This is a genomic window from Terrimonas ginsenosidimutans, assembly GCF_022012415.1.
GTDB lineage: Bacteria > Bacteroidota > Bacteroidia > Chitinophagales > Chitinophagaceae > Terrimonas_A > Terrimonas_A ginsenosidimutans.
This window is the reverse complement of the sequence record NZ_JAKLTR010000004.1, coordinates 1-115,343: the sequence shown is the minus strand read 5'-3', so window position 1 is coordinate 115,343 and position 115,343 is coordinate 1. Positions and strand designations below refer to the sequence as shown.

Annotated in this window: 82 protein-coding genes (1 of these 82 running past the window's edge); 39 read left to right on the top strand and 43 right to left on the bottom strand. The window is 45.9% G+C overall.

Features of this window, described 5'->3' with window-relative positions; translation table 11 throughout:
• From LZZ85_RS08100 to LZZ85_RS08070, 7 genes are all read left to right on the top strand, one after another.
• On the top strand, positions 1-1,525 hold the 3' end of the coding sequence (locus LZZ85_RS08100; protein ID WP_237870475.1) for a SusC/RagA family TonB-linked outer membrane protein. Its footprint begins 1,655 nt before the window's first position; only the last 1,525 of its 3,180 coding nucleotides appear in the window; its start codon lies beyond the left edge, outside the window; the stop codon is at positions 1,523-1,525.
• A gap of 26 nt (positions 1,526-1,551) precedes the next feature.
• Complete coding sequence (locus LZZ85_RS08095; protein ID WP_237870473.1) at positions 1,552-3,609, top strand: RagB/SusD family nutrient uptake outer membrane protein; 2,058 nt, start codon at positions 1,552-1,554, stop codon at positions 3,607-3,609.
• A gap of 150 nt (positions 3,610-3,759) precedes the next feature.
• Positions 3,760-6,603 carry a glycosyl hydrolase gene (locus LZZ85_RS08090; RefSeq protein WP_237870471.1) on the top strand — a complete coding sequence of 948 codons (2,844 nt, stop codon included), beginning with the start codon at positions 3,760-3,762 and terminating at the stop codon, positions 6,601-6,603.
• Positions 6,604-6,608: 5 nt separating this feature from the next.
• Positions 6,609-9,446: a glycoside hydrolase family 2 protein gene (locus tag LZZ85_RS08085; RefSeq protein WP_237870469.1), complete on the top strand. Its 2,838-nt coding sequence runs from the start codon at positions 6,609-6,611 to the stop codon at positions 9,444-9,446.
• Between the two features lie 25 nt (positions 9,447-9,471).
• The gene (locus tag LZZ85_RS08080; RefSeq protein WP_237870467.1) at positions 9,472-11,598 is read left to right on the top strand and encodes a hypothetical protein; all 2,127 of its coding nucleotides are present in this window, start codon (positions 9,472-9,474) and stop codon (positions 11,596-11,598) included.
• A 77-nt stretch (positions 11,599-11,675) separates the two neighbouring features.
• On the top strand, positions 11,676-12,806 hold the full coding sequence (locus LZZ85_RS08075) for a glycoside hydrolase family 88/105 protein (RefSeq protein ID WP_237870465.1): 1,131 nt from the start codon (positions 11,676-11,678) through the stop codon (positions 12,804-12,806).
• Positions 12,807-12,837: 31 nt separating this feature from the next.
• Positions 12,838-15,234: a glycoside hydrolase family 31 protein gene (locus LZZ85_RS08070; protein WP_237870463.1), complete on the top strand. Its 2,397-nt coding sequence runs from the start codon at positions 12,838-12,840 to the stop codon at positions 15,232-15,234.
• Positions 15,235-15,390: 156 nt separating this feature from the next.
• On the opposite strand, the gene LZZ85_RS08065 is transcribed toward LZZ85_RS08070, so the two are convergent.
• The 3 genes from LZZ85_RS08065 to LZZ85_RS08055 all read right to left on the bottom strand — a co-directional run bounded on the left by LZZ85_RS08065 (position 15,391) and on the right by LZZ85_RS08055 (position 18,095).
• Positions 15,391-16,542, bottom strand: a complete 1,152-nt coding sequence (locus LZZ85_RS08065) for an aldose epimerase family protein (RefSeq protein ID WP_237870461.1) — start codon at positions 16,540-16,542, stop codon at positions 15,391-15,393.
• 185 nt (positions 16,543-16,727) lie between these two features.
• A complete protein-coding gene (locus LZZ85_RS08060) occupies positions 16,728-17,429 on the bottom strand; it encodes an NUDIX hydrolase (RefSeq protein ID WP_237870459.1) in 702 nt (233 codons plus the stop codon).
• 54 nt (positions 17,430-17,483) lie between these two features.
• Entirely contained in the window at positions 17,484-18,095 is a 612-nt protein-coding gene (locus LZZ85_RS08055) for an HAD family hydrolase (RefSeq protein WP_432422758.1), read from the bottom strand.
• Between the two features lie 347 nt (positions 18,096-18,442).
• On the opposite strand from LZZ85_RS08055, the gene LZZ85_RS08050 reads away from it, so the two are divergent.
• The 3 genes from LZZ85_RS08050 (at position 18,443) to LZZ85_RS08040 (ending at position 21,239) form a co-directional block, all read left to right on the top strand.
• Entirely contained in the window at positions 18,443-19,795 is a 1,353-nt protein-coding gene (locus LZZ85_RS08050) for a Gfo/Idh/MocA family protein (RefSeq protein ID WP_237870455.1), read from the top strand.
• A gap of 74 nt (positions 19,796-19,869) precedes the next feature.
• Entirely contained in the window at positions 19,870-20,907 is a 1,038-nt protein-coding gene (locus tag LZZ85_RS08045; RefSeq protein ID WP_237870453.1) for a phosphotransferase enzyme family protein, read from the top strand.
• 167 nt (positions 20,908-21,074) lie between these two features.
• Positions 21,075-21,239: a DUF6728 family protein gene (locus LZZ85_RS08040; RefSeq protein WP_237870451.1), complete on the top strand. Its 165-nt coding sequence runs from the start codon at positions 21,075-21,077 to the stop codon at positions 21,237-21,239.
• A gap of 3 nt (positions 21,240-21,242) precedes the next feature.
• Here the strand turns inward: LZZ85_RS08040 and lpxB are convergent, their stop codons facing one another.
• The 3 genes from lpxB to surE all read right to left on the bottom strand — a co-directional run bounded on the left by lpxB (position 21,243) and on the right by surE (position 23,630).
• Complete coding sequence (lpxB, locus tag LZZ85_RS08035; RefSeq protein WP_237870449.1) at positions 21,243-22,358, bottom strand: lipid-A-disaccharide synthase; 1,116 nt, start codon at positions 22,356-22,358, stop codon at positions 21,243-21,245.
• 154 nt (positions 22,359-22,512) lie between these two features.
• Positions 22,513-22,809, bottom strand: a complete 297-nt coding sequence (locus tag LZZ85_RS08030) for a hypothetical protein (RefSeq protein ID WP_237870447.1) — start codon at positions 22,807-22,809, stop codon at positions 22,513-22,515.
• Entirely contained in the window at positions 22,806-23,630 is an 825-nt protein-coding gene (gene surE / locus LZZ85_RS08025; RefSeq protein WP_237870445.1) for a 5'/3'-nucleotidase SurE, read from the bottom strand. The genes LZZ85_RS08030 and surE overlap by 4 nt, the downstream gene beginning before the upstream one ends.
• Positions 23,631-23,865: 235 nt before the next feature.
• On the opposite strand from surE, the gene LZZ85_RS08020 reads away from it, so the two are divergent.
• Together LZZ85_RS08020 and LZZ85_RS08015 are read left to right on the top strand one after the other, a co-directional pair.
• Positions 23,866-24,615: an XRE family transcriptional regulator gene (locus LZZ85_RS08020; protein WP_237870443.1), complete on the top strand. Its 750-nt coding sequence runs from the start codon at positions 23,866-23,868 to the stop codon at positions 24,613-24,615.
• A gap of 174 nt (positions 24,616-24,789) precedes the next feature.
• Positions 24,790-27,159 (top strand): DUF5916 domain-containing protein, encoded by a 2,370-nt coding sequence (locus LZZ85_RS08015; protein ID WP_237870442.1) that lies wholly within the window; start codon positions 24,790-24,792, stop codon positions 27,157-27,159.
• A 3-nt stretch (positions 27,160-27,162) separates the two neighbouring features.
• Here the strand turns inward: LZZ85_RS08015 and pdeM are convergent, their stop codons facing one another.
• The 7 genes from pdeM to guaA all read right to left on the bottom strand — a co-directional run bounded on the left by pdeM (position 27,163) and on the right by guaA (position 37,905).
• The gene (gene pdeM / locus LZZ85_RS08010) at positions 27,163-27,840 is read right to left on the bottom strand and encodes a ligase-associated DNA damage response endonuclease PdeM (RefSeq protein ID WP_237870440.1); all 678 of its coding nucleotides are present in this window, start codon (positions 27,838-27,840) and stop codon (positions 27,163-27,165) included.
• 334 nt (positions 27,841-28,174) lie between these two features.
• Positions 28,175-29,446 carry a GNAT family N-acetyltransferase gene (locus LZZ85_RS08005; RefSeq protein WP_237870438.1) on the bottom strand — a complete coding sequence of 424 codons (1,272 nt, stop codon included), beginning with the start codon at positions 29,444-29,446 and terminating at the stop codon, positions 28,175-28,177.
• Between the two features lie 79 nt (positions 29,447-29,525).
• Positions 29,526-32,003 carry a ligase-associated DNA damage response DEXH box helicase gene (locus LZZ85_RS08000; RefSeq protein ID WP_237870436.1) on the bottom strand — a complete coding sequence of 826 codons (2,478 nt, stop codon included), beginning with the start codon at positions 32,001-32,003 and terminating at the stop codon, positions 29,526-29,528.
• A gap of 123 nt (positions 32,004-32,126) precedes the next feature.
• Positions 32,127-33,731, bottom strand: a complete 1,605-nt coding sequence (locus LZZ85_RS07995) for an ATP-dependent DNA ligase (protein ID WP_237870434.1) — start codon at positions 33,729-33,731, stop codon at positions 32,127-32,129.
• Positions 33,732-33,900: 169 nt separating this feature from the next.
• Positions 33,901-34,926, bottom strand: a complete 1,026-nt coding sequence (locus tag LZZ85_RS07990) for a ligase-associated DNA damage response exonuclease (RefSeq protein WP_237870432.1) — start codon at positions 34,924-34,926, stop codon at positions 33,901-33,903.
• Between the two features lie 205 nt (positions 34,927-35,131).
• Positions 35,132-36,310 carry an ABC transporter substrate-binding protein gene (locus LZZ85_RS07985; protein WP_237870430.1) on the bottom strand — a complete coding sequence of 393 codons (1,179 nt, stop codon included), beginning with the start codon at positions 36,308-36,310 and terminating at the stop codon, positions 35,132-35,134.
• Between the two features lie 56 nt (positions 36,311-36,366).
• Positions 36,367-37,905: a glutamine-hydrolyzing GMP synthase gene (gene guaA / locus LZZ85_RS07980; RefSeq protein WP_237870428.1), complete on the bottom strand. Its 1,539-nt coding sequence runs from the start codon at positions 37,903-37,905 to the stop codon at positions 36,367-36,369.
• A gap of 240 nt (positions 37,906-38,145) precedes the next feature.
• On the opposite strand from guaA, the gene LZZ85_RS07975 reads away from it, so the two are divergent.
• Positions 38,146-38,868 (top strand): head GIN domain-containing protein, encoded by a 723-nt coding sequence (locus tag LZZ85_RS07975; RefSeq protein ID WP_237870426.1) that lies wholly within the window; start codon positions 38,146-38,148, stop codon positions 38,866-38,868.
• A 305-nt stretch (positions 38,869-39,173) separates the two neighbouring features.
• Positions 39,174-40,541 (top strand): flavin monoamine oxidase family protein, encoded by a 1,368-nt coding sequence (locus LZZ85_RS07970; RefSeq protein ID WP_237870424.1) that lies wholly within the window; start codon positions 39,174-39,176, stop codon positions 40,539-40,541.
• Between the two features lie 149 nt (positions 40,542-40,690).
• Here the strand turns inward: LZZ85_RS07970 and LZZ85_RS07965 are convergent, their stop codons facing one another.
• The 3 genes from LZZ85_RS07965 to pbpC are packed head-to-tail and all read right to left on the bottom strand — an operon-like array spanning position 40,691 to position 45,794.
• Positions 40,691-43,201, bottom strand: a complete 2,511-nt coding sequence (locus tag LZZ85_RS07965) for a T9SS type A sorting domain-containing protein (protein ID WP_237870422.1) — start codon at positions 43,199-43,201, stop codon at positions 40,691-40,693.
• On the bottom strand, positions 43,143-43,421 hold the full coding sequence (locus LZZ85_RS07960; RefSeq protein WP_237870420.1) for a hypothetical protein: 279 nt from the start codon (positions 43,419-43,421) through the stop codon (positions 43,143-43,145). The genes LZZ85_RS07965 and LZZ85_RS07960 overlap by 59 nt, the downstream gene beginning before the upstream one ends.
• Positions 43,422-43,472: 51 nt before the next feature.
• Positions 43,473-45,794: a penicillin-binding protein 1C gene (gene pbpC, locus LZZ85_RS07955; RefSeq protein WP_237870418.1), complete on the bottom strand. Its 2,322-nt coding sequence runs from the start codon at positions 45,792-45,794 to the stop codon at positions 43,473-43,475.
• 451 nt (positions 45,795-46,245) lie between these two features.
• Here pbpC and LZZ85_RS07950 point away from each other — a divergent pair, with 451 nt between their 5' ends.
• Positions 46,246-51,642, top strand: a complete 5,397-nt coding sequence (locus LZZ85_RS07950) for an alpha-2-macroglobulin family protein (protein WP_237870416.1) — start codon at positions 46,246-46,248, stop codon at positions 51,640-51,642.
• 120 nt (positions 51,643-51,762) lie between these two features.
• Here LZZ85_RS07950 and LZZ85_RS07945 read toward each other — a convergent pair whose 3' ends face one another.
• From LZZ85_RS07945 to LZZ85_RS07905, 9 genes are all read right to left on the bottom strand, one after another.
• Positions 51,763-52,596: a universal stress protein gene (locus tag LZZ85_RS07945; RefSeq protein WP_237870414.1), complete on the bottom strand. Its 834-nt coding sequence runs from the start codon at positions 52,594-52,596 to the stop codon at positions 51,763-51,765.
• A 48-nt stretch (positions 52,597-52,644) separates the two neighbouring features.
• Positions 52,645-54,021 (bottom strand): glycosyltransferase, encoded by a 1,377-nt coding sequence (locus LZZ85_RS07940; protein WP_237870412.1) that lies wholly within the window; start codon positions 54,019-54,021, stop codon positions 52,645-52,647.
• A 998-nt stretch (positions 54,022-55,019) separates the two neighbouring features.
• The gene (rbp, locus tag LZZ85_RS07935; protein ID WP_237870410.1) at positions 55,020-55,427 is read right to left on the bottom strand and encodes an RNA-binding regulator; all 408 of its coding nucleotides are present in this window, start codon (positions 55,425-55,427) and stop codon (positions 55,020-55,022) included.
• 268 nt (positions 55,428-55,695) lie between these two features.
• The gene (gene rplI, locus LZZ85_RS07930; RefSeq protein WP_237870408.1) at positions 55,696-56,142 is read right to left on the bottom strand and encodes a 50S ribosomal protein L9; all 447 of its coding nucleotides are present in this window, start codon (positions 56,140-56,142) and stop codon (positions 55,696-55,698) included.
• 107 nt (positions 56,143-56,249) lie between these two features.
• Positions 56,250-56,513 (bottom strand): 30S ribosomal protein S18, encoded by a 264-nt coding sequence (rpsR, locus tag LZZ85_RS07925; protein ID WP_237870406.1) that lies wholly within the window; start codon positions 56,511-56,513, stop codon positions 56,250-56,252.
• A 5-nt stretch (positions 56,514-56,518) separates the two neighbouring features.
• A complete protein-coding gene (gene rpsF / locus LZZ85_RS07920; protein WP_237870404.1) occupies positions 56,519-56,875 on the bottom strand; it encodes a 30S ribosomal protein S6 in 357 nt (118 codons plus the stop codon).
• Between the two features lie 278 nt (positions 56,876-57,153).
• Positions 57,154-62,061: an Ig-like domain-containing protein gene (locus LZZ85_RS07915; protein ID WP_237870402.1), complete on the bottom strand. Its 4,908-nt coding sequence runs from the start codon at positions 62,059-62,061 to the stop codon at positions 57,154-57,156.
• 624 nt (positions 62,062-62,685) lie between these two features.
• On the bottom strand, positions 62,686-64,389 hold the full coding sequence (recJ, locus tag LZZ85_RS07910; RefSeq protein WP_237870400.1) for a single-stranded-DNA-specific exonuclease RecJ: 1,704 nt from the start codon (positions 64,387-64,389) through the stop codon (positions 62,686-62,688).
• 154 nt (positions 64,390-64,543) lie between these two features.
• Positions 64,544-65,506 (bottom strand): polyprenyl synthetase family protein, encoded by a 963-nt coding sequence (locus LZZ85_RS07905; protein ID WP_237870398.1) that lies wholly within the window; start codon positions 65,504-65,506, stop codon positions 64,544-64,546.
• A 198-nt stretch (positions 65,507-65,704) separates the two neighbouring features.
• Between LZZ85_RS07905 and LZZ85_RS07900 the strand changes: the two genes are divergently transcribed.
• The 8 genes from LZZ85_RS07900 (at position 65,705) to LZZ85_RS07865 (ending at position 73,466) form a co-directional block, all read left to right on the top strand.
• Complete coding sequence (locus LZZ85_RS07900) at positions 65,705-67,336, top strand: OmpA family protein (RefSeq protein WP_237870396.1); 1,632 nt, start codon at positions 65,705-65,707, stop codon at positions 67,334-67,336.
• Between the two features lie 898 nt (positions 67,337-68,234).
• Positions 68,235-69,035, top strand: a complete 801-nt coding sequence (locus tag LZZ85_RS07895; RefSeq protein WP_237870394.1) for an outer membrane protein assembly factor BamD — start codon at positions 68,235-68,237, stop codon at positions 69,033-69,035.
• On the top strand, positions 69,032-69,373 hold the full coding sequence (locus LZZ85_RS07890; protein ID WP_237870392.1) for a DNA-directed RNA polymerase subunit omega: 342 nt from the start codon (positions 69,032-69,034) through the stop codon (positions 69,371-69,373). The genes LZZ85_RS07895 and LZZ85_RS07890 overlap by 4 nt, the downstream gene beginning before the upstream one ends.
• Before the next feature lie 83 nt (positions 69,374-69,456).
• Positions 69,457-70,653, top strand: a complete 1,197-nt coding sequence (gene coaBC, locus LZZ85_RS07885) for a bifunctional phosphopantothenoylcysteine decarboxylase/phosphopantothenate--cysteine ligase CoaBC (RefSeq protein ID WP_237870390.1) — start codon at positions 69,457-69,459, stop codon at positions 70,651-70,653.
• The gene (gene porD, locus LZZ85_RS07880) at positions 70,646-71,563 is read left to right on the top strand and encodes a type IX secretion system protein PorD (RefSeq protein WP_237870388.1); all 918 of its coding nucleotides are present in this window, start codon (positions 70,646-70,648) and stop codon (positions 71,561-71,563) included. Before coaBC ends, porD begins: the two co-directional genes overlap by 8 nt.
• On the top strand, positions 71,560-72,048 hold the full coding sequence (locus LZZ85_RS07875; RefSeq protein ID WP_237870386.1) for a DUF4296 domain-containing protein: 489 nt from the start codon (positions 71,560-71,562) through the stop codon (positions 72,046-72,048). The genes porD and LZZ85_RS07875 overlap by 4 nt, the downstream gene beginning before the upstream one ends.
• Before the next feature lie 29 nt (positions 72,049-72,077).
• Positions 72,078-72,782 (top strand): CoA transferase subunit A, encoded by a 705-nt coding sequence (locus tag LZZ85_RS07870; protein WP_237870384.1) that lies wholly within the window; start codon positions 72,078-72,080, stop codon positions 72,780-72,782.
• A 27-nt stretch (positions 72,783-72,809) separates the two neighbouring features.
• Positions 72,810-73,466, top strand: a complete 657-nt coding sequence (locus LZZ85_RS07865) for a CoA transferase subunit B (protein ID WP_237870382.1) — start codon at positions 72,810-72,812, stop codon at positions 73,464-73,466.
• Positions 73,467-73,470: 4 nt separating this feature from the next.
• Here LZZ85_RS07865 and LZZ85_RS07860 read toward each other — a convergent pair whose 3' ends face one another.
• Genes LZZ85_RS07860 through LZZ85_RS07850 form a run of 3 tightly spaced genes read right to left on the bottom strand, consistent with a single transcriptional unit; the run spans position 73,471 to position 75,729 of the window.
• A complete protein-coding gene (locus tag LZZ85_RS07860) occupies positions 73,471-74,121 on the bottom strand; it encodes a response regulator transcription factor (RefSeq protein WP_237870380.1) in 651 nt (216 codons plus the stop codon).
• A gap of 39 nt (positions 74,122-74,160) precedes the next feature.
• Positions 74,161-74,991: a sensor histidine kinase gene (locus LZZ85_RS07855; protein ID WP_038096308.1), complete on the bottom strand. Its 831-nt coding sequence runs from the start codon at positions 74,989-74,991 to the stop codon at positions 74,161-74,163.
• Between the two features lie 18 nt (positions 74,992-75,009).
• Positions 75,010-75,729 carry a hypothetical protein gene (locus LZZ85_RS07850; protein ID WP_237870378.1) on the bottom strand — a complete coding sequence of 240 codons (720 nt, stop codon included), beginning with the start codon at positions 75,727-75,729 and terminating at the stop codon, positions 75,010-75,012.
• Between the two features lie 893 nt (positions 75,730-76,622).
• On the opposite strand from LZZ85_RS07850, the gene LZZ85_RS07845 reads away from it, so the two are divergent.
• Both LZZ85_RS07845 and LZZ85_RS07840 read left to right on the top strand, forming a co-directional pair.
• Positions 76,623-77,279, top strand: coding sequence for a response regulator transcription factor (locus LZZ85_RS07845; protein ID WP_237870376.1), 657 nt, complete (start codon positions 76,623-76,625; stop codon positions 77,277-77,279).
• A 23-nt stretch (positions 77,280-77,302) separates the two neighbouring features.
• Positions 77,303-78,052, top strand: coding sequence for an SAM-dependent methyltransferase (locus tag LZZ85_RS07840; protein ID WP_237870374.1), 750 nt, complete (start codon positions 77,303-77,305; stop codon positions 78,050-78,052).
• Position 78,053: 1 nt separating this feature from the next.
• On the opposite strand, the gene LZZ85_RS07835 is transcribed toward LZZ85_RS07840, so the two are convergent.
• Entirely contained in the window at positions 78,054-78,719 is a 666-nt protein-coding gene (locus tag LZZ85_RS07835; protein ID WP_237870372.1) for a response regulator transcription factor, read from the bottom strand.
• A gap of 1 nt (position 78,720) precedes the next feature.
• Positions 78,721-79,512, bottom strand: coding sequence for a sensor histidine kinase (locus LZZ85_RS07830; RefSeq protein WP_237870370.1), 792 nt, complete (start codon positions 79,510-79,512; stop codon positions 78,721-78,723).
• 982 nt (positions 79,513-80,494) lie between these two features.
• On the opposite strand from LZZ85_RS07830, the gene LZZ85_RS07825 reads away from it, so the two are divergent.
• From LZZ85_RS07825 to LZZ85_RS07805, 5 genes are all read left to right on the top strand, one after another.
• Positions 80,495-80,680, top strand: coding sequence for a hypothetical protein (locus tag LZZ85_RS07825; RefSeq protein WP_237870368.1), 186 nt, complete (start codon positions 80,495-80,497; stop codon positions 80,678-80,680).
• Positions 80,681-80,847: 167 nt separating this feature from the next.
• Entirely contained in the window at positions 80,848-83,265 is a 2,418-nt protein-coding gene (locus LZZ85_RS07820) for a hypothetical protein (RefSeq protein WP_237870366.1), read from the top strand.
• Between the two features lie 610 nt (positions 83,266-83,875).
• Positions 83,876-84,550: a response regulator transcription factor gene (locus LZZ85_RS07815; protein WP_237870364.1), complete on the top strand. Its 675-nt coding sequence runs from the start codon at positions 83,876-83,878 to the stop codon at positions 84,548-84,550.
• Between the two features lie 204 nt (positions 84,551-84,754).
• The gene (locus LZZ85_RS07810) at positions 84,755-85,594 is read left to right on the top strand and encodes an aminotransferase class IV (protein ID WP_237870362.1); all 840 of its coding nucleotides are present in this window, start codon (positions 84,755-84,757) and stop codon (positions 85,592-85,594) included.
• Between the two features lie 15 nt (positions 85,595-85,609).
• Positions 85,610-86,917: a cryptochrome/photolyase family protein gene (locus tag LZZ85_RS07805; protein WP_237870360.1), complete on the top strand. Its 1,308-nt coding sequence runs from the start codon at positions 85,610-85,612 to the stop codon at positions 86,915-86,917.
• 80 nt (positions 86,918-86,997) lie between these two features.
• Here the strand turns inward: LZZ85_RS07805 and LZZ85_RS07800 are convergent, their stop codons facing one another.
• Complete coding sequence (locus LZZ85_RS07800) at positions 86,998-87,834, bottom strand: 1,4-dihydroxy-6-naphtoate synthase (protein ID WP_237870358.1); 837 nt, start codon at positions 87,832-87,834, stop codon at positions 86,998-87,000.
• 104 nt (positions 87,835-87,938) lie between these two features.
• Entirely contained in the window at positions 87,939-88,595 is a 657-nt protein-coding gene (mqnB, locus tag LZZ85_RS07795) for a futalosine hydrolase (RefSeq protein ID WP_237870356.1), read from the bottom strand.
• Between the two features lie 426 nt (positions 88,596-89,021).
• Here mqnB and LZZ85_RS07790 point away from each other — a divergent pair, with 426 nt between their 5' ends.
• From LZZ85_RS07790 to fabD, 4 genes are all read left to right on the top strand, one after another.
• Positions 89,022-89,432 (top strand): 6-pyruvoyl trahydropterin synthase family protein, encoded by a 411-nt coding sequence (locus LZZ85_RS07790; protein WP_237870354.1) that lies wholly within the window; start codon positions 89,022-89,024, stop codon positions 89,430-89,432.
• A 54-nt stretch (positions 89,433-89,486) separates the two neighbouring features.
• Positions 89,487-89,900, top strand: coding sequence for a 6-pyruvoyl trahydropterin synthase family protein (locus LZZ85_RS07785; RefSeq protein WP_237870352.1), 414 nt, complete (start codon positions 89,487-89,489; stop codon positions 89,898-89,900).
• Between the two features lie 28 nt (positions 89,901-89,928).
• Positions 89,929-90,531, top strand: a complete 603-nt coding sequence (gene folE / locus LZZ85_RS07780) for a GTP cyclohydrolase I FolE (protein WP_237870350.1) — start codon at positions 89,929-89,931, stop codon at positions 90,529-90,531.
• 79 nt (positions 90,532-90,610) lie between these two features.
• Complete coding sequence (fabD, locus tag LZZ85_RS07775) at positions 90,611-91,501, top strand: ACP S-malonyltransferase (RefSeq protein ID WP_237870348.1); 891 nt, start codon at positions 90,611-90,613, stop codon at positions 91,499-91,501.
• 116 nt (positions 91,502-91,617) lie between these two features.
• Here fabD and LZZ85_RS07770 read toward each other — a convergent pair whose 3' ends face one another.
• From LZZ85_RS07770 to LZZ85_RS07755, 4 genes are all read right to left on the bottom strand, one after another.
• Positions 91,618-92,064 (bottom strand): GNAT family N-acetyltransferase, encoded by a 447-nt coding sequence (locus LZZ85_RS07770; protein WP_237870346.1) that lies wholly within the window; start codon positions 92,062-92,064, stop codon positions 91,618-91,620.
• Positions 92,065-92,070: 6 nt separating this feature from the next.
• A complete protein-coding gene (locus LZZ85_RS07765) occupies positions 92,071-93,279 on the bottom strand; it encodes a trans-sulfuration enzyme family protein (RefSeq protein WP_237870344.1) in 1,209 nt (402 codons plus the stop codon).
• Between the two features lie 151 nt (positions 93,280-93,430).
• Complete coding sequence (locus tag LZZ85_RS07760; RefSeq protein WP_237870342.1) at positions 93,431-94,909, bottom strand: hypothetical protein; 1,479 nt, start codon at positions 94,907-94,909, stop codon at positions 93,431-93,433.
• A 555-nt stretch (positions 94,910-95,464) separates the two neighbouring features.
• The gene (locus LZZ85_RS07755; protein WP_237870340.1) at positions 95,465-96,457 is read right to left on the bottom strand and encodes a beta-ketoacyl-ACP synthase III; all 993 of its coding nucleotides are present in this window, start codon (positions 96,455-96,457) and stop codon (positions 95,465-95,467) included.
• 204 nt (positions 96,458-96,661) lie between these two features.
• Between LZZ85_RS07755 and ruvA the strand changes: the two genes are divergently transcribed.
• The 5 genes from ruvA to LZZ85_RS07730 all read left to right on the top strand — a co-directional run bounded on the left by ruvA (position 96,662) and on the right by LZZ85_RS07730 (position 107,478).
• Positions 96,662-97,243, top strand: coding sequence for a Holliday junction branch migration protein RuvA (ruvA, locus tag LZZ85_RS07750; RefSeq protein WP_237870338.1), 582 nt, complete (start codon positions 96,662-96,664; stop codon positions 97,241-97,243).
• Positions 97,244-97,280: 37 nt separating this feature from the next.
• On the top strand, positions 97,281-104,507 hold the full coding sequence (gene sov, locus LZZ85_RS07745) for a T9SS outer membrane translocon Sov/SprA (RefSeq protein WP_237870336.1): 7,227 nt from the start codon (positions 97,281-97,283) through the stop codon (positions 104,505-104,507).
• Between the two features lie 155 nt (positions 104,508-104,662).
• A complete protein-coding gene (locus LZZ85_RS07740) occupies positions 104,663-105,682 on the top strand; it encodes a Gfo/Idh/MocA family protein (RefSeq protein WP_237870335.1) in 1,020 nt (339 codons plus the stop codon).
• A gap of 2 nt (positions 105,683-105,684) precedes the next feature.
• Complete coding sequence (locus LZZ85_RS28580) at positions 105,685-106,185, top strand: acyltransferase (protein ID WP_284698421.1); 501 nt, start codon at positions 105,685-105,687, stop codon at positions 106,183-106,185.
• Positions 106,186-106,209: 24 nt separating this feature from the next.
• The gene (locus LZZ85_RS07730) at positions 106,210-107,478 is read left to right on the top strand and encodes a nucleotide sugar dehydrogenase (protein ID WP_237870333.1); all 1,269 of its coding nucleotides are present in this window, start codon (positions 106,210-106,212) and stop codon (positions 107,476-107,478) included.
• Positions 107,479-107,569: 91 nt separating this feature from the next.
• Here the strand turns inward: LZZ85_RS07730 and LZZ85_RS07725 are convergent, their stop codons facing one another.
• The 7 genes from LZZ85_RS07725 to LZZ85_RS07695 form a co-directional block, all read right to left on the bottom strand.
• Positions 107,570-108,067, bottom strand: coding sequence for a hypothetical protein (locus LZZ85_RS07725; RefSeq protein WP_237870331.1), 498 nt, complete (start codon positions 108,065-108,067; stop codon positions 107,570-107,572).
• A 10-nt stretch (positions 108,068-108,077) separates the two neighbouring features.
• Positions 108,078-108,566 carry a hypothetical protein gene (locus LZZ85_RS07720; protein WP_237870329.1) on the bottom strand — a complete coding sequence of 163 codons (489 nt, stop codon included), beginning with the start codon at positions 108,564-108,566 and terminating at the stop codon, positions 108,078-108,080.
• A gap of 179 nt (positions 108,567-108,745) precedes the next feature.
• On the bottom strand, positions 108,746-109,504 hold the full coding sequence (locus LZZ85_RS07715; RefSeq protein ID WP_237870327.1) for an SDR family NAD(P)-dependent oxidoreductase: 759 nt from the start codon (positions 109,502-109,504) through the stop codon (positions 108,746-108,748).
• A gap of 213 nt (positions 109,505-109,717) precedes the next feature.
• Positions 109,718-112,348: a PKD domain-containing protein gene (locus tag LZZ85_RS07710; protein WP_237870325.1), complete on the bottom strand. Its 2,631-nt coding sequence runs from the start codon at positions 112,346-112,348 to the stop codon at positions 109,718-109,720.
• 283 nt (positions 112,349-112,631) lie between these two features.
• Positions 112,632-113,435, bottom strand: a complete 804-nt coding sequence (locus LZZ85_RS07705) for an alpha/beta fold hydrolase (RefSeq protein WP_237870323.1) — start codon at positions 113,433-113,435, stop codon at positions 112,632-112,634.
• A 100-nt stretch (positions 113,436-113,535) separates the two neighbouring features.
• Positions 113,536-115,161 (bottom strand): apolipoprotein N-acyltransferase, encoded by a 1,626-nt coding sequence (gene lnt / locus LZZ85_RS07700; RefSeq protein WP_237870321.1) that lies wholly within the window; start codon positions 115,159-115,161, stop codon positions 113,536-113,538.
• Positions 115,158-115,343: hypothetical protein (locus LZZ85_RS07695; protein WP_237870319.1), on the bottom strand; the 186-nt coding region annotated here is incomplete at its 5' end. The genes LZZ85_RS07695 and lnt, both read right to left, overlap by 4 nt.

The window sequence follows — 115,343 nt, the reverse complement described above, 5'->3', positions numbered from 1 at the left end:
GATCGGGGACGATCATAATATCGGAATAACATTGTTGCAAAGTTTGCAGAAAGAGAGAACAGAAGGTTCTTCCATGAGTGCGCGAAACCTGATCAATGAAGCCTCTTTATGGTATAGTCTGCAGACAAATACAGAAGCAACTGTAACCGGCTTCAGCAGCAGCTTTGCCCAAACGCAGTTGCAGTCGTATATGACACGTGTGAACTATGGCTTTAAGAACCGCTACCTGCTTACACTAACGGGGCGTTGGGACGGTGCCTCCCAGCTCGCTCCCGGCAATAAATGGACATTCTTCCCGTCAGCAGCAATTGCCTGGAAGATCGACCAGGAAGATTTTATGAAGAATGTCACGGCGGTTGATCAATTGAAGTTAAGGATCGGTTATGGTTCTGTTGGACAGCCCGGCATCGGCGCCTACTCTGTAGCGGGCCCGCTTGCAACAAGGCCTTATTCATGGGATGAAGCGGTCGTTTATGGGTTCAGTCCGGGTCTCTCGGCGCCACAGGCAACCTGGCCTGTTACCACAACCGCAAACATTGGAGTTGATTTCGGTTTCCTGAAAGGGCGGATCTCTGGTAGTATCGAAGTTTATCGCCAGGATACGAAGAACCAGGTTCAGACACGTGCGATTCCCGGAACATCGGGTTTCACATCGATCCTTTATAATGTAGGGCATGTAAGGAACAGCGGCGTGGAAGTTTCGTTGTCCACTGTAAACATACAATCGAGAAGTTTCAAGTGGACTACAGATATCACTTTCTCACGTAATAAAGAACAGGTGCTGGATATCGATGGAACGAAGACCGATAACCTTGGCAACCGCTGGTTTATTGGTAAACCGATCGCTGTCTGGTATGACTACCAGTTTGACGGTATTTATCAGGATACGAAAGAAGATCTTGATAAGATAAAAGGACTGATCACAAAAACCCCTTCACTTGGGACAGGGTTCAATGCCTTGAGTCCCGGCATTATTAAGGTTCGGGATATTAATGGCGATTCGCTGATCAACCAGAATGATCTTACTGTGTTGGGATCTCCCATGCCATCATGGACGAGCGGATTCAATAACACCTTTACGTATCGCAACTTCGACCTTTCTGTTTATGCCTATATCAGCTGGGGAGGAATGCTGAACAGTATCCGTTCGAGGATCAGTATGGGTGGACGTTATCAGCAACTGGATGTTCCTTACTGGACAGCAGAGAACAAAAGCAATGAATATCCAAAACCGATTCTGAATAATGATATCCCTTTGTTCGGCGCAGCATTGCAATACCAGGACGCCTCCTTTGTGAGGATCCGCAGTATTTCCCTGCAATATAATTTTCCGAAAAGCTTTATCTCGAAGTATCTCCGGGCAAATAACCTGAGTGTGTATGTGAATGCGGTAAATCCGTTCCTCTTCAGCAAGTTCAAGATCCTTGATCCTGAAGTGGTGAATGCAGGGACGACATCTACAGTCGGTACATCGGTATTCTTCAGTACCAAGAGCTTTGTTTTTGGGTTAAAACTCGGGTTGTAATTCAGTAAAACTTTAAATCAAAGGAAATGAAAAATTATACAGGAATATATATCACGATACTGGCGCTTATCTTAACCACATCGTGTAAGAAATTTATCGAGGAGAAACAGGTATCGATCCTGACAAATGATTATTACAATACAGAACAGGGCGTTGAAGACCTGGTGAAGTCTGCATATGAAAGAACCCGTTTTAAGTTTGAATATGAACAGGCGTATGCACTCTGGAATTTTGGTGTAGATGAATTTACAGTAGGTGATCAGTTCAACTTTGAATGGTTTAACAAGTACGACAGCCGCCTGAATCCTGCGGGTGGAACAGGGGAAACCTATCTTTCTGATCTGTGGAGCTCTAACTATGATGGCATCAACCGTTGCAATCTTGCGCTCGAAAGAATACCAATTGTGCCTGGCGTTCGTTTGCTTGCCACATCTGATCAGCGTAAGCAACGCATGGCGGAGCTTCGGTTTTTAAGAGGATATTACTACTTCCAGCTGGTGCAGCAATTCGGCGGACTTCCTGTTACAACGGTCTCCAGCGAAGGCATACGCACAGAATTCCCGAGGTCTACAGTAGCTGAAACCTATCTCCAGATCATCGGTGATCTGAAGATGGCGGCGGATAGTTTGAGTCCGACAACTACTGAGTTTGGACGCGCTACAAAAGCCGCCGCGATGCACTTCCTTGCGAAAGCTTACCTAACGCGTGGCAGTGCCACGACGGAACAGAGAGGGCAGAAAACGACTGATATGGATTCAGCAGCGTATTATGCGGAGCAGGTGATCACCGGTGTAGCCGGCGGCGGATATACGCTGGCCGCAGACTATAAAGATCTTTGGAAAGGTGTTTATGCGGAAGATAATCCGACCTGGATCCTTCCGACATTGGGTAATTCGGGTGTTGCACCTGTAGCACCTAATACTTCTGCGTATACTACAAGCATCAATGCTCAAAAAAACAAAGAGATCCTGTTCTCCGCGCAATGGAATAACAAACCCGCACTAACCGGTCGTTTCGGAAATCAAACACATATGTATTTTGGATGTGCCTACGAGAACAGTCCGTCAGAGGTTGGTGTTACGCGTGATGTACATGGCGGTCGTCCATTCAGGCGCCTTCAGCCTACTGATTATGCGATGGATATTTACGACAGGAAGAATGATTCCCGTTTTTATAAGGAATTCCGTGTTGTACATTATTCAAATGTGAACCAGACCTCGGCAAGATTTACTGCAGCTAATGCTCCTGATCCGTCACTGGTAGGAAAAACGAGGTTTGGAATTGGCGATACGGCAATCCTTTTCATAATGAACAAGCCAGAGAATCCTTTAAGTATTGCTGATCTTGATTTTGCCGCCGGTAGCCGCTACCGGTACAAGGTTTACGCACGTTACTGGAGAGACGCTGGCGGAAATCTCAAAAAGGGATTTGGCTTTGGAGGAGTTGTTCCATCCGGTGCAAATTCGACAACCAGCTCTCAGGGGAAATACCTTACACTCGTAAAATACCAGGACCCTTTCCGGGCAGCATTTAATGATCAGGCCGGCTTTAAAGACGGCATTCTTGCCAGACTGGGAGAGACCTACCTGATCGCAGCGGAAGCAAATGGAAGAAAGACGACTCCTGATTTTGTAAAAGCGCTTACTTACATCAATGCGCTTCGTACCAGGGCTGCCTATAAGGCAAATGAAAGAAGACCTGAGGCCGTTATGTTCGAGGGCGTGTTACCGACAGAGGTTGGTAGTACAACAACACTGATGCAGGCAACAGATGCCTTGTGGACAACCAATGCCGCCAGTGAAATGTATCCGGCGACGGCAACAACCAGTCAGCAGCGTTTCATTCATTTTATTTTGAATGAAAGAGCCCGTGAGCTTTGTGGAGAATTGTACCGGTGGGAAGACCTTGCACGAACTGAAACACTTATTTCGAGGACACGGCAATTTAATACTGATGCCGCATTAGGTATCCAGGATTATCATAAGCTGCGGCCTGTACCGCAGCGGGAAATAGATCTTACCACCATTAACGGGGCAACGTTGACGCCTGATCAGAAAAAGGCGTATCAGAACCCGGGTTATTAAAGTTTCGCTAAGCAATCGTTGAGTTAAGGGCGGGGATATTTATCTCTGCCCTTCTATACAAAAAGGAGAAGGAGATGAAGGAGGAAAAAGAGGATTAAATGTCAGGGAGACGCTTTTTAAACGTAGTTTGCGCGGAGCAATAAAATACTTATGAAAAAAGGATTGCTGGGGTTTTGTTTTGGAATGATTGCGCTTGCGGGAAATGCGCAGATGCAATGGCCTGCTGTTACGAATACAAATAAGCCGTGGACGCGTTGGTGGTGGGAAGGGAGTGCGGTGAACAAGCCGGATATTACCTGGAATCTGGAACAGTACCAGAAGGCGGGTATCGGAGGCGTGGAGTTGACGCCGATTTACGGCGTTTATGGTCATGAAAAGGAGTTTATTGATTTTCTTTCGCCAAAATGGATGGAGCATTTTGTGTATACACTGAGAGGGGCCAGGAAGCTTGGAATGGGGGTTGATCTGGCTAACGGAACAGGCTGGCCATTCGGTGGTCCCTGGGTGAAAGACCAGGACGCCAGTAAAAGTATCTATTACAAGATGTATCCATTAAGCGAAGGACAATCGCTGCCTGAAAAAATTATTTATACCAGAGAAGTACTTGTAAGGACAGCCAATAACAAAACTGTCAGCGCGGATACGTTATTACAGCCGGTCACGCGTAACAAAGATCTTCAGTCGCTTGCCTTGGATCAATTGCAGTACGCAGGAAATCTTCCACTGCAATTGTTAATGGCCTACAGTGAAAATGGTCAGGCTATCGATATCACAAAATATGTTGCTGCAGATGGCCAATTGGACTGGAAAGCACCTTCAGGGAAATGGACGCTTTATGCGTTGTTTGAAGGCCTGCATGGAAAGATGGTGGAGCGCGCGGCGCCCGGAGGTGAAGGATATGCGATCGATCACTTCTCACTGGCTGCAGCAAACAATTACTTTAAGAGATTTGACCAGGCATTTAAAGGATACGATCTTAGTTATCTCCGCTCATTCTTCAATGATTCTTATGAAGTGGATGATGCAAAAGGGCAGGCGAACTGGACACCATTGTTATTAGATGAATTCAAAAAAAGAAAAGGCTACGATCTGCGCCATCATCTTCCAGCGTTATTTGGAAAAGGAACTTCGGCAGGCAATGCCAGAGTGATCTATGATTATCGTTCTGTGATCGATGATCTGTTGCTGGAGCATTTTACTAAAACATGGAAAACCTGGGCTGCGGGTAAAAATAAAATGGTCCGTAATCAATCCCACGGATCGCCAGCCAATACACTGGACCTCTACAGTGTTGTAGATATTCCGGAAACGGAAGGGAATGATATCCTTCGGTTCAAATTTGCCACTTCGGCTGCGAATGTTACCGGTAAAAAGCTGGTATCATCAGAATCGGCAACATGGCTGAATGAGCATTTTCTTTCTTCATGGGCCGATGTGAAGAAGATCGTCGATCTGTTTTTCCTCGGAGGAGTGAACCATATTTTTTATCATGGCACAGCCTATTCTCCAAAAGAGGCGCCATGGCCAGGTTGGTTGTTTTATGCCGCGGTTCACTTTCAGCCCACAAATCCCCAGTGGAAGGATTTTCATGCATTGAACACCTATATCACACGGGTCCAATCCTTTCTTCAAGGCGGCAAGCCGGACAATGACGTGTTGTTGTATTACCCGATCATTGACCGGTATTCTCAACCGGGCAATGCTTTGCTGCAGCATTTTGATGGGATGGAAAAAAACTTCGAGCACACTGCTTTTGAGGAATTATCAAAGACTATGCTGGAGAAAGGGTATGGGTTTGACTTCTTTTCCGACCGTCAATTGAAGCAATTCACAATGGCGGGGAAAAAAATACAAACAGGTGGAAATGCCTATCAGACAATTCTTCTCCCGGCAAATAAGCTCATTGACGAAAAGACTTTTGAAAAATTGATGGACCTCGCTAAACGCGGAGCAACCATTCTTGCATACAAACATCTTCCTGATTCTGTTCCGGGTTTATTTAACCTGGAAGAACGTCAGAATAAGTATCAGCAACTCGTAGATAGATTGAAGTTTGAAAAGAAAGATGGTCTTAGCACAGCACAAATAGGAGCCGGAGTCGTGATGCTTGGAGATGATGTTGATCAGCTTTTACAGGCTGCGCGAGTACGTAAAGAAAGCCTTGCGGATAAAAAACTGTCAATGGTCAGAAGACGAAATGCAAACGGCACCTTTTACTTCATCTCGAACAGAAATGAAAAGTCATTCGCGGATTGGATCACTTTGCAAACACCTGCTGCATCCGTTGCTGTGTTTAATCCGATGACAGGGGAGACAGGCCTTGCCAAAACCCGGCGCCTGAAAGACGGACAAACAGAAGCATGGATCGAATTGAAAATATACGAAAGCCTGATCATCCAAACTTATACGACAGCAAAGAATGGAGGTCTCTATCCTTTCATGGATCTGACAGGTGAGCCTGTTGCATTGCAGAACCAATGGCGACTTCGTTTTCTGGATGGAGGCCCGGTACTGCCCGATCCTGTGAAACCCGAAAAACTTCAATCATGGACAGCGCTCACCGGCGAGCACGGAAAACATTTTTCCGGGACAGCGAGTTACACTACAACGTTTGATCGTCCTAATGTCAACGCCAGTCATTTTGTACTGGATCTTGGAAAAGTACACGAAACTGCAGAAGTCAAACTAAATGGTAAAGCCGTTGCAACATTGATAGGCCCGGATTATAAAGTTACTATTCCCGTTTCGTTGCTAAATCCATCCAATCATCTTGAAATAATTGTCGCCAACCTGATGGCGAACCGGATCATTCATATGGATCAGACAAATCAACCCTGGAAAATATTTTATAATACCAACATGCCCGCCCGTAAAAAGGAGAATGCAAAGGATGGGATTTTTACAGCAGCCGAATGGAAACCATTGCCGTCGGGACTGCTTGGACCCGTGACTCTTACACCTGCGGAGCCATTAACTGTCACAACTACTAAATAATTTGAATGAGATATTTTTTCCTGTTATTAATACTGGTTCCTGTTTTAAGCGAAGCGCAAATAAAGGAAGTGAAGTATCTGTCTGGCATTGATAACGAAAATACAGTTGGATGGGATTTCTTTTGCACCGGTGGCCGCAATAGTGGCGTCTGGACTAAAATTCAGGTTCCTTCTCATTGGGAACAGCAGGGTTTTGGTTCTTATAACTATGGGCGAGATTATAAGACCTATGGAAAGAATTTTCGTTTTGCAGATGAACAGGGATTTTACAAGCATTCTTTTACTGTTCCAATTTCATGGAAAGGAAAAAGAATTTTCATTGTATTTGAGGGATCGATGACGGACACGGAAGTAAAGATCAACGGCAAGTCCGCTGGCGCGAAACACCAGGGGGCTTTTTACCGGTTCAAATACGACATTACAGATAAGCTGATTGCGAGTAAGCAGAATCTGCTGGAAGTTACTGTAAGCAAGATGTCTTCCGATGAATCTGTGAACAATGCGGAACGTCTTGCGGATTACTGGGTGTTGGGAGGAATATTCAGACCGGTTCTTCTTGAAGCAGTTCCGGTTGACTTTATCGATCATATTGCTATAGATGCAAAAGCGGACGGAAGTTTTGCGATGAATGCTTTTTTGAATGCGGCAAAGCCAGGGCAGATCGTTACAGCGGAGGTCCGGGATGCACAGGATCGGGTCGTTGCTTCTGCCAGTGCCGTAGTGAAAGACACGATCGTGAAACTGAATACGATGTTAAAGAATCCACTTTTGTGGACGGCTGAAACTCCTAATCTTTATAAAGTCATTGTTTCGTTAAGGCAGGGGAGTAAGCAGGTTTATAAGACATCAGAGAAATTTGGATTTCGTACCATTGAGATCCGCAAACAGGATGGGATCTATCTGAATGGCGTTAAGATAAAAATGAAGGGAGTGAACCGGCATGTTTGGTGGCCGGAAACAGGAAGATCGGTGAATGCAAAGATCGACCTGATGGACGTGAAGCTGATCAGGGAAATGAACATGAATGCCGTTCGATGTTCGCATTACCCTCCCGATAAAAGCTTTCTCAATATTTGTGATTCACTCGGTTTATACGTGTTGGACGAGCTTGCCGGATGGCAGAAGGCCTACAGTACAAAGGCAGGTGCGCCTCTGGTTAAAGAAATGGTGATCAGGGATGCTAACCATCCTTCCATCATTTTCTGGAGTAATGGTAATGAGGGTGGTCATAACAAAGAGCTCGATGATGACTACGGGATATATGATCTCAGTAATAGACCTGTGATCCATGCGCATCACAGACCGGGAAACGTCTTCAACGGGATCGATTGTAATCACTATGAAGACTATTATAGCACAAAGAAAATTTTGGCAGACTCCAGTATTTATATGCCCACCGAGTTTCTTCATGCGCAGGACGATGGCGGGGCCGCCGCTGCACTTAATGAGTTTTGGGAACTGCACTGGAATGAAAAGCTTGGAGCCGGTGGTTTTATCTGGGACCTGGCAGACGAAGGACTTGTCAGAACAGATCTGAACAACATCATCGATGTGAATGGTGTGAATGCGCCTGATGGAATTGTTGGCCCTCATCGCGAAAAAGAGGGAAGTTTTAATGCGATCAGAGAGATATATTCACCTGTAAAAATACAACTGAGGTCACTTCCTCCCTCTTTTAATGGAACGATACCCGTAGAGAATCGCTATCATTTTACCAATATTAACCAGTGTAAATTTTACTGGGCCCTGGTGAACTACAGGAAACCCGGAGACGTGTTTGCAGGATACGATGTGTTGAAGAAAGGTGAAGCGGTTAGCCCGGACATTTTGCCGGGTGGAAAGCAGGGAGAGCTGAAACTTTCACTTCCAGATGACTGGCGGAATTATGATGCCTTGGTTCTTTCAGTAACAGATCCGTTCAGTAGCCTTCTCTATAAATGGACATGGAATGTCAAAACAAATGGCCAGCTGCTTAGCGGGATCGTTGTCAAAGAGGATACTGCTGCCGTATCATACCAGGAAACAGATTCGACGGTTGTATTAAAGGGCGGACAGGTTTCCATCACGTTGAGTAAACTCAATGGACAACTTACCGGAGTTCGTAATATGGCGAGTGATCCGATATCGTTTGCAAAGGGGCCGGTCATGGTGAGCGGAAATGCTGTAAGTACCAGCGTGAAATTATCAAAAGAAGAAAATGCGGTGGTCGCGGAAGTTAGTTATTCCGGCGATCTGAAATATGCAAAATGGAAGATCTTTCCGACTGGTTGGGTAAGCCTCGAATATTCCTATGAGTTGAATGGTTCCTATCCATTTGCGGGGATCAGTTTTTCCTATCCTGAAAACTTTGTTTTAGGAGCGAAGTGGTTAGGGAAAGGGCCGTATCGGGTTTGGAAGAACAGATTGCAGGGTGTGACGAATAATGTATGGAATAACGCTTATAATAACACGCAGGCAGGTTCTTCTCCCTGGATCTTTCCGGAGTTCAAAGGATATTTTGCCGATATCACCTGGATGGAGTTTAATACGGTCGAAGGAAAGTTTACTGTAGCGACACCGGATAACGGTCTGTATGTTCGCCTGTTTGATTTCTATGCCTTGTCAGGGAAACAACCGCATCCGGAGTTGCCTGTTGGAAACCTTTCTTTCCTTGATGCGATTCCGCCAATAGGAACAAAGCTGGCCCTGAACATCAGCGCAAATACGTCTCAGCTAGGCCCGCAAAGCGAACCAAATAAGATCAGTGGGATCACAAAACGCACATTGTACTTTTATTTCGGATTGCCAAAACCTGGCGATATGAAAAAGCAGTTTACCATGCCTGCCGTAAATGAATTGTTCTGATAATAAAACCGATGAAACGTTAATAATGAGCATACGTTTAACTATATCACTTCTGCTGTTGAGTTCATCTTTGTATTCGCAACCGATCGACCGGGAGAAGCTTGTCCGGCGGCATAATCCGGTCGTGAGATCGGCAGATACGCTCGCCTCCCTCACCGTTGGTAATGGCTCCTTTGCTTATACCGTGGATGTAACCGGGCTTCAGACATTCCCAAAAGAATATGAACGGGGGATCTCTCTTGGAACGCAAAGCGAATGGGGCTGGCATAATTTTATTGATACTGCTGGGTACAAACGTGAAGAAGCGATCAGGAATTATACACTGAACGGCAGACAGATCGGTTACACAGTCCAGATCAATTCTCCCGCACGTAATAAGGCCGTTTCTGAATGGTTCCGGCAGAATCCGCACAGATTGCAACTTGGCAATCTCGGGTTTGTTTTACTAAAAAAAGATGGCAGTGAAGCTCAGCTTGCCGATCTGAAAAATATCAGGCAGGAACTTAACTTATGGACAGGCGAAATTAAAAGTCATTTTACACTGGAAGGAATGGCTGTTGACGTATCAACAGTCTGTCATGGTACCGAAGATGTCGTTGCATCAGGAATTCGATCAGCATTGATCCGTGAGGGCAGGTTGAAAGTGCAGATCCTGTTTCCTTTTCCTACCGGCCAGTGGACGGATGCAGGGACAAAATGGACTGATGAAAACAAGCATCATTCTGCCGTATTGCTTTCTCACTCCAACGGAGCTGTTTTGTTGCATAAGCTAGATACTACAAAATATTATGTGGGGTTCGGATGGAGTGGTGAAGCAGGAGTAAGAGAGCGCAAGCCGCATCAGTTTGAGATCATACCAGCAGCTACCAGCGATAGTTTCTCGTTCAGTGCAAAGTTTAACAGCGAGCGGGATTTCAATTCTCTTCCGTCTTACGCAGAAGCAAAGCTTAGCAGCGAGGGGGAATGGAAGTCGTTCTGGAAGTCGGGAGGAGCAATCGATTTTTCCGGAAGCAAGGATAAGCGGGCAAATGAACTGGAGCGAAGGATCATCTTATCGCAATATCAACTGCGTGTGCAGGAGGCGGGTGCATTCCCTCCACAGGAGACGGGACTTACCTATAATAGCTGGTTTGGCAAGCCGCATCTTGAAATGCATTGGTGGCATTCCGCGCAATATGCGTTATGGGGAAGGCCACAGTTACTGGAGAGAAGCATGGGCTGGTATGCGCAGGTGGCAGATAAAGCAAAGGCGATCGCTAAACGTCAGGGTTTCGATGGCATCCGCTGGCAGAAGATGACGGATCATAGCGGAGAGGAGACGCCCTCTTCCGTTGGGGCCTTTCTGATCTGGCAACAGCCACATTTTATCTACTTCGCCGAATTGATCTATCGGAATGGAAAGGATAAAACGGTTCTCGAAAAATATAAAGACCTTGTTTTTGGTACAGCCGATTTTATGGCTTCTTTTCCTTTTTATGATTCGGCGAGTAAACGATACATACTTGGGAAAGGCTTGATCCCTGCACAGGAGAGGTTCAAAGCAGAGGATACTTACAATCCTGCATTTGAATTAGTGTATTGGCACTGGGGATTATCAATGGCACAACAATGGCGTGAACGGCTGGGTCTGCCCCGCGATGAGAAATGGGATAAAGTGTTGGGTCAACTGTCACCATTGCCCGTGCAGGAGGGCAAATATCTGTTCGCTGAAAATGCTGTTGATTCCTATACCAATCCTGTTTATCGTACAGATCATCCGGCGGTTCTTGGCTCGCTTGGAGTACTGCCGTATACCGGCCAGGTGAAAGAATCCGTCATGCAAAATACGTTCAACTGGATCTGGAAGAACTGGGCATGGCATGATACGTGGGGCTGGGATTTTCCCCTGACGGCTATGACGGCAACAAGACTGAATCTTCCGTCAAAAAATATTGATGCGTTGCTGATGAATATTCAAACCAACCGCTACCTGCCTAACGGGCATAATTACCAGGATGATCGTTTGCGAATGTATCTTCCCGGCAATGGCGGCCTGCTGGCCGCAGCTGCACTGATGTGCGCAGGCTTTGATGGTTCCAGGATCAAAGATCCGGGCATCCCGAAGGACGGAAAATGGAACGTGAAATGGGAAGGATTACAACCTATGCCGTGATCAGGAAACCACAGGATACATGCTGGTATTTATTGAATTATCATTGACACATATTTGCTCATCTTTCATTTAGCTATATGAACAGGAAAATATTTTTACTCGCTTCACTTATTATTTCAGTTTCCGCCCTTTCTCAGAAACTGCCTGATAAAAAAAAGACGCTTGCGGTAATGCGGCTCACCAATCAGTACTTTATGGATAAATGGCCCGATGCCGGAAAATCCATTATTACAAACCGTGAACGCCCAAGTAATATCTGGACCCGTGCGGTATATTATGAAGGCCTGATGGCCTTGTATGCTGTTGATAAAAAGAAAGCATACTATGACTATGCTTTGCAATGGGGTGAAAAGCACAAATGGGGGTTGCGTGAAGGTGTGAAGACGCGTAACGCAGACAATCAATGCTGCGGGCAGACTTATATTGATATGTACCTGATCGATAAAAAGAGAAATCCTGAACGTATCAAAGAGATCAAGGGGGCGATAGATCTGATGATGACAACGCCTAAAGTGGACGACTGGAACTGGATCGACGCATTACAAATGGCAATGCCTGTATTTGTAAAGCTTGGGAATCTTACCGGCGATACGGCTTATTCAAATCGCATGTACGAGATGTATGCCTTTACAAAATACAAGCATGGAGGAAATGGATTATACAATGCTGCGGAAAAATTATGGTGGCGTGACAAGGACTTCGTTCCCCCTTATAAAGAACCGAATGGAGAAGATTGCTACTGGAGCAGGGGAAATGGTTGGGTGGTTGCCGCGCTGGCGAAAACACTGGAAGGACTTCCAAAGACTGATCAGCACTATGCCGAGTACCTGAAGGATTATAAAGACATGCTGACCGCGCTGTTGCAGATCCAGCGGGCTGACGGTTACTGGAATGTAAGCCTGCATGATTCGACTCATTTTGGCGGCAAAGAGCTTTCCGGAACGGCACTATTCGTTTATGGAATGGCCTGGGGGATCAATAATAAAGTGATCGACAGGCAAACATATCTCCCGGTCTTGTTAAAAGCCTGGAATGCGATGGTTGATGAATGCGTTCACCCGACAGGAAAGCTTGGATTCGTTCAGGGTACCGGTAAAGAACCAAAAGATGGCCAGCCTGTTGGGTATGATAGTACGCCCGATTTTGAAGACTATGGCCTGGGATGTTTTCTGCTCGCAGGCACGGAAGTGCTGAAATTGAAAAAATGATCATTATCACTTACTGAAGAAACAGATACTAATGCGCAGGTTACTTTTAATACTGATCAGCTGCAGTTTTGCTTTCGCTGGTTTTGCTCAACCTGAATTAAAAAGCAGGAGAGGAAACGAGTATGTTTTGGCAGACAAGACCAGTGAACTTAGAATAGATTGGTGCACCCCCGGCATGTTCCGCGTAAGATCTGCATGGAATGAACCTGATGAGACCTGGATGGTGATAAAATATGATTGGGCACCGGTTACGGTTAATGTGACCAGGCAGAAGGATCATCTGCAGTTACAAACCTCTTCATTATCGGTAAAAATATACTCATCGCCCTTAAGGATCGATGTGGTCTCTAAAGACGGAAAGATCATCTCTTCTGAAAAGATCACGAATGGCGGTAATTTCAAGAAACAGGATACAGTCGGTTGTGTAAAGCAATTATTTCCCGGCGAGCATTTTTTTGGTTTTGGTGAACGAATGGATTTTTTAGATCGCCGTCGTAAGAAGGTCAACCTCGATGTTGGCCGGGGTAAAGGCCGCCCGCACATTATCGGTGCATACAATATTCTTGAAGCGAATTATTCTCCCATTCCATTCTTCATGAGTACACGCGGATATGGGATATTCTTTCATAATGCTTTTCCCACAGAATGGGATATGGGCAGTTCGTCAGATCAAACCTATCGCTTTGCGGCGGCTGGTGGCGGGCTGGATTACTACTTCATTTACGGGCCAAAGTTTCAATCGATCATACAACAGTATACAAGCATTACAGGTAAATCGCCGATGTTACCATTGTATGGTTATGGGTTGCACGTGGGAACTTATTCCGGCGGCACCTGGGGCTATGAGCAATTTACCTCCGATAAATATGTAATTGAGCTGGCGAAAAAGCTTCGGGCAATGGGGATCCCGGTGGATATTTTATGGCTGGATTCTACCTGGCGGATCTTTGGAAAAGTTGGAGGCAAGGGTGCTACTTCCTTCGAGTGGAGAGATACCTTCAAAGATCCTAAAGGAATGTTTGATAGCTTGTATGCGATGAACTATAAAATGGTCGGGCTTCATCTTCGTCCAAGATTTGATAACGGGAATTCGATCAAACTGCTTGATACTGCTCAAAAGCTGAAACACACCTATCCGGAAGGAAATTACGCGGGAGAGTTTGTTAACTATTTTGATACGGCATCAGCCAGCTGGTGGTGGGATCATGGTGTGATGCGCGTTGCATCCATCGGTGCAAAATTTCTTAAAACGGATGAAGGAAGTGCTTTCGGCGCATTAGCCAACGAAAGCGATAAGAAAGGTCCTCAGGGGAAAGATATCGCGAAGCTGCATAACCTTTTCCCTTTGGCATACGCGAAAGCGCCTTATGAAAAATTTCAGCAGCTTAATGGTGTAAGAGGCTTGAATCAGACCCGGGAAGGTTATGCGGGTATTCAACGATATCCATTCATCTTTGCAGGCGACTGGCCAAGCGAATGGCAGTACTTTGAACCGGTGATCAAAGCCGGTTTGAATATCGGCCTCTCTGGTGTTGGTCACTGGACCCATTGCATGGGAGGTTTTGAACACGTGGCTGATCCGGAATTATATATTCGTTGGGTCCAGTTTGGCATGTTCAGCCCACTGGCAATGGTATTTGGTATGGATCATCCCGGCTACAAAGAGCCCTGGAATTATGGAGAAGAGGGCTTGCGCAATTTCAGAAAGTATGACTCACTCCGGTATCGCCTGTTGCCATACATCTACAGTCATGCATATAAACTGTATAAAGAAGGAACGCCACTTATGCGGGCGCTTGTATTCGATTACCAGGATGATGAAAATGTTTATCAGATCGGTGATCAGTACCTGTTCGGAGATAATTTGATGATCTGTCCTGTTACTGCCAAAGGAGCGCAAACAAGAACGGTTTATCTGCCCGAAGGGGAGTGGTTTGATTTCTGGACAGGCAAGCAATATTCAGGGAAGAAATATTTCAATATCGTTTGTCCATTGGATACGCTGCCCATATTTGTGAAAGCGGGAGGAGTCATTCCCATGCAGCCTGCAATGAGTTACACAGGAGAGAAGAAGGTGGATACAGTTACGGTGAACGTTTACCCGGGCGGCTCATCAACCTTTAACTTATACGAAGACGATGGAACCAGTCTGAAGTATCAGCAGAATGAATTCGCGATCACTAAGATCACCAGTTCATTTTCTGCTACCGGGGGAGAGATAGCGATTGCAAAACCTGCCGGTTCTTTTAAACCGGAGAAGCATATTTATCTCGTGCGTGTGAATGCAGTTGCAAAGCCGCAATCTGTTAGGGAGAATGGCCAGTTGCTGAACAAAGATCAGTGGCGGTATGATGAGGCGGCGAGGCTCGTTACAATCGAATCTGCAACAGGTAATTTAAATAACATCACACTCACCATTAAATTTTGAATCAATGTTTCCCTATTCATCAGAGGAGGATTGTTGCAAGATAACGCCGCGTTCCTTTTTTACCGCCGTTATCCGATACTGACCTCTGCCTAAAAAAAATCCCGTCTTTCCGGATTGACTGTGCCGGGAAGACGGGATTTTCAATTCGATGTGTTCTTACTTCACTACATCAAATTTGTATACCGTTGATTGCTTGTATGTCTCTCCTGGTTTCAGGATCGTATTAGGGAATGACGGTTGGTTTGGCGAGTCAGGAAAATGCTGCGTCTCCAGGCAAAGCCCGGCATGTTTCACATATTTCTGTCCGTCGCGTGTATTGGTCAATGTTCCATCGAGGAAATTTCCGGAATAGAATTGTACGCCGGGTTCATCTGTCCATACTTCCATCTGACGGCCACTTGTATTGTCTTTGAGTACGGCGATCTTCTCAAAGCTGCCTTCTTTCTTGTTCAGCACCCAGTTGTGATCATAGCCACCTTTTACGTTGGCAATTTCTTTGCCGACTGCTTTGAAGGAGGTGAAGTCCATCGGCCCTCCTTTAACATCCGGCAATTTCCCGGTAGGGATCAGGTTGTCGTTTACTTCAGTGAAGCGGTCTGCAAGGATCTGCAGTTCGTGTCCAAGTATGGTTGAATCTTTTCCGCCGGAAAGATTAAAGTAGCAATGATTGGTGAGGTTTACTGGTGTAGGTTTATCGGTAGTGGCAGTATAATCGATCTTTAATTCATTTGCCGCCGTAAGTGTATAGGTTACTTTTACAGTCAGTGTGCCTGGATATCCTTCTTCGCCATCTTTGCTGATATAAGTCAGTTCAATGCTGCTGTCACCAGCAGGTTTGCTTGCCTGCCAAAGCACTTTATCATAGCCTTTGTTTCCACCGTGAAGAGAGTTGCCATTGTTATTGCCGGCAAGCGTATATTCTTTTCCGTCCAGTTTGAATTTCCCGTTTGCGATCCTGTTGCCATAACGGCCGATCAATGCATTGAAATAAGGATTGCCTTTTTGGATATATCCTTCGAGCGAGCTGTATCCAAGAATTACATTTCCTTTATTGCCATCTTTATCAGGGGTTATAATGTCTGTGACAGTTCCTCCATAATTGATGATGCTGACCTGCATTCCTGAAGGATTGGTAAGGGTGTATTGTGTAACTGGTTCGTTATTGAACTGGCCATAAGGCTTTTCTGAAATGGAGAACTGCATGGTGTCTTTTTTTGATACTGTACTGTTGTCAGTATTGGATTCGTTATTGCAGGCGGCCATTGTCATAGCGGCTCCTGCAAGGAAAAGGCCTAATTGTTTTTTCATATAACTGTTTTGCAATGTTTGCAGTGATTAATCTGTTGCAGCCGCAATATGAAGGACGATAAGGCCTGGTTTACGCAAAGATATAACCGGGAAGGTTATGAAGACGCTGAGCTCAGACCGGAGATAATTCATACAGCGACAATTCGTGTCAAAGTAACACTTATAGTCCGGATAAAAAAATAATACTAACCGATCGGTGGGTTAGGAATAATGTTTAGGAACGCGTGCAGGTTCGCTTTGTATTGTTTGTTATCCAGTTTATAAAAGAATGCCCCTTTTTTAGAATTCCCCTTGTCTTTATCCTTCTGTTTTACCAGCAGTTTAGTGGATAACACTTTCCTGGTGAAATTACGTTTATCAAAGGGCATGTCATAAACGCATTCGTACAGGCTTTGAAGTTGGGGAAGTGTGAATTTCTTTGGCAAAAGTTCAAAGAGCAAAGGGTGCAGGGCTGCTTTGTACCGCAATTTTTCCTGGGCCATATACATCATTTCCGGGTGGTCGAAAATAAGTTGTGGTATTTCGGTGAGTGTAAACCATTCAGCGTGGTATTCATCACTTAATTGTTGTTCATACCGGTGAATATCGATCAGTGCGAAGTATGTCACAGATAAGGTCCGTTCGATCGGATCACGTTTGGGGTCGGAGAAAGTATGAAGCTGCTCCAGGTATACGCCTTCGAGACCTGTCAGTTTTTTTAGTACGCGTACTGCTGCAATATCTGCGCTTTCATCTGGCTGAATGAAACCGCCCATAAGGCTCCAGCGCCCTTTTTCCGGTTGAATGGCCCGCTGTACAAGTAATAGTTTTAGTGTGGTGCCATCAAACCCGAAGATGATACAGTCGATAGCAGCAAGTAATCTTGTTTGGTGTTGGTATTTTGTCATATGCAGGCTGCGGGTGAAAGCCCCCGCTGTGATTGCGTTTTGATGAATATTTGGCTACCAGCTGAACGCGGTATAGTCTTTCATAAACCTAACGATATTGCTGATGCCGTCAAAATCTTCCTTCTCATGTAAACTGGTGATCACAGCGCAGTCCATCCCGGCTCGGGCTGCAGCTTCCACTCCTTTCGGGGAATCTTCAAAAACCAGGCAATTTTCCGGTGCTACCCCGAGTTTTTCTGCGCAAACAAGAAATGTTTCAGGATCGGGTTTGCTGATGCGCACTTCGTCAGCGCTGATCAATGCGTCGAAGTATTTGCGGATCTGTAATTCATCTACCACGAAATCTATATTGAACATGATCGCGGCAGAGCCGATGGCCATTTTTATGCCGTCCTTTTTTGCTTTTGCCAGCACTTCTGCCAGGCCATCCAGAAGCCTCAGGTGAGGACGGAAGGAGTCCTGGTATTGCTTCTCCTTTTCCCAGCTCATCTTTTTCTTTTCTTCCGGTGAGAACCGTCCCGGGAAGATCCTTTCCAGCAGTTCGTCGTTTTTGCCATAACATTCTTCTTTCATTCTCTCAATCGATATCCCGGCCCCAAGCTCGTTCAGTATCCGGTGCCAGGCCTGAATATGATAGGGCATGTCATCGATCATCGTACCATTCATGTCAAACAGGAAAGCCTTGTATTTCACAGGTGAATTTTTATAGGTTCGAATATAAGATTTATTAAGGTGGTAGGTGATTATTCGATTAAAGGGGAAGGTAGATCCTGTTTTTAAACGGGCGGGAATATCGCGAAGGACGCAAAGAAGCCGCAAGGTACGCTAAGTATTTTTTGGCGTACTTCGCGCAGCCTCTGCGTCCTTGCGATACTCTGCCTGCTATATCTCCCGGTCCTTTAACCTGAAAGTATGTCCCTAGAACAAACGTTTGCCCCTTTTCGCTCAAACGTTTGCGCGGTTTTCCTATCTATTTATCTGTTATTTTCACTGTGAAGGACAAAAATCAACTAATGAATCGTAAAGAATTTGTCAAAAACGGGGGCCTCGCGGCCGCATCCATTGCTGTGCTGCCATCCATCTGGAACGAAGAACAGCCTGATGCCAAAGTAAAGATCGGAATCATCGGCGTCGGTCTTCGTGGTCAAAATCATCTTGATCTCGTGCTTCGCCGCGCAGATACAGAACTGGTGGCTATTTGTGACGTGGATGACAGAATGCTGAAAACCGCCAAAGAAATGATCACCAAAAGCGGAAAGAAAATGCCGCAGGTTTATACAGGCAGTACAGAAGCCTGGAAAAAGATGCTGTCGGCGAAAGGTCTTGATGCAGTGATCATCGCTACTCCATGGGAATGGCATAAGCCGATGATCATTGGTGCGCTGGAATCAGGCATCCGTTATGTGGGTACTGAAGTGGTATTAGGGATCACTTTGCAGGATCACTGGGATGTGGTAAAAGCCGCTGAGCGTTACCAGGGCCACGTGATGATGATGGAGAATGTTTGTTATCGCCGTGATGTAATGGCTGTGTTGAATATGGTGCGTCAGGGATTATTTGGTGAAATACTGCATCTGCAGGGAGGTTATCAGCATGATCTCCGTGAAGTAAAGTTCAATGATGGTGTTCATCCTTACGGATATGGAGTAGAATTTGGGGAGAAAGGTTTTTCTGAAGCGCATTGGAGAACGGAGCATTCTGTTCATCGTAATGGTGATCTTTATCCAACACATGGTATTGGGCCGATCGCACATTATATAAATATCAATAGAGGCAATCGTTTTGTAAGTCTCAATTCATTTGCCACAAAAGGACGAGGCCTGCATCAATACATCGTCAGGAAAGGTGGTGTGGACCATCCGAACGCAAAGGTTGAGTTCAAGCTCGGTGATATCGTAACCACACAGCTTGCCTGTGCAAATGGCGAAACGATCCTGTTGCAGCATGATACAAACTTACCCAGGCCATATTCGCTTGGCTTCCGTGTACAGGGGACGGAAGGTTTATGGATGGATCTGAATAAAAGTGTTTACATACAGGATAAATCAGCCAAAGCTCACCAATGGGATCCGGCGGCTGACTGGCTCACGAAGTATGACCATCCGCTCTGGCAACGCTGGAGTAAGGAAACAGCTGGCGCAGCGCATGGCGGAATGGATTTTTTTGTAGTGCATTCCTTTATTGAATCGATCAAACGAAACGTGGCTACACCCATGGATGTATATGATGCTGCTGCCTGGAGTGCGATCACACCGCTGAGTGAACAATCAATTTCCCTGGGGAATCAAACCGTAGAGTTTCCTGATTTTACAGGTGGACAATGGATGTATCGCAAACCGGTTTTTGCTTTGAACGACGAGTATTAGGGTCAACTGAAGTATTGGCAAAAGGGATAATGGTTCCCTGTGCTACCACACATACATACAAACGCTGAAATGTGATGAATGAGTCCGTTCTGTCTGCTTATGGTTTTCAACCAAAGCAGGTAAGCCTGGAAAGGATAGGTACAGGTCTGATCAACCATACCTGGAAAGTCTTTTTGGAAGACCAGGTGTTTATCCTGCAAAAGATCAATGAGGAAGTATTTTCTTCCCCTGACGATATTGCTTATAACCTTAGTCTTGTTGCGGATTATCTGAAACGATCTCATCCCGCTTATAATTTTGTTGCGCCTGTGGCATCTCAGCAGGGGAATTCAATTGTACATAAAGAAGGGGAGGGCTATTACAGACTGTTCCCGTTTGTCAGCGGATCGCATTCGAAGAATACGGTTGAAACAACGTGTCAGGCTTACGAAGCAGCACGGCAATTCGGAAAGTTTACCAGGTTGCTTTCTGGTTTTGATGCAAAGCAGCTACGGATCACGATCCCTTCATTTCATGATCTGGAATTTCGTTACCGTGATTTTACCGCTGCATTAAACAGGGGATCCTCCACCAGGATCCGGGAATCAAGAGAGCTTGCGCATCTTCTTTTGAGTAAAAGCAGTATTGTGGAACGATTCAAGGAGATCAAAAATGATCCCGCCTTCCGCATTCGTGTCACGCATCATGATACAAAGATCAGCAACGTACTTTTTGATGCAACAGGCAAGGGGATTTGCGTGATCGATCTGGATACATTAATGCCCGGTTATTTTATAAGCGATCTGGGCGATATGATGCGTACTTATCTCTCTCCTGTCAGTGAAGAAGAAAAGGATACGGACAATATTGTGGTCCGGGATGATTTTTACCAGGCGATCGTGGAAGGATATTTAGAAGAGATGAAAGACGAACTGACCGATGCGGAAAAAGGTGCTTTCTTTTATTCTGGGATCTTTATGACGTATATGCAGGCACTTCGTTTTCTGACGGACTACCTGCAGAATGACCTGTATTATCAGCCATCGTATCCGGGACATAACCTGGTGCGTGCGAGAAATCAATGCGTATTACTACAGCGAATGATCGAAAAGGAAAAGGTATTCAGTATTTAAGGTTTTCGTATAACTGACTGGCGTATAAGTATCGCAGAGAGCGCAAAGAAGACGCAGAGAACGCAAAAGATGATCTTCGCGCTCTTTGCGTCTTCTTTGTATTCTCCGCGATACTCTTACGCCGTTCAAATTATTCCCTGTTCCCGTCAAAATCCTACCTTTGCCTCATGGGCGTATTCAAACAATTGGGCGAATATTTTTATCTCCGCAAAAAAGATCCTGACCAGCCGAGCAACCGGGAGATCAGATTCATGCACTGGACAAACAAGATCAGCCTGCTGGTCTTTATCATCTGCATGATCATTCTTGCCGTCAAACTTCTTCGCAGATAAGGGTCACTTTTTTTCTCTAAGCCAGTTTACGATGGAAACGGCCGCTTTATGCGAAGCATTTCCGCCTTCGCTGAGCAATTGACGAAGATCTTCATAATCTTTTTTGAGTTGCGCTTTGCGCTTTTCATCATTCAGCAGTTCATTCAGCTCCTTATGGAGATTTTCCACTGTCAGATCATGCTGGATCAGTTCATTCACCACCAGCTTATCCATGATCAGGTTCACCAGTGAAATATACTTCACTTTGATCACCCGCTTTGCGATCTCATAAGAGATGGGAGAGCCTTTGTAGCACACCACTTCAGGCACCGCGAATAAAGCAGTTTCCAGAGTGGCAGTGCCGGATGTTACCAACGCGGCTTTCGACTGGCGGAGCAGATCATAGGTTCTGTTGGATACATAGGAAACGTTGTCATAGCCTCTCATAAGCTCATCATAAAAGCTTTCCTCCAGCCCCGGGGCTTTGGCCACAACAAACTGGTAATCCGGGAAACGCGGACTTACCGACAGCATGATCGGCAATTTCTTTAATATTTCCTGTTTGCGGCTTCCGGGAAGCAGGGCGATCACCGGTTTTTCGGCAAACGAGGGGGGCGGTGGTTCAGCCTGTTTGGCATCTACCACTTCCACAAGCGGGTGTCCTACGTACTCTACATCCCAGTTCCATTTTGTTTTGAAGTAGTCTTTTTCAAAAGGAAGTATTACCAGCATTTTATCAATGCATTCTTTCATCATTTTTACACGGCCTTCTTTCCACGCCCATACCTGCGGGCTGATATAATAGATCACTTTCAGGCCTTGTGCACGCGCCCATTTCGCAATACGGAGATTAAACCCGGGATAGTCGATCAGGATCAGCGTATCCGGTTTATTTGCGAGGATATCTTCTTTGCAGAATTTCAGGTTCCGGAAAATGGTGCGGAGATTCATCAGCACTTCTGTAAAACCCATAAAGGCCAGCTCGCGGTAATGTTTCACTAATTCACCGCCTGCTGCCTGCATTTTATCGCCGCCCCAACAGCGGATACTGGCAGCTTCATCCAGTTGTTTGATTTCACGGATCAGGTTGCTGCCATGCAGATCGCCAGAGGCCTCGCCTGCGATGATGTAGTAGTTCATGAGGGAAATTAAAAAGTCAAAAGTAAAAATTAAAAACCAGCCTCAATTGATTAGTTTGATCTTTCAACCGCCGTAGAGAAAACCTCGCCGGGTATTGGGAAAAACAATCTAAAGACGCTATTTTTTACTTTTTAATTTTGACTTTTTATTTCACTTAATTCGTGACTTTCAGGATCAGAATCGCGATTCCAAAGATCACCGTCATAACGAAGATGCCCTTAGCGGTCTTATCCCGGCGGGTATTGACAAATATGGTGAATAATGCGACGTTTGCCAGTAGGGAAAGCGAGCCGATCGGCGTCAGCAGGCGCTTATCGCTAAAAAAGCTTTCCAGGAAAATACCGAGGGAAACGGATGAATAGCTGGCAAGATAAATGACCATCAGGCCAAGAACCGGCCCAAGAAGGCCAAGAATCAATCCGAGTTGAAGGTTGTCCCGTTTAAATATCATTTCCAAAGTTTTTCCAGTTTGGACTTTAGAACGTAATTGGTGAGATCAAATTGTACAGGCACCAAACTAACATATCCATTCGCTAAAGCCCAGACATCTGTATCACGTCCTTTGTCAAAATTTACGAATTCGCCGGTCAGCCAGTAGTAAACACGGCCGTGCGGATCCTGGCGCGTGATAAAGTCTTCCTCATACTTTGCATAAGCCTGTTTGCAGATCTTCAATCCTTTGATATGATCGGCAGGCAAAGCAGGGATATTCACGTTAAATACGGTATGCTTGTCGAGCTTTGTTGTCAGCATTTTTTCGACAACCATTCTCGCATATTTACGGGCGCCGGAGAAATCGGCATCGATGCTGTAGTCAAGCAGGGAAAATCCTGCAGAGGGAATGCTTTCTATAGCAGCTTCGACCGCGGCAGACATTGTGCCGGAGTAGATCACATTGATACTGTGGTTTGCTCCATGGTTAACGCCGCTGAGGCATAGATCGGGTTTACGGTGCAACACTTTATCAACAGCAAGCTTCACACAGTCAACCGGCGTACCGGTGCAGGCATAAGCTTCGATATCTCCAAACGTATTTACTTTCTGTAAACGGAGCGGATGACCAATGGTGATAGCGTGTCCCATTCCTGACTGAGGCTTATCCGGGGCGACCACTACGATCTTTCCCATGTCTTTTACTGCTTCCACAAGATTCATGATCCCCGGTGCTGTAACACCATCATCATTGGTGATCAGGATGACGGGTTTGCCCTTACCGGTTACCTTCGGAGCTGCAGATTTTTTCTTAGCTGGTGTTTTTTTCTTTGTTGCCATAGAAGTTACAAATTTGACAATATTTTCCGAGCTGTCAAGGGCTTAGGAGAAAAAAGACGGCAGATGGTCCACGGACCGAAGGCTGCAGTATTAGCAACCATATGGGTTGTTCACCCTATTTAAGTAAAGGGCTACAATGAATCGTGCTAATCCTGCGGCCTGCGGTCTCTCCTCCCTGTCTTTTTTTGTTCGTGTTAAAAAAGTTAGTATTTTGCACTAAATAAGTTAGTTTAATATGGCTATATCCAACCAAAATCTCAAATACCTGCGCAAGCTGCGTGGATGGACGCAGGAGGAATTTGCGAATAAGCTCCGTATCAAACGTTCATTGCTTGGTGCCTATGAAGAGGAGAGGGCAGAGCCGCGTATTGATGTGCTGGAAGTGGTATGCGATATTTTTAAATTAACGCTGGATGATCTGCTGAGAAAAGATCTGAGCGACAATAAGAGCAATTATCTGGCGAAACGCAGGGCATTAAAGCTTGCGTCCGGCCGTACCGATATTCCATTCGTACCCATGAAGGCTGCTGCGGGATATCTGGCCGGCTATGCGGATCCCGAATTCGTGGATGAACTGAACACGTTTACCCTCCCGATGCTCGCCGGCGGAAATTACCGGGCATTTGAGATCATCGGAGATTCAATGCTGCCCACTCCCAGCGGATCGGTGATCGTCGGGGAGAAAGTAGATAGTTTGGACGATATCAAGAATGATGTGCCCTGCATCGTTGTTTCCCGTAATGAAGGGATCGTTTATAAACGCGTTCAGAAAGCAACACGCGCTAAAAACAAGCTGACCCTGGTCAGCGATAACCCGATCTATCACCCTTATACCGTCAATACAGACGATGTTCTTGAAATGTGGCAGGCCCAAATGATCATTTCCAAAGCAACCAATCAGCAGCGTTGGGATATGGGGCAACTGGCAAATATCGTCAGCGACCTGCAGGAACAAGTAGTTTCCCTTAAGAAAAAGATGAATTAAGCCTTAGAATCCAGAAAAAATCCAGTAATCCTGCGTTTTTTTGCAAGCCGTTTTTCCCGTTCAGAACAGACATGATATATTTGTCCGGGAACTGACTGTATGTTAAGAAGTAGAATTCTTTGTTTGAGTCTGCTGCTGTTGGGCCATGTGACTATATTTTCCCAGGGAAAAACATTGCAAGCAACCAAAATCAACCAGGGGCCTGTCATCGACGGGCTGCTCAATGATGCTGCCTGGCAGGGCGTAATACCTGCGACAGGCTTCATACAGAATTTTCCCAATGTCGGTAAGCCCGCCTCCCAGCATACTGAAGTCAGGATCGTTTATGACGACGAAGCGATCTATGTTGGCGCATATTTGTACGACGACTCCGCTATGATCCGCCGCCAGATCACCGCCCGTGACGAAGAGCAGCAAAAAGATCTCGACTATTTCTCCGTTTTCTTTGACACGTATAAAGACCAGCAGAATGGTTTTCAATTTCTCGTTACCTCATCCAATGTGCAAACAGATGCGCGGCTGGCTCCTAATATTACCACCGGTTTTGGAGAATATGGCGATAAGACCTGGGATGCAGTTTGGGAAAGCAAAGTCACTATCAGATCGGATGGCTGGGTAGTGGAAATGAAGATCCCTTACCTTTCACTCCGGTTCAGTAAAAGCGAGGTGCAGAGTTGGGGACTGCAATTTCTGCGTTCCGTCAGGCGAAACAACGAAACAACTTTCTGGAATTTTGTAGATCCGCAGGTAAATGGATTCGTGAACCAGTTTGGCGTGTTACATGATCTGCGTGAGATCAAACCGCCATTGCGCCTGAGCTTTTCGCCATACCTGTCTACAGGCATAAGGAATACACCTGAGCGCGATGGCTATCGATCCGAATGGCTGAAAAGCGGGGGTATGGATGTGAAATACGGGATCAACGAAAGCTTTACGCTGGACGCAACGCTCATACCGGATTTCGGACAGGTGATCTCTGATAATGTGATCAATAACCTGACGCCTTATGAAGTGAGGTTTGATGACTACCGCCCCTTCTTTACCGAAGGCACAGAGATCTTCAATAAATCAGGGCTGTTTTATTCCCGCAGGATCGGTGCCGCGCCTACCGGCTACCATGATGTGAACGATCTTGTTGCAGGTAACCAGGACCTGGAAGTGGTGAAAAACCCGGGTAGGACACAGCTTTATAATGCGATCAAAGTATCCGGCCGCACGAAGAACAAACTCGGTATCGGAATGCTGAATGCAATCGGTGCGCCGATGTATGCCGTTGTGAGACATAAAACATCGGGAAGTGAAACGGAGATCAAAACGGAATCGCTTACCAACTATAATATCCTCGTGTTGGATCAGGCGCTTCAAGGCCGTTCCTATGTAACATTCACCAATACAAATGTGCTTCGGGATGGACATGGACGGGACGCAAACGTAAGCGGACTCGATCTGAGCCTCTATGACAAGAACAACAACTACAATTTCCGGGGATATGCGCATTACAGCAAGATCTTCGGACCTGGCTCTTATGATGGATTTAATACAATGCTCCGCGCGGGAAAAGTAAGCGGACATATCCGTTATTTTGCCCAGAACATCATCCGGTCTGTAAATTATGATCCTACAGATCTTGGTTACCTGCAAACGCCGAACCAGGTGATCAATACAGGATCCGTCAGCTATAATCAGTTCAATCCCACAAAGCATTTTCTGAACCAGACATATTCCCTTTCTGTAACGCAAAGCAGCCTTTTCAAGCCCGGCAACTTTACGGATCTTACCATTGAAGCCAGTGCCTTCTGGTATTTCAAGAACTTCTGGGATGTGACGTTGAGAGCTTCTTATCTGCCGGATCAGCACGATTACTTTATCCTTGGCAGGGAAGTGGATCAGTATGCCCGCCGCCCACAATACGGGGCACTGGGACTGGGCGGAAGCACAGATAGCCGGAAGCGTTTGTTCTTTAGTTACGATGTGCTGGTTGCCGATTTTTTTAAAAATCCCGAAAAGAAATATTATGTAATAGAAGGCGGCTTGCGTTATCGCTTCAGTAATAAGCTGACGATGGAACTTTCACATCGATACGAAACAGAAACCGATTATATCATTTCTGCCGGTCGTGATGGAATGAACAGGCCAAGGATCGCTTTTGTGGATCTTAAAGATGTGTCGTCCGTACTTTCCGGTATTTATAATTTTACACCCCGTATCAACCTTACATTACGTATGCGCCATTACTGGAGTAATGTCGATATCAAACGAGTTGCATATGTAGACGGGGCAGGGCTCCCTGTTAACCAGGTTGCCTATACAGGAATCGATAATGTCAACTATTTTAATGCGGACGCGTTCCTTACATGGGATTTTCAATATGGCAGCCGGTTGATACTTGGTTATAAGAACTGGCTTGGTACCGATGAGATCGTTGATGGGATGCGCTATAAAAGATATATTCCAAATCTTGGACAAGCCCTGTCGCTCAGGCATGGCAACGAACTGACCGTCCGGTTTATCTATTTCCTCGATTATAATAAACTGCGGAAGTGAGGCTTAAGAACTGATCGTTTTTTTTTGCAGCTGAACCACTTCGTTTCCTACGATCCCAAATACCTCGTCATCTGTGGTTGGTCGTACCTGGTAGGAACCGGTGAACTTACTGAATGCAGGCAGGATACAGTGCGTTTTGGAAAAATAAAAACAGGGCATGCTGAGCGCCTGTTTTCCGCGGCCCCTGATCGTTACGCTTGGGTGAACATGCCCGGAGAATAGAAAATGATCAACTGGGATTTCATCTATCTGATCCGTGTCATGTGCAAATAGAAATGGGAATAGTGGTAATGGTTCATTATGAACCATAATATCGGCTTCTTCATACCACCTGTTGTCGAGGATATCGTGATTACCTTTAGCAAGATGAACCTCAAGGGAAGAGAAGTCTTTTCGCCATTTGCGGAACAGGTCCAATTCCCTGTTAGCAATACTGTGACTAAGATCGCCGACAATGATCAGCCGTTCCGCCTTGAAGAAAAGTATTTGGGAAAGTAAGCGGTGAAGATCATCTTTATAGATTGCCGCAGGTACGCCAATCCCTTCTTTCCGGAAATGGCCTGTTTTACCAACATGCAGATCCGCAATGATCAGGGTTTGCTGGCCTTCCCAGAACAGCGCCCGCTCCCCACTCATTACAAGGTGTTCTCCGGCGATAATATGTGATAAATATCGGGTCATATCCAAAAACTAAAAGCTATAAACGTGATTTTGTCCGGAAGGGATTTTACCTAATAGTAAAATACATCAATAAATTGATGTTCTCAATAGTAACGCCGGGAAAATTCAACTTTGTTATTTCGAAACCAGTTATGAACAATCTTGAGGTTTTATTTTGTTTAGGGAATGCGGCAGTCACAGCGAAATGCAATATTCTTCATGGCTGTTTTCGCTGCGTCTGCCGCGTTCCTCTACGCTGGCTAAGATCAAGACGGTCAGAAATTTTCTTAACCTAACAATTATTGGACTTGCTCCGGGGGGATCACAGATTGGCAATTGACTTTAATGACATTAGTTACTCAGCTTGTTCCAGTAATCTGACCATCTCGTCTCTTTTGAAGAATACAGCCCAATCGAGAGGAGTGCCGTTATGATGATGATCTTTAATAGTAAGATCGGGATTGTATTGCAATGCAAACTGCAGCAGCGCCAGATCATTCTTCTCCGCAGCAACATGCAAAAGAGTGCCACGCCAGTCAAAGTAGCGTCGGTTGATCTCTTCCGGATCGTTACGAAGTAATGTAGTGGCTTTTTCTTTCCATCCCAGCACCCATGCATCAAGAGCGGTGAGCGCAGCGCCATTGTTCATCAGCCAGGTTACAGAGGCCTCCTGTCCCTGATAAATGGCGAATTCGATCCAGCGCATGTCATTGCACATGGACTGCGCAAGGATCTCTTTAGGCACAGACGGTATAAGCTGATCCAATGCATTTATATTTCCCAGGCCGATGGCTTCCGCCAATTGTATTTCAACGGGCAACTGACGGAGGTAGTTTTTATTCATCAACCACCAGGTAGTTCCGTAGCCGATCAATTTGAAACCTACTTTTTGATATAATGGCCGGCCGATATGATTAGCGTTAAGCGTTACATAAGGTATTCCCTTTTTTTGAGCAACCAATGCTGCGGTATGTAATAATGCTTTCCCGATTCCTTTTTTTCTTTGCTGTGGAATTACGCCCATATTATACAAGCCAACGACGTTTGCCGGAGCTTCGGAGAAAAACAGGCAGCATTGCCCGATGATCGTTTCATTATGCCAGGCGACGATCCGCCGGGCTTTTCCGGGATATTGCTTGATCAGTGTAGATGAAAAGTAGGCGTTGTCTTCGGCGTAGGGCAGGTCTTTTACCATGCTGGCATCAACATCATTTTCTTCAGTGATCCGGTAACCTTCAGGAAGTGTATTGTCAAATTGATCTGTCAGGGTGTCCAATGCCATCCAGCAGGGCTGCCAGCCAGTTTGCCATCCACGGGCAAGAAGATAAAGCCCGATATTTGCTGGCTTTTTGGGCAGGAGCGACCAATACCCGGCACTTGCGGGTGTGTATTGCCGGTAACTTTCCATCAGGAAGTTCAACTCCTGGCGAACATTCTCTTCCGTCAGGGAGGGAAACATCACTGCACTGGCTTCTTTATCGTTTATATAAGTCCATTCAATGTCGTTTCCTCTTACTGCTCTTCCTCCAAGACTAATCGCATTAAGGGAAAAGAGCTGGCGATGATTTTCTGCAATAGCCTGCTCCAGTTCATTTGCTGTTAGGGTGTCATGACGTGCATTACTCATAAATATTGTTTAGAGATGTGGGATTTGTAAATACTCTCTGCCAAACAAATGCATTTGTACTGTAGATGCCTCCTTCCCTTTATTTCTCCAGCAGCAATTGCATTTTCTTCACCCTGTCTTCCAGTTTTTCAGAAGAAAGGTCTTCCCGCATGCTATCTACTTTTATCGGGAAACAGAACGGTGTTAATTTTTCAGGCCAGGTGATGACGATCTCTGACGCCTGTATCCGTTGCAACATATCCCGCAATCTTGCTTCTTCCATTTGTTGTGCGAAAACTTCCGAATACGCTTGTCGCATCAAGAGGTTATCGGGTTCATATTCGGCAAATACTTTGAATAGCAATGAGGCGGACGACTGAAGATGTCTTGCTTTTTTATATTCGCCAGGGTAGCCCTGGAAGATCAGTCCGCCGATCACCGCAATATCCCGGAATTTCCGTTTCGCCATTTCAGTGGAATTCACACTTCGCTGGATGTCTTCAAAAAGATTATCGGGAGAAAATAATTCGTACACATTGGTATCATCGACGGGAATCGGCTGATCACTCAGTAGTTCGAATCCATAGTCGTTCATAGCGAAGGAAAAGGTGATAGGCCGGATACGGCTGATACGGTACGCAAGGATGGCTGCCATTGCTTCATGGACCAACCGGCCCTCGAATGGATAGACAAATAAATGATAACCGTCTTTTGTTTCGATCTGTTCTATGAGCAATTCATTTGCTTTGGGAACGTGCGAATGTTTTTCCTGCCGGTCGAACAATGGTTTCAATGCCTGCAGTTCAACTGCCTTGAGCTGTTTCTTTTCAAAAGCAAGATTGAATGTTTCGCGGAGTTTTTTTCCAAGATTGGCAGACAGGGGCATGCGGCCGCCATTCCAGCTTGGGACTGCCGATTTTTTTGCGTTTGATTTTCTGACGAGTACGGTCATGTCTTTGATCATGACCAGTTCGAGGTTTCGCCCCGCCAGCGTAAATGTATCGCCTGGTTCAAGCCGGGAGATAAAGTATTCTTCTATTACACCAATAAAACCACCGCTAAGGAATTTTACTTTCAGCATTGCATCGCTTACGATGGTGCCGATATGCAGCCTGTGGCGCATAGCCACTCTTCGCCCGGTGATCCGGAATATGCCATCAATGATCTCCACTTTTTTGTACTCGTCATATTGCTGAAGCGCCGTGCCGCCTTCTGTGATATAGTGCAGTAATTGTCGCCATTCATCTTGTGTGATCTCCCGGAAGCAATAGGTTCGCTTGATCTCCTCCCATACTTCATCAGGCGTGAATCCTTCAGAGATCGCTAGTGTGCAGAGGTACTGTACCAGCACATCGAAGCAGAGCAGCATGGGATCGCGGCTTTCGATCAGCTGCTCGCTGATAGCTTGCTTTAAGGCAGCCGCTTCTACCAGTTCCAGGGAATGTGTTGGAAGGAAATAGATCTTGCTGACCGCATCTGGCTGGTGGCCGCTTCTTCCCGCACGCTGCAAGAAACGTGCAACACCTTTGGGAGAGCCGACCTGAATAACGGTTTCAACGGGCCGGAAGTCGACACCGAGGTCAAGGGAAGCTGTACATACAACGGCTTTCAATCTTCCTGTATGGAGATTCTCTTCCACCCATTGGCGCAGCTCCTGATCGATACTTCCATGATGCAAGGCGATCGCGCCTGCTAATTCAGGCGCTGCATTGAGCAATGATTGATACCACATCTCACTCATGCCTCTTGTATTGATAAAGATGAGGGTGGTCCTGTTCTCCAGTATGATCGGAATGACTTTGTCGACGAGTTTTATCCCAAGATGCCCTGCCCACGGGTATTTTTCAATTTCATCGGGGATCACTGATTCTACTTCGATCTTTTTGTGCATGTTCGCGCGAACGATCACGCCTTCCCGTTGAATGTTGGAGAGCAATACTTCTTTTGCCTGCTCAAGATTTCCGATGGTTGCAGAGATGCCCCATAAACGAAGGGGATCTCCGGCATTCTTTTGCGATCGTTTTTTTACACCAACGATCCGGCTGATCGCCAGTTCTACCTGTACGCCCCGCTTGCTTCCCAGCAATTCATGCCATTCATCAATGGCCAGTATCCTTAAGGAGTCAAGTGTTTCAGGATAACCTTTCTGAGCAAGCAGCAGGTGCAAACTTTCAGGAGTGATGATCAGCACTTCAGGCATCTGCCTTTTCTGACGTGCTCGTTCGTTGATGTCTGTATCACCATTGCGGATCCCTACTTTCCAGCTCATACCCAGTTCGACAATTACTTCTTCCATCGCGCGGCCAATATCTTTTGCCAGCGCCCGCAAGGGCGTGATCCACAGCAGTTGTAATCCGTTCTTTGATTTTGTTTGATAGTTATCCGGATGCCTGTTGATAAAATCTATCAATGCACCAAGGAACACAGAGTAAGTTTTACCAAAACCAGTTGGCGCATTCACCAACCCGCTTTCTCCCGCAAGGATACTTTTCCAGGCTTCCTCCTGGAAGCTGAAAGGGTGCATTCCGCGTCCTGCGAGCCAGTTCATGATCACGTTATACCCGGGACTGTTCTTCATTTCTCCTGAGGACGTTTGGTTTGAAAGTTTAATAGTTTAAGAGCTTGAAAGTTTAATGGTTCAATGGTTCTATGGAGCAAACTATCAAACTTGAAAACTATTAAACTATTAAACTTCGGTCCCTCACTTCCCATACACTTCCAACATTTTTTTCAATTCCTCTAAGGTATTGATCTCTTCTGGTTTCTTGTCTTTTCTCCAGCGGCTGATGCGCGGAAATCTTAGGGCGACGCCGGATTTGTGACGGTTGCTCGCAGCAATGCCCTCAAAAGCGATCTCAAAAACGAGTTCGGGTTTGACTGTTCTGACAGGGCCGAATTTTTCCAGGGAGTTACGTTTTACAAAAGAATCAACTTCGTTAAATTCTTTATCTGTCAGGCCTGAGTAGGCTTTGGTAAAAGAGACCAGTTTGTCGCCATCCTTAACGGCAAATGTATAGTCTGTGTACAGGTTACTTCTTCGCCCGCTTCCTTTTTGTGCATAGATCATGACGGCATCGATCGTTAACGGATCGATCTTCCATTTCCACCAGTCGCCGCGCTTGCGGCCAACCTGGTATACGGAAGATCTTCTTTTCAGCATCAATCCTTCTGATCCCATATCGCGGGACTGATCGCGTAAGGCAGCAAGCTCCTGCCAGCTTGCATATTCTATTACGGGAGATAAGAGCAACTCAGGCCGGCTGACCTGATTGGCTACTTCTTCCAGTTTTTCTCTTCGTTTGCTCAGTGCTACGCCGCGCCAGTCTTCATAGTCGTATTCCAGCAGATCATAACAAAAGAAGCTCATTGGTGCTTCCTGCAGTTGTTTCTTCGTCACGTTCTTGCGTCCGATCCTCGTTTGGAGAATGGCGAAGGGTAGCGGTTTGCCGTCTACGGCGGGTATGATCTCACCATCCAATACAATTCCATCAGGTAAGATGTCTTTGAAGATGGCGTATTCAGGAAATTTATCAGTGAGCAATTCTTCACCGCGGCTCCAGACAAACAGTTCGTTATTGCGTTTGATGAGTTGCCCGCGGATCCCGTCCCATTTCCATTCAGCCTGCCATTCATCCGGCTCCCCTAATTCCTCCGGAGAAGTTTCCAGTGCATAAGCAAGATAGAACGGGTAAGGCTTGGATGAATCTGCTTTGATATTTGTTTCGCTCAATAGTTCATCGAAAGTGATCACGGCCGGATCCCAGTTACCACTGATCCGGTGCGCGATCACGCTCGGGTCTAGCTGTACTGTTCGCGCCAGCGCATTTACCATTACTTTCTGAGAAACGCCTATGCGGAACGCACCTGATAAAAGTTTGTTGAACACAAATTTCTCGGCAGGTGTTTCCAGTTGGCGCCACGACTGTATCATGAATGCTTTTTTCTCTTCTTCGCCCGCCGCTGCCAGTTCCTGGAATTTTTCAATGTAATAATGCAACGGATGCGGCGTGGCTTCGGGGTCTGTCAGTGTATCAGGGATCAGCAATGCGATCGTTTCCGAAAGATCTCCGACGGTATGATAGGATTCTGCAAATAGCCACAAGGGCAGGCCAATTAGTTCCGAACACCACTGTTGTATCAATGTCGAATTGATCGTGCGCCTCGGACGGCGCCCGCTGAATAAGGCGATCACCCATACTTTATCGCGGTCATTCGCCACAGCGAAATACGCAGACAAAGCATCCAGCTTATCATTCGTCTTTGTGGATGTACCGAGTATGTTGACGAGTTCCGCGAATTGTTTCATGCGTTTGGGTTTCTAAGGTCTGGGCGGTTTCATAGGTTCAATAAATAGCAAGCTTCACTAGTGCGATTGCTTGAGTATTTTATTAGGGAATAGGGGTTTAAGTATCTGAGAACCTATGAAACCTATGGAACTTATGGAACCTCTTAAACCTGTCAAGCTTCCCAAACTCTCAACCCTCTTCCCGCTTTTCCTCCACCTCCTCCGCTGTTTCTTCCTGCCCGTATTCTGTTTTTACTTCTGCTGCTTCAATGCCGATCTCATTGAGATAGCGGCTGAAGGCTGACTGAAAGCCATGCGTTACAAAAACTTTTTTTGCTTCTGTTGCTTTTATTGTATGTAGTAAACCATTCCAGTCGGCATGGTCGCTTAAAGCGAAGCCGGCATCCGCATTTCTTCTCCTGAGATTTCCTCTAACCTGCATCCAGCCGCTGCATACTCCAACACTGTAAGGCGAGAAGCGTTTCATCCATGGAGTTCCGTCAGCGCTTCCCGGAGCAATGACGACATTTCCTTTGAAGATGTCTTTAGGCATATCCTGTTGGACACGTTGTATTGCGGGGAGTTTATGGCCCGCAGCGACCAGCGCCTGATGTACGTTGTAAACCGCTCCATGCAGGAAGATGGGTAAACCTGTTGCTTCAACACAGGGAAGCAATCGCTGTGCTTTTCCAAGACTGTATGCCATTAGCACAGACGTTTTTCCCTGGCTGTGGTTCTGCATGATCCAGTCTTGTATATTCCGGAAGATCTCTTCCTGTGGTTTCCAGTTGTAGATGGGTAATCCGAAAGTTGATTCAGTAATGAATACATCGCATTTTACGGGTTCGAATGCACCGCTGATCCCATCATTCTCTGTTTTATAATCACCACTGAACACCCAAACTTCGCCTTCATATTCCAGTCTTACCTGTGAGGAGCCGATCACATGACCTGCGGGATGCAGGGATAATTTTACCCCGTTGATCCAGACAGGTTCATTCCAGCCGATGGTTTCGTAAATGCCCGGCCCAAGTCTTAATTCGAGTAATGGTTTTGAATAAGTATGGGAGAGGTATGAATTGCTGCCAGGTCTGGCGTGATCACTATGCGCATGCGTGATCACGGCTTTATCTACCGGCTTCCAGGGGTCAATATGAAATTTCCCGGGAGGGCAGTAAAGGCCACGATCTGTGAACTGGATAAGAGGGGTTGGCAATGATGACTATTTGGGGAAATAATACAGTTTTCATGCCTGTTTTGAAGCCCTGCATATCTTACTGGCGCAGGAGTATCGCAAAGGGCGCTAAGTAAACGCAAAGAGCGCAAAGGTTTTATTCTTAGCGCTCTTTGCGTTTAATTAGCGCCCTTTGCGATACAACTACGCTGATGCTATGTTGACCTCATGATCCAAGGGTATTCTCTCAATTCACTCCCTTGATCAACCCATCCTGCCAGCGCAGGAAATACAGTTTCTTGTTCTCAAAATACTGCAGGGTCATACTGCCTCTGTCAAGCACGGGCTGAATATCAAAGTCGGTAAATACTTTATTCGATTTATCACCCAGGTTTGATGCAAGATCATTTCCATAACGGATGAGCAGTTTTGCAAATTTCCAGGTCACTTCATAACCGCGGAATACCATATCGCTCGGACGTGCATACATTACATTATTAAAGTATGCAGAGATATCCTGGCTGGTCTTATCAGATTTCGGATTGTAAAAAGGGTTGGCATAGATGATCTCCAATCCGTTGAACTCAGGCCTTGCAAAATCACGAACGCCATCCCAGGTTGGCATACCAATGAGTGAAAGCGGGTATGATTTGCTGATAGACGCAAGCTGCTGTGCAAGTCTTTTCCCGAAGTTGGCATCCAGCGTTCCTGAGATAACAACCGTGCTGCGGTTACTGTCAAGCTGGGCTTTCAGTTGGTTGACGGTAAAGCTGTCTACAAGGTCAACATATTTTATTTTCAGGGCAACGGAGCTGGTTGTTTTTGTGTATTCATCCAGCAAGGTTTTGATCTGGTCTTCGATGGCACCTTTTTTCCTGAAAACAACGGCCTGTTTTGTTGCCTGGTATTTCTGAACGTATTTGTAAATGCCTTCCACCTGTGTGCGCAGCGTGGGGTTCAGCACTACGAAGTAGGGGTTGCCACTGACGCCGCCATCATTTGGGACAGTCGTATTGATAACAGGGATATTTCTTTTTTGTGCCGCTTCTGCAAAAAGTCTGACCTCACTGCTGCTGCAATGGGCAATGATCAGTTTTACATCATCCAGTTCATGTCGTTTCAGCTGATCTTCCAGTGATTCTTTGGAGGAGCGGGTATCGTACACGAATACTTCAACTCCTGCGCCTTCCCGCGCGAGGGAGTCAAGGGCAAGTTGTGCGCCTTCATAAAATTCAAGGCCCGGGTTGATGAACTTTGGGAATACCGTTTTTGAATAGCGGTACTCATTAGTGGCATCAAAGGCCGAATCGAGATACAAAGGGGCGAAAATGGCGATCTTAGGTTTGGCAACTGCCGCACTTTCCTGCGCATGAATGCTTTGTAAGCAGGCAAGGCAAGCCAGTACAAGCGAAAAGACTACTTTCATTTGTTTCTATTTAACGGCCAGCGTTGATCTGGTCATCTCTATGTGTCCGGCAATAACTATTCCCACTCGATGGTGGCAGGAGGTTTACTGCTGATGTCGTAAACTACCCGGTTAATACCGCGCACATTATTGATGATCTCGCTGGAGATATTGGCTAAGAACTCGTAGGGTAGATGAGCCCAGTCTGCGGTCATACCATCTACGCTGGTAACAGCTCTGAGAGCAACGGTGAATTCATAAGTCCGTTCATCACCCATCACGCCCACGCTTTTAACCGGTAACAAGATAGTACCCGCCTGCCAAACCGTTGCATACAAATTGTTATCTTTTAAGCCCTTGATATACACATGATCAGCTTCCTGGAGCAGGTGTACTTTTTCAGGGGTGATCTCACCGAGTATACGGATCGCCAAACCTGGTCCGGGGAACGGATGACGGTCCAGCATTTCCGAAGGGATGCCTAATTCGCGACCAACTCTGCGCACTTCATCTTTGAAGAGGTAACGGAGTGGTTCCACCAGTTCTAGGTGCATTTTTTCTGGTAAACCGCCTACGTTATGGTGAGATTTGATCGTAACAGAAGGCCCGTGCACAGAAACGCTTTCGATCACATCAGGATAAATCGTACCCTGGCCGAGCAATCCAACGCCCTGCACTTTATTCGCTTCTTCCTGGAAAACGTCGATAAACAATTTGCCGATCGTTTTTCTTTTTGCTTCAGGGTCTGTTTTGCCAGCCAGTTCACTGTAAAAGCGGTCCTTCGCATCGATCCCTTTTACGTTCAGACCGATCTTGTCGTATGTAGCCAGTACTTCCTCAAATTCATTCTTGCGCAATACACCGTTGTCTACAAAAATGCCGAAGAGGCGGTCACCGATCGCCCGGTGGATCAGGGTTGCGGCAACAGTAGAGTCAACGCCGCCACTCAGTGCCATGATCACTTTACGGTCACCGATCTGCTTTTTCAGGGCTTCAACAGTATCCGTTACGAAGTGAGCAGAGGTCCAGTCCTGTGCACAGCCGCATATATTAACAAGGAAGTTTTTGAGCAGTTTTTTTCCTTCGGAAGAATGATACACTTCCGGGTGGAATTGTACGCCATAAAGCGGGTGATCTGCACCTGCCGCTGCTTTGCGGAATGCTGCCACCGGAATGCTTTCCGTGGTTGCGAGCAGTTCAAATCCTGCCGGCAATTCTTTGATGGTATCGCTATGGCTCATCCAGACCTGGCTCTGAGCCGCCATATCCTGGAAGATCACATCGTCATTGGTGCGCTGCAGTTGCGCGCGGCCATATTCCCTTTTGTTACTTTTCGCTACAAGGCCACCGAAACGGCGGGCCGTAAGCTGAGCACCATAGCAAACACCCAGAACAGGCACTTTGCTGATCATATCCTGAATATCCACATCAGGAGCGCCGGGTTCATTTACTGAGAAAGGCGAACCCGAAAGGATGATACCTTTCAATCCTGGCTCAACTACAAATGTCTTATGGTAGGGGATGATCTCGCAGTAAACGTTTGCTTCCCGTACAGCCCTGGCAATCAACTGGGTATATTGGGAACCAAAGTCGAGAATAAGAATCTTTTCCGTCATGGTGCTGCGAAGGTAGGAAATTCCGTTGACCGTTCATCGTAGTCCGTTCATCGTTGACCGTTGTCCGGCCGGGAACGGCAGGCTCTCGAATTTGCTCGGGCATGGTCATAATCGGACAACGGTCAACGGTCAACGCCGAAGCTGCAGCGCCGGTATGTAACCTTTTCAAAAAACCTGTAGTCAAATCAAACAATACTATACTTTTGAAATTCTTGAACGCCAAACTAAACTATGATCATTATGAAACGCACATTGGTATTATTATTCGGCCTGGTAGTCATCTTATCCTCCTGTCATACTTTTGAAGGGGAGAGAATAAAAGGTGACGGAAATATCGTATCGGAAACCCGCAGTGGGATCACCGGTTTTGACGGAGTGGATGTCAGCGGAGCCATCGAGCTTCACCTCGTCCAGGGGGATTTTAGTGTGAAAATTGAAACGGATAAAAACCTGCAGGAGCATGTGGAAGTAGTAAAAGATGGCTCGAGATTAAAAGTTCGCCCCGCTCATCGTACGAACCTTGATCCGACCGGGAAAATTAAAGTATACGTGTCTGCCCCTACATTGAAATATATCGGCGCATCCGGAGCCTGCAGTGTCACTTCTGAAGGAAAAATAACTACAGAAGAGGTAATGGAGATTGAATTAAGCGGTGCCAGCAATGCCAACCTTGATATCAAAGCGTTGAATGTGGAAGTTGATGCGAGTGGAGCCTGCGAGATCACTTTACGCGGTGAAACTAAAAATCTCTCTATCGAAGGATCAGGCAGCACAAGCGTACGCGCATTCGATCTGCTTGCTGAAAATACTGATGTTGAGCTGTCTGGTGCCGGCGATGTTGATGTTTTCGCCAGTGTAAAACTTGATGCAAACACCAGTGGCGCTTCAAGTATCCGCTATAAAGGAAATGCCGCGGTTTCGCAGCATGTGAGCGGATCGGGAAGTGTGAAAAAGGTAGACTAAAAGCACAGAACTGCGTAGGAGTAACACAAAGAACGCAAAGGACCGCAACGGGCGCAAAGGAATCAGTCTTTACTATGAGATTTCGTTGCGTTCTTTGCGGTCCTTTGCGTTCTTTGCGTTGCTAATTACGCCAGTCAATTTAACCAAAACTGCTTTCCACTCGGAAATCCCACTACTCACTCATCAGAGTGAGTTCCCGCTCGATGAATTGCTATACATTCGACCAATAATGAATGTCCGGCCGGTTAGCCTCTGTCGCAGAAGCTGACCGGCCGGAGTCGACAACGAAACCAAAACCTTCATCCATGTCATCCCGCAGGCAATTCATCAAAGAAAGTTCACTGGCTTCGGCCGGCATATTAATAGCTTCCTCCTCCTGGGGGAATTTTTTTATCGGGAATAAACCCAAAGTGGTAATTCTCGGTGCGGGGTTCGCCGGTTTGTCGGCCGCTTATTACCTGCATCAGAAAAAGATCGACTTCGTAATACTTGAAGCACGGAACAGGATCAGCGGCCGCGTGTTCTCGCATACGATCGATGAACAGGAAAAACTGGTCGTGGAGCTTGGTGCGGAATGGGTTGGTGCTTCACATACCCGGGTGCAAAACCTGTGTAATGAATTCGGACTTTCGCTGGATAATAACCAGTTCAACTCACACCTGATCTATAAAGGAAAATACCATGCAAAAGGAGACTGGGATTACAGCGATAACTGGAAGGTCACCTTCAATAAACTGATCGATGCATATGGGAAAATGACACCCGCGCAAAAGATCAAACTGGATAAAACGGACTGGTGGCGTTATCTTGTTCAGAACGGCTGCGATGGGCGGGACCTGGATATACGAGAGTTGCTGGACAGTACAGATTTCGGAGAATCCATTCGCCATGTATCAGCCTTTGCCGCACTTGCTGAGTATGCGGAGAGCAGTGAGAAGAATGAAATGGATTATAAGATCAGGGGCGGAAATAGTTTGCTTGCACAGAAAATGGCGGAAGCGATCGGGATGGATAAGATCAAACTGCAGCATGCCGTAAACAAAGTGATCCAGAAATCTTCAGGAGGCGTGGAAGTACATTGTGCGAATGGCGGGATCTTCAAAGCAGATAAACTGATCTGCACCGCGCCCACATTTGCGGTGAGAAAGATCAACTGGCTTCCTGCCTTGCCGTCCGATCAGGTCATGGCACTGGATCAATTGCAATATGCGCGGATCAACAAAAATCCTTTACTGTTCAATAAACGGTTCTGGGGTGCGGAAGACTTTGATATGGTTACAGATCAGTTGCCCCATTACTTTTATCATGCCACAAAGAATCAACGATCGACCAAAGGTGTTCTGCTTTCTTATACGATCGGTGATAAGGCTGCCGTTGTAGCCGGACAGGATGAGCAATGGAAGGCAGCGGTGATCCGGCAAACACTGAATCCTGCTTTTGGAGATGTATTACCCATGCTGGAAAAGCAAACGAACTATTACTGGGGGAGTGATGAATATTCCAGAGGCGCTTACGCGATCTATGGGAAAGGGCAATGGTTCGGATTGCGCCCAACACTTTCACGCCCGCATCTGCATACTCATTTTGCGGGTGAGCACCTGGCCGACTGGCAGGGTTTTATGGAAGGCGCGATCAATACAGGGGAAGACGCTGCAAAGAAAATTGTCGGCTGATGTGCTGCGTTAAAGGAATAAAGCTAGTCTTTTAATAATGGTCGCAGAGTTTTAGATCAGGAGTTCACCCTCCCGTAGTGCCGAAGATAATTTGGTGCCACGGGAGGGTGAACTATGGGGGCCTTCGCTATGATGTCAAAATGCACACGTTATTTAATGATCAGCCATTTGATGTTTTCCCGTTTGCCGTTGAACCAAACGCTGACGAAATAAGTTCCCGTTGCAAGCGATGGTGCGCTAAGCTCTTCTTTAAATAACAGTCCTGTTTTCTTCCTGCTGATCTGTTTGATCAATCGTCCTTCCTGGTCATACAGGGCAATGGTTATGTCACCCGTTTCCACCGTGTTGATCACCAGGGACGATGATCCGACGGACGGATTTGGAAAAAGGTTTATAGCTATGCTTTCAGGTTGACTGCCGGGTGTAAATTCTTCCAGCGGTGTCATAAACAGTCTTTCCCCACCATAGCCGTCCTGCATTGTGCCTGTAATCACGGTATCTCCGGAAGACAGAACGGTCATTGAAGGGTTCATTGTTTGTGATCCCCTTTTGCCATAATGTCTTACGCCTTCGTTGCGTCCATTTGCATCAGTCTTCATTACGTAAACGTACTTCTCCAATGGGCCGGCCTGCGGTTCCGCGGTTGTGCCAAGCACAAGAAAGCCGCCATCTGAACTGTTCATTAGCTGGAAACCTTCATCCATCAAATGGAGATCGTATGCTTTACGCCATAATTGATTTCCGTTTTTATCGGTCCGTATCAATAGCAGATCCTTATTGGTGAATGGTTGTTTGTTAGATGAACCTGCAAGCAGGTATCCCTGGTCTGATGTGATGATCACATCATAGCCATGGTCTGTTGAAATGCCTTCTGGAAATGTTTTTGACCATAGTTTATTTCCCTGTCGGTCTATTTTGAGAAGATACACGGATGAAACGATATTGAATTCCGGTTGTGAGCTTCCAACGATAAGAAAATCCTGTTCAGGCGTTTCGATGATCTTTCTTCCAGCTTCCCATTCCCGCAGGTCACCGATCTTTTTATTCCACTGTTCGTTACCGGACGCATCCAGTTTAATGAGTATTGTTTCAAAGTTGATAAAAGAAATATCCAGTGTGCCTGTCAGAATGATGCCTCCGTCACGCGTAGCGATCACATCGCGGATCGCGCTCGCTCCAACCTGTTTTGTCCATGCGATCTTTCCCGTTTCATCAAACTTGTATACATCGTAAAGATTAGCGAAAATATCTTTCATCTCGGTAACAGCAATGTATTCATTCGGTCTGACCTGTTTTAATACCTTCAGTGTGGCAGGATGGTCTGCCAGTTGTTTATACCAGAGCTGTTTTGCATTGTTGTCACTGCGGGTAACAAACGGATACGTGAAGTCATCTTCCGTTTTAATAAAGTTTCCGCCGCTTATGATAGATTCGTTAGGGCCGGGTGCCGACTGGCACATTGTTGAAGCGTATGTCAGCGACGGTGTTTCGATAGGTTTCATCTTTGCCACCGGAACCGGCTCAAAGGGAAGATCAGATGGAATGTCGCCGTTCAGATCTGTTTTGCATACAAAGGGGACAGAAACGCTTGAAGAGGGATAGGAGCTTTGGCCCGCGAAGGCAATAAGTTGGCCATATATGCGAAGCTGTCGCGCATAGTCCATTTTAGCCCCGCCAAATGCTTTTGCCCAAAGCTGATTGCCCTGCTTGTCTATTTTGATCATTACAATATCTCCCTCCGAGTCACTTGCGACAGTCTGATATCCGGATATGCTGAGGATGATATATCCATCGGCAACAGCTTCAATGTTATAGAAATGGTCAGACAGCTTTATGTTAAGCGTTTTTTGCCAAAGAACATTACCGCTATTGTCCGTTTTATAAATAAGGCCATCCGGTAATAATGGGTGGGCTTTGTTATCGAGGCCACAGAATACAATACCATCATTTGCCCGGACGAAATCACTCGTGTAATAATCTGAATCAACCGGATCAATCAGATCGATGTTTTTTACCGAGATATCTCCGGTGGCATCGATCGTTGCGATCTGCCCTTTACGGTCATTCTTCAGCTCGTAATAAACATCCACCGTATTATTGGCTCCCTTCTTGACAGTATAGCGATTGTAAATGGTGTCCGTTATCTGCTTATTCCATATTGTGTTTCCCGATTTGTCCAGGAGTAAGGCGCGCACTGCCGCATTGCCACTCTGGCCGCGGTCTTTGTATGTTAGGAAGAAGGTATTGTTGGATGAATTCACCAGCTTGAGGTTCTCGGCGGAATTCGACAATCCAAAATCAATGATCTTTAATACCTGGCCATTAGGGGAAAGCTTGTACAACACTTTGCTTGGCCTGATCTGACTGTCAAATGCGATGAGTGCGATCCAGAAATTCCCTTCGCCGTCACAGATCACAGATTCGGAGGAAGATGAGCTGCCATGCTTGATCGCTTTTTTAAGAATAATATTGCTTGCTCCGTCGATCCTGTAAAAGAAATCAGACGTAATGAATGCAAAATGATTTTCATTGACCACGATCATATCGGCCAGGTTATGATAGTCCTTTTCCTGGAACACCTTATAGAATCCCTGCTGGGCATCAATGGAAGAACAATAGGTGATCATTAACACCATCGTAGCGGTTATTCGGGACATCATGGTCGGACAGGTTTGTTTTTGCGCAATTGACAATGAAGTTGCTTTGTTCGTTGCGCAATGCAGTCACGTGAAGAATGAACTGTTGAAATATGTCATTGAACTGTATTCTTCGTGTTGTAAGCGGGATGAAGTTATTGCCCCGTATCTTATGAGTTTCGACTGGCGTATCAGTATCGCGAAGCATGAAGGATCCGCCAAGAACGCTGAGTGTTCTTGGCATGCTTCGCGGATCTTTTGCGCGCTTCGCGATACCAATACGCCAGTCTGTTGGTCACAGATTGACGAATTTTACATAGATCGTAATATTCCTGTTACGCCCTTTGTCATCCGTACAGGAGATCTTTACCGGTCCTTCTTCCGGAAGGAAGAATTGTTTCTCGCCGGAAGGCGATGCCTTGTAGAATTTATTGTTGATATACCAGTATACCTTGCTCACATCCGGCGCTGTCTTGCAAATGAGCTGCAAGGGTTCCGGATTTTTCTTATTGATCAGATACTCCATCTTGTTCACCGGGAACTGTATCACCGGAGCACTGCCTTTAAAGATCAGTTCGCAATCCGGATTATGCGGGGGAATGCTTTGAAATGCGATCCTGTTTTCTGCAAACCATAATTGCATTTCAGGTTCGATCATTTTGTACCATTTCTTTTTATAACCGGTAGCAGGCGCGCAGCTTTTGCAATAAGCGATCTTTTCATCCGGACTTGTCATGATCTCCTGCCAGTTGCTGCAAGTTCGCGTGCTGGAGATCAGCGGTATAAAATAGTCTGAAGTGATACTTGTACAGTGGTCTCCCGGCGGTAGGCCGGTCTCACTGCATACCTGGCGAAGCTCCAGATCAGCAGGCGGAGAGAACCATTCCTTATCATTGTTATAATCTATGGTATTGAAAATGCGGAACAGCAAAGGTGTGGCTATATTCGCGCCGCTCAGATCAGGGACACCTGCACCGGAGAAATTGCCGGTCCAGATACCCACAGTATAATTTTTATTATAGCCGATACTCCAGCCATCTCTTCGTCCATAGCTGGTGCCGGTCTTCCATGCGATCTTCGGCATGCGTTCCGTAGCAGTCCAGTTAAGCGGAAAGTCGGGGCGGTTTACTTTGGAAAGAATATTATTGATCATGTAGCTGGCAGCCGGGCTGATCAGTTGCACCGTATTTTTAACGCTGTCCGCATTTGTAAAAGATGGCCTGCTGAATTTTCCTTCATTGGCAAAAGCGGCAAAAAGAGCGGTGAGTTCTTCAAGCGTAGTACCGCACCCTCCGAGTATCAGGGAGAGCCCGAGTTTCTTTCGGTCTTTTTCGATCTGTTTGAAACGGCATTTGATCAGTTGATCGATCATTTTTTCCTGGCCAAGAAGGCTCAGGCTTTTTACTGCCGGTATATTCAACGAATGTTCAAGTGCATATTGGATACTGACGTAGCCGTTGAACTTCTGGTCATAATTCTCCGGGGCATAACCTTCATAGTTAACAGGCACATCAGTCATCACTGATTTGGGTGTTAGCAGCCCTTCATCAAAACACAATGCGTAGAGTAAAGGTTTGAGCGTGCTGCCTGGTTGCCTGATCGCTGCGGCGCCATTTACCTGCCCGTCATCCAATGTATCGGTAAAATCGGAAGACCCTACATAGCTGACCACGCGATTTGTTCTGTTATCAATGATCACCACAGCAGCATTGCGGATATTTCTGAGTCGCTGGGACCGGACATAATCCAGGACGATCTTCTCCGTTTTCAGCTGCATATTAAGATCGATATGCGACTCGATCGCGCCCTTTTGCTGGCGTGATAACTTGTAAAAAAGATGCGGGGCATAATGCGGAACAGTGTTCCTTGTCGCCGTCAATGGCTCTGCCAGTGCGTCGCTGATCTCCTTATCTGTGAAAACATCATCATCGGCAAACTTCTGGAGCCAACGGTTACGTTCTTCCACAATGCGGCCATTATGCCTGCCAATAACGAGACTTGAGGGGCGATTGGGAATAATGCTTAATGCGGTGATCTCGGCCAGCGAAAGGTGGTCGGGATTTTTATTGAAATACAGTAATGCCGCTGCTTTCACCCCTTCGATATTCCCACCATACGGAACGAGGTTCAGGTACATTTGAAGGATCTCATCCTTATCATACTTCCATTCCAATTGCAATGCACGGAACATTTCCGCGATCTTATTCGGCAACGTGCGCTTTCTGTGTTCCAGTGCACGTGCCACCTGCATGGTGATGGTACTGGCGCCGGAAGTTCTTTTCCAGCGGAACAGGTTTTTGAAGAATGCCCGGCCGATCGCTACCACGTTGATGCCCGGATGGCTGTAGAAATGCTTATCTTCTTTTGCGATGATCGTTTTCCTTAAAAGCGGTGAGATCTCATCCAGCTCGGTTTTCATTCGCCACTTATCATCATTCGTGAGGCTTGCATTGATAACTTCCCCCTTGCCATCTGTCAGAATAGAGGAATAATCGATCTTATCAGGAAGCGGAAAAATCCAGTTAAGCAGAAAGAACAAAATGACCAACCCAGCCATTACGATCGCAATGCGCTTTAATAACCGGATGATATATTGCCTGGAAAATCGTCGTTTCATATATTGCCTGGCGGCGGATGGCGTAAAGGTAGAAATACGGATGAAAATGTTTAGATAAAATTCAGCAGCCGTTGTCCGTTGACCGTTAACCGTTGTCCGTTGCCCGCAAGAAAACGATCCATAAACAGCATTTGGTAACAGTCTTTCCGGACAACGGTCAACGGACAACGGTCAACGGTGAACAGTCAACGGACAACGAACACCCCCCTTAACAAATATTTATCCGCAAATATTAGGATTCCGCGTTACCGGCATCTTATCTTGCTTCAAATTCCTCTCACATGATTGCAGGTTCGTGCATGCTGGCAGACAAAAGCATTCCTCCTTAACCTGAGTTTTACACTTTTTATTATCCTTGTGATACGCTTTATGGAAAAAGGGGTAGGTATGAGTCCCCGTTTCAATGATTTTATTTACCTTCTCTTTATAAAAGAGAACCTAACCAAACCTTATGTATTTCAAAAGATTCCTGGCAGTTTTTGCCTCGATTGCCTTTGTCGTGACGGCCTGCAACCGTAATGCCGCCGTTCTTAGTTATACCAACGCAAAAGATGAAGTTCCCCAACTTGGGAATCTGCAGTTCCGGTTCGATCAGGGAATGGTTGCCGATTCCCTGCTGAATGTTTGGGATTCTACTGATTATATCTCCTTTGAGCCGGCGATCAGGGGAAAGTATCGTTGGGAAACACCCGACCAACTGGTCTTTTCTCCGGCCGAACCGCTCAATCCGGCAACGGATTACACCGCCAGGATCAAGTCATCTGTACTACGGTTCAGCAAATACGATAAAGTAAGTGGCGGCGATGACATCAAATTTCATACACCGGCATTACAGCTGGAAAGCTCACAGGTGATCTGGATCGGGGAATCAAGCACTACTGCATCACCTCAGCTGGATCTGTTCTTTAACTACAAGATCAACCCCGCTGATCTCAAGGAGCTATTACAAATAGATGTCGACGGAAAGAAGCAGGAATTCAGTTTGCTCACCGTTTCTCCAGACTCGAAGATCTCTGTCCGGCTGAACGGAGTGAAGTCTTCCGACAATGACTACTCTTCCAAAATAACCATTGGAAAAGGCTTAAAGCCCGAAGGCGGTAAGAATTCAACGGCGGAAGCTTTGTCTTCTGCAGTAACGATCCCCTCACCGTATTCTCTTATAGTGCAGAATCTCGAAACAGAGCATGACGGGACAGATGGCTTTGTTCATGTGGTAACGAGCCAGCAGTTGAGTGAAGAGAACCTGAAATCGCATATTAAGATCGATCCGGAAGTTTCATTCAGTGTAAGCACGAATGAATCAGGGTTTACGATCCGCAGCAGCCAGTTCAGCGTGGATAAAAGCTATACCCTGATCATTTCAAAAGGTCTGCGTGGTAAGATCGGTGGTGTGTTAAAAGAAGAATACAATGGAAGTATCGCCTTTGGCGAACTGGAGCCGGGGATCACCTTTACCAACAATAAAGCCGTTTATCTTTCTAAAAAAGGCGCAAAGAATATGGAAGTCCGTATCACCAGCGTTGAGAAGGTGAAGATCGTGATCTCCAAGATCTATGAGAACAACCTGCTGATGGCGCAACGCTACGGCTATTACCCGCAGGAATCCGGCAATCCCGGCTATGATGATTACGAAGGAGAGTATGGCGGTGATAGCTATACGAGTGCGTCCCTCGGTGATGTGATCTATGAAAAAGTGATCGACACAAGATCGCTGCCCAAAAGTGGCGGCGGACGATTATTGAACTTTTCGCAGTTTGAAGATCGCTTACCGGATTTCAATGGCGTATACCACGTGGTGATCCGCTCCGAAACAGATTACTGGGTGAGAGACAGCCGCTTTATCTCTTTGTCAGATATTGGTCTGATCGCCAAACAGGGGGAGGATAAGATCGTCGTATTTGCGAATTCCATCAAAACAGCGGATCCTGTAAATGGCGTGACCATTAGTGTATACGCAGCCAATAACCAACTGATCGGTACCGGTGCAACGGACGCAGATGGCGTGGCCTCGATCGCTTACTCCAAAAAAGAGTTCAGTGGTTTCAAGCCGGCAATGATCATCGCTAAAACGGCCGACGACTTCAACTATCTGCCTTTCAATAATACCAGGGTCAATACATCAAGATTTGCAGTTGGTGGTAAACGTAACAACTCTTCCGGCCTGGACGCATTTGTCTATGCCGAAAGGGATATTTACAGACCAGGGGAGCGGGTGAATTTCTCCGTGATCATCCGTGACAGGGAATGGCATTCTCCGGGAGAAATCCCGCTGAAAATGAAGTTCCTGATGCCAAATGGAAAAGAACTCAAAACCTTCCGTAAGAACCTGAATGATGAAGGTGCTGTGGAAGGAAATGTGGATATCGCCACTTCGGCTATAACCGGCAGTTATACACTCGAAGTTTACACGTCGAATGATGTACTGCTGGCTTCCAAAAATTTCTCCATTGAAGAGTTCGTGCCGGATCGTATCCGCGTGAATGCGAAGCTGAGTGCAACGGCATTAAAACCCGGACAGTCATCACAGCTTTCTATCAATGCCATGAACTTCTTCGGTCCGCCGGCAGCTAACCGCAACTATGAAACGGAGATCCAGGTAAAACAAAAAAGCTTCTCACCGGAAAAATTCAGCAATTATAATTTCAGCCTCGCCAATCAGAATACATTCTTTGATAAGCAGGTAAAGGAAGGCAAAACGGATGCGGAAGGAAATGCTGTGGAAACCTATGAGGTACCAGATACTTACCAGCACATGGGGGCATTGCAGACGAATTTTTACACAACCGTTTTTGATGAGACCGGCAGACCAGTAAGCAGGATGGTGTCTGCAGACGTGTATACGCAGGATGTCTTCTATGGTATCAAATATGACTGGATGTATTATTTCCCGCTGAATCAAACCGCGAAGTTTGACCTCGTGTCGGTAAATAAAGAAGGAAGCGTAGTGAATTCTACCGCAAAGGTCCAGGTGATCAAGCACGAATACAGAACTGTCCTGAGCAAAAGCGGCAGCTATTTCCGTTATGAATCGCAGAAGCAGGATAAGATGATGACGGAGGTGCAGCTGAATGTAGGTAACAATACTTCGTTCAGCTATGTCCCGCGTTCTCCGGGTGACTATGAACTGCGGGTTTATATCCCCGGCGCGAACAGCTATGTGAGCCGCAGTTTCTATAGCTACGGAAGCTGGGGTGGTGATAATAACTCGTTCGAAGTGAATAATGAAGGGAATGTTGATATCACGCTTGATAAGAAATCATATGAATCAGGCGAAACAGTCAAAGCGCTTTTCAAAACGCCGTTCAGCGGAAGGATGCTGGTGACGATGGAAACAGACCACCTGATATCTCATCAGTATGTGACCGTGAATGATCGTTCTGCAAGTCTTGACCTGAAGCTCACCGGTGAACACGTGCCGAACGTATACATTACGGCAACATTGATCAAACCCCATGAAATGTCGGATATCCCGTTAACGGTAGCCCACGGATTCCAGAATGTAAGTGTGGAGGAGAAAAGCCGTGAAATCCCGGTAACGATCGATGCGCAGAAAACAGTTCGTTCAAAAACACATCAGAAGATCAAAGTCAAAGGCGCACCGGGTAGTTATGTTACGCTTTCAGCAGTCGATAACGGCGTACTGCAGGTAAGTGATTTTAAAACCCCCGATCCCTATAATTACTTCTATCAGCAAAAAGCCTTGCAGGTAAGCGCGTACGACCTGTATCCGCTGCTGTTTGCTGAAGTGCGGGCAAGATCAAGCAGCACAGGTGGTGACGGTGAGTTAAGCATGGATCGAAGGGTGAACCCGATGCCTGCGAAGCGTATCAAGGTTGTCAGCTACTGGAGCGGTATCAAAAAGACGGATGGCAGCGGTAATGCTGAATTCGAGATCGATATCCCGCAATTCAGCGGCGAGATCAGATTGATGGCTGTGTCTTACAAAGGACAGCGTTTTGGGTCAGGAGAGAATACCATGACTGTTGCTGATCCTATCGTATTAAGCACCGCATTGCCCAGATTCCTGAGCCCCGGAGATACCGTGAACGTGCCGGTTACACTGAGCAATACCACAGATAAGTCGACCAATGTGTCTGCTACTATAAAAGTAGAAGGAGGGCTCAAAGTCGTAGGCAGTGCAACAGAGTCTATTCCCGTATCCGCAAAATCAGAAGGTCGTGCGTCATTCCGGATCATTGCAGATCCTGTGATAGGGATCGGTAAAGTCAAGATCCTGGCGAATGGAGCAGGAGAGAAGTTCGAAGATGAGACGGAGATCAGCATCCGCCCTGCATCAACACTGCAGAAGCGTACCGGCAGTGGTGTCATCGCTGGCGGAAGTTCCCAGACCGTCAATGTGGGTATGAGAGACTTTATTCCCGGCAGCAGCAATTACAATTTTGTAGTAAGCCGCTCTCCGGTACTCGAACTGGGCGAACAATTGCGATACCTTGTTCAGTATCCTTACGGATGTACCGAGCAAACGGTTTCTGCTGCATTCCCGCAATTGTACTATGGAGATATGGTTGACCTGATGCAGTTGAATGCAAAAGAGAAAACCAATGCGAATTCAAATATCCTGGAAGCTATCCGGAAGATCAAGATGCGTCAGTTGTACACCGGTGCCGTAACATTGTGGGACGGTGGCGGTAAGGAAGACTGGTGGTCTACCATTTATTCCGCGCACTTCCTCCTGGAAGCGAGAAAGGCAGGGTTTGATGTAGATAACAGCCTGATCGAAACAATGCTGAACTATATCAATCACCGGTTGAAGAACAGGGAACTGATCACTTATTACTATAACCGCGATCAGCAGAAGAAGATAGCGCCGAAGGAAGTTGCCTACGGCTTGTATGTGCTGGCACTTGCAGGCAGAACGAATATCCCGGCAATGAACTATTACAAATCGAACCCTGCGGTACTGGCATTGGATAGCCGCTACCTGCTTTCTGCGGCTTACGCAGCTGCGGGGGATAAGAAATCATTCACGGCAATTCTTCCCGGTTCATTTGCAGGAGAAGAGTCGGTTACACAAACCGGCGGCAGCTATTATTCAGCTGTCCGGGATGAAGCGATCGCGCTGAACGCATTGGTAGATGTTGATCCGGGGAACAAGCAGATCCCGGTAATGGCAAAACATGTCGGTCAGCAACTGAAAAGCCGTTCCTGGTTAAGCACGCAGGAAAGAGCATTCTCTTTCCTTGCGCTGGGTAAACTGGCGCGTAGCGCAAATAGCTCGACAGTGACGGCGGAAATAAAGGTAGACGGCAAAACGGTAGCGAAAGTAGAGGGAGGCCAATGGCGGGGAGATAAAGCGGCGCTGAAAGGGACGAATGTGCAGGTCGTTACAAAAGGCACCGGCAATCTTTACTTCTTCTGGGAAGCGGAAGGGATCAGTGCAACGGGCGACTATGTGGAAGAGGATAATTTCCTGAAAGTGAGAAAGCGCTTCTTTGATCGTTTCGGAACGCCGGTCAGCGGAAATACGTTCAGGCAGAATGACCTCGTGATTATTGGCATTACCCTGGAGAAAACCTATTCGGGTAGCGTGGAGAATATCGTGATCACAGATCTGCTGCCTGCAGGGTTTGAGATCGAGAATCCAAGAACAAAAGAGATTCCGGGAATGGACTGGATCAAGGATGCGTCAACGCCAACGTCGATCGATGTGAGAGATGATAGGTTGCATTTGTTCGTGGACGCCTATAATAATAAACAGACATATTATTATGCGGTAAGAGCGGTTTCGCCTGGTCAGTACAAAATGGGGCCGGTGAGTGCAGACGCGATGTATAACGGGGAGTACCATTCTTACAATGGTGCTGGTGTGATCAGGATCGTTCAATAGACCGGCTGGCGTAGTTCTGTATCACAAAGGACGCTAAGTAAACGCAAAGAGCGGAAAGGTTTTATTCTTTGCGCTCTTTGCGTTTACTTAGCGTCCTTTGCGATACTTCTACGCCATTAATTACTTAGAATGTTGTTTTCCGGAGGGAGCAGCTACTGTCATCACCGGGATCTTCGATCCGTATGAAAGCAACTTATTCGTCATTCTGTTCCACAAGCCGGGCAAACGAAGGTCTTTGACCGGATTTACCACGATCAGATCTGCATTGATCTTTTTGGAAAACTCCAGCGTACTTTTCGCCAGGTTCTGGCCCTCAAGAAGAAAACACTGAACAGGTATTGTTGAAATGCTCTGCACAAATTCCAGTGCCATATCCACCACATTGTCTTTCTGTTCTTCTGCGTGCTTTCGCAGGGAAACGAAATATACCGTCGATTTGAAGGCTCTTCCCAGCAATGCTGCAAGCCTGATCTGTCGCATCGGCAATTCCCCGGATACAGGCAGAACGATCTTTTTATAGTGGCATACAAGGCCGCTTGAGCGAACGCCTAAAACCGGGATCTGCATTTTTTTTGCCATTCTGCTGATAGAGATCGATGAAGCGATGCGGTGGAGCAGGTTGAACTTAGACAGTCCGACTACCACAATATCCATTTCATACTGTTCAATATAATTTGAAAGCTCTTTCTGCCGGTTGCCGTTCAGTAAGCTGATCTCCAGCTTGCCTTCTCCACAGATCTGCTGGCTGTAAAGAGATTTAAGTTGTTCCAGTTTGCGAAGGATCGTTTCCTGGCTTCTTGTTGCGCTGGTTGAATTTTTTGTACTACCGTTTGTGTAAACGAGATGGACGTTACAGTTGAATGTGTTCGACAGTTCCAGTGCTTTTGCAATCGCCCACTTATTTCTTGCGGTGAAATCAACCGGTACAAGGATGTTATACAATTTGTTTGGCATAGGCGCTAGTTTTTAGTTGTGATACAAGACGGTTTCAAAATTGCTTTATCAGGCCATTTCCAGCAAAGGCTGGAAATCTCTTTCCCGGATATTCTTATCTGCGATCTTTTCCAGCATCTCATCGGTTGTGCAGAAGGCCACGCCTTTTCCTGCATAAGTAATAATACACCGATCATCTTTACTGTCACCCACTGCGATGCAGTTTTTCATCTTTACATTATACTTCTCGCAAACATGCTGCATTACGTTCGTTTTGCAGAATGAATGCCCGCAAATGCTTTCCGGTGAACCAAAGAAATAAGAGGGAAGGCTCACTTCTCCTGTAGCTTTTCCTTCAAAGAACTCCAACTGGTGTGCCATAGAGAAATCAGCGCCGATCTGTTGTTTCACATAATTAGTGATCAATGTGTAGCTGTGGCTGATGATCCCAACCAGGTATCCACGTTGTTTATAATACAAAACCATCTCCTTGATGTTGTCAGCCATTTGCATACTGCTGATCACATGGAGCAATTCATCCATGGTCCGGTTTTTTAACAACAGACCGATCCTTTTTGTAAGAATGATCGAATCTTTTTCATTAGCTCTCAGGTCGTCTAACTTTTGTCTGAAGCCAAATGCGTCTGCACATTCGTTGATGAATCTTTTTGTTAATATGGTGTCATCCATATCAAGGATCAGCATTTTATGATACGTAGAAAGATTCTCTCTTATGGAATTATTCATTTCCCGTTGGATGGCTTCAAGGGAGTTTACGCTTTCCAGGGACAATTCATTGTTGTGCTGACGTTGCGCTTTGCTAAGTATTGCGCGTGATACTTCGCGGCTCATTTTACCAAGGGCTTCCCATGGCTTGCTTTTATTTTCGATGTAGCCGATATTTACTTCTTCCACACGGGCTTTCATCAGGTACATATCTACCAGTATACCGATATCAACGCCATAGTCGTTGAAAAATTCGATCTTCTGGAAAAAGCTTTTCTTACCTGCGATCATTCCGCTAAGAGGCTGGGAGAAATGAGCAAGCCCGGGAAACAAAATAGTCAGTAAAGGCTTTGCTACAAGTTCGGTTACGCGGCCGGCATTGCGCGCAAAAGCGCCTTTTACAAAATCTGCACGCTCTTCCAGCAAAGGAGTAGCGAGTTTGCTGATTGAATGATCGGGGTATGGGTCAATGTCTGCGTCGAGGAAAATGACATAGTCGTTGGTAGAAGCGTCAATTCCTTCTTTCATGGAAATTCCTTTTCCGCGCGTTGCGCTGATCAGCACTTTTGCGCCTGCTTCGCGCGCTACATGAACCGTGTTATCTTCCGATGTGTCATCAACAACTATTACTTCTGAAACGAGCTTATCTGTAAAACAAAACCTGACCACCTGAGCAATAGTTTTTTCTTCATTCAGTGCGGGAATAATCACTGTGAGCATGTGTTTCTCCTCTTGGTTTAGATTAATAATGGCGCCCGTATGCTGTATGCCTGTGGCATATTCTACACATGCCTTTGTTGTCAAACATCGGGCCTGAAATCGGCCCCCGCCGGCCCTTTCCGAAAGGACGAAAGGCGGATATTTGAAAGGTAGTATTTATATGTTGGTTTCGAAGAGCAAGAGCATTAGAAATGCTTTAATAACTACTGTAAATGTGTTAACCTCAATGTATTTTCCTGCAAATAAGTGGCTTAGCCGATAATATTTTATAGTTAACAAACACATCAGGTAAATGATAAAACATCACACCGGAAAACTCATTTTGTTCAGATAAATTGTTGGAAGATCGCCTGGTGTTTTTATCATAAAAATGTAGCAATAAATCAACACCGAAGCCGCACTAATCCGTAAGGAGAAACAATTAGGGACTGTTTAAATGATATGACAAGAAACTTGAAAGACGTATGCGATTTATGTGCGTAAAAGCGCACTATCATTCTGAAAACTGTGAAGAGAATGAAGCAAGCAAAAGACAATAGCATCGCAGTAAGTTAACGTCTCACTATGGATATGCGATCCATGGATGATCTTAATTTGATCGCTTGAGTATTTTATCTTCTTATAAAAAATAGCAATGCGGATAGTTATTAATGTTTGGTTGCTGAAAGGGCTCATAGACATTGTAATGGTACCTCTGCTGTAATGATCTTCTCATTCCCTGGCCGATTGCATTATTCAACCTGAGTGATGGTCTCATCTTACAAGAAATAATAGAGAAAAGTTGAGCAGGATAAAATCTTATTATGACTGATCTCTTCCAGGTTCCGCTTCCTGCCTTGGCAGTAAATAAACGGGTAACAATAAAGGCAATTTTTATATCCGGGCTTCAGCCTTGTCAGCTGAATGTTGTGTTTATCTGTTAGAAATTATGCGTATTGCTATAAATAAAAAAGTCCTGCATTACTGCAGGACTTTCACTTGTATGGAATAAAGTAAGATTAATAATCGTTGCCGTATCCACCGCGGTCGCGATATCCACCGCCGCCGCCTTTGTTATAACCGCCGCCGCCACCGGAGCCGCCTTTTTTGAAGCCGCCACCGCCGCCGCCGCCGCCAAAGCTTCTTTTCTTGAAGCCGCCGCCGCCGCCGCTACCACCGCCTTCAGGCTTAGGACGACTTTCGTTAACAACGATGTTGCGGCCGTCTACTTCAGTGCCGTTGAGGGCATTGATAGCAGCTTGAGCCTGGTCATCGTTTGGCATTTCAACAAATCCAAAACCTTTGCTACGGTTAGTAAATTTGTCGAGAACGATTTTGGCAGTACCAACTTCACCATGTGAAGCGAAAAGGTTCAACAGATCCTGGTCTTTCAGGTTCCAACTGAGGTTTCCAACGTAAATGTTCATTTTGAGAAATTTTTAAAAAAACTAAAAGTGTCAACAGCTGACAGTAACCAATGAACATTTGCTGTTTTTTTCGAAACGTTCAGGACTTGTGAAACTGTAAAGAACACCAAATCACTACGAATGTAGAGATTTTTTTTTGACATATAGGAAAATATTTGGCTGTAGTCCTTGCGGGTAGCGGGTTTTGGGGTTAAAAAGCTGATTTTTAGCCCGGGAAACAAAAAAGCCCCTCTTTTGGGAGGAGCTTTTTGGGGTATTTTCGAAGAAATTACTCAGCAACTACTTCAAATTCAACCTCGGTAGAGTGACCACTTCCGAAGTCGATATTTGCTTTGTAGCTACCCAATTCTTTCACTTCATCAGCGATGCTGATCTTGCGGCGGTCGATCTCGTAACCACGTTGTTCGCGGATCGCACGGCTGATCTGAAGAGACGTAACGCTACCGAAGATCTTACCGCTTGTACCTGTTTTAGCACCGAGTTTCAACGGAGCTTCTTTCAGTTTAGCGATAACGCTGTTGATTTCAGCCAGCATTTTCTCTTCTTTCTTGCGCACTTGCTTCAGTCTTTCCTGAAGTTGCTTTGCATTGCTTGGATTGTTTTCCACAGCAAGCTTACGGGGAAGTAAAAAGTTACGAGCATAACCGCTTTTCACACTTACTACTTCGTTAGCAGCGCCCAGGTTGTCAACATCCTGAATTAAGATGATTTCCATTTCTTTTTGTTTTTTATCTCAGTGAATTAAAAGGCTTCACTTTCACCTGAACCAGTGAGACAAGCCAGGGCTCGTCCGGACCTGATCCGGGATTAGAGATATTTAGCCTATTTTAAAAGATCTGTTACGTACGGTAACAATGCCATCTGACGAGCTTTTTTAACCGCGTCAGAAACTTTGCGCTGATACTTCAGGCTGTTTCCACTCAAACGGCGAGGGAGTAATTTACCCTGCTCATTCAGAAATTTTTTGAGGAACTCTACATCTTTGTAATCGATGTAACGGATACCGTATTTTTTAAAACGACAAAACTTCTTAACACGTTTGTCAGTCTTAATAGCGGTCAGATATTTAATTTCGTTCTTTGCCATGATGATTAAGCCTCCACTGCTTTTTCAGTTCCAGTTTTAACACCACTTCTTTTCTTAGCATTGTACTCGACGGCGTATTTATCGAGTTTAGTGCAAAGCTGACGCAGAACGCTTTCGTCGCGCAGCATTTGGATTTTCAACTTCTCGTTGAATTCAGCAGGAGCGCTGTACTCAAGTACCCAATACAAACCAGTTGTTTTTTTCTGGATCGGGTAGGCAAGTGATTTCAAACCCCAGGGGTTTTCTGCTACAACAGAGCCACCGTTTTCGGTAACCAGGGCAGTATACTTTTTCTGTGCTGCCTTGAACTCGTCATCGCTTAAAACCGGGGTAAAAATCACCATCAATTCGTAATTGTTCATTTTACCTCTTTTTGTCATCCCGGACATCGATCCGGGATCTGTTAAAAATTCGATTTAACCATTGGATCCCTTTTGCTACCGGCAAACGGGAAATCTGCGAATACAGATTTGGGGCTGCAAAAGTAGGGAAAAATCTGGTAGGGGCCAAGTCCGGGCCGGAAGGAAGTCAAAAGTAAAAATTAAAAAGTAAAAAAACGCTCAGTAACGTTGAGCCCAATAAAAAAACCTCATCCGCCGGGGATCAGCGGATGAGGTTTAAGGTTTTGATATTAAATTAGTTATCTTAATTTCAATAGCAACAGGATCTCCTTGTCTCTACCCTGGCTGAACTCGACCAGGTAAAGTCCGAGTTTATAATCCTGCCCGATCCTGAATGATTGCCCGGTTTGCAGATTCTGTTTCTGTTCTACCAGACGCCCGAGGACATTGTACACTTTCATGTTGACAGTTTCCATCGGGTTGCCTCCTTTGATCGTGATCAGGAATGTACTCACCGTTGGATTAGGACTTGCAGCAACATTAAGCGGCGGATATTGTTGAACCGGTCCGCAGCCTCCTAACTTATCCCCGTGAGCCAAATGCGCAGAAACCGCATTCTGATCAACTTCCAGTGTGCTGTTAATATTTCCTGGTTTGTGACAGATGATCACTTTGTCCAGCTTTTTACCCCCACGAACATCTTTGAAGGTGATCGGTTTGGCAGCTGTCGCCTGGCAGCCATTTGCATCAGTTACCGTAACTGTATAGGTCGTATTCGCAGCAGGGCTGACCGTGATGCTTGAAGCGGTTGCTCCGTTTGACCAGTTATAGGAATATCCTGTACCGGTCGTGGCTGCCGTTAATGTAATGGTTGAAGCAGGTGCATATCCTTTATAAACGGTATTTGCATCAGTGCCGGAAGGCAATGCAAAGGCATCGGGAATGATCACTTCGGGAGCTTCATTGACGGTTACTGTCGACTGGCAGGTGCTTGTATTGCCTTGCGCATCCTTTACGGTCCAGTTGATGGAGCTTACACCTTCATTGAATGAACCGCTGGCATTTGATCCGGTGCCGCTGCGTTCAGTTGCCCCGGTGATCGTATAGGAAACAATCACCGCACCGCAATCATCCGCTGCTTCAATGGCTGGTATGGTATAGTTCCCATCCGCCTTTGCACAGAATGGCGCTGGGTGAGGGCAGGTCGTGATCACGGGTGCCGTGGTGTTCGTAAAGCGGTAACGGGTAAATACTGGATAATGGTCACTGGTCGTAGAACCGTAGTTGCTTACAAGACCTGTTACATCGTTCAGGATACTCGCCGTTGAATCCATGTAATAGCCGGCCATTTCGTTTGATACGATCACATGATCGATGATGTCATTGTAGCTAACGGTTGACTTTTTACCTGCCAGGCTTAATGGCAGCGTCAGCGGACTGAAGTTTGCCTGGTCTGCAACAAACGTGTTCCATGATGTTGTCGTGAAACCGGCAGTGATCGATTGATCCAGATCGTCATTAAAGTCGCCAAGTATGATCACATTATCATTTGGAAATTGCTGGTTCAGCAGATAGTATAACGAGTCAGCGCCACGTTTTCTTCTGTCATAGGATGTGGCCGTCGGAGACGTATTGGCTTTTGCGTGCACCAGAATGAACTTCACGTTTTTGGTGACGCAGTTCAGGGTAACATCCGCACTCATCATGAATGGGAATCTTCCGCTAGCCCAGTAATTATAAGCAGGATTGCTGATATCTGAAGATGCATTGATACCCTGTGTAAGCAACGGAGTCGTTGTTACATTGCTCAATACATCTGTTTTGTAAATGAATGCAAGTTTCTGTGCGGTGCCCAGTGAAGAAGGAGGGTTGACACTTGTGTTTGTATGTGATCCGTAATTACTGATCACATAAGTATAACCCGGCATCTGGCTCACAAGACCTGCCAGTCTTTCTTCGTTGACGATCTCTGTCAAGGCATAAACATCCGCACCGATATTTTCGAGGATCGTTTTTACATTCTGTTGTTGCAGATCATCATTGGCTGGTGCTTCAAGAGGACTACCGAACCATTCGATATTCCAGTTCACTACTTCCAGTGTTGTCAGCGGATCGATACTTGTGCCGGCAAGTGTTACAGCAGCCGTCGTATCCTGCATGCTGAAACTGATGCTGCCGGTAAAGTTCTGTCCCTGTTGATTTGGCGCAAATCTTACATGCACCGTTTTTTCGATATTGTTAGCTTCTTCCTGCGTATACACAAGTGAAGGGCTGAACGAATTTCCGTCTTTTGACAAGAGGAAGTTACCCGCCACGGATAATGAAACGCCGGAAGTAAGGTCATTCCCAACGAAGGAGAAGTTCTTATCAGCAGTAGCTCCATTGGCAACATAGTTGAACCGGAGATCAGTGGTGCTGATGGTCAGGCTCGGTGGAGGCGGAACGGGGGAATCAGCAATGCTGACGTCATCCACCGTCCAACGGGCGCCATCGTCTTCCGAAGAGGTATAAACAAATGCAAATCGGACATTGGCCGCTTTGAATGAAGACAGGTTGATATTGGATGACAATGCCCACACATTCGACGTCTGCGAAGGGAATTTGCCATTAATGGTTGTCCATGTTGCCAATGCGGGATCACCTCCCGTATAGTTGGTAGACACTCTCAATTCCAATGGTGGTCCGTTGAAAGCTGTTCTGCTCCAGAAGCTCAGCAATGGATAGGTTGTATTCTGAAGATTAAAGGCCGGTGAGATTAGCCAGTCTGTATTCGGCACGTTAGTGCCTCCTGCAAAACCATTTATCTGCACGGCATTCGGGAATGCAGCTGTGCCGGCCGGTGCGTTAGGATCACGGCCGAATGCAGTGCAGGCCCATGTTATATCGCCTGTGCTGCTGTACTGTGTGAAACCATCTGTGAGCGCTGTTGTGCAGCTATTGAAGTTTGCCGTGAAGAACGTAATACCCGTTGTGAATGTCCAGTCTGCGGGTGCTACACCTGCAAAATCATTGCCTGCAAGATCTTTTACCGCGCCGGAGTTGATCTCAACAGAATAAGCAGTGTTCGGCGAGAGGGCAGATAATGATATTGATAAAGCGTTGCCTGAAACGATAACGGTATTATCCGTGATACTGATCGTCTGGAAAACACTATTATCGGACACTTTGCGGATAACGATGTTGCCTGTCGCTTTCTGGACGGGTTCATCGAACACGACCGATAATGCTGTATTAGTGGAAACTTCCGTTGCGCTTACCGCCGGGAATCTGCCGGTGATCACAGGGGCCACAAGATCCTGCGGATTGGCTTCTATGCTGAAACTGTCTACTGCGAGACCATGATCTGCTCCGCTATGATCGATATCTTCCCAACGGACAAAGAGCTCATTGCCTGCCGGAATGTTCAATCCGTGAATAGTATATATAACTACGCCGGAATTCGCCGGAAGATTCCCGTCCAGCGCGGCAGCAGTGGTTCCTGTAACAGGACTATTGAAGTTCAGGTCTGTTACGCCAGTCCAGCTTCCCTCTGTTAAAGAGGAAATGGCCGTTCCGGTCTGATAGGCAAAGTTGACTGTCTGAACAGCTGCCACTCCTCCGTTTCTCCATTGTTCTCCTTTATATGCGATCTTCAATGAAGTGATGGCGCCACCGGTATTATTGACGAATCTTGCCCCATAAAGAACGGTTCCGGTACTTCCCGAGCCAATACTTCCGATCGCACGGTCAGTGGAACCTGTCGTTCCAAAACTATACAAGGCTCCGGCGTTGCTGCTTCCGTTTCCGGTGTTATAAACAACACGGCTGGCATACCATCCCGGAATGGTTGTATTATCTGCCCATGTGATTGCCGTGCCGGTAGTTGCCAGCGAGTTAAAATCCTGGGAATATGAGGTGGTCAGTGGAATAGCCGCGGCGATATCATTGTCAGTAAGTGTAATGCTTGCTGTTGGCGTTCCGATGATATAACCATTGCTGGCGGTGTTCAGCGTAACAGAAATTGTTTTGGAAGGTTCCGGGATCGCATCATCCACTACATTGATCTGGATCGTTCCTGTTGTTTCGCCTTGTGCGATCAACAGTGTGCCATTCTGCGGATCGGTATAGTCTGTGCCGGAAACCGCATTGCCCGCAAGTGTATATCCAATGCTTACCCCACCTGCGGGAGCGGGACTTGAAAGCGTTACAACAAAACTTCCATTTGTAGAAGGTTCAGCTGCATTTATTCCTGCGGAAACGGATGCTGTAGGAGCCGGGTTGGCTTCTGTAGTAAAACTTCCTGTCAGCGGAGAGTTCGTGTTATAACAATTACCTGTGCTGCTGAGGGCGAAGATGAACACATAATAGGTTGTCGATGCAGTAAGTCCGTTGATAGTAAAGGAAGTTGCATCCGGGAATGCGGCTACCGTGCCATTGCCGATATTATCTCCTGTATTGTATGCATTGCCGGATATGGGCTGCTGCGATAATGTTGAAGACGTGCTGAACACAATGAGATAGTTATCTGCGGCAATTGTTCCCGCTGCGGCTGCAGTGAATGACCCGCTTACTGACGTAACAGCAGGTGTAAAAGAAAGAGCCGTAGGCTGATTGGTGGGTGCGGTGCAGCCAACGCAAGAGTTAGCAGGCGAACTGGTGTTGCGCGGGTTCGGAACGCCGGTTACAAAATCAGTGGCGTTATTGTTATTGTCGGTACAACCATTACTGATACGCTGTACCGCATTTGTATTTGAAGGAGCGGGTGTTGCTCCGGAACCTTCAAAACAGTTGGCGGTTCCGTAGCCGACAAGATCGATCAGCCCTGCAGGACATGCGCCGCTTATGGGGGTCGTACTGCTGACTACGGCGACTTTGCCGGCAGTGGCAGACATAGCGATCGAACCCGTTGCATCCGGTGTGGGCAGGCCTGTTGTGCCACCTGCACCGGACGCTTGCTGTACAAGGTAATAACGACCGGGAGCAATTGATCCTGACAGGGGTGTTACCGCCCATGCGGTACCGGCCGCACTGGCATACTGTACAGACCAGCCGGCGAGGCTGATCGTGGCATTGGTGGGATTAAATAACTCGATGAAATCATTCTGATAAACGGAGCCGCCATTGCCTCCGCCTCCATACACCTGGCTGATCACAACCTGTGAATGGCCCTGGAATGCCATTAACATAGCGAGGCAGCTGCCCAGCAATCGTAGGTAGATTTTTCTCATAATAGATTGTTTGTTGGATAAGGAACATGTTATGTTTAACAGATAATAAATAACAAAAACTCCAATAGCGGACTGCTTTGGATGGATGGTACGGAGTAAAGAGTGGATTTTGTGATGGCTTGAACTACAGGTCAGAGAGTTCTTCGAGGATTGGGTAACTAAGCTAAGTAATAAACGAATAGGAAGAAGGGTGCTGGTATGAAATAATTCTTACCACTTTGCGCGTGACACACCCTGGTAACCGGGCGTTTTTGAAAGTGACTGGCAAACGGTCCGGATCGATTCATTATGAAGCTTCTCTAACCGTTTTCGTGTTTCACTGGTTATAGATGAACCGGGGCGGTAAGGCTGGCAGGGGGGGATGTTTTTGGGTACGATAAGCCTGTATATGGATCCTGTATTTTAGTTTTTGCCGGTTTCTGCTATTGCTTTGGAACCTCTGTTCATTTCCCACGCCCGGGGAGAAACAGAGGAGGTTTCGGGAAGGCAATGAGGAGGCAATGAGGAGGATCCGGGGAGAAACAGACGGTCGCCCAGGCTTTTGGAGCAGGTCGCCCCGGGTTTTCGGGGAGCCCGTCCCATTTTTCCATTAGTCGAAGTTGATGAAATATGGCTTCATTGAAGTTAAACAGCTGCCCGCACATCAATCACACGCAGTTGCAAAGTGGTTTGTCCGTTCCATTCGTTCTCGTCAAGTTTGAATACAACATCAACCGGTTTTTTATTTTCCAGTAATGGCATTTTTCCGGCCATATTAAAACCGATGCCGGAAAAGATACAGCCATCCTGCTGAAGGGAGAATTTCAGATGAAGGTCTTTGACAACTTTTGAGAACCCTGTGTCATTCACGCTGCGCGCGATAAAGACAGGCCGGAGGTTTTCTGGCCCGAACGGTTCCATCTGTGATATAATGCTGAAAAAATTGGGAGTAATGTCTTTGAAATTTATTTCCGTGTCGATGATCAGTTCGGGGATGAGTAATTCGGGATCGATCGTTGCGGCAACTACTTCTTCAAATTTTTTCCTGAATAGTTCAACCTGGTGAATTTCGAGGGTCATGCCTGCGGCGGCGAAATGTCCGCCATATCCGATCAGGTGTTCCCTGCAGGCGTGAATGGCTTCGTAAAGATTGAAACCGGGCACGCTGCGTGCGCTGCCTGCGACGTATTCCCCCGACTGTGTTAATACAATGGTGGGGCGGTAATAGCTTTCGATCAGTCTTGATGCAACGATCCCTACCACGCCTTTATGCCAGTGTGATTGGTAAACAACGGTGGATTTGTGAGAGGCCCACTCTGCGTTTTCATTGATCAGTGCAAGTGCTTCCTGGGTCGTATTGCTATCGGCTTCTTTCCGGTCGGAATTGTCACTATGCAGCATTTCGGCAAACTTCATTGCTTCGTCATATTCTTCTGTAACGAAAAGTTGCACTGCCTTTTTTGCATCATCCATTCGTCCTGCGGCATTTACTCTCGGCGCGATCATAAAAACGAGACCATCGATGTGAAGGGGAAGGCGAAGATTGCTTAGCTGGCACAAAGCCTTAATGCCGTTGTTGGGCTTTTCGTTGGCTTTTTTCAAACCGTGAAAAGCCATCAGCCTGTTTTCCCCGGTCATCGGAACAATGTCTGCAGCGATAGCCGTTGCAAGGAGGTCGAGATATTCAAATGTCCAGGAACCAGGGAGGTTAAGTTTCTCGGCGAGGGCAGTGATCAGTTTAAATCCCACGCCACAACCGCAGAGGTCCTTATATGGGTAGTTACAATCTTTTTGTTTCGGATTCAGGATCGCCACGGCAGGTGGTAATTCATCGTCGGGAAGATGATGGTCGCATACCACAAAGTCGATCGAAAGTTCTGCTGCATACCTGATCAGGTCAATGGACTTTATCCCGCAGTCAAGCGAAATGATCAGCGAAAAGCCGTTTTCCTTAGCGAAATCTATTCCGGCTTTGCTTACTCCATATCCTTCCCTGTAGCGGTGAGGGATATAAAAATCAAGGGCGGAATGTATTTTCTTCAGAAAGGAATAAGTGGTGGCAACGGCAGTAGTTCCATCTACATCATAATCGCCGAATACCAGTATTTTTTCTTCGTTGGCGATAGCCTGTATGATGCGGTCAACTGCTTTGTCCATGTCCTTCATCAGCCATGGATCGTGTAGATGATTAATGTCCGGGCGGAAAAATTCCCTTGCGGTATCAAAAGTTCTGATCCCGCGTTGTACAAGCAACCGGCAAAGAATGGGATGTATCTTTAATGCCTGGCGCAATTCATCTTCAGCAACAGGCTCTGCCTTTTTTATCGTCCATCGTTTCTGCATCGTCATCGTCGGATAGTAAAGTTTTTAAGTCCGGTCGTTCAAAAGTTTTGAAGTAGTAAAGCCTGCCTGAAAAAGTTGGTTGCAGGACAAAACGCTTAAAAATATCAACAGATAACTTTTAAGTTGTTAAACAGCAAACTTTTGAACTTTTCCTGCGGCGTTAGTATTTGCGGTCGGTTACGTAAAGGACGAGATCTTCCAGGCCTTTGCGGATAGGAGATTCGGGGAACTGATGCAATATGTCCAACGCTGCTTTTTTGTATTCGTTCATTTTATCAGTGGCATATTGAATACCTCCGGCTTCGTTCACCTTATTGATCACCCAGTTGACTTTTTCCCTGTCGGTGTTTTTGTTTTTTATGATATAAATGATCTCTCTCCTGGTTTTCGAGTCCGTATTATTCAGGGTATAGATCAATGGCAGGGTCAGTTTTTTTTCTTTTATATCGTTACCGGTCGGCTTTCCAACATTTTCACTGGAATAATCGAAAAGGTCGTCTTTTATCTGGAAAGCGATACCGGTTTTTTCCCCGAAAAGCCGCATTTTTTCTGTGATTTCGTCGTCATTACTGGTCGACCAGGCGCCTGCAGAGCAGGCTGAGGCGAGGAGAGAGGCGGTTTTATTGCGGATTATCTCAAAATAAATGTCTTCCCGGAGGTTCAAAGAGCGTGATTTTTCCAGCTGGAGGAGCTCTCCTTCGCTCATTTTGCGTACTGCATCGGATAAAATATGCAGGATCCGGTGATCATTATTATCTAAAGACAATAATAATCCTTTGGCCAAAAGGTAGTCGCCGACGAGGACGGAGACCTTATTTTTCCAAAGTGCGTAGACGGAAAAGAAGCCGCGGCGTTCTTCCGAATCGTCGACAACATCGTCGTGAACAAGGGTTGCCGTGTGCAGTACTTCGACGAGTGAAGCCGCCCGGTAGGCGGAGTCTGACACCTCTCCACAGAGCTTGGCAGACAGCAATACGAACATGGGTCTCAACTGTTTACCTTTTCGCTTGACGATATAACGCATGATCCTGTCAAGCAGCGGTGTCTGGCTTTTTACTGCGTCTCTGAAACGGGATTCAAACTCTTTCAGTTCGTTTTCAATTAGTCCGATTGGAAGGCTCATAATATAAAACGGCAATTTACGTCGCAAAAAATAAATAGAGGCCAATGCATCAATCTGATCCTTTTTTTTGACTAAGTAATTGAGATATAACAGGAAAAGCCTGAAATAATTTTCACAAAAATTTGGTAATTAGTCCTCAAGGCATAATTTTGCTTTTTGTTAGGACATTGTTTTTTCGTAAATCTTAATCCTCAAGTTATGGTAAGCAAAAAGTACACACTGTTGGCAGCATCACTCTGCCTACTGGCGTCATACGGCTTTGCCCAGGTAAAAACTGGTGGAAGTTATGACCCTTCTGATTCTTCACTTGTTCCGTCGAAAAGGATGCCTCAGCATACGGAATTCTTGAACGGCACCTACAATTTTCCAGCTAAACCCCGCAATCAGTGGGAGTTAGGTGTGAAATATGGTCTCGCTCACATTTCCGGAGACATCCCGTCTGTATTCTTCACTGCACCCAACTTCGGTGTGCATATCCGTAAGTCTTTCGGTTATGTATTCTCTGCACGTTTGGAGTATGTATATGGAGAACCAAGAGGTTTGAACTGGAAACAAACCGGTGTTAATGCACAAAGTGCGTGGGCGACTGTTGGATACGCTCCTGGTCAGTTGATCTACAACAACTACAAAACCCGTGTTCAGGACCTGTCATTGCAAGGTGTTATCACCCTGAACAACATCCGTTTCCACAAAGCTAAAACAGGCATGAACTTCTACCTGTTGGCTGGTATCGGCGGTATGATCTATGATGCAAGACACAACGCTGCAAATGATGCAACGGGAACGATCTACACAGCTGAGTTTGGTTCAATCTCCGGTAACGTTTATGAGAACCGTAAGGACACTCGTAAAGCGCTGAAAGACGCATTGGATGATTCTTATGAGACACGCGCTGAGAACGATAAAGACGTTCTGCCAACTTTGTTTGATGACACTTTCCGCCCAAGCTTTACACTCGGTGGTGGTATCGCATTCAAACTGAGCAACAAATGGAATCTTGCGCTGGAAGATCGCTGGACATTCGTGAAAGACGATCTGCTGGACGGACAGCGTTGGGCTGAGCAGGGTGACCTGACTCGCGACTATGACGCGTTCCATTTCCTTTCCCTGGGTCTGAATTACAACCTCGGTAAAAAATCTGTTGAGCCTCTTTACTGGCTGAACCCACTGGACTACGCTTACAGCGAGATCCGCAACCCACGCCTGATGAGACTGCCTAAACCAGTTCTTCCTGATAGCGATGGCGACGGTATCACTGACCAGTTCGACCAGGAACAAACTCCTGCAGGTGCTCCGGTTAACTCTCATGGTGTTGCCCTGGATACTGACGGTGACGGTGTTCCTGACTACAAAGACAAAGAACTCGTTACTCCAACTTATTGCCAGCCTGTTGACGCTGACGGTGTAGGTAAATGCCCATGCCCTGATTCAACCTGCTTCGATAAGTATATGGTTAGACAAGATGATTGTGCTACAGCTCTTGGTGCTCTGCCAAGCGTAAGCTTCAAATCTGGTTCTAACAACCTCGATGCTGATGCAAAAGCAGTTCTCGCTACAGTTGCTGCAAGACTGCGTAACAGTCCTCAGTGCAAAGTAGTAGTAGTAGGCTATTGCTCTTCAAGCAAAAAAGAACAGCAGCTGAGCTGGGATCACGTAAACAAAGTAATCACTCACCTCGTAGAGTCTGAAGGTATCAGCTCTGACCGTTTCGTATTCAACTACGGCCAGGAAGGTGGCGATTGCAATACAGTTGATCTGCGCGGTGCTACAACCGGTGAAGATGGACCAGCAACTGTTGCTCCTCCACACCCGAACCTGCGTAAAAAATAAACTAGGTTACTTTTTGCTGATAGATATAAACCCTTCCGCGTCTGCGGAGGGGTTTTTTTTATTAATGCGAATGAACACGAATGAACACGAATGAACGCGAATGGCCGCGAATGGCCGCGAATGAACACGAATGGCCGCGAATGGATTGTTGAATAACGGATCATGTTGAAAAGTTGGGGGATGGTCTACAAAATGGCCTGGGTTAAAATGTTCCGGATGAGCATCGCTCGCATAAACTTCTGGCGGCCCTTCCACCGTAGCGAAGCGGAGGATGGGACCCAGGCGAGTCGCTCAAAAGATTTATCGCCCTCAGCGTGTCAGCTTGTCACCATTTTTCACTGCTTAAGATCCCGTCAAACTTTGGACGGCCAAAGGACGACCAAGAGACGAACTAACGACGACTAACAAGCATTTCAAAAACACGCGAAGTTTGACCCTGAATGATTATCATCAGTCGACACATCAGCTGGCTTCGCGTGCCAGAATGTCGTATCCAAAGGAGCATATATTGCTTCAAGGCGTGCTCACGTTTTTTGTGCCCGATCAGATAGCTATCGCTTAAAAACTTGTAAGTGGACAGGTGATAATGCAAAAACCTTAAACTTTTAAACCATTAAACACTTAGACAACCATCCCACAACTTTTACGCTTTATCCTGAATAACTGTAAGAAAGCAGTTTGTTAAGATAATTTTCGTCGTTTTAGAGGAATTTCGGGAAATATCGACGGATCCGGCACATGAGTCTACGGCAGACCAGCTGCCATCGGCCAGCTGTCCATCTGCAGTACTTCGTCGCTGCAGCCAAGAGTCTCTTTATCAAAACCTTAACGGAGCCCTTTTGGCGATATATCTTTTTTGCTTAAGTTTTGCCGGTATCTATTAACTTTGCACACCTTTATGCGTTTTATACCAGTAATTATAGCCCTGTTCTTGTTTTCTAGCTGCAGCAAGAGCATTACGAAGATCCTGAAGAATCCAGATCCTGAGTATAAGTTGAGGGTGGCGGAGAAGTATTACGTTCAGAAGAAATACAACAAAGCCCAGGTGTTGTTTGAAGATGTGATGCCTTATTACAAGACTCGCCCGGAATTCCAGGATATTTATTACAAATATGCCTATTGCGCGTACTATCAGCTTGATTATCTGAATGCCGAAAACCTGTTCAAGACCTTCCTGGAGATCTTCCCGAACAGCACCAAGGCCGAGGAGATGGCTTATATGCGGGCATATAGTTATTATAAGCAGTCGCCAAAACCTGAGCTCGATCAGACCAATACTATCAAGGCCATGGGCATGATGCAGGTATTTATTAATACTCACCCGGGTTCTGAAAAGAACAAGGAGGCGGCGGCGATCATAGAAACCTGCCGTACCAAACTGGAAACCAAGGACTATAAAGGCGCTTTCCTTTACTTTCATATGGGTCAGTTCCGGGCTGCAGGTGTCGCCTTTACCACGCTGATCAACGCGTATCCAGAGTCTGCCAGACTGGATGAATACAAGTTTATGGCAATAAAGTCGTATTATCGCTTTGCGGAACTGAGCGTGGAGGAGAAGAAAGCAGAGCGTTTTGAAGATGTTATCGAAGCTTGTAACGAATTTGTTGATCGTTTTCCTGAGAGCAAGTACCGCAAGGAAGTAGAAAGTTATATCGGATTATCGCAAACAAATCTTAAAAACTTAAATAGCAATATATGAGTAAGTTGAGACGCCAGCTTAGCGCTGGTATCGCTAACAATGTGGAAACAAAAAGCCTGGATGATCTGAAAAACAGAACCGGCAATTTATATGAATCTATTGCCATAATTGCTAAAAGGGCAAACCAGATCAATATTTCCCTGAAAGAGGAATTGCATAACAAACTGGACGAATTCGCCAGCCATACAGACAGCCTGGAAGAGATCCACGAGAACAAAGAGCAGATCGAGATCTCCAGGGCATATGAAAGAATGCCGAACCCGGCGTTACTGGCCACCCAGGAATTCCTGGATAGCAAGGTCTATTTCCGCAAAGGAGAAGATCAATTGTTTGATTAATCTCCCTTTCACGGATGTTAAATATCTGAACGATCCAGCGAGCTGCTGGATCGTTTGTTTTTATATGGTATTTTTGAATACCTATGCTTGAAGGAAAAAAAATATTGCTTGGCATCACTGGCAGTATAGCTGCCTATAAATCTGTCCATTTAGTGCGCCTGCTGGTCAAAGGGGGCGCAGAAGTGCGTGTGATGATGACGCCATCTGCCCAGGATTTCGTTACTCCGCTCACACTCTCCACGCTAAGTAAGAATCCTGTGCTGAGAGATCTGTTTGATGAGCAAAGCTGGTCCAACCACGTAATGCTTGGCCGCTGGGCTGATATCATGCTGATCGCTCCGCTTAGCTGTAATACACTCGCGAAAATGGCCCATGGACAGTGTGATAACCTTCTGTTGGCAACTTACCTTTCGGCGACATGCCCTGTGATGGTTGCGCCGGCAATGGATGAGGACATGTGGCATCATCCTTCTACCGCAAATAATCTCCGTTTGCTGGAATCCTTTGGAAATATTGTGATCCCTGTCGCAAAAGGTGAACTGGCCAGCGGGTTGTTTGGCGATGGCCGAATGGCCGAACCTGAGCAGTTGGTCAGGTTCCTGGAAGAGAAACTTTCATCAACGAAGCCTCTGTCCGGGCGCAAAGCTTTAGTTACTGCGGGGCCCACATACGAAGCTATTGATCCGGTGCGTTTTATTGGTAATCATTCTTCCGGCAAAATGGGGATCGCGATTGCAAAGGAACTGTACCGGCAGGGAGCGGAAGTGACACTGGTAGCTGGACCATTGCGTACGAATTTCAGGGCCGATGGGATCCGGCTCGTTAGTGTAACCTCTGCAGCTGAAATGTATGAAGCCTGTCAGCAGGCTTTCGGATCTGCTGACCTGGCAGTTATGTCTGCAGCAGTAGCAGATTACACACCTGTCGTAAAAGCACAGGAAAAGATCAAAAAGAAAGAAGATCATTTCAACCTTGAGCTTACAAGGACAAAGGATATTCTGAAAAGTCTTGGTGAAAAAAAGAAAGCGGGCCAGATAGTTGTTGGCTTTGCTCTTGAAACGACAGATGAGAGAAATTATGCCTTAGGTAAACTGGAGGCAAAGAATGCTGATATGATCGTATTGAATTCGCTTAACGATGCAGGTGCGGGATTTGGTGGCGATACAAATAAGGTCACCATATTTCAACGCGGAGGAAAAGAACTGCGGTTTGATACAAAAACAAAAGAAGAAGTGGCCAGGGATATTGTTGATACAATAATTTCATCATACTATGCTTAAAAGAATTGTGTTGTTTGTGTTGGTATCGGTGTTCGTACGGCATTTGCATGCCCAGGAGATCCAGGCCAGGCTGACTGTGCTGGCTTCCCGTGTAAGTACCAATGTAGATAAAAAGATCTTTCAGACCCTGCAGACGACACTGACCAACTTCATAAACAACCGGAAGTGGACAAAAGATGCCTTTCAGGCAAATGAAAAGATCCAATGCAATTTTTTGCTGAATATTGAGCAGGAGATGGGCAACAATATGTATAAAGCTTCGCTGACTGTTCAGGCAGCCCGGCCGGTTTATAACAGCACGTATGATTCTCCATTGATCAATTTTATCGATGATAATGTAGTGTTCCGTTACCAGGAGTTTCAACCTGTTGAGTTCAATGAGAACAGGGTGCAGGGAAGTGATCCTTCTGTGGCAAATCTTCCTGCAGTGATCGCTTATTATGTTAATATTATTCTGGGCCTTGACTACGGTTCTTTTGCGCTTCGCGGCGGCGATGTATACTTTCAAAAAGCATGGAATATTGTAAATAATGCTCCTGAAAGCCGTGATATCACAGGATGGCGCTCTTATGAAAGTCAGCGTAACCGGTACTGGCTTTCGGAAAACCTGAACAATAATCGTTTTGCGCTGATACATGACGCGTTGTATTCCTACTACAGATCGGGGATGGATCTTTTTTATGAGAATGAGGATGAAGGAAGGAACGGGGTGCTCACCAGTCTCAATTTTCTGAATACATTGAACACGGAGAATCCGAATTCAATGATACTGCAGTTCTTTTTACAGGGGAAGAGCGTAGAATTGATCAAGGTATTTTCCAAGGCAGAAAAGGATAAAAAAACAAGAGCCGCCGATATTCTGTCAAAAATTGATATCACCAATGGCAATGCCTACAAAGAATTAAGATGAAGAGTACCTGGTTTATTTTTCTTTTGCTGATTGGGATAGTGTTTTCCTGTACAGATAAGAACAAACTGCCCGAAGGTGTTTTGGATCAGCCCAAAATGCAGGCTGTCATGTGGGATATGATCCGGGCGGCGGACTTTTTAAATAACTATGTTTTTTACAAAGATGCCAGTACGGATAAAGCCGCGGAAAGTCTGAAATGGAATGAAAAGGTGTTTAAGATCCATAAGATCACGCGTGAGCAGTTCGTGAAAAGTTACGCGTATTACCAGCAGCATCCCCAGAAGATGAAGGCTATGATGGATTCTATCGGAAAAATAAAAGCAGAACCGGAAGCTCAAAAGCCGGCAACAATGGATTCTCTGAAAAAGGATTCATCAGTAAAAGTTGCTGATACAGTGAAGAAAGCAGTGGTTGATACGGTAAAGCTGAACCGTAGACTCGACAGGATGCGAAAAGCAGCGTTTAAAAAATCTTCTGTTCAATAGCAACAGACTCAGCTACACTAACGATCTATATGAATAAACAGGTTCAATCAGCGGAAGAGGCTATCCAGGATATCAGCAATGGAAATGTGTTGATGCTCGGCGGGTTTGGTTTGTGCGGTATTCCTGAAAATTGTATCGCTGCACTGGTCAGAAAAGGCGTTACGGGGCTTACCTGCATTTCCAACAATGCGGGCGTTGACGATTTCGGAATTGGTCTTTTGCTGAAGCAAAAGCAGGTGAAAAAAATGATCTCTTCGTATGTGGGGGAAAATGCGGAATTCGAACGTCAGTTGCTGAGTGGAGAGCTGGAGGTTGAACTGATACCACAGGGAACGCTGGCTACGCGGTGCATGGCTTCAGGTTATGGGATGCCTGCGATTTATACGCCAGCCGGTGTTGGAACAGAGGTGGCGGAAGGCAAGGAAGTACGGAATTTTAACGGTAAAGATTATCTTCTCGAGTATGCGTTTGAAGCGGATTTTGCAATCGTGAAGGCCTGGAAAGGCGATACCCAGGGCAACCTGGTATATAAAGACACTGCGCGGAATTTCAATCCGCTGATGGCGATGGCGGGAAAGATCACTATTGCAGAGGTGGAGGAACTGGTGCCGGCCGGCCAGTTGGATGCAAATAATATACAAACTCCGGGCATCTATGTACACCGGATCTTCCAGGGAAGCGGGTATGAAAAGCGGATCGAGCAAAGGACCGTGCGTCCGAGAAGTGTGGTTTAATCATCAGGCAGTTTTAATTTTTACATCATGGCATTATCAAAAGAACAGATTGCTTCCCGCATTGCGCAGGAGTTGCAGGATGGATATTATGTGAATCTTGGTATTGGAATTCCCACGCTGGTGGCCAATTATATTCCGGCGGGTGTGAATGTTGTGTTGCAAAGTGAAAACGGTTTATTGGGTATGGGGCCTTTCCCCTGGGAAGGAGAGGAAGATCCGGATCTGATCAATGCGGGTAAACAGACCATCACCACTATTCCCGGTTCGGCATTCTTTGATTCAGCAATGAGTTTTGGGATGATCCGTGCGGGTAAGGTTGATCTCACAGTGCTGGGGGCGATGGAAGTGAGTGATACCGGAGATATCGCCAACTGGAAGATCCCGGGTAAGATGGTCAAGGGGATGGGTGGAGCGATGGATCTTGTGGCCAGTGCCAGGAATATTATCGTAGCGATGATGCATACTAATCCTAAAGGGGAATCAAAGCTATTACCGGCATGTTCTCTGCCGCTGACGGGAGTTAGGTGCGTGAAGAAGATCGTGTCGGATCTCGCCGTAATATCGGTTACACATGAAGGTTTCGAGCTGAATGAACGGGCTCCGGGCGTCAGTGTTGATGAGATAAGGGCAAAGACTGCGGGAAGACTGGTTATAAAGGGAGATATTCCGGAGATGCAGTGCTGATCGGTTAGTCGATCAGGTTATTCTTTACGGCAAAGAAAACAAGACCCGCGGTGTTTTTACTGCCAAAGCGTTCCATCAGCCTGTCTTTGATCGCTTCGACAGTACGGGGGCTGATGTCCATTTTCTGTGCTATCTCCTGTGCGGTAAACTCCATGCAGATAAACCGGAGTACATCTCTTTCCTTATCGCTGAGCGTGATCTCGTTGTTCAGGGAAGGAACCACTTTTTGACGCGAGTGTGATTTTTTGAGGAGGATCCGGTTTACAAAATTGTTCAGGTAATATCCTTTTTCAGATACTTCCATGATGGCCCTTCTGATCTCCTGGGGTTCAGCATTCTTCAGCATATATCCGTTCGCACCGTTCTCCATCAGGTGGTAAACAAATCGTTCATCTTCATACATGCTAAGCACGAGTACTTTGATGCCGGGATGTTGCTTGCTGATGATCTTGGTGGTTTCGATACCGTCTTTGCCGGGCATACGAAGATCCATCAAAACGACGTCGGGGTCTGACTGGGTGATGCCATTAAGAAGTTCATCGCCGTTCTCTGCTTCCTGAACGAATTTTATATTAGTGAACGGCCTCAGGGAAAGGATTACGCCTTTTCGAAAGATTTTATGATCGTCTGCAATAGCTACCTTGATGATTCCCATAAGTATCAGATAAAAGGTAAAATTAGCAAATAAACAGCACTATTGATAGGGTTCGTCCTTAGGTAATTCTATCGTTACTTTATAATAGGTCTGCGAGATGTCTTTTTCAAAATAAATGCTTCCCTGTACCACCCGTAAACGGCTGCTGATATTCTTCAGGCCGAGGCCGATATTGCTTTTGTTCAGTTTATCAAAATCGGTTTGAATAATTCCTCTTCCATCATGATGAATGCGAAGGTAGAATTTGTCGCCATGCACATTTTGAGTGAGGTGAATAAAGCTGGAGCTGCTGTGCTTTAAGATATTATTTACGAGCTCCTGGACTATACGGAATACGATCAGTTCTTTTTCCGGTTTGAGGCGATCTTTATAGTCGTGGAACCTGCTGCTGGCGTTCATGCTGCCGGAACCGCTGATCTTTTGGAAGAGGTCATTCACCGCAGACTCAAGGCCGAAGTTTTTGAGTGTCGGCGGCATCAGGCTATGACTGATATTGCGTACCAGCTGAATGGTGTCATCGATGATCTGCCGGGCCTGAAAAATGGATTGGAGCTGGGTGGCTTTGTCCTGGTTGACGAGATTTTCATTCAGGTAAAGCCGGGCAGTGGCAAGTAATGGTCCGGCATCATCATGCAGGTCTGCTGCAAGGCGCTGACGTTCTTCTTCCTGGAGTTTGATGGAGGCATTAAGCAGGATCTTCTGTTGTTCTTCTTCCATTTTTTGCAGCGTACGCTGATATCGGGACACTTTGCGCTGGTGGAATATGATGAACAGTACAAGGCCAACAGTAAGAACAAGCATGCCCATAGTGCCAATAAAGAGCACTGAGGAAACTCCTGAAGATGGGTTGGTGGCTTGCAAGAAGAACATAAAATGTAAAATAGGGAATTAGTTCATATCAATGTCCAGATATGGCATTTGGATCTGAGTGACTGCCTCTTTTTTTTTGACAGATAAGTCTGAGGCTTTAGATAGCGCAACTAGGAATAAAACATTCTTTATCAATTCTGCAATGTAAGTGTAATGGTAATAATTGTCGAATTCAGCTAAGGACATTTCTGTAACCAGAATATTGAAAAAAAATGATCCGCCTAAATAAATTAATAGCCCCATAGAAATCCAGAAAAGGTATTTGCTAAAAATACTTTCTGAGTCATCTATTTTAGATTGTTCATAAAGAAAAGAAAATATGTATAAAAAAATTATAATCGTTTCTATACCAACACCATAAGTATCCAGAACCAAGTTAGAATCAATCGTAGCCGGTTTAACTATAAATAAGGTAATTAGAAATGCTATAAAAATGATCGAGATAGCGATTAAAAATTTTCGTTTTCTCTTGCCAGCCGTAAGAAAAAATATCATTGTAAACACCAGATACTCGAACGGTGTAAACAAGTTTTGCAAAATCAAAAGTATATTGTAAGACTTTTCCTCTAGTAAATAATCAAAAACGCAGAGGAAAAAGCATACAATTATCCCGTATATACCCAAGATTTTTGGAAGTCTCCCTTTTTCTTTTGAAAAGAAGTAAAAAGCGGGAAAAGTTAAGTAGGAGATGGCGTTTATATAGTAAAAAAGTTTTTCTATTGTTTGGATTTTAACCAAAAATAGAAAAACTTTTAAAGGTTTAAAACTTTAATCGACTTATTCTTCCCAAGCCAGGCCAGAAAGGTCGTCAATTCTGATAACAGCCCTTGAAACGGTGAATTTTTTCATAACAGTAACGCTTTTTTTAGGTGCTTGAATCGATTCCGAGTGTAAAAATTGCGTCGAAAGGCGGGTATATCTACAGATATTTTGTTACTATAAAACCCTTATAAAGCCGTGAAATGCATGCTGGTAAAGGGTTTCATGGAAAAATACTTCGTATTTAGCCGCCTGAAATAAAGTGATTTTACCAGGCTAAAATAGTAATTTTACCATGACCTAAATAGGAAATTTTCTTAGGAAATTTCAGTTTCAGAGGAATTATCCACCCATGTGAATAAAAAAGCATATTTGTTTGGGCATATTTCGCCCCGTTAGCAAGCAGGAAAGAAGTTGATTGACATTGGATCTCGCTGGTATTTCAACGGATAATGGAAATCATGTTATGGACGGTTTAGCCCGTGGTTAGCGGGATTCGGGATATTGGATAAATTTGACGGATAGCCTTCGCCAATCAACTTATATCAAAAGTATATCCACATATTTGCGTGAACAAGAGCAGTATTGCTTGGTTTCCTTTTATCAGCAAATACGCGCAAAATCGTAAGCTTGCTACCCGAACGATGTGAAGTTTACGCTTGCAACGGGTAGGTTGGTGCCAAAAAGGGCCAGCCTGGGGTTGCAGGGATGGCCGGCAAGCGGTGGGCAATTTTTTGAAACTGAAAAAGATAGGGAAAATAAAAACAACTACTTTTGGCATCGGAAAAATACACCCACCTGTCTGTTGTTGTTTTTGTGCAGATTGCTGATGACAGGCTGCCATTCAGTTGATCGCATAAACCAAAGCTACTATGACAACTCAGCAGATTAAAGTCGCCATCGCTGACGATCACAAGATTTTCCGGGATGGGATACGTATGTCGCTTAAAGACAAAGAGTATCTCAAAATAATCTGGGAAGCCGAAGACGGAAAGGATCTGATGCATAAACTTCAACTGAAGCTTCCGGATATCATTTTAATGGATATCCGAATGCCGGAAGTTGACGGTATTAATGCTATCAACATGATCCGCAAAGAGTACGAAGGTGTAAAGATCATCGTGCTGACGATGTATGACGATCAGGAGATGATCACCAGAATGATGGAAATGGGCGCAAATGCATATCTCACAAAAACGACTGACCCTGAAGAGATATATCAGGCGATCCTTACGTGCATGAACGATGATTTCTATTTCAACGAGCTGGTTAATAAGGCAGTGCTTCTGAAACTTCAGCATAAGAAAACAGTGAGGCAATTTTATCCGAACCCGGTAAAGCTTTCTGAAAAGGAGATCAGGATACTAAAATTGATAGCAGAGGATAAAACCACCGAAGAGATTTCAAAAGAGGTCTTTTTAAGCCCACGAACAATTGAGACGATCAGGCAGAACATGAAGCAGAAAGTAGGTGCAAAAACGATCGCCGGCCTGGTCATGTACGCCATGCGCAACAAATTACTCGAATAGATATTACGCTCTGTTGGTTCGATATGGACAATATCAATGACTTTTTTTTTGACGGATATTACAAGGATATCTGGAAAGCGATCATTCCCGAGCAATTGACTTTGAAAGAAGTCCAGTTTCTCATAGATCATTTTCAGTTGATACCGGGTGACCGGGTATTGGACATGATGTGCGGCTATGGCCGGCATTCCCTTGCACTCGCTGAAAGAGGAGTGGAAGTTACCGCTGTAGATAATCTACCGGACTACATAAACGAGATACGCGCAAAAGTGGAAGAAAGCAGCTTGCCCCTGCAGGCATTTCAGCAGAGCGTTCTTGATTATCGCCCCGCGGGAAAATACAAATTGATCATTTGCATGGGGAACAGCCTTAATTTTTTTAATGCTGAAGAAACCCAGAAGCTTCTGAATAACTGGGCGGGAGCCCTTGAGGACGGCGGACATATTTTGATCAATAGCTGGTCTCTGGCCGAGACCGTTATCCCCAATTTTACTGAGAGATCAGAAGCAACTCATGGAGGCATCGATATAGTCTCCACATCGAGTTTCCTGTTTCATCCGACGCGCATAGAAACAGAAACACGAATGACAGGAGCAGGCGCTTCTTCTGAAAATAAGCTTGCGATCGATTACATATACTCTGTGAACGAGATAGGGATATTGTTGAACAATTCAGGCTTTCAGCTGGAGGAGATTTATGATATTCCGGGTAAAAAGAAATATGCGCTTGGATCCCCCCGCGCATATATTATTGCCAGACTTGCGCAGGAATGAGCTAAAAGGTCACAATGCCATGACGAATAGCGAGCATTGCCAGTCCTACGCGACTTTTTACATCCAGTTTAATAAACAGCTGATCGCGAAGGGTGTCCACCGATCTCGGGTTAAGCCCCATTTTTTGCGCAACCTCTTTATAGGTCAGATCTGAGCAGATCATTTGCATGAACTGGAGCTCCTGCGTGGTCAGCAGAGATTTCTCCAGAGGGATCTGCCCTTCGGTATTGCTTCTGAAGAGATTAATAAGCTTACCCGTTGTATGGTTTGAGTAGTAAAATCCTGAATTGACGACAGACCGGATGGCGAATTTAAGTTCCGCAGGATGAATATCTTTTTTCAGAAAGCCTTTGACTCCGGTTTGCAGCAGCCTTATCAGCGATAATTCTGAATCATACATTGTCAACATCAGGATTGGCAGCTGCGGGTGCGCCGTATGAAGATATTCAGCCGCTTCAAAGCCGTCCATTACCGGCATGTTCAGATCCATGATGATCAGATCCGGGACGATGCCGCTTTCTATTGCTTCTTTAATTTCTTTTCCATTAGAGGATTCATTTACTACGCGACAATTTTCAAAACTATTGATCAATATTGTTAATGCATTACGTAGCAGAACATGATCGTCTACGAGTGCGACTCTGATTATTCTTTCCTGTGGCTCCATGTTAAATCGGAATAGTGAATTTTAATGTTGTTCCTTTAGAAGGCGCGCTTGAAACTAGCATTGTTGCTCTGATCATTTTACTCCGAGCAGTCATGTTTCTGATACCAGCTCCTGACGAATAGTTTTTTTCTGAGAAATCACTCATCGAAAAACCTTTACCTCCATCTTGGATTGATAATACTAATTCTTGCTTCGTATATTTAAGATTGACGGAAGCTGATTTAGCGCCAGAGTGCTTTAGGATATTGTTACAAGACTCTTGAATAATTCTAAATATTATTAGTTCTTTTTGGGAATCCATATATATAGGTTCACCGTCAATCGCAAGGGTTATATTAATATTACTCAATTCTTCTATGCGTGTAATTTCTTTATGAATAGCCTGTATTAAACCGTAATTATTTATTATGTCAGCGTTCAGACTTCGTGAGATATCACGCAAATTCTCGATTGACTCTCCAAGTAGATTAACGGAAGAGAAGACTTGTTCTTTCATAACACTCATCTGAGAGAAGTCCAAAGTATTTAAGCGAAGCTTGACCAAAGACAATGTAAGCCCAACGTTATCGTGAATTTCTTGAGATATATGTCTGAATAAATTTTCTTGAATTTCTAATTGAGTAGTGGTGAGACTTTTTTCGTGACTTAGCTCTAACTCAGTTATAGATTGGGTATGAATAAGCTTTCTTTGTTGGTATAAATAGATTACCAGGATTAAAATGAACCCCAAAAGAAGGATTAGTACTGTCGTTATGGTAACAAATATTATGATATTGATTTTTTCGGAAGACATATGTATGCTCTGATTATCATTAAAAGCAGTATGATGTAAAAAATATAGAAAACAGAATAAAGAGTAGTCATAAGGTATAGATGACTTTTTCTAAGGTAATTCTCTATCAGAGAATAAGGGAGAGTACTTGTAATGAAAAAAGATAATCCCGAAACTATCCAGAAACTAGGTTCTTGTTTAAGATTTAGTATTGGAGGTTTCTTGAATAATTCATAAAAGTATCCGATACAAGGGACTAACAATATTATCGACTCTATAGTGTATACTCTCGATTGAGTTGTTTTTGAAATACTCCTGACGAACCTTTTGTCATGAATCAGTTCTATCAAATAGTAAATCGTGAAAATGATCGATATTAAAATAATGAACTGGCGCATTTTTTTACTCGATATGACGTGTATAAAGAAATGAGCAAATACAAAAAGCTCTATAATCGTTGAGGTGTAGTCTATGTAATGGTGAAAATTAAAGGTGTTAATAGAATAGTTCCAAACCTTTTCTGAGTAGATGTTTGCATAAAGAGATATAAATACTATCAGCAGAAATGCGATATAAACCGGGAAAAACTTCAACTCCTCATGAGTCTTCCTGTTCTTAAAAGAAACCCACAACGCTACTAAAAGCAGCATGACCAATATCGCTTCTGTAAAAAAGCAAACCTTCCAGTGTAAGTATATTTTCTCCATAACATCTCTAAAATAGTATTGATTTGACTTTTTAAGTCGGGAAAAAAACAAAAAGAAAACGTTTTTTTCCCGAGGATTACCGGATAATTTTTGATTTTAAATGTTACCCTTTGTTATGGATAATTGAAAACACTTAATTCTGATTTTAGAAGAAGAATGAGAGAAATTAGGAATGATCCTTTAAGATTATTTATGAAGCACAAGCAGGAAAAAACATTTTCTTCTGTTTTATTTCCCAATGGTTCAGCTTTCATCTTACATAGCTTACAAGCCGTCATTACTAAAAAACAGTACTTATGAGACTTAGATTGAAAGACCTGCTCGTGATGTTAAACACTGCCAGCCTCGCTGCAATAATTGTTTACCTTAAATATCCCGACCTGAACGCAGCCATGATCTGCGGGTTGGCAATATTTATTATCTGTATGCTTATTTATCTGTTTCTAAAATTTTCCTGGAAAAGAAGACAGCGCGATTATTAAAAACATAAACAAATGTATTTCTCCATTTATCTTAATCATACCTCCGCCTGTTTGCGGATAAAAGGAATGGAAATGCCAGGTTGGGATCCTGCCGCCCTGTTAGATGACCGACCCCGCCCAGCCAGAAACCGGCAGACAGATTTGCTTTGTTATCTATATATTCGCAAATGGCTCGTAGCATTTTTAGTATTGCATTGTTCTTACTCTCATTCTCTATTTCATCTCAGGCACAACAAGGAGGCGAGGATGAAGTGATTATCAGGCAGTTTATCGTTCGTGACTCCCTGTTCGCATCTTCCTCGCAACTATATCTTCATACTGATAAGTCGGTATACACCTCCAACGAAAATATTTGGTTCACTGCTTATTTATTACGCGCTAACCTCGCACTAAGTGAATATCATACACTGCATGTTTTACTCAGCCACCGTATTACGCATGAAGTGGTAGGCACAGGAGATTTTGTGATGATGCAGGGACTGGCCGCTGGAAATATTTTTATTCCGGATAGTTTCCCTGCTGGCGACTATAACCTGGTTGCCTATACAAATGCTGTTAACAAAGAAAGAAATCCTCAGGTTTTTCAGCAGCAGATCTCCATCAGATACGCAGGTGGTGATCCATTTCGCGTTGAACTGAAAGATTATAAGTTTACTGATTCCATCAGGTTTTTGGCGCAGGTAACCAATAAACAGATGTTCAATGCAACAGGTGCCTCTTTTAACTACGAAGTGTTTGGAGATGACAGGCTGATGAAGGCCGGACAGATGATCGTAACCCCTTTCGGAGAAGTGCCGGTGTCAGTGCAATCTGATTCCCTTGTCCGTAAGATGGATATGAAAGTGACCGTAAAAAAGGAAAAAGCATTGCTGGCATCCAGTATTCCCTTATCATTTTTAGATAGTCAGATATCTTTCAGATGGTATCCTGAGAGCGGCGACTGGATTGATGGTTTACCCACCCGGACCTCCTTTGAAGTGATCGATCGCTCTGGGAAAGCTGTTGCTGTAAAAGGACAGTTGCTGAAGAACGGCGTCCCTGTCGCGCAGTTATCCGCAGCCGCAGGCTTGGGGTTGATACAGATCACGCCGGATTCAAAAGGCATTTATTCAATATCGCTGGAAGGGAGCAATAAAAAGTTGATTTCCGCTGGAATTCCTCCTGTGAAAAGCAAAGGGGTCGTGCTTAATATAGACAGGGCAGTAACCAATGACACGCTCGTCGTAAAGCTTCAAAGCAAAAATGTTGGTAACAAATTTTTTTTACTGGTTCATGACTATCGCCAGGGGTATAATTTTTCTCCTTTACAGTTGAACGGGTCAACAGCATTGTTGCGCGTTCCACTCGATAGTTTGCCTGCAGGACTTGCCACTTTTACCGTATTCGATTCTGAATTGCAGCCATTGGCCGAAAGAACATTTTTTAAAGGATATGACTCGATCAGTGCTGCCCGGATCAAAACAGATTCACAGGTCTATCACCGCAGATCAAAAGTACAGCTTAAGATAAAAATGGAGGATGGTAGTGGTATGCCACTGCCAGGCAGTTTCTCCATAAGCACAGCTCTCACGAGAAGAGTTGACACGACGCGCTTCCAGGATATTGTACCGTACTTCTATTTCCGGGAATATGAAACAATGGGGTTAATTCCCCGGATTGCCGGATACAGCATCGGCTCGAAGGAAGATCTCGAAATGCTACTGCTCACCCGCTGCTGGACCCGCTATAATCAACCTTTGCAGCATAACACTGTAAATGCAGTGAACTGGGAAAGGGACCTGAGTATTTCCGGACGGGTTAAAAATCTGAATAATAAGAAACTAAAAAAGCCTGTAGCTGTCACTGCTTTTGGAGGTACCGGGCTACCCATTATGACAACAGATTCGTCCGGATATTTTGCATTTGCTCCGGAAATGACGGCACTTTTACCTGACCAGCATCTTAATGTGATCATCAATGAAAAGAATAAAGAGGACTTTACGATCGAGTTCAATCATGAAAAAGATTCATTGAACAAGGAGTTGGCTGGTTTATTCTATCCCGCTTCCGAAGGAGCGAAAGCCGTAATGCCTGCGGATGAGGAAACGCTGAATAAAGTGCAGACCTTAACAGCCGTTGTTGTAAAATCATCGGTCAAAAATCAGGATCGGTGGGGAGATCAGGGGACGTTTACCAGTAAGACTTGTTCTGATTATGTATGCATGAACAATATTCTGAACTGTGGCAACCATAGAAATGGAACGCCGGCTGTTGAAGGAGGTTTGTACCATTATCGGGGGAACACCGTTGTGTACCATTGCCCTGGCAGAAACGCGTATGGCGGCGCAGCGGAGTTACTGCATAAATTGAAAGGTCGCTATTATGCGAAAGAGTTCTATATAGCAGATTATGCCGAATTCAATCCTCCGGATCCTGAAAAGCTCAGTACGATCTATTGGTCCCCGCAAACTATTACCGATGAAAATGGCGAAGCAACCATTTCATTTTACACCAACGACCTTACGGGAGTGTTTACTTTAGTTCTTGAAGGGATAAATAGCAAAGGAGTTGTTAGCGGGCGTCAACTTATCCGGGTGGTAGAGTAGGAATGCGGCGCTTTAAGTTCCTTCGGGGCATTCGTGTTCTTCCGAGTACAAAAAGGAAACCCCTCCTTTCGGAGAGGTCCCTTACGTTACTGTTATGAAAGAAAAAGCGTTTAATAAATAGGGTCGAACCAGGAATCAAGTTTAATGTTCAATGGTTTTTGATCAAGCCATGTTTTTCATTTTGAACGGATCCAAAACGGGACTGTATCAAAAAAAATAGAAAGTTGATGGCCGGGAGAGTGTCGTCTGGTTTTATCAAAGGATTGGAAATAACTTTCTGGACGGTTTGGACATTGGATAGAGAAGGATAAACGAGTCATCCTTAGCGATCAACTTTCTGAAACAAAAATATATCCACAACGCAATGTTAACAAGAGCACTATCCCCTGATTTAAAAATTATGGTAAATACGGTACGGGTAGAAAAAGCTCTATTGCCATCTATCGTAAATAAACGATCCACCTATCGTATAAATTCACACTCAAGTAGTAGCGGTACTTTCCACAAATACCAAATCAAGTAGTTTTACTATGGTATATGTAACCGGAATTTTTCATCTTGCATCGGAATTAATACATAAGTCCGACTTTTTAATACCAATATCAAACCCATGAAAAATCACGAGACTAACTCTGTTATTAAAGTTGCCATTGCAGATGACCACGCGCTATTCCGTACCGGTGTCAAGACTTCACTGTCCAGCCGTAAGGATATACAAATGGTAGCGGAAGCAGAAAATGGGATGCAACTGCTCAACCTTCTCCGACATATCCAGCCCGATGTTGTTTTGCTGGATATACAAATGCCGATCATGGACGGCCTGACCACGCTCCCTGAGATCAAAAAACTCTATCCGGGTGTGAAAGTAATTATGCTCTCCATGCACAATGATCACTCAGTGATCTCACGCATGATGGAGATCGGAGCAAACTCCTACCTGACCAAAGAGTCTGGTTCTGAAATGATCTATGATGCTATCAAGACTGTTTTTGAACAGGATTTCTTCTTTAATGACCTGACTAACAAAGCATTGCTGAGTGGCCTGCGGACCAAGCGTACTGCAGAATCGTCTATGCCCCAGGATGTTCAGCTGACTGATAAAGAAATTACAATCCTTAAACTGATGTGCGATGAAAAAAGCACAAAAGAAATCGCGGATATTGTAGATCTCAGCCCCCGTACTGTGGAGGCTATTCGCGATAAGCTCAAAACCAAAACTGGCACAAAGTCGATGGCGGGACTCGTCATGTACGCCGTGAAAGCCGGTTTGGTTGAGCAAAACTAAAAAAACTACTTGCTTAGGTTCCAGCCGCTCCCCCGGAGCGGCTTTTTCGTTAGCCAGGGTACCCATATTCGATGGCCGGGTTTAGCCGGATAGAATAAGGTCACCAGACCACCTGGTTGGGGCTGGAGCCGCCTGCAGCCCATTTCGGATCAGGCCCGCCATCCGCCATCAAATTTTCCGTACTTTACGATCATTATCAACATTATGCATATTTGCTTCGATGGAAAGATTCTAAAAAGCGGAGAACCCGTCCTGTCTGCAGATGACAAAAGTTATCGCTACGGCGACGGTCTTTTTGAGACCATCAAAATGGTGAAAGGCCAAATGCCACTATTTGACCTTCACATGAACCGCCTTTTTAGTTCAATGCAATTGCTGGAGTTTTCCCCACCCGCCTTGTTTACGCCGGAAAAGCTCAAAACTGACATTATATCCGTTTGCAATAAGAATAATTGCACTGATCTAGCAAGAATCCGTTTGTCAGTTTCCCGTGGCAATGGGGGGATTTACGAATATGACCGCGACCGGATTCACTGTCTGATCGAATCATGGCCGGGTAATCCCTCCTATAATCAGCTCAACGAAAACGGCCTTGTGGTAGGGGTTTTTCCTCATGCGAGAAAAAGCATGGATCTCTTTTCCAGGCTAAAATCGGCGAACTATTTGCCCTATACCATGGCTGCCCGTTTTGCCAAACAACAGCAATGGAACGACTGCCTGCTTTTAAATACAGATGGTGCTATTGCCGATGCCTCTATTGCCAATTTATTTCTTGTAGATGGTGACGAGATCATTACCCCTGCCATCGGTCAGGGAGGTGTCGAAGGTGTTATGAGGCGATACCTGATCGACAAAATGCGGGAATCCGGCTTTGCCGTGGAAGAACGGGCCGTGTTTGTAAATGATGCAGCCGGCGCTGAGGAGATGTTTCTTACAAACGCAATGAATGGCATACGATGGGTTGGCCGCTTTGAAAATAAAATACTTAAAAATAACAAGACGCGTTCCTTATACCATCAGTTTATTGAAACGCTCTGGTCCTAATTCTACATTGGCTTTATGAAATCGCCCGTAAATATTTGCTGGTTCAGACGCGATCTGCGGCTGGATGACAACGCCGCTCTCTACCATGCACTGAAAGATGCCAACCCTGTTGTGCCGGTATTTATTTTTGATAAGAATATCCTGGACGGACTGGAAGATCGCGCAGACCGGCGCGTTGAATTTATCAGAGAAGCATTGCTGCATATGCAGGGGCAGCTGGAGAAGAAAGGCTCCACCCTCGATGTGCGATACGGCACCCCGGAAGATGTTTTTAAAGAGCTGTTGAAAGAGTATAAGGTAGAAAAAGTATTCACCAATGGCGATTATGAGCCTTATGCACGTGAACGGGATCAAAAGATCGCGGTTCTGCTCAAAGAGGCAGGCGCATCTTTCCATAGCTATAAAGATCAGGTTATATTCGAACGTAACGAAGTGATAAAGGACGATGGCACACCCTATACCGTATATACCCCGTACGCAAGAAAATGGAAAGCGCTTCTGAACGACTTTTACCTGAGATCATACCCCTGTAAAAAGTATTACAGGAATCTCTTTCAACAGGCATCTAAGAATATCCCGTCTTTGGCCGACATGAATTTCACCGCCGTAAGCAAACCGTTCCCGTCCGTGAAATGGAAACCGGCAACAGTTAAAGATTACAAGGGCCAGCGGGACTTTCCCGGTATTGAAGGAGGAACAACCCATCTCGGCGTGCACCTGAGATTTGGAACTATCAGTGTAAGGGAATTGGCCCGTGAAGCAGGTGCGCTTAATGAAACATTTCTTGGAGAGCTGATCTGGAGAGATTTTTTTCAAACTATTCTCTGGCATTTCCCACGCGTGGTACAGCATTCTTTCAGACCTGAATATGATAAGATCAAATGGCGGAATAACGAAGAAGAGTTCCGGGCCTGGTGTAGTGGAGAAACAGGATACCCAATTGTTGACGCCGGTATGCGTGAATTGAATGACACCGGTTTTATGCACAATCGCGTCCGCATGATCACCGCTTCATTTCTTACAAAGCACCTGCTGATCGACTGGAGGTGGGGTGAAGCTTATTTTGGAGAAAAATTACTGGATTATGATCTTTCGGCAAACAATGGGAACTGGCAATGGGCCGCCGGAACGGGCTGCGATGCAGCACCCTATTTCAGGATCTTTAATCCGTATATACAAACGAAAAAGTTTGATGCGGATCTTACTTATGTAAAAAAATGGGTGCCTGAGTTTGAAGAACTGACTTACCCGCGGCCAATCGTTGAACATGAATTCGCCAGGGAAAGATGCCTTAAGGCATACAAAGCTGCGTTGAATAAGTAAGAAGAAATGTCGGAATATAAAGTCAAATGGCCCCGGATCACTCCGGGGCCATTTGACTTTATCAAAATGATTCAGGATGACTACAAAAAGAGTTCAGCCTCTTCCTCCATTTTTCCCGGATTGATCTTATTGAATACATCAGCCAGTGTTGCGATCGCTTTCTTCCCTTCTTCCCCAAGCGCCAGTGAATAATTGTTGACATAAAGATCAATATGCTGTCTCATTACATCTTCACTCATTGCCTGGGAATGCGCTTTCACATAATCCGTCACTTCAGGATAGTTTGCAAATGCATAGTCAAGGCTCTTGCGGATCAGCTCATCAACTTTCTGGGCTACTCCTCTTTTTACTGACTGGCTGATCGCAATTCCTCCAAGCGGGATCGGCGCTTTCATTTTTTCTTCCCAGTATTCACCGAGATCTTTTACTTTTTTCAGTCCTTTATCCTGGTAAGTAAAGCGGTTTTCATGAATGATCACCCCCAGCGCGCTTTCTTTATTCACAACAGCCTGTTCAATCTCAGAAAAGATCATGAACTTTTTATTGGTGGCTTCAGGGTAAGCGAAGCTGAACAGCAGGTGAGCGGTGGTGTTGACACCGGGGAGCGCAATCGACGCATCTCCAATTCCGTTTTCGTAAACCGCCGGATCATCGTTTGTGATCAGGAGCGGGCCGACTCCCTTTCCAAGCGCACTACCTGAGTTAAGCAGGATGTATTCGTCAAGCGATTGAAAGAAAGCAGGAAAACTGAGTTTGGTGATATCCAGTTTGCCTTGCAATGCCCATTGATTGAGGGTCTCAACATCTTCCAGGGAAGTTTCGAATTCCAGCCCTTCAGTATCTATCTTTTTATTTACCAGTGCGTCAAAAATAAAGGTATCGTTCGGACAAGGGGAAAACCCAAGGGTTAGCTTCATGTTTTGTATTGTTTGATGGAGATCCGGGTTGGTCTGAGCCCGTTCTCCTGGCATAAATGATCTTAATCTTAAATCCGCGCCAAATATCCGGATTAATTTGATGTTTACAGGCTGTTCAACAAGCGGATTAACTCATTGTTAAGATTGGCCACAGAATCTTTGATGTTCCATTTCTTTTTATTGCGTTCGCCAACATAATTGGATACACCACGCAGCTGCATAAATGGAATATTTTCCATTAAGGAAACGTAGTGCAGGGCAGCTCCTTCCATCGATTCTACCACGGGTTTGTACTTCGCTGTATAATGATTGATAGCTTGTTTTGATGTGGTGATCTGATTAACAGAAACGCCGGCTACTTTTTTCAAACTGTTTTTTTTCAGGAGGTGCAATCCCGGATTGACAAGCCATCCGCCTTTATAGGGAGGATGGTTGGGCTTTACGAAACCCATGTCGAAAAGTGAATGGAAAGTACTCTTTTCTGTTACCCCGAGATCAGCAACCGTGTCCTTCTTTACCGCGAATACAGTGCCTAAGGCAACTGACAAGTCGAAACAACCCGCAATACCTGCCTGTATGATCAGGTCGGGCTTTTTTACCTGGATCTGGCGCTGCAAATTGTAGGTCGTCGCCATTAGGCCGACTCCGGTAATGGCGACATCAACCTGGATATCTACATAGAACGGGACATCGCTGTTGCGATAGTGCTGAATAAACGGGGCGATCTCAAAGGCGGTGGCGGCAACGAGCAGACAGTTCATCAGCGGGAATATTGTTATTTAAAGGAGATCAAAAATAACCGATGAAGCTGAAGTTTACTTTTTTTCCGGGGATATAATTCCAATGTCGTTTAAGGATTTTCCCGAAAGTTCATTCGATGACCGATGGCCGATGACCGATGACCGATGGCCGTTGGCCGAAAATACATATACCTACTAGTGTCAATACCCTATACCAATTAGCAGCAATAGCTTCCATCCAAATGCGGCACCCGGCCATCGGCCATCGGTCATTGGTCATCGAGTTCTTTAGGTTACTCCTGCGCCAGATGGGCGATTTTTGTCTTGAAGAGTAACGAAGGCTGCTTTTCAGGCCTTTAAGCAACCCCGTTTTCCCGGCTTCCCATGGTTTACCCGGATTTGTTTTTTTATCTTACTTTTGCAGGCTAATTTAACGCAGATCAATATATGGTGTACCTGACCAGGGTAGAGCACTTCAATGCGGCTCATAAGCTCTATAACCCCGCCTGGAGCCTGGAGAAAAATGAAGAGGTATTTGGTAAATGTGCCAATGAGAACTGGCATGGACACAACTACGAGTTGTACATAACGGTGAAAGGAACGCCCAACCCCGATACCGGCTTCGTTTTTGATGTAAAGCGGCTTAGCGATATCATCCGCGAACATGTTATTGAAAAAGTGGATCACCGCAACCTGAACGTTGATGTTGAATTTATGAAAGGTCAGATGTGCAGTACCGAGAATCTTGCCATAGCGATCTGGAAAGAACTCACCGTCCATCTTCCGTCAGCAGTGCAGCTTCATTGTGTTAAACTCTACGAAACCCCACGGATCTACGTGGAATATTTTGGAGGATAAGAACATTCGCCATTTTAACTTGTTGATATTTTTTACTGGTAGTAATTGGATCAAATGAATAAGGTAGCTGTTTTCCGCAAAGAACATTTCAACGCAGCTCATCGCCTGTATAACAGCGATTGGGATCAGGCGACCAATGACCGTGTTTTTGGCAAATGCGCTTTACCAAATTATCATGGTCATAACTACGAGCTTGATGTGAAAGTAGTAGGAGAGCCTGATGCACGTACTGGATTTGTGATGGACATGAAAGAGCTGAGCAGCCTGGTGCAGCGTGAAATACTTGCTCGTTTTGATCACCGGAACCTCAATCTGGATACAACCGAGTTCAAAAACCTAAATCCTACCGCTGAGAATATTTCTATTGTGATCTATAATTTATTGCGTCCTCATATCGCAAAGGAATTAGACCTGCAGATCAGGCTTTATGAAACGCCAAGAAACTTCGTGGAATATCCCGCGGAGTAAATTTGTTGAACAGTCGAACAGCACAGCTATGGCATATAAAAAGATAGAAGAGTATGATGAAGCCGTTACAAATGGCCTGATCGGAAATTATAAAGATGTATTGAACCTGCTTGGTGAAGATGCCGAAAGAGAAGGGTTGCAGAAAACTCCGGAGCGTCTTGCCAAGGCCATGCAATTCCTGACACAGGGATACCAGACAGATGCGCATGCTATACTCAATTCCGCTAAGTTTCATGAACCGGTCAGTGAGATGATCGTTGTAAAAGATATCGAACTATACAGTATGTGCGAACACCACATGCTGCCATTCTTTGGCAAGGCGCATATTGCATACATACCTAATGGGTGGATCACCGGCTTGTCGAAGATCGCCCGCGTGGTGGATGCATATGCCCGCCGTTTACAGGTACAGGAGAGATTGACCGTTGAGATCATGAATGCGATCAAAGAAACACTGAATCCTGTGGGCGTGGCAGTTGTAATTGAAGCACAACACCTTTGCATGATGATGAGAGGCGTGCAAAAACAAAACTCAGAAACAACTACCTCGGCTTTTGACGGAGAGTTTCATAAAAACTCCACCAGAAGTGAGTTCCTTAAACTGATCGGATCGAACCTTAATCACCGCTGATTATTTTATATATTGTGTTATAAAGATTTTTTTTCTTAAAACCTTTGTGGCACTTTTGTTTGTATAACTACCATTTACAATGAAGCATGCCTATGTTTTTCCCGGTCAGGGATCCCAGTTCCCCGGAATGGGAAAGGAGCATTATGATAACAGTGCATTCGCCAAAAAATTATTTGAACAATCCAATGAAGTTCTCGGCTTCCGTATCTCAGATATAATGTTTGGCGGTACTGAAGAAGACCTGAAACAAACCAACGTTACCCAGCCAGCCGTATTCCTTCATTCTATCATCGCCTTTCGCAGTATAGATGGAGCCAGGCCGGAGATGGTGGCAGGTCATTCCCTTGGAGAGTTTTCCGCACTTGTTGCAAATGGAACCCTCAGCTTTGACAGTGCACTTCAGCTTGTAGCGATCCGTGCCAAAGCAATGCAACAGGCTTGCGAAGCTAACCCTTCCACCATGGCTGCGGTCCTTGCACTGGCCGACGAAAAGGTGGAAGCGATCTGCAAAGAAGTACAGGATGAAACAGGTGAGATCGTTGTACCTGCAAATTATAACTGCCCCGGTCAGCTTGTGATCAGCGGAACCATCAAAGGTGTAGAAATTGCCTGCGAAAGAATGAAGGCTGCTGGCGCAAAGCGTGCGCTCGTACTTCCTGTGGGCGGCGCATTCCATTCTCCACTGATGGAGCCTGCTAAAAAAGAACTGAAAGCAGCGATCGAATCCACCAACTTTCATACACCAACCTGTGCCGTGTATCAGAATGTAGTGGCTAAAGCTGTCTTCGATAAAGAAGAGATCAAGCAAAACCTGATCGATCAACTGACCGGCCCTGTTCGCTGGACCCAAAGCGTTCAGGCAATGATCGCCGACGGTGCATCCATATTCACAGAAGCCGGCCCAGGTAAAGTACTTCAGGGGCTCATTCAAAAGATCAACAAAGAAACACAGGTACAAGGCGTAAGCTGAGTCACCTGCCCAAAATAAAAACGCGCAATAGCTTAATCCCTATTGCGCGTTTCTTTTTTCAAAAAGATAAGAACGTTTGCAACATTAAACTGCCCTCCTTATCCTCCTTTACTCTATTAGCTTATCGAACAATTGATCCACCCTCCATCAAACTCTGCATTATACTTTTTATAGAAATTGATACCAGGCTCATTCCAGTCGAGCACCTGCCAGACCATTCCGGTAAACCCTTTCTCTTTTGTTTCCTTGATCAACTGGTCAAAAAGAAGTTTGCCAAGGCCTTTGCCTCTCATCTTTTCTGTAACGACCAGGTCTTCCAGGTAAAGCCGCTGACCTTTCCATGTAGAATAACGGATATAATAAAGCGCGAATCCCTCTACTTTGCCATCCACTTCGGCTACAAAAGCCCACCATACAGGCTGATCACCAAATCCGCTTTCCACAAAATGATCATAATTGACTGTTACCTGTTCCGGCGCCTTTTCATAGATCGCCAGTTCCGTGACTAGTTCCATCAATCTCGTACAATCTTCTTTTACCGCTCTTCTTATTTCTATTGCCATTTGAAATTAGTTTGAAAGTGACTGCTCAAGATCATTAATGATATCCTGTATGTTTTCGATACCAACATTCATCCTGATCAGGCCATCCGTGATCCCATATTTTTCGCGAAGCTCTTTTGGTACGCTGTAATGCGTCATTGAAGCGGGATGTGACAACAATGTATCGCATGTGCCAAGAGAAACAGTGCGTACACACATTTTCAACTTATTCATGAAGGCTATCCCACCCTGCAAACCTTCCTTCAGCTCAAAGCTTAACATGGCTCCGGGATGACGCATTTGCTTCAATGCAATATAGTGGTCAGCGTGCGTCGCAAGACCTGTGTAATTCACTTTTGCTACGGCAGGATGTTGATCCAGATAATTGGCAACCTCAACAGCGTTATGGCAATGTTTTTCCATCCGGATCTCCAGTGTCTTCATTCCATTGATCAGGAGAAAAGCATCAAATGAATTGGAGTTGCCTCCGAGCAGGCGATGGACCTTTGTTACATTCGATGTCATTTTTTCAATGTCCTTACCAAGCAGGATCCCGCCAATTGCTGTACCATGGCCATTGAGGAATTTCGTTGTTGAATGCGCTATATAATCAACTCCGTATTTAAATGGCTGTTGCAGATACGGCGTGGCAAATGTATTATCACACGCAACGATCAATCCATACTTCCGGGCGAGTTTGGTCAGCTCTTCGATGTCCACGCACTGGATGGTTGGGTTTGCGGGTGTTTCTATATAAAGCATGCGGATGGAAGGATCCTGTTTCATGGCTTCTTCCGCTTTGTTCAGATCGCGCAGATCAATGATCACGGATCCGATCCCAAGATTAGGGAGGATCCGATGAATAAGTTCTTCTGTTCCTCCATAGAGTGAAAAATGAGAAAGCACTTTATCACCACTCTTTAGCTCAGCTAGCATAAGGGTGGAGATCGCTGCCATACCAGAGGCATGGAGAATTCCTTTTACTTCCATGGACAGACCGAATGTTTCCAGCGCCGCAATTTTCTGTTCTGCTTCATTCATTGTCGGGTTCCCCCAGCGGCTGTAGATATAACCTTCTTCTTTTCCGCTGAAACGACGCATGCCCTGCTCCGCTGTATCATATACATAGGTGCTGCTGGCGTATATCGGGACGAGGTGCGCATAAGAAGGATCTTTCTCATGACCTCCATGAATTGCCAGTGAACTGAAGCCTGTAAGTGAAGATTTGTTATCCATGATGAGCCTTTTTGAGGGTTCAAAAGTAGGCGATTCGTATGAGATTATTTTGAGGACCACGAGCAACGGACAGCAGACCGCTTACGATGTTTGAAAGACCTGCTTACTCCATTAACGGATCATGTATAACAGGATCGTACGCGGTCTCTTCCTATGCCTCCTGCGACGCAACTATCTCCTTCTTCAACCATAGCAATACGGGCAATATATTGATGTCATTGATCTTGCTTGTATCAATGGCATTCATCTTCTGCTCCAGTTTCCTGCTTTCTTTTGCCGGGATCTGTTTAAGATTGGCATGCCTGTCTCCCAGTTGGAAGAAAGTTTCCAGTAATTCGATCACTGCCAGTTGTTCACGACCGTATTCTTCAGCAAGTTTCGTATGCAGCAGGTTATATGCTTCCTTATATGCCCATTCCATATCACCTGCGAGATAAAAATAGATGCTGCTGATGATCCGGAAATAGACCCTGTGCTGAAGTGGAATAGTGGTATAGTTTGCCGGAAGGTTTTGTTTGATATCGGCTGTCTTCCTTAACCCAATGCTCGCGATCAGCCGGTAGATCGTATACCAGTACTGCGCATAGCCGTCTTCATTTGCGCCTTTCTGAAGTTGTTGGAGTACTTCGATCGCTTTTTCATACTGACCTATGTTCAGCAGGTTTATAGTGTAATTGGAATACAATTTATCTTTTGAAGCAAGACCCTTGATCTCCTTAGCGTAATCATTGATGGCTTTGCTGAGATACGTGTCTGCCTGTTCAAATTCGCCCAGTTGCTGCAGTGTCCGTCCAATACCCAGCAGGATGTTCACCAGCAGATCTGTGGTATACTGATCGCGGTAATCATGTGATTCCAGGGCTTCATAAGCTTTCAGAAAATGAGCAAGTCTGCCTTTGCCATCTGTATAAAACCCTGCGCTGCGATGGTGGTAATAAGTACTTAACGGATGCCCCGTATGATTGGTGGCGGGACCGGTAGCTTTTCTTTCGGGGGCTTGCTGTTCCGCTGGTGCCTGGCCGAGTAATTTTTGATAATAATATTCCAGCGCTTTGTAGAAACCCTGCATATTCTCCTGGGCGGATACCTGCTTTTCGAGGATCTCGGCAGCCTTAAGGGTGGCGCTATTGAAAAATTTGGCCTTTTCCTCATAATCCCTGACGGCTGAGAACTGGTGCTGATAAGCCAGATCGAAATACCAGTTCTGCATATCGAGCACATCACCAAACCGGAATGCCTGTTCGGAGGCTGCAGCCGTTTTGTCGAAGGATTCAAAAAACAGGTCATACAACTGGAAGTGCTTATACGCGCGAAGCTGGAGTTGCTGGCGGAATACATCATCCGTATCCAGTAGTTCTTCAACGCTTTTCTGAAGCAGGAATTTATCCAGCTTTTGCCTTAGCAGGCGAAGCTCGTTGCGGAGCAGGTAGTCCTTGGATGGTTCGTAGTTGGTCCCGTATATATTTTTATACAGGTATTCTTTGGTGATCTCTTTGGGTGGAAGGTTACGGATCAGATTGAATAGTTTCAGTGATGCGGAACGTTTGTCCTGCATCAGCAATTTTTTCAACGCTTGCGCATGTTTTGCAGTCAGCTGGTGGCAGATCTGTATGGCAGGGTTTTTATGCATGATGAAAGTTGATGTCCACAAATTACTAAATGAAAACACTTAAAAAATCATCACGGTGAAAGATTCTTGTTTCAAAATATACATTGGTAATCAATGATCAACCTACATGCATAGGGTTCAATTTTGTATCACATCAATATCAAATCGCAGTTTTTATCCATCTCCGGAACCCTGAGATTTGTTCAGGAATTAAAAACGGAGTGTTCTTTTAGTGTAGTCATCACAAACTACCATTCTCTTCTCTGGTTAAACCGGTGGGGGGCCTGCCTTAGAAAACTGTTACCATTAAACCCAATTGTGTGGTGTCTAACGACCCGCACAATTTGCGTTTTAGGGGGTAGGAATCGATGATCGTTGACCGTTGTCCGTTGACCGTTGTCCGGGAGTCAAGCGAAGTGGAATAAATTGGATATTCGGTTTATAAATGTAAAGGGAGGGGCTATCGTTATCAACGATAGCCCCTCCCTTTACATTTATATCCGGTCAACGGTCAACGGTCAACGGTCAACGGTCAACGGTCAACGGTCAACGGTCAACGGTCAACGGTCATCCTCTCTAATACGCCCATTTCACCAGCGTCGCGCCCCACGTAAATCCACCGCCAAATGCTGCCAGCAGGAGGTTGTCGCCTTTTTTGAGTTTGCTTTCCCAATCCCACAGACACAATGGAATAGTGCCGGCAGTAGTGTTGCCATATTTCTGGATATTGATCATTACTTTTTCCTTTGGCAGGCCTACACGGTTAGCCGTTGCATCGATGATGCGCAGGTTTGCCTGGTGCGGAACGAGCCATGTTACGTCGTCGCCGGTCAGGTTATTTTTTTCGAGAAGTTCAGCGCTGATATCCGCCATGCCTTTTACGGCAAATTTGTAAACTGCCTGACCTTCCTGGTATACATAATGCAATTTATTCTCGACGGTTTCCTTGCTTGCAGGCATCGCGGACCCGCCGGCTTTTAAGTGAAGGTGATGACATCCGGATCCATCGCTTCTCAGCAAACTGTCCTGGATTCCGTATCCTTCCTGGTTCGGTTCGAGCAGCACACCGCCCGCACCGTCACCGAAAATGATACACGTGGTGCGGTCTGTGTAATCAACGATCGCACTCATTTTATCGGCACCTACCACGATCACTTTTTTATAACGACCGCTTTCAATAAAGGAAGTGCCCATTGTCAGGGCGTACAGGAAACCTGAACAGGCCGCTGAAATATCAAAGCTGAAAGCGTTTTTCAAACCGGCTTTATCACACGCAATGTTTGCGGTGGAAGGAAACACCATGTCCGGCGTAACAGTCGCCACTATTACGCATTCCACTTCCGATGGATCGATACCGCGCTTGCGGCAAAGCTCCTGTAATACCGGCACTACCATATCCGAAGTGCCTTTCCCTGCTCCTTTAAGTATCCTTCTTTCTTCAATGCCCGTTCTTGTGCGGATCCATTCGTCTGTAGTATCCACCATTTTCTCCAGATCAAAATTGGTCAATTTGTCTTCCGGCACATATCCTCCCACGGCCGTGATCGCTGCTGTAGTTTTATTGCTCATCTTGGAATGTTTGTTAAAAAAGTAGCCAAAGGTAAGGGGAAAATTGTTGTCCGTTGCCCGTTGTCCGTTGACCGCGAATCGCTACAACCGATGCTTCTGCTTTCTAAGAAAATATGTAGAGTGAATTCATACTCAACCCTGTTTTAATTCCGGACAACGGTCAACGGGCAACGGACAACGATCGGGATTTCCTATTTTCGCGCCATGATAGCATATCTCAAAGGTGATTTCGTTCAAAAAACTCCAGCGTCTGTATACGTGGATGTAAATGGTGTAGGGTATGAAGTGTTGATCAGCCTGAACACCTATTCAAAGATCCAGGAGTTGGACAAGGGGCTGCTGCACACCGTCCTGATCATCCGGGAGGATGCACATATCATATTCGGCTTCTTTGAGCCGTCTGAAAAAGAAATGTTCCAGCAACTGATCAGCGTTTCGGGCATCGGGGCTTCCACCGCCCGCATGATGCTTTCCTACCTCAAACCCGAAGAACTGGCCAGGGCGATCGTGCATTCCGATATCAAAACCCTCGAAGGGATCAAAGGGATCGGAAAGAAAAGCGCAGAACGCCTCGTCCTCGAGCTGAAAGACAAACTCTCCAAACACCCCGTGGAGACAAATATTTCCCCTCTGAAAAACAATAGCTTGCAACAAGATGCGTTAAATGCTCTGATAGCTTTAGGTATCAACCGGACGGCCGCCGAAACGGCGATCAAAAAGACCCTTTTATCAGAACCAAATCTGCTGGTAGAAGAGCTGATCAAAAAATCTCTCCGTATCCTCTGATTGCTAAACATTTCTGGAACTAATTGATGTTGAGAACTTGAAATTCTGGACTGCCCATATATTCCGTACGTTGGTGTGCGTTACCATCTTACTGGCCCTTCGTGGGCAGGCGAATGCGCGTTTTCTCCCGGCAGGCTTCCAGGACACTACCGCCCGGCGGGATACCTCACCCCTTCGATACCCGATCCAGGACCGCTACGGTGATCCCTATTCAAGCCCCAATAAAAACCCGTTTGACCTTAAAGACAGCGCCTTTCTTAAAAGAGATGTTCAGTACGATCCGCTGACCGGGGAATACTATATTATAGAAACAGTCGGAGGAAAGAATTACCGCACCCCGGTTTCTTTCAAACGGGATGAATTCCTGAAACTCCAGGGAAGAAAAGACGAAGCGGAATATTTCCGCAAAAGAGCGGATATGATGAGCGAACTCAACCGCCGCCTGTTCCAACCGAAATTCCAAAGCTCACCGAACTGGTTCAACCGCATCGTCGGATTCGGAAAAGTAGATATCAAACCATCCGGTTATGTTGGCCTGCTCATGGGATACCAGGGACAGAACATCAAAAATCCTACCCTGCCGGAAAGGGCAAGAAGAAATGGCGGACTGGATTTCAACATGAACGCTCAGCTCCAGGTGGATGCACAGATAGGAGATAAGCTCAGACTTCCCATCAACTATAATACACTTGCCAACTTTGATTTCGAAAACCAGCTGAACCTGAATTACCAGGGTAAGGACGATGAGATCATCAAACAATTCCAACTGGGTAACGTGAATTTTACCTCAAAAGGAACCCTGATCCCCGGCGCTCAATCCTTATTCGGGGTAAAAACACAGGCTCAGTTTGGGAAGCTGTTCGTTACAGGCGTACTCGCCAACCAGCGTGCACAACGACAGAGCATTAATTCGCAGGGCGGATCTTCCGCACAGACCTTTGCGATCAAAGCAGATGAATACGAAGAGAACCGCCACTTTCTTTTAGCACAGTATTTCCGGCGGAACTTTAATAATGCCATGAGAGAGTTGCCGATCGTAAACTCCAATGTGCAGATCCAGCGTATGGAAGTGTGGGTGACCAACCGGACCGGTGCCACCACAGATACAAGGGATATCGTGGCGCTGATGGACCTCGGTGAAGGCAATCCTTTCACCGGACCTCCGGGCAACCCGGATGCCCTGCCGTATAACACGGTCAACGGACTTTACCAGACACTTGCCTCAAATCCGAATTCCAGGAACTCTTCACTCGTACAAAGTACCCTTACCTCGATCGGCCTGACTGCTGTTCAGGACTTTGAAAAGACATTTGCCCGCAAGCTTCAGCCAAACGACTACTATTTCAACCCGCAGATCGGCTTTCTGTCGCTTAACCAGCCGCTGCAGCCAGACGAAGTGCTTGGCGTCGCTTACCAGTATACATATAATGGAGTAACCTACCAGGTAGGTGAATTCTCACAGGATGTGCCGCCAGACACAACCGGCGCAACCCAAAAAGTTCTGTTCCTCAAATTACTGAAAGCAACTTCTCAGAGAACCAATCTTCCGATCTGGGACCTGATGATGAAAAACGTTTACTCCGTTGGCTATGGCCAGCTGGAAAGAGCGGATTTCAAACTTGATCTTTTATACGAAGAGCCAAGCCTTGGTGAAAAAAGATATCTGCCGCCAGCGGATGTATTACCTGCTTATGAAGGTCAGCCACTGATCTCTTTGTTGAACCTCGACCGGTTAAATAATCAGAACGACCCCCAGCCGGATGGAGTGTTCGACTTTATCGAAGGATTTACCGTGCTCTCCTCTATGAGCCGGGTGATCTTCCCGGTACTCGAACCCTTTGGCCACGATCTGGATTATGTCTACCCAAGCGCAGTCGAACGACAAAAATATCTGTATTACCCGCTTTATGATACGATCAAAGCGATCGCCCAGACATATGCTAATCTGAACCGTTTCCGGTTAAGTGGTAGGTCGAAGACGACTACTCAAAGTGCAGGTGAATATCAACTTGGTTTCAATATTCCAAGGAACTCCGTTACAGTCACCGCAGGCGGTCAAACCTTACAGGAAGGCGTTGATTATGATATTAACTATGATCTCGGAACACTCCGTGTGATCAACCAGGCGATCCTGAACTCCGGGGTGCCGGTCAATATTCAATATGAAAACCAGGCTGCATTCGGCATACAACAGCGAAGCTTCCTGGGATTGCGGCTTGACTATCTCGTTAATAAAAAATTATCGGTCGGTGGTACATTGGTCCGTTTGAGCGAGCGTCCGTTCTTCGTCAAACAATCTTATGGAGAAGATCCTATCCGCAATACGATGTATGGCCTGGATGCAGATTACCGCAGCGACTGGCCAAGACTTACCAAATTCCTGAATAAGCTTCCTTTCTATAAAAGTGATGCAATGTCATCCATCACTGCTTATGCGGAAGCAGCGGTATTGCAACCCGGCCACGCGCCGCAGATCGGTAAGGGAGGAGAGGGCTTGTCTTATGTCGATGATTTTGAAGGAACACGTTCTGCCATTGACCTCCGTTTCCCGCTGATCAACTGGCAGCTTTCATCTGTACCGCAACAGTTCCCCGAGTCGCAGCTGAACAATGATCTTGCCAGCGGCTATAACCGTGCAAAACTTGCATGGTATAATATCGAACCTGTATTGCAGGAAAGAAATAATAATAATAACCCGCTCGCCGGAAACCGCGATGAGTTGTCCAAACCTGAAACACGCCAGGTTTTCCAGACAGAGATCTTCCCGCAACGGACGAATGATTTTGGCCAGGGATTGCTCACCACCTTCGACCTTGCGTTCTATCCAAAAGAAAGAGGTCCGTATAACTTTGAGAACAGGGCCGGCCGGATCAACCCGGATGGATTACTGACCAACCCCGGACAGGCCTGGGGTGGTATCCAGCGGAATATTGACCAGACCGATTTCGAAACCGGTAATATCGAATATATCGAATTCTGGTTGCAGGACCCTTATGTGCTGAATACCACACGTACCGGTGGTAAACTGTTCTTTAACCTCGGTAACATTTCTGAAGATGTATTGAAAGATGGTAAACGCCAGTATGAAAATGGCTTGCCAACACCAACCAATAATGCACAGGTTGATAATACGACCGTTTGGGGTAAAGTACCATCCAATCCTCTGCAGGTGACCAATGCATTCAGCAATGACCCTGCAGACCGTCAATATCAGGACGTTGGTCTGGATGGCCTTACCGATGATGAAGAAAGAACAAAATTCCAGTCGTACCTCACCGGCCTTCAGGCAATCTCTCCTTCAGCCTATGCGCAGGCGGTGAATGACCCTTCAGCAGACAATTTCCGACCATACAGAGATGCGAGCTATGATGCGATCAACGCCGGGATCTTAAGACGATACAAAGACATCAATAACCCACACGGCAACTCGCCCATTGCAACCGCGAGCACCCAATTCGTAAACGCATTCACACAATATCCCGATGCAGAAGAAATGAACAGGGATAATACACTCAACGAGGTGGAAGAGTATTTCCAGTATGAGATCGACATCACTCCAAACATGCAGGTGGGATCGAACTTCATTACGGATATCCGCCGGGCGGAAAACATCAGGCTGCCAAACGATCAGACAAGATCTGAAAACTGGTACCTGTTCCGGATCCCTGTTTCTGAATTCACCAGCAAAGTGGGGAATATCCCCGACTTTAAATCGATCCGTTTTATCCGGATGTTCGTATCAGGATTTGAAGATTCTGTTGTAATGCGTTTTGGTAAACTCGAATTGATCCGTAACCAGTGGAGAAAATTCCAGTACCAGATCGATACAACAGGAAACTATGTAACCCTGCCTGCCAACAATCCTGCGATATTCAATACACTGGCGGTTAACGTGGAAGAGAATGATCAGCGCAGTCCGATCCGCTACCGTATTCCTCCGGGCATCGAACGTCAGCAGCAATTAAGTAATAATAACGTTCAGCTTTACCTGAATGAACAGGCTTTGAGCGTTCAGGTAGATAACCTGCCGGCTGCTGAAACCCGTGGGGTATTCAAGAACATGAACCTTGATATGCGTCAGTACGGTAAACTGCGTATGTTCATTCATGCTGAAGCAAGACAGTTTGATAACATGATCACTGATGGATCACTTACCGCGGTAGTTCGTTTTGGTAGTGATCTTCAGGGCAACTATTATGAAGTACGTGTTCCATTGAAGAAAACTCCCTGGTTCACGAATGATAGCCTTTCTGTATGGCCGGAAGAAAATAACCTTGACTTCGATCTCCAGGAACTTACCCGGATGAAATTGCGCAGAAACCAATCAGGAGCAGCTCCCTCTGCTTATTATTCCGAACGTCTTGCCAATGGTCGTGTTTATGCAATGATCGGTAACCCGAATCTCGGTGAAGTGCGGAGTATGCTGCTTTCTGTAGAGAACAGCACCAAGAACCCGATCTCGGCGGAAGTATGGTTCAATGAACTGCGGTTCTCCAACCTTGATGAAAAAGGCGGATGGGCCGCAACCGGTCGTGTTGATCTGAAACTGGCTGATCTCGGCTCTATCACGCTTGCCGGTACGGCCAGAAGCCGTGGCTTTGGTACATTGGAGCAACGGGTGAATGAACGAAGCAGGGAAGATATGTATACGTTTGATGTGTCTGCGAATATCGACGCCGGTAAACTGCTTCCCAGGAAACTGGGGATCCAGATCCCTGTATACGCGGGTATCAGCCGCATTGCAATGACACCTGAGTATGATCCGTATGATCTTGATATTAAACTAAGGGATAAACTCGACGCTGCGCCGAGCAAAGAATTCAGGGATTCGATCAAGAATGATGCACAGGATATCACCACCATCAAGACCTTGAACTTTACCAACGTAAAGAAGCTGAAAGTGGATGGCAAACGCCCAAAGATCTGGAGTTTGACCAACCTTGATTTCAGCTATTCATATATACATACCCAGCAACACAATCCGCTGATCGAAAATTATGAAATGAAGCGGGAGCGTGGTGTGATCGGGTATAATTATGCGCCGCAGGCGAAATATGTAGAACCATTCAAGTTCATCAAGTCGAAGTCAAAATGGCTGGCACTGGTGCGTGACTTCAACTTTAACTACGTTCCTACACAGCTTTCATTCCGTGCGGATATATTCAGGCAGTTTGGTGCTACCAGGCCAAGGAACGTTGGTGGCGGACCATATAAAATACCGGAAACGTATGACAAGTACTTTACGTTCGACAGGTATTATATTATGCAATGGAACCTGACAAGATCTCTTTCAATTGATTTCACGGCGACCAATAATGCGCGTGTTGACGAACCTTTCGGACGACTTGATACGGGTCCGAAAAAAGATTCTGTGCGTGATAACTTTTTGAAAGGCGGAAGGAATACGCAGTACCAGCAGCAGCTGATCGCGACCTATAATGTGCCTATGCAGAAGATCCCGTTCCTCGACTGGACAAATCTTCGTGCTACCTATACCACACAGTATAACTGGCTGGCTTCTTCACTGCTTGCAAGGAGCCTTGGCAATACATTGTCGAACACCCAAACGCGCGCTATTACCGGGGAATTGAATTTCGAACAATTGTACAGCAAGTCGAAATTCCTGCGTGCGGCCATGGCCCCGCCATCAAACAGTCCGAAGCCGGCAACGCCTGCGGCTCCAACGACTGCCGCTCCGCAGATCCCCATGCCACAACCGATCGCCGATTCCGTACTGGCGAAAATGACGCGTAAGGAAAGACGCAAAGCCAAAAAAGAATATCGCCGGCAGGTGCGTGAATACAAACGCGCACTGAAAGCAGCTAACCGTCCGGGCACACCTGAAGTTGGCGGCGCGGTCAGGACCCTCACCGGAGTTGTTACGGCAGTAAAACGTGTGGTTATTCAATATACAAAGGACTTTGGTACCACACTTCCCGGTTATATGGACAGCACCCGCATCCTTGGGTATAACCCGAGAAGCCATGAACCCGGATTCGGATTTATATTCGGATATCAGCCGGATACGAACTGGATCAACAGAATGGGAGCCAAAGGTCTGCTGTCAACCGATCCGCGTGTAACCGCCATGATCCAGCAACGCTACAATGAGCGGTTGAATCTGACGGCACAGGTGAGTCCGTTCCGCGACTTTAACATCGATCTGAACCTCGATAAAACCTTCAGTAAGCAATATTCCGAATTGCATAAAGATATTACCGGAACATCCGGGCTTGCCAGATTGAGCCCTTATGCTGCAGGTAGCTTCTCTATCAGTTATATCTCTTATCAGACATTGTTTGATAAGTTTGATCCGAACATTGTTTCAGAGACATTTAAAACATTCGAAGCAAACCGTGTGGCATTGTCACAGAAACTGGGGCTTGAAAACCCGTATGCAAACCCAACTCCGGGCGCAGATGGATACGTGGAGGGTTATGGCCGCTACGCGCAGGATGTGGTGATCCCATCATTCCTCGCTGCCTATACGAAAAAGAATGTGACAGATGTGAAGGGCGTAAAGAACAATAACCCAAATATCAGCGCCAATCCTTTCTCCGGATTCATTCCCAAACCAAACTGGGTGGTAACTTATAGCGGGTTGTCAAATGTTGGTGATCTTCAACGGATCTTTACCAATGTAACGATCCGTCATGGATATCACAGCACCCTAAGCATGAACAGCTTTAACACAGCACTGCTGTTCCAGGATCCGTTCAGGTTAAGCTATCCTTCTTTCAGAGACTCGCTCACAGGAAACTTTATCCCATACTTCCTTGTACCAAACATCAGTATCCAGGAACAGTTCGATCCGCTGGTAGGTGTGGAAATGACCTTTACCAACCAATTGTCAACGCGTTTTGAATATCGTAAAAGCCGTACGCTCAGCCTCAGCCTGATCGACTATCAGCTCGCGGATACCCGCTCTTATGAGTTCTCTTTTGGGTTCGACTGGCGCAAGAAAGGCGTTCCGTTCATCAAGAAGCTTGGCAAAATGAAACTGGATAATGATATCACGTTCAAATTTGACTTCAGTATCCGAGACGATGCCACTGCTAACAGTAAACTCGATCAGGGAACGGCATTCGGTACATCCGGACAAAAAGTGATCAGGATCGCGCCATCGATCGATTATATCCTTAATAACCGGGTGAGCCTGAAATTCTACTTCGAGCAGAACAGAAATATACCGAAGATCAGCAACGCATTCCCGATCACTAATACAAGAGCCGGATTGCAGGTGAATATATCTCTCGCACAATAGTTACCTTCGTATCGCGAACGGAGATGGAAGAAGGTTTAATAGTTTAAAAGTTGATAGCTTCATCTGACAACGGACTTTTAAACAGTTAAACAGTTAAACTTTTAAACTATTAAACTGACTGCTACTCTGTCAAACATCTTAACGCACTTATCTGCATGGGGAAATCGAACGTCCATATCGGGATCATAGGTTATGGTTATTGGGGACAGAATATTGTCCGCAATTTTTTTCATGCACAGAATTGTGTGGTGGTCTGCGTTGCCGAGTCAAGGCAGGAGGGTCGGGATCTGTTTTCAAGAACATATCCGACAATTCCTGTTGTCAGGGATGCGGATGACGTGATCAATGATCCTTCGATAGATGCGATTGTAGTTGCCACTCCGGTTTCGACCCATTATCTACTGGCAAAAAAAGCATTGCTGCAGGGCAAACATGTGCTGGTCGAGAAACCTATGACGCCTTCTGTTGCAGAAGCTGCCGAACTGATAGAACTGGCGGCGAAGAAACAGCTGACCCTGATGGTGGATCATACATTCCTCTATACAGGCGCCGTGCAGAAGATCCGGCAGCTGATCGATGCCAACGTGATAGGCCGGGCAAGATATTTTGATTCCACCCGGATCAACCTCGGATTATTCCAACCTGATATAAATGTATTGTGGGACCTTGCCGCACACGATCTTTCCATACTCGTTTACCTGATCAGGGAAGAGCCGGTAAGTGTTCATGCCACCGGGATCTCACATACAAAGAACGGGATCGAAAATATCGCCTACATGACACTGCATTACAATGAAGATTTTATCGCGCATTTTCATTGCTCATGGAGCTCCCCTGTGAAGATCCGGCAAACACTGATCGGCGGAGATGAAAAAATGATCATCTATAATGATATCGAGCCAACGGAGAAAGTGAAGATATATGACACTGGTTACAATATCAAAACAGAAGAAGATAAAAAACAAATGCTGGTTGACTATCGCACAGGCGATGTGAATGTGCCAAAGATCTCTACCCGCGAAGCCCTGTCTGGTGTGGCAGCAGATTTCATTCAATCCATCATTCATAAAAGTGAGCCTCTTGCAAGCGCTGCATCCGGATTGAAAGTTGTACGGATCCTGGAAGCTTCACAACAATCCATTAAGAACAAAGGCCGCGATGTTCAAATAACCTGATCATGGAGATATTAAACGTTCAAACCAATACACAGCAACTTCGCAATGTAAGAGTAGGCAGGGATGTGCGTATTTTCAATTTCGTAAATGCGTATGAATGTACCATCGGTGATGGTACAAAAGTGGGTGCATTTACAGAGATCCAGAAAGAAGTTACGATCGGACGGAATTGTAAAATATCAAGTCATACATTTATCTGCTCAGGCGTTGAACTGGAAGACGGCGTTTTTATCGGGCATGGTGTAATGTTCACCAATGATCTTTACCCCAAAGCCACCCGTGCAGACGGTAGCCTGCAAACAGAAGATGACTGGCAGCTGATCAGAACACTGGTGAAGAAAGGCGCATCTGTGGGCAGTAATGCAACCATACTTTGCGGGATCACGATCGGAGAGAATGCGATCGTCGGAGCAGGAGCCGTGGTAACAAAAGATGTTCTTCCCGGAACTACCGTTGCGGGAAACCCGGCTAAGGAACTTCCTCAAAAACACACTGGTCAGTAAACAGATTAAACAGTTATTCTGCAGATGAAAACAATTGCAGTCATTGGTTTTGGAAAGATCGGTCAGGCGGTGGCGGCAAATATGCTGCTTCATGGCCTGCACGTTGTGGCGGTCGATACCGATACAACCATTGCCGGTAGATTTTATGAAAATACCTTTCATACCAATGAGCCCGGTGTATTGACTGTGCTCACTGATGCCTGCAATGAGGGTAACCTGCACATCGAAATAACCCTTGATGATCACACGCCCGATGCGGTTATTATTTGCATACCGCTTGCTGTCGATCAGGAGAAAAAAACGATTGATGCTCCTTTCATACAATGTTTTCAACAACTGGTATCTCATTGCAGTAATAAGTTACTGATCGTGGTGGAAACATCCGTGCCTGTCGGATACAGCCGAAAAGTATTGCTCCCCGTACTTGAATCTTCGGGGAAAAAGCATGGCGTTGACTTTCTTCTTTCCCACAGTCCGGAGCGGATCAAAAGTGGCACGATGCTCACACAACTGGAAAAGATTCCTAAAGTGATCGGCGGTATTTCTGCTGAAGCAACAGAAGCGAACTACCGGTTATATCAGCAATTCTTTTCAACGGAATTGCTTTATCGTGTTGAGAATACGGAAACAGCGGAGATGATGAAGCTGGCCGGCATGATCTATCGTGATGTGAATATTGCCCTGGCAAACCAGTTGGCGATGTTTGCGCAGCTATCCGGTATAGATCTTCCCTCACTGCTTCCACTCATCAATGCAGATGGTGAAGCGAATCTTCTTCAGCCGGGCATTGGAGTAGGGGGGCATTGCACACCTGTATATCCTTATTTCCTGATCGATAATTTCCGGCACGCCGGACTTGATTTTTCGATAGCCAGAGCGGGCCGCCAGATCAATGATAATATGGCCGCGTTTGCCGTTTCATTGATCAGAGATAAAGTCCGGAATAAAACAGCGCTGGTGCTTGGCCTTTCATTTCGGCCAAACGTCAAAGAAGACGCGAACAGCGTGGGAGCATCGTTGTATGGATTATTGGAGCAGGAAGGATTTGACGTATTCATGCATGATGCAGAGTTCTCGCAACCGGAACTCGAACATAAAGGATTTGCTTTTGCTGATCCATCGAAGACGGATGCGGAAGTAGTTTTTCTCGTTACGATGCACAGGGAGTACCGTCAGCTTGACTTTACTGCCATGGCGGCAAATGGAGTCAGGTTCATAGTTGATGGAAGAAATGCGCTGGACCGCCGTATAGTAGAATCCGCGGGGATCAGTTACACGGGTATCGGCCGCTGAGATTTTTCCACGCAAAGAGCGCTGGGTCTTTCTTTGCATCCATTGCGATTCCCTTGCGTACTTCGCGATACTCCTACGCCAATTGCAATGATTACTTGATCAGTGCTGGTTTATCTCCTGTTAGCTGATCGATCACTGCCTGGTACTTCTTTACCGATTTATTGAACTTTACGAGGTAAGCCCAATAAATTACCACGATGAATACCGATGTGGTAATGATCCCTTCCAGCTGATTTCGTTTAACAGACACTGTAAGCCCCCAGATCGCAACACTGTAAAGCAATGCGATCATCGCAAGACCGGTCCATTGAGGACGTATGGTGAAGGTCAATTGATTTTTGCCATCGCTCCCCGTGGAATAACTTCCCGTCATTACAGGGTTCAGACTTGTCGCTCCATAAAAGAACCCATAGCCACCCATTACAACAGCGAATGAATTATTGGAGATCTTATAATCGAGCACATTGTTCAATATGCTTTGCAGGTCGAACTTTTTGGGAAGAATGCAGATCTTATCGAGGATTGATTTGACTTTTTCGAAGCTCTTATCTGTTTTCCGTGAGATTTTTTTGTAAGGTAAAAGACGCATGCTGTAAACACTATGGATTTGGCTTTGATTTCTTGAAAAGCATTACATAACCGCAAAGGTTTTTTTTCTTCTTTTTATCCTTGTTGATCTGCAAGGGCTTCATCATGTGGAACTCAGATTGTGCTGCCACATATCCGAAACTAATGATGTTGCCATCAATATCGCCCCATTTTTTCTGCTGAAAAACCACTTGTTTTTCATTCCAGTCGAACATCCTTACCTCGTATAAGCGGGAGGTATATTCGCCGATAAAAACAAACTGATACCAGGTGCCTTGTGTGAGAGGAACGACAACGGGCATTTCATACTCGCTTTCCATTGTCATGGACGCTTCTTTTACCAACACCAATCCATCTTTTGCGTAAAGTGCTTTCAGACTGTCCGCCTGTTGCATGATGAACGGGTTGTCACAGGATCTTTGTCTGATCACGTCCTGTGAAAAGGATCTGGTGCCGGATAGCAGCAGCAGGGTAAATAAGGCAGGAAATAAGTTCTTCATAAACTTTTAAAGGATCTGGATATGGACAAATCTAAGGTAAATAAATCAGCCATGCAAACGTTCGGCTAACCGGTCAACAGCTGTTTATCCGCCTGTTTTGGCCTTCCCCGACGGATAGACAGCTGTGGTTTTAACGGCATACCAGGCATTAAAGTATGCAGGCGAATGTCAATTCCGTGTCAATGACGGTGCATGTAAATACCGTCGGCCTGTTGGGTTGGCGTGATCACAAGGTCGTTAATGCAGACATGTGGCGGCAATGTGGTGGTGTAAAAGATGACATCCGCCACATCAGCTGCGGTAAGCGGTTGCAAACCAGCGTATACATTTCTGGCGGAAGTCTCATCTCCCTTGAAACGGACAACGGAAAATTCAGTTTCCGCGGCACCCGGATGAATGGCGGTAACTTTAATATTGTGCCGGAGCATGTCAACACGCATGGCATGGCTTAATGCGTCCACGGCAGACTTTGTAGCGCAATACATGTTACCCCGTTCATACACCAGTTTCCCGGCAACGGATCCCATATTGATAATATGCCCCTGCTTGCGGAGCACCATTAATTGAGACACAGCTTTTGCTACATAAGCGAAGCCTTTAATATTTGTGTCGACCATGATATTCCAGTCGTCAAGATCTGCTTCCTCAAAATAATCGCGCCCAAGAGCGAGACCTGCATTGTTCACCAACACGTCGATCGCTTTCCATTCATCGTGAAGGCTGGTCACGGCATCCGATACCGCCTGTTGCTCACGCACATCAAATACCCGCAAAAGGATCTGTATCCCGTACTGTTCTTTCAATACATTGCTGATCTCATTCAGACGGTCTTCACGTCTTGCATTCAGGATCAAATTATAGCCATTTGCCGCAAATTTCTCAGCACAGGCTTTTCCAAAACCGGAGCTCGCTCCGGTGATAAAGGCGATTTTTGACATAAAGGGAAATTGTGGGTGCGAAGATAGGGCATCGGTGATCGTTGTCCGTTGACCGTTGACCGTTGACCGTTGACCGACACAAATTAAAAGCGAGGGGCTATCGTTGATAAACGATAGCCCCTCGCTTTTAATTTGTACACAAAGATCCAATTTTATTCCACCTTACTAGAATTCCGGACAACGGACAACGGTCAACGGTCAACGGACAACGAATCAACGAATCAACGTCGTCGTTCCCTTCAATGTAAACTTCTTGCCCGTATAATCTTCTGCTTCCACCATCCATACAAACACGTTGGAAGTTTGTGGGGTGCCGCTGAGATTTCCATCCCAGCCATGGCCATTGGTAGTGGTCGAAAATAAGAGATTGCCCCAACGGTTGTAGATCCTGAAGTAATTGATCTTTCTTACACCAACCGCTACGGGGATCAGCAGATCGTTTTTGCCATCACCATTCGGAGTGAATGCCGAAGGCACAAACACGTAGGGATTGGTTTTGAATACAGTTACTTTCATGGAAGCGGTATCAGAACAACCGGCTTCATTAAATACCTCGACCGTGTAACGAATGCTGTCGATCTCTGCACCATACACGCCAATTGGGTTTTTGATGTTTGCATTGCTGAGGCCGGTTGACGGGGTCCAGATATAATTCACCCCTCCTTCCGCATTGAATTGAAGCGGTTGGCCGGCGATCACAGCGGTATCGTTGCCTGCGAACGGTCTGATCTTTGGCAGTACTGTTACGAGAACAGTGTCTATCCCTGGTTTAGGGCAGCCGCGTGTATCAAATGATCGCAGAATATATTCGGTGGTGCGCGCAGGATAGGCAACCGGGTTCAATGTCTGCGAGTTCACCAGTGATGCGGTAGGTGACCAGTTGAACAAACTGCCATCATGCGTGCCGTGCAGCGGAGCAGGTGTGTTATAGCAAATAATGGTATCGGGGCCTGCGTTTGCAACCGGGTAAGGGATCGCCGTTATCCGGATATTTCTTGTTGTGTTACAGGAGCCGATCGAGCCCGTCACTGAGTAGACGAGGCTGGAGCCCGCAAGAGCGATCGGGTTGGGTATCGTCGGGTTACTAACTGCAGCAGCGGGTGACCAGTCAAACCGCAACGCATCGCTTGTTACATGCAGCTGCGCGGGATCTGTTTCGCAGATCACGGAGTCTGCCATCGCATTCATTGATACAAACTGGACGACACGAACTCTTACCGTATCCTGGTTGATACAGCCCTGTTCATTCAGCGTTACCTGGTAGGTCGTGGTACTGGGCGGACTGACCGTAGGAGTGCCGGTATTCGCATTTACCATAGTGCCCGTCGGTGACCAGCTGAAATTACCGGTACCTGAGGCCTGAAGCTGAACAGCATCGGGTACGCAGATCAGCGTATCCCTGAACCCCAGCGTGATCGGCGGCTTGTCGATGATCGTGATTGTATCTTTCAGCGTTTTAAAACAACCTTTATCACTCGTTACAGTGAAGATGACTTCTTTGGGTCCGGTCGTATTGTATTTCCAGCTGGTATCTTTCTTATGTGATGTATCCGCCAGGGTGGTTTCATCACCAAAACTCCATGACCAGCTATCGATCACCCCATAGTTGGTGGTGGATGCATCGGTGAACAATACAGGATTATTGATGCAGATCCCTGTGGTATTGAATGCAGGGAAAAATCCTGGCCACACACGCACGAGGGCGGTAGTGGAATCAGAACACTCCTGGTTGCGGTTCGTCACAAGTTTGATCGTATAATCACCCGGAGTGGAGAATGTATGTGTAGGCGTTGCAGAAGTGGAACTGTTGCCTGCACCGCTGGCCGGGTCACCAAATTCCCAGTAATAAGTACTGATCAGCGGGCTGGAAAACTTATTGGCAAAATCCAGTGTCAGTCCATCACAGGATGTATAAACCGGGTCAAGCAACGAGCGGGCAATATCGCAACCACCGGCTTTGATCTGAAGATCTTTCCGCTGCACAGCGATCACCACACCATTTCGGATCTCTTCCACACAAACCGTTACGACGTAGATCCCTTCCGGAGGAGCCGTGCCGGTGATCAGGCCCGTCGTGGGATTGATACTGACATTGGTACCCAGGGGTATCGGGCCGTTATAAGGAAAACTGTAAGCTGGTTGAGAATAAGGGGGAGCGGCCGGCGGATTTGGTATCGGTGTGTTCTGGCCACCTGATGGACCTGCATCCTGGCCACCACCTGAATACGCATTGCAAAAGCTGTAGCGAAGCTGGTCAGTCGGATCAGCATCCGTTGCCGCAAAGCTGTAAGTGAATGGATATCCTCCGCAAATGATCACCGTATCTCTTCCTGAGAACTTCGCACTGTTATTCTCCGGTGCCGTCGCAAATGTATTCGTACCCGGGATAATCGCGGTATATGTTGCGCCATAACTGCCGGAACCTACCACATTGCTGATCCCATTGATGCGGCAGCAACGCTGATAGGATATCGTATAACCGCGGGCACTGGCAGGCAGCTCTACTGTAAATTCATAAAAACCCACCTCGTAACAAACACTTGGTGCGTTGGTGATGCAGGGGCCGGGATCCTGAAGAGAGAGGGTAGACATACTTGACCTCTGCACACTCTCCGTTTTCAACAAACTGTTCGTCGTATTATCAAAAATCCCGATCGCGGCATTCTGATCCAGTGCAGCACCGGTATTGCCGCAGTTGCGGAACAATTTCAGCGTTACGTTATATTTATATACACCATTGGAAACACCCGCAAATGTGTAATACATTTCCCCCCCGGTGATATGCTCGGCATACAGGGCGAGAGAAGTTATCAGCAAGGTGAAGGAGAGTACTATTTTTTTCATGGGCATATATTCCGGCCAAAAGCGTATAAAGATATTAAAAAAGCCGCCACGGGGCAGCTTTTTCGATATCTTTTATAAACGCGTTATCATTTGATGATCAATTATTTAAGATGGCAAATAGTATTTATTTCCCAAACTCCCTACTAGCGTTCCGGCCGGTTCAATGCCACACACTACCACCATTAAAGGCTTATTGATGGATGGGAATTAAGGCTAACGTTTTTTCCCGCCCTTTTCGTATGGCCATCCTGTTATTTCAGCATTAAAATACAATGCTGCTATCTCATTTTACGCCGTCCAGGAACTCTTTGAGGATGGCATTGCTGATGTCTTTTTCTTCGAGCATGCCCATATGTGCGGAGTGTTTCAGCATATGTACATACGAGATCGCCGGAATATAAGATTGCTGCAGCGAATCGTCCGGGGACACGGCTGCATCATATTCTCCAATGACAAACAGCATCGGCACATGAAGGTTGCGGAGAACAGCTGTTCTGTCGGGCCGCGCCATCATCCCCTCGTAATAGGCGATCAGCGACGCAGGCTCAAACCCGCGAAGCCCTTCAATGAACGCCCTTACAAGTTCAGGCGAACGTTCTTTGGTGTGCCGGGAAAACAGGTTGGGAGAAGTTGACTGAAGGAATTCAAATACACCATGGTCGCGTATAAAACCGATCCCCTTGCGGCGCGTCTCTTTTTTCTCTTCACTGTCCGCGTACGTGGTGGAATGGAACAGTCCCAGCGCGCTGACATGGTTGTAATAACTTTCCGCCAGTGCAAGCGCTACGTATCCGCCCATACTGTGCCCGATCACCGGGCAGGCGTGAATGTCTTCTTCATGGATGATAGCATGAACGGCTTCTGCAAGATTCTCCATGCTCATATCCTCCACAGCTTCGGAACGCCCGCTCCCGGGAAGATCAGGGATAATGATCCGGTATGATCCGGAAAGAAATGCGGCCTGCTCATTCCATACTTCACCTGTTTCTCCAAAACCATGTATCAGTATAACAGGCTTCCCTGAGCCGGTAACGCGATAAAAAAATTTCTTTCCGCCGAACTTTATTTCTTTTGAACTAAATGACATGCTTACAGCTTGAATGAATAATATGGATCAGGTATCGCCGATGCAAGATCCTGTACTGGCATCAGACTTCGCCAAAGCCGGTTCTGAGGCCTTCGGTCAATTACTTCTTGCCACCCGGTGATTTCTTCCTCAGTTTTCCGGCTGCCAGGCTTATGATCAACCCTACCAAAATTATTCCTGAAATAATGGCCGCTGCGCGGGAAAGAAGATCGCCATGTTTTACAAAGAATGTTTGACGGTTATCAACGGGGATATTCAGCTTGATCGCGGCAGGTACATCCCAGGGTTGGGGGCTTATCACGTTGCCGATCGGATCAATAAAACAGCTGATGCCGGTATTAGCGCTTCGCGCAACCCATTTCCGGGTCTCAAGAGCGCGCAGGCGGCCGTAATTCATGTGTTGTTTATACCCCGGTGTATCGCCCCACCATCCGTCATTGGTGATAATGGTCAGGATATTTGCGCCCTTGCGAACGTATTCCGTGATGTAATCACCGTAAATGCTTTCATAGCAGATGATCGGAGCGGCTTTGAAATGTTCATCCCAGGGGACAAAAACTTTTCGTTCAGAGTCTCTTCCCAGGGTGCCGCTGATCCCTCCAAGATCCTCAAACCATTCCCCCATAAAACTCAGGAAAGAGGGCAATGTTTCCACACCGGGTACCAGTTTGGCTTTATGATAAAGCTGGATGCTGGTATCCGCATCAAAAAATGCAGCGGTATTGAAAGCGTCGTAATAGCTCTGGCTGCCTGATTCAAACCTGGATGTGATCGTCGCATTCTTTTTGTCCCTTCCGTAATTTTTATAACTGTCTATTCCCGTCAGCAGGTTCACCTGTGGATGGCGTTGCAGGAAAGACCAGATCGGATGGTAGAAGTAGTTCTGTTTGATCTGATCTTCCCAGACCTGTGCGGGAACGGCAGTCTCCGGCCATACCACCAGCGTGGTATGCTTATCGATCTTCTGTTCCGAAAGCACGATCAGCTTTTGGATCTGCGCATCGATATTACCCGTGAATTTTTCTGTATACGGGTCTACATTAGGTTGCACCACTACCACATTCTTATAAGCTTCCGCAACCGCCGCGGATGCTCTTTTTGCCTCACTGCTCATGATGAACCGGGAGATGATCATCGGCAGCAACAGCAAAATGATCCATGAAGAAATACTGATGAAGTAAGACCGTGTGCGCCCCTCTTCCCGGTAGCGTTTAAAGGCCGTATACGCGAGTATGTTGCCGGTCAGGATCCATAATGTCCCACCGGATGCTCCGGTGTATTCATACCATTGCACCCATTGCGGATGTGTGGCAAACGCATTGCCCAATGTCAGCCATGGCCAGCTTAATTCCCAGTTCTGGTGAAGAAATTCAAAGGCCAGCCAGAAGGCAACCAGGCTTATATAGCCCGGTTTGGCCCCCCATCTTTTCTTTACACTCCTGGTGAGTACCCACGGAATGGTCATTACGATCGCATTCGCAACGAATGCGCCTATTGCTCCCGCCGGACTTGCATTCCAAACCCACCAGGTCGTAAGCACATTCCACACAAGCATATGCAGCAGCACGATTGAGATGAACTGCCATCTGCGTGTTGCATGGTCCTCGACCCAGAGCAGGGGAGCCCATCCAATGAAAATGAGCAACGTGAATGGAGACACCGGCCATGATGCCCAGAGTAATATGGAACCGGCAAGTGCTGTAAGGAGAAGAGAGAAACGCTTCACTGAAGAGTAATTTTATTTTGTAAAAATAGGGTTTCGGTGCTTGGGGTGAGCGCTGTCATTGAGCTTGGCCGGATGTTTTCATTGCAGGCGCTGCGCGCTGCTGGTTGCCGGGCGGGCAAGGGCTTTTTTTTCGACGGGCGTTGAAGGGTCCGTTTACATTTTTTGCCGGACGGGCAAGGCGT

Excerpts from the sequence above, each read along its gene's own strand:
- LZZ85_RS08095 (WP_237870473.1), top strand. The coding sequence starts at position 1,552 with ATGAAAAATTATACAGGAATATATATCACGATACTGGCGCTTATCTTA.
- LZZ85_RS08090 (WP_237870471.1), top strand. The coding sequence starts at position 3,760 with ATGAAAAAAGGATTGCTGGGGTTTTGTTTTGGAATGATTGCGCTTGCG.
- LZZ85_RS08085 (WP_237870469.1), top strand. The coding sequence starts at position 6,609 with ATGAGATATTTTTTCCTGTTATTAATACTGGTTCCTGTTTTAAGCGAA.
- LZZ85_RS08080 (WP_237870467.1), top strand. The coding sequence starts at position 9,472 with ATGAGCATACGTTTAACTATATCACTTCTGCTGTTGAGTTCATCTTTG.
- LZZ85_RS08075 (WP_237870465.1), top strand. The coding sequence starts at position 11,676 with ATGAACAGGAAAATATTTTTACTCGCTTCACTTATTATTTCAGTTTCC.
- LZZ85_RS08070 (WP_237870463.1), top strand. The coding sequence starts at position 12,838 with ATGCGCAGGTTACTTTTAATACTGATCAGCTGCAGTTTTGCTTTCGCT.
- LZZ85_RS08065 (WP_237870461.1), bottom strand. The coding sequence starts at position 16,542 with ATGAAAAAACAATTAGGCCTTTTCCTTGCAGGAGCCGCTATGACAATG.
- LZZ85_RS08060 (WP_237870459.1), bottom strand. The coding sequence starts at position 17,429 with ATGACAAAATACCAACACCAAACAAGATTACTTGCTGCTATCGACTGT.
- LZZ85_RS08055 (WP_432422758.1), bottom strand. The coding sequence starts at position 18,095 with ATGAATGGTACGATGATCGATGACATGCCCTATCATATTCAGGCCTGG.
- LZZ85_RS08050 (WP_237870455.1), top strand. The coding sequence starts at position 18,443 with ATGAATCGTAAAGAATTTGTCAAAAACGGGGGCCTCGCGGCCGCATCC.
- LZZ85_RS08045 (WP_237870453.1), top strand. The coding sequence starts at position 19,870 with ATGAATGAGTCCGTTCTGTCTGCTTATGGTTTTCAACCAAAGCAGGTA.
- LZZ85_RS08040 (WP_237870451.1), top strand. The coding sequence starts at position 21,075 with ATGGGCGTATTCAAACAATTGGGCGAATATTTTTATCTCCGCAAAAAA.
- lpxB (WP_237870449.1), bottom strand. The coding sequence starts at position 22,358 with ATGAACTACTACATCATCGCAGGCGAGGCCTCTGGCGATCTGCATGGC.
- LZZ85_RS08030 (WP_237870447.1), bottom strand. The coding sequence starts at position 22,809 with ATGATATTTAAACGGGACAACCTTCAACTCGGATTGATTCTTGGCCTT.
- surE (WP_237870445.1), bottom strand. The coding sequence starts at position 23,630 with ATGGCAACAAAGAAAAAAACACCAGCTAAGAAAAAATCTGCAGCTCCG.
- LZZ85_RS08020 (WP_237870443.1), top strand. The coding sequence starts at position 23,866 with ATGGCTATATCCAACCAAAATCTCAAATACCTGCGCAAGCTGCGTGGA.
- pdeM (WP_237870440.1), bottom strand. The coding sequence starts at position 27,840 with ATGACCCGATATTTATCACATATTATCGCCGGAGAACACCTTGTAATG.
- LZZ85_RS08005 (WP_237870438.1), bottom strand. The coding sequence starts at position 29,446 with ATGAGTAATGCACGTCATGACACCCTAACAGCAAATGAACTGGAGCAG.
- LZZ85_RS08000 (WP_237870436.1), bottom strand. The coding sequence starts at position 32,003 with ATGAAGAACAGTCCCGGGTATAACGTGATCATGAACTGGCTCGCAGGA.
- LZZ85_RS07995 (WP_237870434.1), bottom strand. The coding sequence starts at position 33,731 with ATGAAACAATTCGCGGAACTCGTCAACATACTCGGTACATCCACAAAG.
- LZZ85_RS07985 (WP_237870430.1), bottom strand. The coding sequence starts at position 36,310 with ATGAAAGTAGTCTTTTCGCTTGTACTGGCTTGCCTTGCCTGCTTACAA.
- guaA (WP_237870428.1), bottom strand. The coding sequence starts at position 37,905 with ATGACGGAAAAGATTCTTATTCTCGACTTTGGTTCCCAATATACCCAG.
- LZZ85_RS07975 (WP_237870426.1), top strand. The coding sequence starts at position 38,146 with ATGAAACGCACATTGGTATTATTATTCGGCCTGGTAGTCATCTTATCC.
- LZZ85_RS07970 (WP_237870424.1), top strand. The coding sequence starts at position 39,174 with ATGTCATCCCGCAGGCAATTCATCAAAGAAAGTTCACTGGCTTCGGCC.
- LZZ85_RS07965 (WP_237870422.1), bottom strand. The coding sequence starts at position 43,201 with ATGATGTCCCGAATAACCGCTACGATGGTGTTAATGATCACCTATTGT.
- LZZ85_RS07960 (WP_237870420.1), bottom strand. The coding sequence starts at position 43,421 with ATGCCAAGAACACTCAGCGTTCTTGGCGGATCCTTCATGCTTCGCGAT.
- pbpC (WP_237870418.1), bottom strand. The coding sequence starts at position 45,794 with ATGAAACGACGATTTTCCAGGCAATATATCATCCGGTTATTAAAGCGC.
- LZZ85_RS07950 (WP_237870416.1), top strand. The coding sequence starts at position 46,246 with ATGTATTTCAAAAGATTCCTGGCAGTTTTTGCCTCGATTGCCTTTGTC.
- LZZ85_RS07945 (WP_237870414.1), bottom strand. The coding sequence starts at position 52,596 with ATGCCAAACAAATTGTATAACATCCTTGTACCGGTTGATTTCACCGCA.
- LZZ85_RS07940 (WP_237870412.1), bottom strand. The coding sequence starts at position 54,021 with ATGCTCACAGTGATTATTCCCGCACTGAATGAAGAAAAAACTATTGCT.
- rbp (WP_237870410.1), bottom strand. The coding sequence starts at position 55,427 with ATGAACATTTACGTTGGAAACCTCAGTTGGAACCTGAAAGACCAGGAT.
- rplI (WP_237870408.1), bottom strand. The coding sequence starts at position 56,142 with ATGGAAATCATCTTAATTCAGGATGTTGACAACCTGGGCGCTGCTAAC.
- rpsR (WP_237870406.1), bottom strand. The coding sequence starts at position 56,513 with ATGGCAAAGAACGAAATTAAATATCTGACCGCTATTAAGACTGACAAA.
- rpsF (WP_237870404.1), bottom strand. The coding sequence starts at position 56,875 with ATGAACAATTACGAATTGATGGTGATTTTTACCCCGGTTTTAAGCGAT.
- LZZ85_RS07915 (WP_237870402.1), bottom strand. The coding sequence starts at position 62,061 with ATGAGAAAAATCTACCTACGATTGCTGGGCAGCTGCCTCGCTATGTTA.
- recJ (WP_237870400.1), bottom strand. The coding sequence starts at position 64,389 with ATGACGATGCAGAAACGATGGACGATAAAAAAGGCAGAGCCTGTTGCT.
- LZZ85_RS07905 (WP_237870398.1), bottom strand. The coding sequence starts at position 65,506 with ATGAGCCTTCCAATCGGACTAATTGAAAACGAACTGAAAGAGTTTGAA.
- LZZ85_RS07900 (WP_237870396.1), top strand. The coding sequence starts at position 65,705 with ATGGTAAGCAAAAAGTACACACTGTTGGCAGCATCACTCTGCCTACTG.
- LZZ85_RS07895 (WP_237870394.1), top strand. The coding sequence starts at position 68,235 with ATGCGTTTTATACCAGTAATTATAGCCCTGTTCTTGTTTTCTAGCTGC.
- LZZ85_RS07890 (WP_237870392.1), top strand. The coding sequence starts at position 69,032 with ATGAGTAAGTTGAGACGCCAGCTTAGCGCTGGTATCGCTAACAATGTG.
- coaBC (WP_237870390.1), top strand. The coding sequence starts at position 69,457 with ATGCTTGAAGGAAAAAAAATATTGCTTGGCATCACTGGCAGTATAGCT.
- porD (WP_237870388.1), top strand. The coding sequence starts at position 70,646 with ATGCTTAAAAGAATTGTGTTGTTTGTGTTGGTATCGGTGTTCGTACGG.
- LZZ85_RS07875 (WP_237870386.1), top strand. The coding sequence starts at position 71,560 with ATGAAGAGTACCTGGTTTATTTTTCTTTTGCTGATTGGGATAGTGTTT.
- LZZ85_RS07870 (WP_237870384.1), top strand. The coding sequence starts at position 72,078 with ATGAATAAACAGGTTCAATCAGCGGAAGAGGCTATCCAGGATATCAGC.
- LZZ85_RS07865 (WP_237870382.1), top strand. The coding sequence starts at position 72,810 with ATGGCATTATCAAAAGAACAGATTGCTTCCCGCATTGCGCAGGAGTTG.
- LZZ85_RS07860 (WP_237870380.1), bottom strand. The coding sequence starts at position 74,121 with ATGGGAATCATCAAGGTAGCTATTGCAGACGATCATAAAATCTTTCGA.
- LZZ85_RS07855 (WP_038096308.1), bottom strand. The coding sequence starts at position 74,991 with ATGTTCTTCTTGCAAGCCACCAACCCATCTTCAGGAGTTTCCTCAGTG.
- LZZ85_RS07845 (WP_237870376.1), top strand. The coding sequence starts at position 76,623 with ATGACAACTCAGCAGATTAAAGTCGCCATCGCTGACGATCACAAGATT.
- LZZ85_RS07840 (WP_237870374.1), top strand. The coding sequence starts at position 77,303 with ATGGACAATATCAATGACTTTTTTTTTGACGGATATTACAAGGATATC.
- LZZ85_RS07835 (WP_237870372.1), bottom strand. The coding sequence starts at position 78,719 with ATGGAGCCACAGGAAAGAATAATCAGAGTCGCACTCGTAGACGATCAT.
- LZZ85_RS07830 (WP_237870370.1), bottom strand. The coding sequence starts at position 79,512 with ATGTCTTCCGAAAAAATCAATATCATAATATTTGTTACCATAACGACA.
- LZZ85_RS07825 (WP_237870368.1), top strand. The coding sequence starts at position 80,495 with ATGAGACTTAGATTGAAAGACCTGCTCGTGATGTTAAACACTGCCAGC.
- LZZ85_RS07820 (WP_237870366.1), top strand. The coding sequence starts at position 80,848 with ATGGCTCGTAGCATTTTTAGTATTGCATTGTTCTTACTCTCATTCTCT.
- LZZ85_RS07815 (WP_237870364.1), top strand. The coding sequence starts at position 83,876 with ATGAAAAATCACGAGACTAACTCTGTTATTAAAGTTGCCATTGCAGAT.
- LZZ85_RS07810 (WP_237870362.1), top strand. The coding sequence starts at position 84,755 with ATGCATATTTGCTTCGATGGAAAGATTCTAAAAAGCGGAGAACCCGTC.
- LZZ85_RS07805 (WP_237870360.1), top strand. The coding sequence starts at position 85,610 with ATGAAATCGCCCGTAAATATTTGCTGGTTCAGACGCGATCTGCGGCTG.
- LZZ85_RS07800 (WP_237870358.1), bottom strand. The coding sequence starts at position 87,834 with ATGAAGCTAACCCTTGGGTTTTCCCCTTGTCCGAACGATACCTTTATT.
- mqnB (WP_237870356.1), bottom strand. The coding sequence starts at position 88,595 with ATGAACTGTCTGCTCGTTGCCGCCACCGCCTTTGAGATCGCCCCGTTT.
- LZZ85_RS07790 (WP_237870354.1), top strand. The coding sequence starts at position 89,022 with ATGGTGTACCTGACCAGGGTAGAGCACTTCAATGCGGCTCATAAGCTC.
- LZZ85_RS07785 (WP_237870352.1), top strand. The coding sequence starts at position 89,487 with ATGAATAAGGTAGCTGTTTTCCGCAAAGAACATTTCAACGCAGCTCAT.
- folE (WP_237870350.1), top strand. The coding sequence starts at position 89,929 with ATGGCATATAAAAAGATAGAAGAGTATGATGAAGCCGTTACAAATGGC.
- fabD (WP_237870348.1), top strand. The coding sequence starts at position 90,611 with ATGAAGCATGCCTATGTTTTTCCCGGTCAGGGATCCCAGTTCCCCGGA.
- LZZ85_RS07770 (WP_237870346.1), bottom strand. The coding sequence starts at position 92,064 with ATGGCAATAGAAATAAGAAGAGCGGTAAAAGAAGATTGTACGAGATTG.
- LZZ85_RS07765 (WP_237870344.1), bottom strand. The coding sequence starts at position 93,279 with ATGGATAACAAATCTTCACTTACAGGCTTCAGTTCACTGGCAATTCAT.
- LZZ85_RS07760 (WP_237870342.1), bottom strand. The coding sequence starts at position 94,909 with ATGCATAAAAACCCTGCCATACAGATCTGCCACCAGCTGACTGCAAAA.
- LZZ85_RS07755 (WP_237870340.1), bottom strand. The coding sequence starts at position 96,457 with ATGAGCAATAAAACTACAGCAGCGATCACGGCCGTGGGAGGATATGTG.
- ruvA (WP_237870338.1), top strand. The coding sequence starts at position 96,662 with ATGATAGCATATCTCAAAGGTGATTTCGTTCAAAAAACTCCAGCGTCT.
- LZZ85_RS07740 (WP_237870335.1), top strand. The coding sequence starts at position 104,663 with ATGGGGAAATCGAACGTCCATATCGGGATCATAGGTTATGGTTATTGG.
- LZZ85_RS28580 (WP_284698421.1), top strand. The coding sequence starts at position 105,685 with ATGGAGATATTAAACGTTCAAACCAATACACAGCAACTTCGCAATGTA.
- LZZ85_RS07730 (WP_237870333.1), top strand. The coding sequence starts at position 106,210 with ATGAAAACAATTGCAGTCATTGGTTTTGGAAAGATCGGTCAGGCGGTG.
- LZZ85_RS07725 (WP_237870331.1), bottom strand. The coding sequence starts at position 108,067 with ATGCGTCTTTTACCTTACAAAAAAATCTCACGGAAAACAGATAAGAGC.
- LZZ85_RS07720 (WP_237870329.1), bottom strand. The coding sequence starts at position 108,566 with ATGAAGAACTTATTTCCTGCCTTATTTACCCTGCTGCTGCTATCCGGC.
- LZZ85_RS07715 (WP_237870327.1), bottom strand. The coding sequence starts at position 109,504 with ATGTCAAAAATCGCCTTTATCACCGGAGCGAGCTCCGGTTTTGGAAAA.
- LZZ85_RS07710 (WP_237870325.1), bottom strand. The coding sequence starts at position 112,348 with ATGAAAAAAATAGTACTCTCCTTCACCTTGCTGATAACTTCTCTCGCC.
- LZZ85_RS07705 (WP_237870323.1), bottom strand. The coding sequence starts at position 113,435 with ATGTCATTTAGTTCAAAAGAAATAAAGTTCGGCGGAAAGAAATTTTTT.